Annotated in this window: 95 protein-coding genes and 4 pseudogenes; 50 read left to right on the plus strand and 49 right to left on the minus strand. The window is 67.0% G+C overall.

From position 1 onward, the window contains the following. From ACZ5IK_RS23870 to ACZ5IK_RS23890, 5 genes are all read right to left on the minus strand, one after another. Nucleotides 1-1,230: DUF7779 domain-containing protein (locus ACZ5IK_RS23870; RefSeq protein WP_465489672.1), on the minus strand; the 1,230-nt coding region annotated here is incomplete at its 3' end. A 98-nt stretch (nucleotides 1,231-1,328) separates the two neighbouring features. Further along, complete coding sequence (locus tag ACZ5IK_RS23875; protein WP_465489673.1) at nucleotides 1,329-1,796, minus strand: hypothetical protein; 468 nt, start codon at nucleotides 1,794-1,796, stop codon at nucleotides 1,329-1,331. Between the two features lie 141 nt (nucleotides 1,797-1,937). Next, nucleotides 1,938-2,351, minus strand: a complete 414-nt coding sequence (locus ACZ5IK_RS23880) for a hypothetical protein (protein WP_465489674.1) — start codon at nucleotides 2,349-2,351, stop codon at nucleotides 1,938-1,940. A gap of 95 nt (nucleotides 2,352-2,446) precedes the next feature. After that, nucleotides 2,447-3,433 carry a hypothetical protein gene (locus tag ACZ5IK_RS23885; protein ID WP_465489675.1) on the minus strand — a complete coding sequence of 329 codons (987 nt, stop codon included), beginning with the start codon at nucleotides 3,431-3,433 and terminating at the stop codon, nucleotides 2,447-2,449. 445 nt (nucleotides 3,434-3,878) lie between these two features. Further along, complete coding sequence (locus ACZ5IK_RS23890) at nucleotides 3,879-4,133, minus strand: hypothetical protein (protein ID WP_465489676.1); 255 nt, start codon at nucleotides 4,131-4,133, stop codon at nucleotides 3,879-3,881. A 1-nt stretch (nucleotide 4,134) separates the two neighbouring features. Here ACZ5IK_RS23890 and ACZ5IK_RS23895 point away from each other — a divergent pair, with 1 nt between their 5' ends. Both ACZ5IK_RS23895 and ACZ5IK_RS23900 read left to right on the plus strand, forming a co-directional pair. Then, nucleotides 4,135-6,906: a hypothetical protein gene (locus tag ACZ5IK_RS23895; RefSeq protein WP_465489677.1), complete on the plus strand. Its 2,772-nt coding sequence runs from the start codon at nucleotides 4,135-4,137 to the stop codon at nucleotides 6,904-6,906. A gap of 352 nt (nucleotides 6,907-7,258) precedes the next feature. Beyond that, complete coding sequence (locus tag ACZ5IK_RS23900) at nucleotides 7,259-7,678, plus strand: suppressor of fused domain protein (RefSeq protein ID WP_465489678.1); 420 nt, start codon at nucleotides 7,259-7,261, stop codon at nucleotides 7,676-7,678. Nucleotides 7,679-7,825: 147 nt separating this feature from the next. Here the strand turns inward: ACZ5IK_RS23900 and ACZ5IK_RS23905 are convergent, their stop codons facing one another. Next, a complete protein-coding gene (locus ACZ5IK_RS23905; protein ID WP_465489679.1) occupies nucleotides 7,826-8,041 on the minus strand; it encodes a recombinase in 216 nt (71 codons plus the stop codon). A 228-nt stretch (nucleotides 8,042-8,269) separates the two neighbouring features. On the opposite strand from ACZ5IK_RS23905, the gene ACZ5IK_RS23910 reads away from it, so the two are divergent. After that, on the plus strand, nucleotides 8,270-8,719 hold the full coding sequence (locus ACZ5IK_RS23910; RefSeq protein WP_465489680.1) for a hypothetical protein: 450 nt from the start codon (nucleotides 8,270-8,272) through the stop codon (nucleotides 8,717-8,719). 9 nt (nucleotides 8,720-8,728) lie between these two features. Here ACZ5IK_RS23910 and ACZ5IK_RS23915 read toward each other — a convergent pair whose 3' ends face one another. The 6 genes and pseudogenes from ACZ5IK_RS23915 to ACZ5IK_RS23940 all read right to left on the minus strand — a co-directional run bounded on the left by ACZ5IK_RS23915 (nucleotide 8,729) and on the right by ACZ5IK_RS23940 (nucleotide 14,750). Next, nucleotides 8,729-8,983 (minus strand): hypothetical protein, encoded by a 255-nt coding sequence (locus ACZ5IK_RS23915; protein ID WP_465489681.1) that lies wholly within the window; start codon nucleotides 8,981-8,983, stop codon nucleotides 8,729-8,731. A gap of 604 nt (nucleotides 8,984-9,587) precedes the next feature. Next, a pseudogene (locus ACZ5IK_RS23920) lies at nucleotides 9,588-9,987 on the minus strand (M15 family metallopeptidase); the annotation flags it as partial. Nucleotides 9,988-9,989: 2 nt separating this feature from the next. Further along, nucleotides 9,990-11,024 carry a D-alanine--(R)-lactate ligase gene (gene vanA, locus ACZ5IK_RS23925; protein WP_465489682.1) on the minus strand — a complete coding sequence of 345 codons (1,035 nt, stop codon included), beginning with the start codon at nucleotides 11,022-11,024 and terminating at the stop codon, nucleotides 9,990-9,992. A 1,072-nt stretch (nucleotides 11,025-12,096) separates the two neighbouring features. Beyond that, nucleotides 12,097-12,453 (minus strand): histone-like nucleoid-structuring protein Lsr2, encoded by a 357-nt coding sequence (locus tag ACZ5IK_RS23930; protein WP_465489683.1) that lies wholly within the window; start codon nucleotides 12,451-12,453, stop codon nucleotides 12,097-12,099. A gap of 372 nt (nucleotides 12,454-12,825) precedes the next feature. Next, nucleotides 12,826-14,049 carry a M20 family metallopeptidase gene (locus ACZ5IK_RS23935; RefSeq protein WP_465489684.1) on the minus strand — a complete coding sequence of 408 codons (1,224 nt, stop codon included), beginning with the start codon at nucleotides 14,047-14,049 and terminating at the stop codon, nucleotides 12,826-12,828. A gap of 5 nt (nucleotides 14,050-14,054) precedes the next feature. Continuing rightward, nucleotides 14,055-14,750 carry a hypothetical protein gene (locus ACZ5IK_RS23940; RefSeq protein WP_465489685.1) on the minus strand — a complete coding sequence of 232 codons (696 nt, stop codon included), beginning with the start codon at nucleotides 14,748-14,750 and terminating at the stop codon, nucleotides 14,055-14,057. 1,110 nt (nucleotides 14,751-15,860) lie between these two features. Here ACZ5IK_RS23940 and fxlM point away from each other — a divergent pair. The 6 genes from fxlM (at nucleotide 15,861) to ACZ5IK_RS23970 (ending at nucleotide 23,918) form a co-directional block, all read left to right on the plus strand. Then, entirely contained in the window at nucleotides 15,861-17,138 is a 1,278-nt protein-coding gene (gene fxlM, locus ACZ5IK_RS23945) for a methyltransferase, FxLD system (RefSeq protein WP_465489686.1), read from the plus strand. 12 nt (nucleotides 17,139-17,150) lie between these two features. Beyond that, nucleotides 17,151-17,336, plus strand: coding sequence for an FxLD family lanthipeptide (locus tag ACZ5IK_RS23950; protein ID WP_465489687.1), 186 nt, complete (start codon nucleotides 17,151-17,153; stop codon nucleotides 17,334-17,336). Nucleotides 17,337-17,426: 90 nt separating this feature from the next. Next, complete coding sequence (locus tag ACZ5IK_RS23955; protein ID WP_465489688.1) at nucleotides 17,427-20,567, plus strand: lantibiotic dehydratase; 3,141 nt, start codon at nucleotides 17,427-17,429, stop codon at nucleotides 20,565-20,567. Next, nucleotides 20,564-21,769, plus strand: a complete 1,206-nt coding sequence (locus tag ACZ5IK_RS23960) for a lanthionine synthetase C family protein (protein ID WP_465489689.1) — start codon at nucleotides 20,564-20,566, stop codon at nucleotides 21,767-21,769. Before ACZ5IK_RS23955 ends, ACZ5IK_RS23960 begins: the two co-directional genes overlap by 4 nt. After that, the gene (locus tag ACZ5IK_RS23965) at nucleotides 21,751-22,731 is read left to right on the plus strand and encodes a thiopeptide-type bacteriocin biosynthesis protein (protein ID WP_465489690.1); all 981 of its coding nucleotides are present in this window, start codon (nucleotides 21,751-21,753) and stop codon (nucleotides 22,729-22,731) included. Before ACZ5IK_RS23960 ends, ACZ5IK_RS23965 begins: the two co-directional genes overlap by 19 nt. A gap of 17 nt (nucleotides 22,732-22,748) precedes the next feature. Then, the gene (locus ACZ5IK_RS23970; RefSeq protein ID WP_465489691.1) at nucleotides 22,749-23,918 is read left to right on the plus strand and encodes a hypothetical protein; all 1,170 of its coding nucleotides are present in this window, start codon (nucleotides 22,749-22,751) and stop codon (nucleotides 23,916-23,918) included. Here ACZ5IK_RS23970 and ACZ5IK_RS23975 read toward each other — a convergent pair. Next, entirely contained in the window at nucleotides 23,858-24,379 is a 522-nt protein-coding gene (locus ACZ5IK_RS23975; protein ID WP_465489692.1) for a hypothetical protein, read from the minus strand. The genes ACZ5IK_RS23970 and ACZ5IK_RS23975 overlap by 61 nt on opposite strands. A gap of 104 nt (nucleotides 24,380-24,483) precedes the next feature. Beyond that, on the minus strand, nucleotides 24,484-24,684 hold the full coding sequence (locus tag ACZ5IK_RS23980) for a hypothetical protein (RefSeq protein WP_465489693.1): 201 nt from the start codon (nucleotides 24,682-24,684) through the stop codon (nucleotides 24,484-24,486). Between ACZ5IK_RS23980 and ACZ5IK_RS23985 the strand changes: the two genes are divergently transcribed. From ACZ5IK_RS23985 to ACZ5IK_RS24005, 5 genes are all read left to right on the plus strand, one after another. Next, nucleotides 24,683-24,814 carry a hypothetical protein gene (locus ACZ5IK_RS23985; RefSeq protein WP_465489694.1) on the plus strand — a complete coding sequence of 44 codons (132 nt, stop codon included), beginning with the start codon at nucleotides 24,683-24,685 and terminating at the stop codon, nucleotides 24,812-24,814. The two genes, ACZ5IK_RS23980 and ACZ5IK_RS23985, sit on opposite strands and share 2 nt — an antisense overlap. A 210-nt stretch (nucleotides 24,815-25,024) precedes the next feature. Then, entirely contained in the window at nucleotides 25,025-25,585 is a 561-nt protein-coding gene (locus ACZ5IK_RS23990; protein WP_465489695.1) for an NUDIX hydrolase, read from the plus strand. Between the two features lie 228 nt (nucleotides 25,586-25,813). Next, nucleotides 25,814-26,275 (plus strand): SMI1/KNR4 family protein, encoded by a 462-nt coding sequence (locus ACZ5IK_RS23995; RefSeq protein WP_465489696.1) that lies wholly within the window; start codon nucleotides 25,814-25,816, stop codon nucleotides 26,273-26,275. A 150-nt stretch (nucleotides 26,276-26,425) separates the two neighbouring features. Beyond that, nucleotides 26,426-26,890, plus strand: coding sequence for a hypothetical protein (locus tag ACZ5IK_RS24000; RefSeq protein ID WP_465489697.1), 465 nt, complete (start codon nucleotides 26,426-26,428; stop codon nucleotides 26,888-26,890). 477 nt (nucleotides 26,891-27,367) lie between these two features. Beyond that, nucleotides 27,368-27,655, plus strand: coding sequence for a hypothetical protein (locus ACZ5IK_RS24005; RefSeq protein WP_465489698.1), 288 nt, complete (start codon nucleotides 27,368-27,370; stop codon nucleotides 27,653-27,655). Nucleotides 27,656-27,705: 50 nt separating this feature from the next. Here ACZ5IK_RS24005 and ACZ5IK_RS24010 read toward each other — a convergent pair whose 3' ends face one another. Then, nucleotides 27,706-28,365, minus strand: coding sequence for a hypothetical protein (locus ACZ5IK_RS24010; RefSeq protein WP_465489699.1), 660 nt, complete (start codon nucleotides 28,363-28,365; stop codon nucleotides 27,706-27,708). Nucleotides 28,366-28,391: 26 nt separating this feature from the next. After that, nucleotides 28,392-28,757 (minus strand): hypothetical protein, encoded by a 366-nt coding sequence (locus ACZ5IK_RS24015; RefSeq protein ID WP_465489700.1) that lies wholly within the window; start codon nucleotides 28,755-28,757, stop codon nucleotides 28,392-28,394. A gap of 381 nt (nucleotides 28,758-29,138) precedes the next feature. Between ACZ5IK_RS24015 and ACZ5IK_RS24020 the strand changes: the two genes are divergently transcribed. The 3 genes from ACZ5IK_RS24020 to ACZ5IK_RS24030 all read left to right on the plus strand — a co-directional run bounded on the left by ACZ5IK_RS24020 (nucleotide 29,139) and on the right by ACZ5IK_RS24030 (nucleotide 30,857). Then, nucleotides 29,139-29,558 carry a histone-like nucleoid-structuring protein Lsr2 gene (locus tag ACZ5IK_RS24020; protein ID WP_465489701.1) on the plus strand — a complete coding sequence of 140 codons (420 nt, stop codon included), beginning with the start codon at nucleotides 29,139-29,141 and terminating at the stop codon, nucleotides 29,556-29,558. 304 nt (nucleotides 29,559-29,862) lie between these two features. Continuing rightward, complete coding sequence (locus tag ACZ5IK_RS24025; protein ID WP_465489702.1) at nucleotides 29,863-30,039, plus strand: hypothetical protein; 177 nt, start codon at nucleotides 29,863-29,865, stop codon at nucleotides 30,037-30,039. A gap of 416 nt (nucleotides 30,040-30,455) precedes the next feature. Further along, the gene (locus ACZ5IK_RS24030) at nucleotides 30,456-30,857 is read left to right on the plus strand and encodes a hypothetical protein (RefSeq protein ID WP_465489703.1); all 402 of its coding nucleotides are present in this window, start codon (nucleotides 30,456-30,458) and stop codon (nucleotides 30,855-30,857) included. 21 nt (nucleotides 30,858-30,878) lie between these two features. Here the strand turns inward: ACZ5IK_RS24030 and ACZ5IK_RS24035 are convergent, their stop codons facing one another. The 9 genes and pseudogenes from ACZ5IK_RS24035 to ACZ5IK_RS24075 form a co-directional block, all read right to left on the minus strand. Continuing rightward, nucleotides 30,879-31,208: an STAS domain-containing protein gene (locus tag ACZ5IK_RS24035; RefSeq protein ID WP_465489704.1), complete on the minus strand. Its 330-nt coding sequence runs from the start codon at nucleotides 31,206-31,208 to the stop codon at nucleotides 30,879-30,881. A 214-nt stretch (nucleotides 31,209-31,422) separates the two neighbouring features. Beyond that, entirely contained in the window at nucleotides 31,423-32,157 is a 735-nt protein-coding gene (locus ACZ5IK_RS24040) for an ANTAR domain-containing protein (protein ID WP_465489705.1), read from the minus strand. A gap of 244 nt (nucleotides 32,158-32,401) precedes the next feature. Beyond that, a complete protein-coding gene (locus tag ACZ5IK_RS24045) occupies nucleotides 32,402-33,250 on the minus strand; it encodes an IclR family transcriptional regulator (protein ID WP_465489706.1) in 849 nt (282 codons plus the stop codon). 1,046 nt (nucleotides 33,251-34,296) lie between these two features. Next, entirely contained in the window at nucleotides 34,297-36,192 is a 1,896-nt protein-coding gene (locus ACZ5IK_RS24050; protein WP_465489707.1) for an acyl-CoA dehydrogenase family protein, read from the minus strand. A gap of 38 nt (nucleotides 36,193-36,230) precedes the next feature. Next, on the minus strand, nucleotides 36,231-37,208 hold the full coding sequence (locus ACZ5IK_RS24055) for a beta-ketoacyl-ACP synthase 3 (RefSeq protein ID WP_465489708.1): 978 nt from the start codon (nucleotides 37,206-37,208) through the stop codon (nucleotides 36,231-36,233). Beyond that, nucleotides 37,205-37,459 (minus strand): acyl carrier protein, encoded by a 255-nt coding sequence (locus ACZ5IK_RS24060; RefSeq protein WP_465489709.1) that lies wholly within the window; start codon nucleotides 37,457-37,459, stop codon nucleotides 37,205-37,207. Before ACZ5IK_RS24060 ends, ACZ5IK_RS24055 begins: the two co-directional genes overlap by 4 nt. Further along, nucleotides 37,459-38,460 (minus strand): ACP S-malonyltransferase, encoded by a 1,002-nt coding sequence (locus ACZ5IK_RS24065; RefSeq protein ID WP_465489710.1) that lies wholly within the window; start codon nucleotides 38,458-38,460, stop codon nucleotides 37,459-37,461. Before ACZ5IK_RS24065 ends, ACZ5IK_RS24060 begins: the two co-directional genes overlap by 1 nt. Continuing rightward, nucleotides 38,444-39,490, minus strand: a complete 1,047-nt coding sequence (locus ACZ5IK_RS24070; RefSeq protein ID WP_465489711.1) for a 3-oxoacyl-ACP synthase III family protein — start codon at nucleotides 39,488-39,490, stop codon at nucleotides 38,444-38,446. Before ACZ5IK_RS24070 ends, ACZ5IK_RS24065 begins: the two co-directional genes overlap by 17 nt. A 1,424-nt stretch (nucleotides 39,491-40,914) precedes the next feature. After that, nucleotides 40,915-41,114 (minus strand): annotated as a pseudogene (locus tag ACZ5IK_RS24075) (transposase); the annotation flags it as partial. 166 nt (nucleotides 41,115-41,280) lie between these two features. On the opposite strand from ACZ5IK_RS24075, the gene ACZ5IK_RS24080 reads away from it, so the two are divergent. Beyond that, nucleotides 41,281-42,561: an ISL3 family transposase gene (locus ACZ5IK_RS24080; protein WP_465489712.1), complete on the plus strand. Its 1,281-nt coding sequence runs from the start codon at nucleotides 41,281-41,283 to the stop codon at nucleotides 42,559-42,561. On the opposite strand, the gene ACZ5IK_RS24085 is transcribed toward ACZ5IK_RS24080, so the two are convergent. The 4 genes from ACZ5IK_RS24085 to ACZ5IK_RS24100 all read right to left on the minus strand — a co-directional run bounded on the left by ACZ5IK_RS24085 (nucleotide 42,538) and on the right by ACZ5IK_RS24100 (nucleotide 46,077). Then, complete coding sequence (locus tag ACZ5IK_RS24085; RefSeq protein ID WP_465489713.1) at nucleotides 42,538-42,876, minus strand: transposase; 339 nt, start codon at nucleotides 42,874-42,876, stop codon at nucleotides 42,538-42,540. The two genes, ACZ5IK_RS24080 and ACZ5IK_RS24085, sit on opposite strands and share 24 nt — an antisense overlap. Nucleotides 42,877-42,979: 103 nt before the next feature. After that, on the minus strand, nucleotides 42,980-43,849 hold the full coding sequence (locus tag ACZ5IK_RS24090; RefSeq protein WP_465489714.1) for an SAM-dependent methyltransferase: 870 nt from the start codon (nucleotides 43,847-43,849) through the stop codon (nucleotides 42,980-42,982). A 326-nt stretch (nucleotides 43,850-44,175) separates the two neighbouring features. Continuing rightward, complete coding sequence (locus ACZ5IK_RS24095; RefSeq protein WP_465489715.1) at nucleotides 44,176-45,195, minus strand: polyprenyl synthetase family protein; 1,020 nt, start codon at nucleotides 45,193-45,195, stop codon at nucleotides 44,176-44,178. Between the two features lie 30 nt (nucleotides 45,196-45,225). After that, the gene (locus ACZ5IK_RS24100; RefSeq protein WP_465489716.1) at nucleotides 45,226-46,077 is read right to left on the minus strand and encodes a class I SAM-dependent methyltransferase; all 852 of its coding nucleotides are present in this window, start codon (nucleotides 46,075-46,077) and stop codon (nucleotides 45,226-45,228) included. A 349-nt stretch (nucleotides 46,078-46,426) separates the two neighbouring features. Between ACZ5IK_RS24100 and ACZ5IK_RS24105 the strand changes: the two genes are divergently transcribed. Then, a complete protein-coding gene (locus ACZ5IK_RS24105) occupies nucleotides 46,427-47,404 on the plus strand; it encodes a terpene synthase family protein (protein WP_465489717.1) in 978 nt (325 codons plus the stop codon). Nucleotides 47,405-47,437: 33 nt separating this feature from the next. On the opposite strand, the gene ACZ5IK_RS24110 is transcribed toward ACZ5IK_RS24105, so the two are convergent. Then, the gene (locus ACZ5IK_RS24110; protein ID WP_465489718.1) at nucleotides 47,438-48,511 is read right to left on the minus strand and encodes a polyprenyl synthetase family protein; all 1,074 of its coding nucleotides are present in this window, start codon (nucleotides 48,509-48,511) and stop codon (nucleotides 47,438-47,440) included. Between the two features lie 100 nt (nucleotides 48,512-48,611). Continuing rightward, nucleotides 48,612-49,577, minus strand: a complete 966-nt coding sequence (locus ACZ5IK_RS24115) for a terpene synthase family protein (RefSeq protein ID WP_465489719.1) — start codon at nucleotides 49,575-49,577, stop codon at nucleotides 48,612-48,614. A 687-nt stretch (nucleotides 49,578-50,264) separates the two neighbouring features. Between ACZ5IK_RS24115 and ACZ5IK_RS24120 the strand changes: the two genes are divergently transcribed. Both ACZ5IK_RS24120 and ACZ5IK_RS24125 read left to right on the plus strand, forming a co-directional pair. Beyond that, nucleotides 50,265-51,086 carry an IclR family transcriptional regulator gene (locus tag ACZ5IK_RS24120; protein ID WP_465489720.1) on the plus strand — a complete coding sequence of 274 codons (822 nt, stop codon included), beginning with the start codon at nucleotides 50,265-50,267 and terminating at the stop codon, nucleotides 51,084-51,086. After that, nucleotides 51,083-51,298, plus strand: a complete 216-nt coding sequence (locus tag ACZ5IK_RS24125; protein ID WP_465489721.1) for a hypothetical protein — start codon at nucleotides 51,083-51,085, stop codon at nucleotides 51,296-51,298. Before ACZ5IK_RS24120 ends, ACZ5IK_RS24125 begins: the two co-directional genes overlap by 4 nt. Before the next feature lie 35 nt (nucleotides 51,299-51,333). Here the strand turns inward: ACZ5IK_RS24125 and ACZ5IK_RS24130 are convergent, their stop codons facing one another. The 4 genes from ACZ5IK_RS24130 to ACZ5IK_RS24145 all read right to left on the minus strand — a co-directional run bounded on the left by ACZ5IK_RS24130 (nucleotide 51,334) and on the right by ACZ5IK_RS24145 (nucleotide 57,395). Beyond that, nucleotides 51,334-52,833 carry a leucyl aminopeptidase gene (locus tag ACZ5IK_RS24130; RefSeq protein ID WP_465489722.1) on the minus strand — a complete coding sequence of 500 codons (1,500 nt, stop codon included), beginning with the start codon at nucleotides 52,831-52,833 and terminating at the stop codon, nucleotides 51,334-51,336. 77 nt (nucleotides 52,834-52,910) lie between these two features. Continuing rightward, on the minus strand, nucleotides 52,911-53,606 hold the full coding sequence (locus ACZ5IK_RS24135; RefSeq protein ID WP_465489723.1) for a hypothetical protein: 696 nt from the start codon (nucleotides 53,604-53,606) through the stop codon (nucleotides 52,911-52,913). Nucleotides 53,607-53,640: 34 nt separating this feature from the next. Next, entirely contained in the window at nucleotides 53,641-56,715 is a 3,075-nt protein-coding gene (locus tag ACZ5IK_RS24140) for an amino acid adenylation domain-containing protein (protein WP_465489724.1), read from the minus strand. Beyond that, nucleotides 56,712-57,395 carry a hypothetical protein gene (locus tag ACZ5IK_RS24145; RefSeq protein ID WP_465489725.1) on the minus strand — a complete coding sequence of 228 codons (684 nt, stop codon included), beginning with the start codon at nucleotides 57,393-57,395 and terminating at the stop codon, nucleotides 56,712-56,714. The genes ACZ5IK_RS24140 and ACZ5IK_RS24145 overlap by 4 nt, the downstream gene beginning before the upstream one ends. 241 nt (nucleotides 57,396-57,636) lie before the next feature. On the opposite strand from ACZ5IK_RS24145, the gene ACZ5IK_RS24150 reads away from it, so the two are divergent. From ACZ5IK_RS24150 to ACZ5IK_RS24165, 4 genes and pseudogenes are all read left to right on the plus strand, one after another. After that, complete coding sequence (locus tag ACZ5IK_RS24150) at nucleotides 57,637-59,370, plus strand: amino acid adenylation domain-containing protein (RefSeq protein WP_465489726.1); 1,734 nt, start codon at nucleotides 57,637-57,639, stop codon at nucleotides 59,368-59,370. Next, nucleotides 59,367-62,981: a type I polyketide synthase gene (locus tag ACZ5IK_RS24155; RefSeq protein WP_465489727.1), complete on the plus strand. Its 3,615-nt coding sequence runs from the start codon at nucleotides 59,367-59,369 to the stop codon at nucleotides 62,979-62,981. The genes ACZ5IK_RS24150 and ACZ5IK_RS24155 overlap by 4 nt, the downstream gene beginning before the upstream one ends. A 199-nt stretch (nucleotides 62,982-63,180) precedes the next feature. Further along, nucleotides 63,181-63,354: a hypothetical protein gene (locus ACZ5IK_RS24160; RefSeq protein WP_465489728.1), complete on the plus strand. Its 174-nt coding sequence runs from the start codon at nucleotides 63,181-63,183 to the stop codon at nucleotides 63,352-63,354. Further along, nucleotides 63,336-63,743: pseudogene (locus ACZ5IK_RS24165) on the plus strand (IS256 family transposase); the annotation flags it as partial. The gene ACZ5IK_RS24160 and the pseudogene ACZ5IK_RS24165, both read left to right, overlap by 19 nt. Nucleotides 63,744-63,805: 62 nt before the next feature. Here ACZ5IK_RS24165 and ACZ5IK_RS24170 read toward each other — a convergent pair. Next, nucleotides 63,806-64,609, minus strand: a complete 804-nt coding sequence (locus tag ACZ5IK_RS24170) for a hypothetical protein (protein ID WP_465489729.1) — start codon at nucleotides 64,607-64,609, stop codon at nucleotides 63,806-63,808. Further along, on the minus strand, nucleotides 64,603-65,478 hold the full coding sequence (locus ACZ5IK_RS24175; RefSeq protein WP_465489730.1) for a hypothetical protein: 876 nt from the start codon (nucleotides 65,476-65,478) through the stop codon (nucleotides 64,603-64,605). The genes ACZ5IK_RS24170 and ACZ5IK_RS24175 overlap by 7 nt, the downstream gene beginning before the upstream one ends. A 331-nt stretch (nucleotides 65,479-65,809) precedes the next feature. Here ACZ5IK_RS24175 and ACZ5IK_RS24180 point away from each other — a divergent pair, with 331 nt between their 5' ends. Together ACZ5IK_RS24180 and ACZ5IK_RS24185 are read left to right on the plus strand one after the other, a co-directional pair. Then, nucleotides 65,810-66,421 (plus strand): DUF4254 domain-containing protein, encoded by a 612-nt coding sequence (locus tag ACZ5IK_RS24180; RefSeq protein ID WP_465489731.1) that lies wholly within the window; start codon nucleotides 65,810-65,812, stop codon nucleotides 66,419-66,421. A gap of 321 nt (nucleotides 66,422-66,742) precedes the next feature. Next, nucleotides 66,743-67,057 (plus strand): hypothetical protein, encoded by a 315-nt coding sequence (locus ACZ5IK_RS24185; protein ID WP_465489732.1) that lies wholly within the window; start codon nucleotides 66,743-66,745, stop codon nucleotides 67,055-67,057. A gap of 39 nt (nucleotides 67,058-67,096) precedes the next feature. On the opposite strand, the gene ACZ5IK_RS24190 is transcribed toward ACZ5IK_RS24185, so the two are convergent. The 7 genes from ACZ5IK_RS24190 to ACZ5IK_RS24220 form a co-directional block, all read right to left on the minus strand. Beyond that, nucleotides 67,097-67,723, minus strand: coding sequence for a Scr1 family TA system antitoxin-like transcriptional regulator (locus tag ACZ5IK_RS24190; protein ID WP_465489733.1), 627 nt, complete (start codon nucleotides 67,721-67,723; stop codon nucleotides 67,097-67,099). Between the two features lie 50 nt (nucleotides 67,724-67,773). Next, complete coding sequence (locus ACZ5IK_RS24195; RefSeq protein ID WP_465489734.1) at nucleotides 67,774-68,634, minus strand: DNA glycosylase family protein; 861 nt, start codon at nucleotides 68,632-68,634, stop codon at nucleotides 67,774-67,776. Continuing rightward, the gene (locus tag ACZ5IK_RS24200; RefSeq protein ID WP_465489735.1) at nucleotides 68,631-69,260 is read right to left on the minus strand and encodes a DUF3558 domain-containing protein; all 630 of its coding nucleotides are present in this window, start codon (nucleotides 69,258-69,260) and stop codon (nucleotides 68,631-68,633) included. The genes ACZ5IK_RS24195 and ACZ5IK_RS24200 overlap by 4 nt, the downstream gene beginning before the upstream one ends. After that, nucleotides 69,257-70,171 carry a hypothetical protein gene (locus tag ACZ5IK_RS24205; protein ID WP_465489736.1) on the minus strand — a complete coding sequence of 305 codons (915 nt, stop codon included), beginning with the start codon at nucleotides 70,169-70,171 and terminating at the stop codon, nucleotides 69,257-69,259. Before ACZ5IK_RS24205 ends, ACZ5IK_RS24200 begins: the two co-directional genes overlap by 4 nt. Further along, nucleotides 70,168-70,530, minus strand: coding sequence for a hypothetical protein (locus tag ACZ5IK_RS24210; protein WP_465489737.1), 363 nt, complete (start codon nucleotides 70,528-70,530; stop codon nucleotides 70,168-70,170). Before ACZ5IK_RS24210 ends, ACZ5IK_RS24205 begins: the two co-directional genes overlap by 4 nt. A 100-nt stretch (nucleotides 70,531-70,630) precedes the next feature. Next, nucleotides 70,631-71,626 carry a hypothetical protein gene (locus ACZ5IK_RS24215; protein ID WP_465489738.1) on the minus strand — a complete coding sequence of 332 codons (996 nt, stop codon included), beginning with the start codon at nucleotides 71,624-71,626 and terminating at the stop codon, nucleotides 70,631-70,633. A gap of 351 nt (nucleotides 71,627-71,977) precedes the next feature. After that, entirely contained in the window at nucleotides 71,978-72,988 is a 1,011-nt protein-coding gene (locus tag ACZ5IK_RS24220; protein WP_465489739.1) for a hypothetical protein, read from the minus strand. Between the two features lie 1,177 nt (nucleotides 72,989-74,165). Between ACZ5IK_RS24220 and ACZ5IK_RS24225 the strand changes: the two genes are divergently transcribed. Continuing rightward, nucleotides 74,166-75,551 carry a hypothetical protein gene (locus ACZ5IK_RS24225; RefSeq protein WP_465489740.1) on the plus strand — a complete coding sequence of 462 codons (1,386 nt, stop codon included), beginning with the start codon at nucleotides 74,166-74,168 and terminating at the stop codon, nucleotides 75,549-75,551. Here ACZ5IK_RS24225 and ACZ5IK_RS24230 read toward each other — a convergent pair. Then, nucleotides 75,548-76,213 carry an HAD family hydrolase gene (locus tag ACZ5IK_RS24230; protein WP_465489741.1) on the minus strand — a complete coding sequence of 222 codons (666 nt, stop codon included), beginning with the start codon at nucleotides 76,211-76,213 and terminating at the stop codon, nucleotides 75,548-75,550. The two genes, ACZ5IK_RS24225 and ACZ5IK_RS24230, sit on opposite strands and share 4 nt — an antisense overlap. A 473-nt stretch (nucleotides 76,214-76,686) precedes the next feature. On the opposite strand from ACZ5IK_RS24230, the gene ACZ5IK_RS24235 reads away from it, so the two are divergent. From ACZ5IK_RS24235 to ACZ5IK_RS24295, 13 genes are all read left to right on the plus strand, one after another. After that, nucleotides 76,687-77,526: an SAM-dependent methyltransferase gene (locus ACZ5IK_RS24235; protein WP_465489742.1), complete on the plus strand. Its 840-nt coding sequence runs from the start codon at nucleotides 76,687-76,689 to the stop codon at nucleotides 77,524-77,526. A 59-nt stretch (nucleotides 77,527-77,585) separates the two neighbouring features. Then, nucleotides 77,586-78,224 (plus strand): hypothetical protein, encoded by a 639-nt coding sequence (locus ACZ5IK_RS24240; protein WP_465489743.1) that lies wholly within the window; start codon nucleotides 77,586-77,588, stop codon nucleotides 78,222-78,224. Between the two features lie 93 nt (nucleotides 78,225-78,317). Then, nucleotides 78,318-79,325: an ABC transporter substrate-binding protein gene (locus ACZ5IK_RS24245; protein ID WP_465489744.1), complete on the plus strand. Its 1,008-nt coding sequence runs from the start codon at nucleotides 78,318-78,320 to the stop codon at nucleotides 79,323-79,325. 82 nt (nucleotides 79,326-79,407) lie between these two features. Further along, complete coding sequence (locus tag ACZ5IK_RS24250; protein WP_465489745.1) at nucleotides 79,408-80,340, plus strand: SAM-dependent methyltransferase; 933 nt, start codon at nucleotides 79,408-79,410, stop codon at nucleotides 80,338-80,340. After that, a complete protein-coding gene (locus ACZ5IK_RS24255; protein WP_465489746.1) occupies nucleotides 80,324-81,247 on the plus strand; it encodes an SAM-dependent methyltransferase in 924 nt (307 codons plus the stop codon). Before ACZ5IK_RS24250 ends, ACZ5IK_RS24255 begins: the two co-directional genes overlap by 17 nt. After that, complete coding sequence (locus tag ACZ5IK_RS24260; RefSeq protein ID WP_465489747.1) at nucleotides 81,244-81,633, plus strand: hypothetical protein; 390 nt, start codon at nucleotides 81,244-81,246, stop codon at nucleotides 81,631-81,633. The genes ACZ5IK_RS24255 and ACZ5IK_RS24260 overlap by 4 nt, the downstream gene beginning before the upstream one ends. Before the next feature lie 204 nt (nucleotides 81,634-81,837). Further along, entirely contained in the window at nucleotides 81,838-82,869 is a 1,032-nt protein-coding gene (locus tag ACZ5IK_RS24265) for a S1 family peptidase (RefSeq protein WP_465489748.1), read from the plus strand. A 265-nt stretch (nucleotides 82,870-83,134) separates the two neighbouring features. Further along, nucleotides 83,135-84,109 (plus strand): SAM-dependent methyltransferase, encoded by a 975-nt coding sequence (locus ACZ5IK_RS24270; RefSeq protein ID WP_465489749.1) that lies wholly within the window; start codon nucleotides 83,135-83,137, stop codon nucleotides 84,107-84,109. Nucleotides 84,110-84,152: 43 nt separating this feature from the next. After that, nucleotides 84,153-84,902: a hypothetical protein gene (locus ACZ5IK_RS24275; protein ID WP_465489750.1), complete on the plus strand. Its 750-nt coding sequence runs from the start codon at nucleotides 84,153-84,155 to the stop codon at nucleotides 84,900-84,902. Nucleotides 84,903-85,090: 188 nt separating this feature from the next. After that, a complete protein-coding gene (locus ACZ5IK_RS24280) occupies nucleotides 85,091-86,959 on the plus strand; it encodes a S9 family peptidase (protein ID WP_465489751.1) in 1,869 nt (622 codons plus the stop codon). 223 nt (nucleotides 86,960-87,182) lie between these two features. Beyond that, entirely contained in the window at nucleotides 87,183-87,431 is a 249-nt protein-coding gene (locus tag ACZ5IK_RS24285) for a hypothetical protein (RefSeq protein ID WP_465489752.1), read from the plus strand. 74 nt (nucleotides 87,432-87,505) lie between these two features. After that, nucleotides 87,506-88,381 (plus strand): hypothetical protein, encoded by an 876-nt coding sequence (locus ACZ5IK_RS24290; RefSeq protein WP_465489753.1) that lies wholly within the window; start codon nucleotides 87,506-87,508, stop codon nucleotides 88,379-88,381. A 98-nt stretch (nucleotides 88,382-88,479) separates the two neighbouring features. Then, nucleotides 88,480-89,466 carry a hypothetical protein gene (locus tag ACZ5IK_RS24295; RefSeq protein WP_465489754.1) on the plus strand — a complete coding sequence of 329 codons (987 nt, stop codon included), beginning with the start codon at nucleotides 88,480-88,482 and terminating at the stop codon, nucleotides 89,464-89,466. Nucleotides 89,467-89,717: 251 nt separating this feature from the next. Here ACZ5IK_RS24295 and ACZ5IK_RS24300 read toward each other — a convergent pair whose 3' ends face one another. The 3 genes from ACZ5IK_RS24300 to ACZ5IK_RS24310 all read right to left on the minus strand — a co-directional run bounded on the left by ACZ5IK_RS24300 (nucleotide 89,718) and on the right by ACZ5IK_RS24310 (nucleotide 92,787). Continuing rightward, nucleotides 89,718-90,263 (minus strand): hypothetical protein, encoded by a 546-nt coding sequence (locus ACZ5IK_RS24300; RefSeq protein WP_465489755.1) that lies wholly within the window; start codon nucleotides 90,261-90,263, stop codon nucleotides 89,718-89,720. Nucleotides 90,264-91,736: 1,473 nt separating this feature from the next. After that, a complete protein-coding gene (locus tag ACZ5IK_RS24305) occupies nucleotides 91,737-91,916 on the minus strand; it encodes a hypothetical protein (protein ID WP_465489756.1) in 180 nt (59 codons plus the stop codon). Between the two features lie 316 nt (nucleotides 91,917-92,232). Continuing rightward, nucleotides 92,233-92,787: a hypothetical protein gene (locus ACZ5IK_RS24310; protein WP_465489757.1), complete on the minus strand. Its 555-nt coding sequence runs from the start codon at nucleotides 92,785-92,787 to the stop codon at nucleotides 92,233-92,235. Between the two features lie 1,149 nt (nucleotides 92,788-93,936). Between ACZ5IK_RS24310 and ACZ5IK_RS24315 the strand changes: the two genes are divergently transcribed. The 7 genes from ACZ5IK_RS24315 (at nucleotide 93,937) to ACZ5IK_RS24345 (ending at nucleotide 97,165) form a co-directional block, all read left to right on the plus strand. After that, nucleotides 93,937-94,248, plus strand: coding sequence for a hypothetical protein (locus tag ACZ5IK_RS24315; protein ID WP_465489758.1), 312 nt, complete (start codon nucleotides 93,937-93,939; stop codon nucleotides 94,246-94,248). Between the two features lie 145 nt (nucleotides 94,249-94,393). Continuing rightward, nucleotides 94,394-94,522, plus strand: a complete 129-nt coding sequence (locus ACZ5IK_RS24320) for a hypothetical protein (RefSeq protein WP_465489759.1) — start codon at nucleotides 94,394-94,396, stop codon at nucleotides 94,520-94,522. Nucleotides 94,523-95,059: 537 nt separating this feature from the next. Further along, on the plus strand, nucleotides 95,060-95,230 hold the full coding sequence (locus tag ACZ5IK_RS24325; RefSeq protein WP_465489760.1) for a hypothetical protein: 171 nt from the start codon (nucleotides 95,060-95,062) through the stop codon (nucleotides 95,228-95,230). Beyond that, complete coding sequence (locus ACZ5IK_RS24330) at nucleotides 95,206-95,517, plus strand: phage terminase small subunit P27 family (protein WP_465489761.1); 312 nt, start codon at nucleotides 95,206-95,208, stop codon at nucleotides 95,515-95,517. The genes ACZ5IK_RS24325 and ACZ5IK_RS24330 overlap by 25 nt, the downstream gene beginning before the upstream one ends. 162 nt (nucleotides 95,518-95,679) lie before the next feature. Next, entirely contained in the window at nucleotides 95,680-96,297 is a 618-nt protein-coding gene (locus tag ACZ5IK_RS24335; RefSeq protein WP_465489762.1) for a terminase large subunit domain-containing protein, read from the plus strand. Between the two features lie 158 nt (nucleotides 96,298-96,455). Further along, on the plus strand, nucleotides 96,456-96,917 hold the full coding sequence (locus tag ACZ5IK_RS24340) for a terminase TerL endonuclease subunit (RefSeq protein WP_465489763.1): 462 nt from the start codon (nucleotides 96,456-96,458) through the stop codon (nucleotides 96,915-96,917). Continuing rightward, on the plus strand, nucleotides 96,914-97,165 hold the full coding sequence (locus tag ACZ5IK_RS24345) for a hypothetical protein (protein ID WP_465489764.1): 252 nt from the start codon (nucleotides 96,914-96,916) through the stop codon (nucleotides 97,163-97,165). The genes ACZ5IK_RS24340 and ACZ5IK_RS24345 overlap by 4 nt, the downstream gene beginning before the upstream one ends. Before the next feature lies 1 nt (nucleotide 97,166). On the opposite strand, the gene ACZ5IK_RS24350 is transcribed toward ACZ5IK_RS24345, so the two are convergent. Continuing rightward, entirely contained in the window at nucleotides 97,167-97,784 is a 618-nt protein-coding gene (locus ACZ5IK_RS24350; RefSeq protein WP_465489765.1) for a hypothetical protein, read from the minus strand. A 96-nt stretch (nucleotides 97,785-97,880) separates the two neighbouring features. Here ACZ5IK_RS24350 and ACZ5IK_RS24355 point away from each other — a divergent pair. Further along, a pseudogene (locus ACZ5IK_RS24355) lies at nucleotides 97,881-98,219 on the plus strand (phage portal protein); the annotation flags it as partial. A gap of 71 nt (nucleotides 98,220-98,290) precedes the next feature. Continuing rightward, nucleotides 98,291-99,595 carry a phage portal protein gene (locus ACZ5IK_RS24360; RefSeq protein WP_465489766.1) on the plus strand — a complete coding sequence of 435 codons (1,305 nt, stop codon included), beginning with the start codon at nucleotides 98,291-98,293 and terminating at the stop codon, nucleotides 99,593-99,595. Nucleotides 99,596-99,678 lie beyond the last annotated feature (83 nt).

A 99,678-nucleotide genomic window follows, 5' to 3' on the forward strand; every position in this document is an offset into this window, starting at 1 on the left:
GGTCCAATAAGCGAGGTCCCGCCGCGTGGCCTGGACTCCGGTCTGCTCAAGTGGCACGACCTCCAGGAGCTTGCGAACGTGCGTACGGAGGATGTTCCAGGTGCTGAGGCTTGCGGCGGTCACGGAATCACGCGCGGGGATCGCCGCGACGACGAGCAAATGGGCGGCCTCGGCCCACGCGCCGACCTCGGACAGGGTACGGAGCCGGTCCAGGGTCACGGCTTGCACCAGACGGTGGACCGTGACGCTGTCCGTCCCGGAGCCGGTGATCAGACTGTGGCCGTACAGCGCACCTATGGCGCGGTGCCTGGTCAGCTCATCGGCGAGCAATGGACGCAGCTGTGGTCCGATCGCGGCGGGCAAATCGATCGTCTGCGGAACCCCGGCAAGCAGCAAGGAAAGCGGAATCGCATCGGAAGCATAGAAGGAAAGGAGGTTCAGTAACGCCGCCGCACTCGGCGGGAGCCGTCCGATCGCCAGCTGCCAGGTGGTAGCCACGGTGTGAGGATAATCGGGCGGCCTGGCATCGGCGTTCAGTTCGCGGAACCGCGCCCGGTAGAGCCGACAGTAGCCGGCGAGGTCGATGCCGTTGGCGCGGGTGAACGATCCTGCCTGGCTGAGTGCCAAGGGGAGGCAGCCCAGCTCGGCGGCCAGCCTTTCGGCGCTTTCCCGGTCGGTGTCCAGCGACAGGTGGATAAGCAGGTCGATCGCCCCGGTCGGCATGAGGGCGCCGACCCGCAGAACAGTGTCCTCGGCCGGCCAGTGACCGGACTGGCTAGTTATCAGCACATGGCCGTTACCCGCGCCGGGTATGAGAGATTGCGCGGCAGCGGCATCCGCCACGTTGTCCAGGATGAGCAGCCAGGGGCTCTGCCAGCGGGCCAACAGAATCAAGGCCGCAGACCGGGCGTCACGGATGGAGCCGGCCTCGTCCGGTGGCAGGAGGAACTCCAGCAAACCGCGGAATTCGGCGTCGACGGCAGCGGGATCTTCCGCTCGGATCCACCAAACGACCTGGTAGTCGCCCAGGTGTCGCTGGGCGTAAGCACGGGCCAAGGTTGTCTTGCCGACACCTCCCATGCCGCACAGAATGCGGACCACGGGTGTGCGGCCGGTCGTCAGAGCGGCTCGTAGCCGGGCCAGCTCGTCTTCGCGCCCGACCACGCGAACAAGACCTCCGACCTGAGGACTGACCACTCGGTCGGCCAGCGTGCGGGAAGCCGCGGCCATGAGCGTCTGATTGACGATGACTTGACCGACCCGGCCGAACGCGTTACCGAGCCGGTGGGCCTCTATGAGCGGGTTGGGCGCAGAGACGCCGGACGCGGTCAGCCCTGGCTTCGCGTCGGCTCCAAAGGGTCCGGAGGCTCCGGGACATTGACCCCGACCGAGCCGCCCGTGACACCACCGATCGCGATTCCGCCATCGGTCGCACTTACCCCTCCTGCTACGACGACGGCCTGATCTGCCGCGACCGCCCTGGGACGGCCCTGAATCTCGTTGACGGCAGCCGCGAGCTCGGCGGCGAAGGTCTCGTCGCCTTCGACGGCTTCCTCCAGCGTGAGCTGGACCCTCGTCTTGGTCCTCGCCGTGGCCTCGCCGGTTTCGGTGGTCTCGTTTTCGAGGACGGCCAAGGCGGGGTCGCCGCCCAACTTGCGAGCCACCACGTCGTGCAGCTTGTCGAGGCTTGCATCCAACGTGGCGTCGACCTTTCCCTCGAACCGCTCGCCCACGTGCTTCGCACGACGCACCAGCCAAGCGATCAGGAACCCAACCACGACTTCGACGCCGCTCACGTAGCCTCCCAGCCGGTTCGACGGATCCTCGATGTAGGTCGCTCCGACAGGAAGAATGTTAACGGGAAAGAGGGACGATTTCCGCGTCGCGACGTTAAGCCCCTCGTCGGGGAGCCGGCACCTACTGCTCGGCGTCGGGCGTCAGGAACCGAAGAGGGCGCGGATCCCGCCCAGGGTGGTGAATCTGGCCCAGAGATCATTGTCAGGCGAGTGCAGGATGTGGCCGGTGATCAGCAGTTCGAGGAAGGCTCTGTGCAGTTCTGACTGCTCGTCGCGGCCATTCCCCGTCCGGGCCGTGGTGATGCGGTAACCACCTTCGCAAGGGGTGAAGACGGCGTCGTAGACGCACTGCCCGACTCCGGCGCGATAGATGGACAGCTGGTCGCCTTCGACCAGCGCCACCCATTTGTCGTCCATGTCCTTCTCCTGCAGCCCCAGCTTGATCTGCTCCCATTCCGAGTCGGTCCACAACCGTTGCGGAGCGGGCAGCTCACGGGGGTTGGCGATGGGCAGCAAGGCGTGCTTGAACGAGGCTCGGGTCACGGGGTGGGACATGCTGTGAGGGTACTTCGGGACACCGGTTCGTGGACGATCCCCTGCTCACCCCTCTGAGCGGCCCAGCGCGCTCATGCCGATGAGCGTTCGGGGAATCAGCTGTCCGGAAGATTCCCGTGGTTCGTAGCGATCAACGACTCCATCACTTTGATGGGTAGTGCAGGGTTGGCGGCCGCGTGCCTGGCCAGGTCTGGGTCGTTCACGAGTTCGATCAGGATGTCGGTCGGCAGGTTCGGGTGTTCTGCGGCCCATCGTCGCGCGGTGTCGTCTCCGAGGCACAGCAGCAGGGTCTCGGCGCGGCTGTTCGGGTGTTCGGCCACCGCGCGGTACGCCCGCCGTGCGGTGGCGTGGCACGCCATGTGGTGCAGCAGCTCAGGGTCGCAGTTGGGGTTCGTCGCCAACCTGGGGAACAGGCTCGGTCCGTGCCGTGCGGCGAGTGCCCGTAGCCGGTTCGCGGGCAGGGCGGGGTGCGGGGCGATCCCTTTGACGACATGGATGTTGTCGTCTGCCACGAGAAGTTCGAAGACGTCTGAGGGAAGCGCGGTGCGCTGGGCGACCAGCATCCGTACTCGTGGAGACGGTGACGCTGCGAGAAGACGCAGCTCGTCGTCGGTGGCCGCTGTAACGCGGGGCAACCCGACCGGCCCAATTTTGGTCGACTCGGCCAGGTATGTGAGCACGTCCAGCGGGACCGACGGGTTGTGCGCCGCGCCGCGTCGTACGTCCGCGGATGCGTCGTTCGCCAGCTCGCGCAGGATCGGCTCCGCCACCACGGGATTGGCGGCCAGACCGGCACGGACACCGGGGATGTGATCGGCCGCCAGCCGTTGTTGGGCCTCAAGAGGCAGATCCGGCCGGTCTGCGAGTGTCCATCGAATCGCCATGTTGTCGTGATCCAGCAGGGTGGTCACCTCGTCCAGCGAGGTGGTCGGATCAGCTGCTCGCTCGATGTCCTTGTCGACATGCCAGGTGGTGTCGCACGGTGGTACCGCGGGCCGGGCGGGCAAGCGGGCACGCAGATGATCGGGCAAAGCCGGGTTCGCCGTCAGGCCAAGCACGATGTCTCGGGTTCGTTCGTCCACTCCACACTCTCCGGTCCGGTCGCCGCGGTCGCGGGTCCGCCTGGCGCGGAACAAGGCAGACTACGACCGTTGCAGTGTGGCGCAAGCGGGTTTCCGGACACACGTGGTCCGCACATGCCGAAGTGCGGACGGCGTTCGCGGCACGGCCTGGCACGCAACACTCACACAACCGAACGCCCACGCGCACGACGACGGGCCACCCCGCCGAATTGCGTTGGTGTGCACCCCATGATCGGGAACAATCTCCGGAATGGACTTGCGCGCCCTTCTCGCCCGTATCGATCCGCTGGCCGCACCGGACCGGCGGCGGGCGCTCGCCGACACCGCACGCGCGCTGGCCGGTACCCCGGAGCTCACCGCCCTGCTCGCGGAGCTCGATGCCGTCCCCGGACTCCCACGCACGTGGGCGGTGATGATGGCCGTCGTTGCAGGCGACGACACGCACCTACGCCGTAGCCTCGTCGTGGCCGATGCCCGCGTCGCCGGTCCGGCCATGAACCATTGCGCCCGTCGCGGCCTCCACTTCGACGTCCTCACCGCCGCGCTCCCGGCCGCACCCATCGCCTGGCGGCACACCCTCTACCGCACGCTGCGTGCCACCGGTGCCACCGAGTGGGCCGAAGAGCTGCTGCCCTCGGTGCGCGAACGCTTCGGTGACCACGAGGCCGCCCGCCGTGCTACCGGCATGCGAAGCCGACACGGTGACGGCCCTGCTGCCGGAACTGGATTTCGCCGTGCCCAACCTCACCGCCCTGACCCGCCGGCACTCCGCCGCCGTCCTCGCGCACCTGCGCCGCCGGCTGACCGAAGCCGGCCACGCCGGCCGCAACGCCATCTGGGCGCGCTTCGGACCCGCGCTGAAGCAGCTGGTGCGGCACGACCCCGCCCAGCTCGTCGACCTGCTCGCGCGCTCGGGACCGCTGACCGGGCTCCCGGCCGGCGCGGACAGCTGGCTGGCCACGGCGATCGCCGCCGATCCGGACCGGGTCGTCGCGATCCTCGCCGATCCCACGCGGCACATCCGGTTCCAGCCGGGCCGGAGCGCCGAACGCGCTCTGCGGCGGGCATCGGACGAGTCACTCGCCTTGCTCGCGCGCACCTGCCTCACCGACGTGAGGCGATTGACGGCGTTGCTGCACGGACTCCCACCTGGCCGGCGCGCCACCGTCCTGAGTGGAGCGTTGGGCGAACGGAACCTGCAGCAGGCCGGCTTGCCGATGACGCTGCTCGACGTCCTGCCGTGGCGGTACCGGCACGAGCAGGCCCGTAGGCTGCTCGCCACCCGTCCCGTGGCCGATTACCCCGATCTGCGACGGCAGGTGACCGCCCGGCTGCCGTGGCCGGAAGCGCGCACCCTCCTGCGCGCCGAGACCGCCCGGCCGACCGCCGCGGAGCGAGCCCTCGGCTACCAGCTGCTGATCGGCGCGGCGTCCGCGACCCGGGACCAGGACGTCGTCGTCGGCCTGCTGTCGTCGCTGCCCCGGCTGCCCAGCGAGCAGGACCCGGTCCGCCATGCCGCGCTCGCCGCCATCGCCGCGATTCCGGGCTGGCTGCTGCAGTCGGCCGATCCGGCCATCCTGGTCAAGCTGGCCACCGACGCCGTTCAGTCCAGGGACGCGTCGTGGGGTACCCGTCAAGCGGTCGCCACCACAGCGGTCACCCTCGTCCGCCAGGGCACGCTCACCATGCGACCCGACCTGGTCGAAAGCGGCCTGCGGATACTGGAGCTGTCCGGCGGCCACGCGCACTCCCTCACCCTGCACCGGCTCGACCGGGCCCTACCTCACGGCGCCGAGCTCGCCGTGTGGTCCGCGCTGCGGCCGCGCATCACCGCCGACGCCCGCGCCGGCCGCTACGACCTGGCCCAGTCGCTCGCCGCGGGACTGCACCGGCGGGCGTGGACGATGCCCGACCTGCAGACCATCGTCGGCGAAGCGACCGGCGCGTCGCAGGACACCACGGTCCAGCGGGCCCTCGAGCTGTGGCTAGCCCCGCCCGCGACGCGCGATGAACGCGTCGAGGCGGTACTGCGGCGCGACTCGTCCACGATCACGGTGGCCGCGGTGGCGAACGCGGTCAGCGGGCGCCGGACCGACCTGCTCGACCGCGTGCTGGACCGGCCGCCGCGCGGCCGGTTTGTCACCCGCGGTGTCCGGCTGGTGCCGGTCTTCGGCGGGTCGCTGCGGCACTGGCTGCCGCGCCAGGTCGCTCGCTATGCCGAGTTGCTGGCCGACCTCGCCACCGCGCCCGGCAAGCCGGTCTGGGAGCGGGTCTCCTCCGTGCGGCGCCTGGCCTGTCTGCCCGGCGCCCGCATCGAAGACGTGGAGCCGTTCCTCCAGGACGGCGAAGTCGCTGTGGTCGAGGCCGCCCTGGAGGGCCTGGCCCGGACCGATCGGCCGGGCGAGGCGCTGGGCATCTTGCTCGGTTACGCCGACACCGAGCGCGCCCGGGTCGCGGTGTATGCGGCCGGGCGGGCTGCCAGGACCGTCCCGCCGGCCGAACTGGGTGCCGTGCTCCGGCCGGTGCTGGCCGGCAAGAAGGTGACCTCGCGCAAGGAGGCGGTCCGGCTGCTCGCCGAGCACCGCGTGCCGGGCGCGGCCGTCGACCTGGCCGCGCTGTGGGCGGATCCGGAGCTGCACCGCGACCTCCGTCGCGCCATCGTGTCGGCCGCGCGCCGGCTGCTCGACGACGAACGCGCGTGGCAATGGCTCACCGAAGCGACCACGATGACCGCGGTCGCCACGGCCGCGACCGAAGCTGACCCGCTGACCATCGCCGAGCAGCACCGCGCGCGCTACGGCGCATTGGTGCGAACCGTGGCCGGCAGCGCCGACGCGGACACCGCGCGGATTGGCCTGACTGCCTGGCCCGCGTGGAGCGTCTGGGACCGCGAAGGGCCTGCTGCGGTGGTCACCCTGATCGGCGATTTGACCAGTATCGGGACGTGGCGGTACGCGGTCGACGCGGTGCTCACCGCGTGCGCGATCACCGGTGATCCGGCGCCAGTGCACGACGTGGTCACGACGCTCCTCGAGATGGCTGACGTGGTCGTCGCCGACCGGGACCAGCCAGCGCGGCAACGACTTCGTCTCTTCCTCGCCCGCTTCGCTTCACGGTTGGACGTCAGCGGCGAAGCGATGTGCGCTGCGGCGGAACGGCTGTCCATGACGCTGACAGTCAGCGCTGAGTACCGGACGGACGCGCTACTGCTCGCGGTCAGCGCCCTGCCCCGCCGCGGCGACCTGCTGCCGGCTCTCCGCCGGATCGCCGCGCTCGCCGATCGTCCCGCACAGGCTTGGCAAGTGGCGGAGCGGCTCGCGGCTTGGCTGGCCAGCCACGATCCGGGCCGCCCCGAGCTGTTCGGCGCTGCCCGGGCGCTTACGGCAAACCCGATGGAGGCGTTGCTCGCAGCGAGATCGCGAGCCAGGCCGGCCCGCAAGCGGGATGGTCGCGTCCGTGGCGTGAGCTGGTAACGGCGTTGCGCGACCACGCCGACGCCGACGTCCGCGAACGTGCGTCGCACATCGTCTTTTCTCCTGAGTGATGAGTGAGGCGCGGAAGCAGTGAGCGAAGCGCGAGTCGGCCCTTCCAACCCGCATCCATTGACGTTCCCGCTCGCATCGCAGCGACAGGATGTCGTCTTCCCTGGGATCAGGCGATGAGCTTTCCGCGCGCAGACCCGAAGCGATACGAAGGGCTGCGTTCCCACGTCGAACGCCATCTTGGCCCGGTGACTCACGGGCAGAGCCCGCAGGGGCCAGATGGGCGCAACCGGGTTTCGCCCTCGGCTTTCACGCGCACCCGCGGCAGCGAATGGTCTCCGCGGTGACCACTGGAGTGCGGTTCCAGCAGATCGACGCCTCGTTGCCTCAAGAGTTCGTCGTATCTGCCGTGCCTGAACACGAGGACGAAGCCGGATATCTCGCGCACGTCATCGCCAGCGAAGCGATCGAGCGCCAACGCGGCTACGCCTACGGCGGCGGCTACGTCAACGCCGAACCCCTCATCCCTGGCACCGGCATCGCGTTCCTGCTCGCCGCCCCACACCCGTTCGCCGACAAGGAGTTCGACCTCTACCACGACGATCGAAGCGAGCCTACGCTGCGCTTCGTAACCCTGCTCCCGTGCACCCTCAGCGAGTTCGAGTTTGTGCGCGAACACGATGACGACCCCGCAGCGCTCTACGACGTCTGGGAGTCCCGCGAGACCGACATCCTCGACCTCTACCGGGCATCGGCCGTTTGACACTGGTCAGACCCGCAAGGCGTGCCACTGTTGCGTCAACGCACTCTCATGCCGCGAAGCGGGTGTTCACCGGCATGGTTCGGGCCGGTCGTTTTCTGCTAGATGCCAGCTGGCGCTGGGCAAACGGCCCGGCGGGAACTCGGGTCATCATGGCGCTGCGATGACGGGTATACCGAGCTCGACCGGCGCGATGCGGGCCAGTCGTTTGGTCTCCTGGCGTTTCTGCCGGCGGAAGGTGAGGGTGAGGTCGATGCCTTCAACCTCTCCGAGCCATGCCTCGTGTTCGGCGCGGGCTCGGCGGGCCAGCAGGTCTTCCTCGATTTCGTCGAGGCGGGGCAGCATTTTCGGGTTTATGGCGAGCATCGGGCAACGCAAACACGATTAACCGAAATGATCTTGAAGCGGGTTGGGCACTGCGCGACCAGTGCTGTGACTCATTGTCACCGAGGAAATCTGCACGAGGCATTTCTGCTGGGCGTGTCGTGGCACTGTCACAGTCCAGCAGATCGCGAACCTGCGGGCCGTGTTCGCCCCTCGGACGCAGCGGAAACTCAATGGGCTTCCGGGCCTTGGTCGCGAGAGAATGCGGCCATGAGCAACGAGACCAGGATCGCCGCGGTGGCCGCGCTGATCAGGCTTGCGGGAAGCGTCGACCATCGCGATAGGGCGGACGCGGGGCGCGGCCTGGCCAGCTTCGCCGAGATGCCCGAGGCCAGGGCGCCGCTACTGGGGCTCGTGCTTGATGCCGGTGACACCTTCGTCACGCGTGCGACGGCTGAGGCGTTGCTGCGGCGTCAGGACTCGGCTGGGCTCGCGGTGATCGCTTCCGCGCTCGCCGCCGCTGATCCCAACCACGCCGATTGGATCGACACAGCGGTGCTCGATGTGTTCGGGGTGTTCTCTCGCGACCGGGATACCGCTGTGAGGGAGTGCGAGGCGCTGGCGCGAGACTCTGATGAGCAGACGCACTGCGGCGTCGACCAATTGACAGCCATGCTCGTCGGGATCAACCCGATCCTGCACCCAGTGCAGAACGACTAGCGTTAGGCATCAATCGCTGGACGCGATCGCGCGGTCAGCCCACCCTGCCCGGCGTCGTAGCCGCCGGAGGTACTGGCCGCGGAACCGGCGCTGCGCCGCCTCAACCCGGACGAAGCCGGGGTCCGCGAAGGCTTCGTAGTAGGAGTTCTCGGCGTCGTCCCGACCGCCGTCGGCATCGACGAGGCGCGCGAGGTCCTCCTTCGCCGGCGGCCAGCTCGGAAGCTTGACCACCCACTCGACTTTCGGCGCGTTGGATTCACCCACTCCGCCATTATGACCCCTCAGGACCAGGCCATCTGCACCTCAGCAGAAACGGGCTTGCGTGTGGTCGTGTCAGTCGTCATCGCTCGACCGCCCGGTCGACGCGCGGATATCGGGCATTCCGAGGCCCTCTCACAGATGTCGACCGCGGGACTTTACCGGTCATGAGCCGATCTCACGGAAGAACGCGCCGATCGAGTGAACCGATTGGCGCTCCGGCGCCTGCCTCACACGCTGCCACGCGCGTAGCGCGCCGCCACGACATGCCCACCTGATCGGGTGTCTTCCGGTGCCGATGCGCAACCGGGACCGTCTGAGTCATGGCTTTCGACGACAGTGTGACGAGGTGGTCGAGCTGACTGCGCGGTTTACCGAGCTCGAGCGGGCTGACGGCCGGGAGCAGGCTGTGGTCGACCTGATCAGCTGGCTCTGCCGGCGGGATCGGCGCACGCTCGTCGAACTCGTGGGAGTTGCACTGTCCGCTGTCGATAGAGATCGATTGAAGGAGCTGCTCGTGGATGACCAGGATCTCGCCGTCGAATTCGTCCGAGACCCTCTCAACGAACTGCACACAACGGCACAAGCTGCCATGCCTCGACCACCTGAGCCCGAGGGCAGTCGCCATACGACCAGTCCGGCAGTGAGCGGTGCCAACGCTGTCGACGAGGGCGGATTGATCGTCGCGCTCGGCGGCCCGAACTGAGCGGTCGATGTTCGAGTAGTGCCGTTGCTTCTTGCGACCGTCTTCCGGCTGCTGCGCCCAGCGGACGAAATTGTCCACCGCGCGCTGCGGCCGGTAACCGTCCCAGAGCAGCAGTCCGAAACCGAGCTCGACAGCGTGTTCCTGCGCCTTGTTCAGGGCCGCGCACAGCGCTTTCGTGCCGACAATCCGGTTGGCCGACCACATACCCGTCCACCGGCTTGCTGGTGGACGGCTATGTGGCGTACTGGGCGTCCCGGCGAATTCCCGTGAACAGCTCGTCAACGAAGGTGAAATTCTCGTGCATGGTCACTTGTCGGCCAGCGCCAACGACACCAGCCGATCGATCACCTCGGTCAGCGAGAAGCCAGCGGCCTTCATCATCCGCGGGTAACGGCTGTAGGAGGTCAACCCCGGCAGGGTGTTCACCTCGTTGAGCACTACACTGCCGTCTTCCTTAACGAACAGGTCCACCCGAGCCAGACCGCGGCAGCCCAGCGCGCGGTAAATGGCCTTCGCGGTTTCCTTCACCAGATCGCGCGACTCGTCGGAGATATCGGCGGGGCAAACGAACGAGGAGTTCTCGGAGCCGGTTTCCGGCGAGGCTTCCTGGTGAATCTTGAAGAATCCGTGCGTGAGCACCACCCGGTCCAGCTCGCCGATCAGCAAATCTGAACCATTACCCAGGATGGAGCTACCGACCTCGCTGCCGACCACTGCTTCCTCGATCAGCACCTTCGCGTCGTATTCCCGGGCAGTGGTCAGCGCTGCGGACAGTTCTTCCTTGCTGGACACCTTGCTGACCCCGAAGGCGGAACCGGACCGGGCCGGCTTCACAAAAACGGGGTAGTTGAGCTGGTCGGGGTCGACATCCGCGTCGGAGTCGACGATCCAGAATTTCGGGGTGGCGATTCCGGCGTTGCTGACCACGGTGTAGGTCAGCGATTTGTCCATACACACTGCGGAACTCGGGATATCGCAGCCGACATAGGGGATGCCAGAAAGTTCCAGCAGGCCTTGCATCGCGCCGTCTTCACCGAACTTGCCATGCAGCACGGGCAGCACGACATCCAGGCCGATCGAGTCGTACTTACCCTCGTCCAGCACCAGCAAGCCGCGGGTGCTCCGGTCCGGCGACACCACGACCGGGCGGCAGTCGCCGCTTTCCCAGTCCCCATCCGGGCCGTCGCAGAGCTTCCACGCGCCGTCGCGGGTGATGCCGATCCAGAACGGTTCGTACTTGGCCGTATCGAGGCTCTTGGCCACCTCACGCGCCGACTTGACGGAGACGAGGTGCTCCTCGCCCGAACCGCCGAACAAGATGCCGAGCTTCAACCTAGCCATGATGCCTCCCCTTTTCGAAATTCAGGCAATTAAGGAGCTTGTTTTCCACACTATCCTGCAGCGCGTGATCGGTGGTCAGCTGGGGTGCAGGCGGGCCAGTGCGGTGGTGATCAAGCCTGTTCGGGTTACGGTGACCTCACTGTCGCAAATGGAGTGATCCTGCCGCCGGACCGAGCCGAGAAGGGAGGTCGCCGACCCATCGTGGGGCAGCACGATGGACCCGGACGCCTCTGGTGGTCGCGATCATTGGTCGGCTGACTTATCCCACCGAACCGCTGCGGACAGTGGCGGTACCGTGAGCAGGCCAGTGGCCGAGCCGGTTCGCGCGTCGTCGCGTTGTCGCGTCAGCACCCGGTTCTCCGCTTGTAGCTGCGCGTTTTCCAATCTCAGGACTTGGATGGCTCGCAGCAGGGTGTGCGTGGTGTTCCGCCATTCGTCGCGCTCGTGGCACGCCTCGGTGTGGCGCGATTTCAGGTCGTGCAGTTCAGTGCTGAGCTGATCATTTCGGCCGTGGAGTTCGGTCTCGAGCGGGGTTGTCGGTGTGGCTCGCTGCCGGGCGCCGCAGTGCGGGACATCGTTTCTCCTGGCGGAGGGCGGCCCGGCTCGGAAAGCCGATGTTAGGAAGGTGCTGCGATCCGACTTGGAGGACAACGCACGTGGTGGTGAGCGCCAGGCGGGGCGGGTCGTGAGGACGGGATGTGAACTCGTCCCACTCATCGCCCCTGCCCTCTCCGTGAGGTGGGGCTCGACGCCGTGACCGTGATCGCCGAACCGTGGTTCGCCCCTGCCTGGCCATTCCAGTATCCCGGACAACGGCGCATCAGTCGTGTGGGGTCCCTCCACCGGCGCTCCCCACCCCGCCGGCACGAGGAGGCGAACCCTCGGCGCGGGCGACGACGGACCGGGTTCGGCCGCGAGGATCAGCACCGTCCGATGCGTACCCGTACCGACCGGGTCGCGTGCTCACTCCGGACAACCGGATCTGCCCGAGCCCGGTGCCACGAGTGACCGGCCTTCGACAGGGAACCAGCCTTGTCTTTCCCTGTCGAAGGCCGGTCACGGCACGCCTGGACTACTTCTTCTCGTGATACGCCTCAACGACTTCGGACGGGATCCGTCCACGATCGGACACGGCGAACCCGTTCTTCCGTGCCCAGCCACGGATTGCCTGATTCTGCTCACGATCGGACACTGTCGCAGGCTTAGCTGCCCCCGAAACCGCGGCCGCCGCGGGAGTCGCCCGGCGCTTACGGCCACCGGCCCGCCGGGCGTGCTCGACGTACTGTGCCAGTGCGTCGCGAAGCTCCTCGGCGTTCTCGCCGGAGAGATCAATGTGATACGACACGCCGTCCAGACCGAACTCCACGGTCTCTTCCGCTTCGGTCCCGTCGATGTCATCGACAAGACTCACCAACACCTGCTGTGCCACGCCATGTCCTCCAGAATCGACATATCGAACCGCGAATAGTACGCGGCTGTATTCGAACTTACACAGGACACCCGCGTTCCGCGATAACATCGCCGCCGCTGTCCACAAGGGATATCGTCGGCAGACCGGGACGCCACAAAGCGGCGGAGGGACATAGCCACTGGCAGCGGTCGCACGGGAAACTGACTCCAGACGGGGCCGATCGCGGAATCCCCTGCCGTAAGCAGTTTCGGTTCAATGAGACGCCCCGCTCGCGCGTGGCTCAAGCGTCGCGGATGACAGAATCGGCTGGCGCACCGAAGCTCGGCCGCGGGTCATGTGTGGGGCTGCTTCCGTACCGGTTCGGCATTCTGGCTCGCGTGCACCACGTGTCTACCGCCCGTGTGGCTGGAGGAGCGTGAGCACGGCTCGGTGGTAGACGGCCTGAACCGCGGGGATGGTGTCGAGGCGGGCGCGTTCGTCGGTGGCGTGCAGACCGATGTGGACGACGCCGAAGCCCGCGGTGGCGGGGATGTTCAGCCCGGCGAGGTAGTTGCCGATGTTCGAGGGGCCCGCGATTTTGGGTTCGACTGGGATGTCGATGTCGTGGGCCGCGTCCAGGATCGCCGTCCGCAGGACGGAGGTGTCGGGGAGTGAAAAGGGCGGCCATTGCGTGTCGAGGATGATTTCCGTGGCCGGTGTCTGGGGCCAGCGGTCGTCGATCTGGGTGACCGTCTGCTTGATCAGCGCGGCAGCGGCATCGTCGTCGAAGGCGGGTGTGGTCCGGATGTCCACGTTCACTTGGCAGAGATCCGGGGTCACGGAGAAGCCCTGGCCGCCGTTGATCGCGGTCACGGTCAGTTTGGGAGCGAGCCCGAATCCCGGGCTGACACGGTCGGGCAGGCCGGCGGCGTCGAGCCGGGTGATGAGGTCGGCGGCTTTACCGATGGCGTTGGGTGTGCTGGCCCGCCCACCGGAATGCGAGGACACTCCGCGGACGTCGAGCCGGACACGGTGCACGCCGCGGCCGCCGACGACGAGCTTGTCCATGCCGGGGTAGCCGATCATGACCCCGGCGACGTCGCCGGGTGCGTCGGGTCCCTCGAAGTAGCGTGTGGCGCCGGCGAACCCGCCGGTGTGCTCATCGACGTCGAAAAGCAGCACCAGAGTCCCGGTGAGCTGCTCGATGGTGGCGGTGAGGCGGGCGGCGATGTGGCAGAAGATCGCCGCACCGGATTTGGAGTCGGCTGTGCCTCTCCCCCACATCCAGCCGTCATCGATATGGGCGGAGGTCGGCGGGTGGGTCCAGGCTGACTCGTCGCCGAACGGCGCGGTGTCCAGGCACGTGTCGAGAACCCACCGGGGTCCGGGTTTCGCGCCGTGAACCTCGGCGACCAGACCGACCGGCTCGCCGTGCTCGCCCCGTAGTGTCCCGGCGTCGACACCGTGCTCTCGCAGCCACGTGCCCAGGTGGGTCAAGATCGGCTCGTACGGGTCGATCCCGCCGCGGCTGGGGATGGCGACCAGCTCCCGGGTGAGCTCGATGACTGACAGGAGGTCCTGCTCGGCCGCGGCCAGGATGTCGCCGACATCGGAGTTCGCGGGCATGCCGCTCATCGTGGTCACCTCCTTCCATCAAGCTGGGCTGGAACGTCTTTCTGGTGTTCGAGCCGTGGCATAGGGTGCAGAGTACGCAGGTCGGTGAGCGTCTCGACCTTGCGTGACGCGGCGTAGCATTCGCGGGCGTGATCGACGTAGCGCGAGGCGACGGCGGGCCCGAACTGCATCGCGCTGTCGAACGCCTCAGCGGAGGTGACCGACGGAATCGGGACCACCGCCATGGATTCGGACGCGCAGAAGAACCGTTCCGGCATGCTCGGGTCGTCCTCGATGACGCCGATGTGCAGCGTCTTCAACCCATAGCTGCGGTCCCGCGGATCGCGCACGGACACGAGACGCTGCAGGTGCTCGCTCAGGACCTGATGGCGGGGCGCACCGAACAGCACCCGGTAGTGGACCAGCTCGGGCCGGTCGGCGAGCACCATCTCGATCGCCTCGAGATAAGCGGCGTCCCGCGAGCGCGATCCCAGGACGACCAGGTACTTCTCCGCCCCCTGGACCACGTCGATCATCGCCGCGCTCAGCTCCCGATGATCGACCAGCAAGTGCGGTGACTCCGCCGGGGCCCTCAGGCGCCGGTCCTGATGAGCGAACAACCGCTCCGGCGGCACACCGTAGTAATCGGACAACAACGCCCGATACTTGATGCTGGTGACGACAACGCCGCGTTCCCAGCTGGACAGTTTGCTCGGTGTCACCCCGGAACTGCCGTGTGGTGATCGTGTGTCCAGATCAGCACACACCTGTTCCAGCGTGGCGGGAATCGCCTGCCGCGCGCGGCGCAGCGGGGAGACCTCGCCGGTCTCGCGACGTGGTGCCCGGCGACTCCTAGACAGTGTCCTCACCTCCGCCTCAGCCTGGCTATCAGGTTAGGGCTTCCGCCCGCCTCAGCTGCGCACGGCGCGGTCCACACTGGCAGCGCTCCGGCGAGCGGGTGATTCCGGCTGGCTGACGCCTGATCCCATGCACTCAGTCTTGACGCAGAGTTCCCTGGCCTGACGTGGAGGTTGTCGTCGCGTACGGGGAAGGGAACGGGCAACGAACGGACAATTAGCCGTACGAGACGGCATGGGCTGCAGCGGCACGGCGCGTGATGGTGAGCACACCCACTGAGACACGAGCGTGCGAGGAGGTCGGATGCGAACTGAACTTCGACCCGGCTCACCACCCACCCCGGCCCCGTCGACTGATTCCGTCGACGGCCTGGCGGGCTTCGTAGCCGGATTCGCCATCGTGTCCGGTCGAGGTACCGCCGAAGGGATCAACAACCTCGCCCAGGAATCTGTGCGAGCTCAGCGCACCGACGGCCTGGTCGACATTCCCGGACCCGGATTAGCCGTGTGCCCAGTGCTGGCAACGAATCTCCCATTGCGGGCCGGACCACAGCATTCACTGCGCGCGATCCGCGCAGAGGCCGTCTGACGTCATCGATGAGGAGTAACCGACATGGATGAGGTCTTGTACTCGACTTTGCACGATGCCGTGCTTGGGCGCCTCGACTACCTCGACAAGCTCGCTACTGACGGGGACCTGCAGTCCCGTGCTGCGTTGTCCAGCACTGAGATCACCCGTTTGACCGCGGGCTGGCGAAGCGTGCTGGCCGCACATGAACCCGACGATCACGGCCCGCTGCACGCAGTGTTCGGGATGGATTCGGCCCCGTCGCCATCCCTGCACGGTCTGGACAGCCGCCCACCGGCACTTGATCGCCGCCGGCGGCCCTCCCGCGACCCACGCCAGCGGGCACGCCCCTGCCGCCGCGACGCCTGCAAACTCACACTGTCGTCCTCCTCTGAGAGGGTAGTCACGTGAACACACTCCGACACGACGATGTCAGCGCCGCACAACTCCGCGATACCTTGGTCGACACACTTCTGGCGAAGAAAATGATCACCTCACCGGTGCTGGAGAAGGCCTTTCGCACGGTGCCCCGGCACCTGTTCGTCGCCGAGGGCACACCGCTAGACGTCACGTACAACGTCGACAACTCGGTCGCGATCAAACGCGACGCGGACGGCGTGATCATTTCCTCCACCAGCGCCGCGTTCATCCAGGCCCGGATGATCGAGCAGGCCGGACTCGGATCGGGCATGAGGGTTCTGGAGATCGGGTCCGGCGGGTTCAACGCCGCCTTGCTGGCCGAGATCGTCGGTTCAGACGGCCGGGTGGTGAGCGTGGACATCGACCCGGAAGTGACCGACCGCGCTCGCGACCTGCTGGACCAGACGGGATACGGCGACCGGGTCGACGTGATCTTGGCTGACGCCGAGAACCTGCTGCCGGGGCTGGACGAGCCGGTCGACGCGATCCTGGTGACCGTCGGGGCCTGGGATCTGGCGCCTGCGTGGCTTGCGGCCCTGTCCGAGGGCGGCACGATCGTCGTTCCGTTGCGGATGAACGGGATCACCCGGGTGATCGGCTTCCTCCGTGAGGGTGATCACCTGGTGAGTACCTCGGCCGAGGTGGCCGGGTTCGTCGCGATGCAGGGCGAGGGTGCCTTCGACGAGCGGGTCTTTTTGTTGCCGGACCGCAACGGTCACCACGTCAAGCTGCGTTTCGAGGGCGACGTACCGGCTGGGGTGAACCTGCTGGACGGGGTGCTGGCGACCGAGCGAACCGAGGCCTGGTCCGGCGTCACGATCAAGCATGGCGTGTCCTTCGCCGACCTGCACCTGTGGCTCGCCGCGTTCCTGCCCGGCTTCTGCAAGCTGGCCGTGGACGAGGGCACCGACCTGGCCGCCGAACGCAAAGGCTGGTTCCCCTTCGGTGGGGTGCGTGGTGACTCGTTCGCCTACCTGGCGGTGCGGCCCCTTCCCGGCGGTGACGGGGTCGAGTTCGGCGCGCGTGCCTACGGAGTACATGGCGACGACGCCGCCACCGCGATGGTCGACCAGATCCAGGCCTGGGATCGCGATGCCCGCAACATCAGGCCCACCTTCACCTACTGGCCGGCCGGGTCCGACCGGCCCGAGTTCGGCGAGGGCACCGCGGTGCTGGTCAAAGCGCACGGCGTGGCCACGATCTCCTGGTCACCCGTGGCGTCTGCCGCTGGTGCCCAGGGTGCTCTGGACAACCCCGAGAAGTGAGGAGTGAAGCGAATGTCGGCAGCACTGGCAGGCGAGCACGCCGAGGTTGACGTGGTCGACGATGCGGAGTTCGAACTGGACATGCGGGTGGTGGAGTCCACCACCCGGCTGGTGATCATGACGTGCGACACGAGTGACGGGTGCGGCAACACCTGTGACACCAGCGCGTGCAGTACGGGTTCGAACAACCCGTACTGACCCCCCCGCCGTCGGCGCCCAAGCCTGGACTACGGGCGCCGACGGCCACGCGCTGTGCTGATCGTGACCGGGTGAGGAGAGCCGATCGCTATGACCGTGTCCCCGCGCTATCAGCACACGGGTTTTGTCCTTGCCCGCGTCACCACCGATCCCGGCGATCTCGACCTGCCGACGCGGCTGGATACGGCGGACCCGGCCGCGGTGGAGCACGAGGGCCGTGCGTGGCTGGTGAAGGTGTGGGCGCGCCCGGAGGTGCGGGACGCCGTGGCGCTGGCCAGCCCTGTCCTCGGTGCGCGCCTGGATCAGCTCCTCGACGGCGGAATCGTCTCCTGTACCGAGAAGCAGTTGCGCCGCCTTGTGGTGTCCGTGGCGACCTACCTGCTGCGCTGGCAACGTCGGGCGACGCCGTTCGGCCTGTTCGCCGGGGTCACCGCAGCCGGTGCCGGGCACGCGATAGCCGAGGTGGGTACCCGGCATCAGGCCGTGGCGCGGGCGGACGGCGAATGGCTCACCTCGCTGATCGACCGGCTCGAACGCCACCCCGAGCTGCGCGCCCGCCTGACGGTCGTGGCGGACGACGCGCGGTTCGTGCGCGACGGGCGCGTGATCGTGCACCAGCGCGCGAATGTCGGCTCGTCCACGCCAGGGCCGCTGCGGGAGTCCTCGGTGCGGCTCACCCGGCCGGTGCGGTTCGCCCTGGCCGCGGCCACGACGCCTGTCCGCTTCCACACGCTCGCCGACCAGCTGACCGGCGAGTTCCCCTCCGCGCCTCCTACGAAGATCAGCACGCTGCTGCATGGCATGGTCGACGCCGGTGTGCTGATCACAGGTCTGCGACCGCCGATGACCAGCACCGGTGCCTTGCCCGAACTGATCCGTGCCCTGCGCGCGGCCGGGGCGGGCGTGCTCGACGACGTCGCAGGCCTCCTGCACGAGCTCGACGCGATCAGCGCCGGACTGGCCCGCCACAACAACACCAGAGATCCTGATCAGGCAAGGGAAATCCGGGCCACGGTCGCCGCCCGGATGACGGCGCTGGTACCCGAAGCGGGTCATGCGCTGGCCGCCGACGTGCGCGCCGACGCGAGGATCACCCTCCCCGAGCGGGTATTCGACGAGGCCGCGCGGGCGGCCACCGTGCTGCTGAGGACCACGACGCAGCCGTTCGGGTCCGCGACGTGGCTGGACTATCAAGCCCGGTTCCTTGACCGTTACGGTCCTGGTGCGCTGGTGCCGGTGCGGGACCTGGTCGCCGATTCCGGCCTCGGCTACCCGGCCGGCTACCTGGGTGCGCCCCGAGCCCGGGCGGCGTGGCGGGTGCTGACCGACCGCGACTCCGCACTCCTGGCGCTGATCCAGCAGGCCACCCTGACCGGAGCGCCGGAGATCGACCTGACCGACACCGACATCGAGGCGCTGACCGTCGGGGTGCACACCGACGCCGTCCCGCCCGAGCGGATCGAGCTGGGTGTCGAAGTGCACGCCACGTCGACCGCGGCGATCGACCGCGGCGAGTTCCAGCTCCGTGTCACCGCCGCGCCGCCCGCGCACACCAGCATGGCCGGCCGGTTCGCCTACCTGCTCGAGCCGGCCGACCGCACCCGGCTGGCCGCGACCTACGCCGTGGGCCCAGCGCAGCCTCCGGCGGACCAGACCGCACCAGACACGGTGGCGGTGCAGGTGTCCTTTCCGCCGCGCCGCCCGCACAACGAGAACGTGGTGCGGGTGCCGCCGCTGCTCGGCGACCTCGTATCGCTGTCGGAGCACCCAGATCCGGCGCGCCCGGACCTCACCGTCGTCGGGGTGGACGACCTGGCGGTCACCGCAGACGCCGAGCAGCTGTACCTGGTACAGGTTTCCAGCGGCCGGCGGGTGATCCCTCGGATTCCGCACGCTCTGGACACCGCCGCGCAGAGCCCGCCGCTGGCCCGGTTCCTCGCCGAGGTCGCCGACGCCCGCAGCGCCGTCTTCCGCGGATTCGATCTCGGCGCCGCCCGCGTCCTGCCCTACGTGCCCCGCATCCGCTACCGGCGCACCGTGCTCGCCGCCGCCCGCTGGATCCTTACCAATGCCGACCTCGACGCCTCGGCCGGACCCCACGCCGGACCGGAGGCGTTGCGGGCATGGCGGCAACGATGGCGGGTACCCGCCCGGGTCGTTCTGGTCCACGGGGAGCTGCGCCTGCCCCTGGACCTCGGCCAGGCACTCGACCGCGCCTTGCTGCGCACCCACCTGACGCGAACCGGCCGGGTCGAACTGAACGAGGACGGCCCGCACGACGCCCAGGGCTGGATCGGGCGACCGGCGGAGCTGCTGATTCCGATGACCGCGATCTCCCCGCCCGCACGGCCGCTGCCCGCCACCGCGGCCCCTGGTGCCGACCTCCAGCCCGGTGACTCGACCGTGGTGCACGCGCAACTGGCGGGCAACCCGGCACGGTTCGACGACATCCTCACCGCCCACCTGCCCCGGTTCGTCGCCGAACTCCACGACCCACGTGATCCGGACAGTCTGATCGCGTCGTGGTGGGTGCGGCGGCACCGCGACATGATCCGCCCCGAGACCGATCAGCACCTCGCCGTGTACCTGCGCCTGACCGGGTCGCGGCACTACGGAGCCGTCGCGGCCCGTCTGGCCGCGTTCGCGGCAGACCTTGACTCCCGCGGACTTCCCGACCGGCTCACCTTTGCCCCGGCGCCGCAGCACCCCGCCCGCTACGGCGACGGCCCCGCACTCATAGCGGCCGAGCAGGTGTTCACCACCGACACCGCGGCCGCCATCGCCCAGCTCGCCACAGCGCAGACGTCCGGGATTCCCGCCCAGGCTCTGGCCGCGGTGTCGATGGCGCACCTGGCCGCGTCCTTCGCGCCCGATCCACCGACCGGATACCGAGCACTGCTCGAATGTCTGCCGCAGGAGCACGGACCGTTGGACCGGGAGCTGCGCGACCACGCGCTCGCGGTGGCCGACCCCGGCCGGCAGTACCGCGCGATTCGCGCACAATCCGGCGGTGACACGGTCGCCGCCGCGTGGTGCGCCCGCGACACCGCGCTGCACGGCTATCACGATGTCCTCGCCCGGCAGGGGCGAAAGCCGAGCGTCGTGCTGCGCACGCTGCTGCACGAGCACCACGTCCGCGCCGTCGGCGTCGATCCGGCCTTCGAGAAGGAGACCGGACGCCTCGCCCGCGCGGTAGCTCTGCGCCTCCTCGCGCTGGCCGGTGCCCGGTGACGCCCACCCCGAACCCAGCTGGCGACGAGGTGACGCTGACCCTCGACGAGGTGGCAGGCCAGTCCCTGGCCCGCGGCGCGATCGGGATTGCGCTGCTGCACGTCGAACGCGCCTGGACCGGTACCGGCAGCTGGACCACCGCGCACGACCACATCCGCCGGGTCGCAGCCGGGCCGGTCGACGCCGCCGACCACACCGGCCTGTACTACGGCGCGCCCGCGGTCGCGTTCCTGCTGCACGCCGCCGCAGACCGCCACCCCCGCTACCGCACGGCAAGCCAGGCGATCGACGAGCACGTCCTGCGCCTGACCCGGCGTCGCCTGACCGCCGCCGTCACCCGGATCGACCGCGGTGAACCCGCCACCTTCGCCGAGTACGACCTGTTCTACGGGCTCACCGGCATCGGCGCTCTGCTGCTGCGCCACCACCCCGGCAGCGACGAACTGGCGCAGATCCTGCGGTACCTGGTCACGGTGGTGACCCGGCCGCGCCACGAGGACGGCGTCGAACTACCGGGGTGGTGGGTGGGACACGCCCCGGACGAGATCCTGCCGACCCCCGGCGGGCACGCGAACTTCGGCATGGCCCACGGCGCGGCCGGGGTGCTGTCCTTCCTCGCCCTGGCCACCCGCAGCGGTCGCGTGGTCGACGGCCAGTACGACGCGATCGCCGTGCTCACACAGTGGTTCGACCGGTGGCGACAAGTCGGGCCGGACGGACCGTGGTGGCCGCAGTGGATCACCCGCGCAGAGCTGCGCACGGGCCGACCCGCCCACTCTCACCCCGGCCGCGCCGCGTGGTGCTACGGGGCGGTCGGCATCGCCCGCGCCCAGCAACTGGCCGCCCTCGCCACCGACGATCCACACCGCCAGGAAGCCGCCGAGGACACTCTGGCGGCGAACCTGACCGACACCCAGCTCGACCGGATCACCGAACCGGGACTGTGCCACGGCATCGCCGGGGTCTACCAGACCGCCTACCGCGCCTGCCTCGACGCCCGCGACCCCGCCCTCCCCCACCGTCTCACCGCCGTGGCCGAGCGGCTCGACCAGCACGCACGGTCGCTCGGTCACAGGGACGACGACAGCACGGCCGCGGGCGGGTTCTTGACCGGACGCGCCGGAGTGGACCTCGCACTCGAGACCGCCCGGCGCAGCACGCCACCTCACACCGGATGGGACGCATGCCTGCTGATCACCTGACCACCCCACACGAGACGACCGCGCCCAGCGGCATCACCGCCGCTGTGCTCGCGGTGCTCGCCGGTACCGACCCAGACACCGCGGCGGCTCGCCACGCCCTGGACCCGGTCCACCTCGGCGATGCCGTGCGGACCTACCAGGCCGCCGGGCTCGCAGCGCTGGAACGACAGACCGACGATGACTGGTATCAGGTCCGTGTCCAGTTCACCGACTGGCCGGCCGCGGAGACGGTCGGCGCCACGGCACTCGGACCGGCCCTGGACCAGCTCCACGCTGACAAGGCGTTGGCAGGCTGGTGGTTCCTGCGCAAACACCCCTGCTGGCGACTCCGGCTGCTGCGCGCGGACACACCGGCCGTCGACCGTGTGCTCGACGAGTTGACCAGCGCCGGGGCCATCGTGCGCTGGTGGCCGACGCTGTACGAGCCGGAGACCGCAGCCTTCGGCGGGCAGACCGGGCTGGAGACCGTTCACGACCTGTTCTGTGCCGACAGCGCAGGCGTACTCAACTATCTGCGCCACGACACTCCCGGCCTCGGCCGCCGAGAGCTGTCGATCTTGCTGCTGAGCGGGCTGATGCGCGCCGCCGGTCTCGACGCGTTCGAGCGCGGCGACGTGTTCGACCGGGTCGCCCGGCTGCGCCCCGCCCCCGCCGAAGCCGACACAGCGCGCATCGCGACGCTGACCGACGACATGCGGGCGCTCCTGTCGATTCCCCACCTGGCCGACCGCGCGCTGTTCGCCCCCGGCGGGCTGGCCGCGCACGCCGCGCCGTGGGTCGCCGCCTACAGCACCGCCGGCCGGAAACTCGGTCACGCCGCCGCCGATGGGCACCTCGGCCGGGGCCTGCGGGCGATCCTCACCCACGTGGTGATCTTCCATTGGAACCGGTTCGGTCTTTCGGCCACCAGCCAGGGCATCCTGGCCCGTGCGGCGACCGCGGCCCTGCTGCCCCGGACCTGACCATGAACCCTGCCTCGTTGGCCGCTGTCGTCCGCCGCTTTCCGCTGCTGGGCCGTCCCCGGCCATCGTGCCCTTCACTGCCGGAACGGGTCCAGGAGATCACCGACATCGCCCATGTCGCCCGACATGCCGACGCCGACGGCCTGGCGGACGGCGCGAACGTCCTGAACAAGGCCGCACTGATCGCCAGCGACTGCGGCCTCGCCGACCTCGCCCGTGATCTGTGCTGGACGCACATCGACCTCTACGGAGCCGCGGATCGACCGCTCACCGCCCTGCAAGCCCGCCACATGCTCGAACCCGTCCTCAACCTCGCCCGGCTCCAGCTCCGCGCGAGCGATGGCGACCACGCGCTACGGCTGCTCACGGCGATGTTCCAAGCCGTCACGACCGGCACCGACCTGGTCGTCGACGGGCGCACACTGCCAGTGGCCAACATCGCCGGCACATCCGACGAACTCCACAAGCTGCGCGAATGGGTGTGGCTCCACCTCCTCGGAGACGGCGTTCGCGCCCTGGCACTCGCGCAACGGTGGGACGACGCGGCAGCCCACGCCCACTCTTACCGAGGAATCGGCCGGCACCTCATGGAAGGCCGCCAAGCCACCATCGTGGCCCACTGCATGAACAAGGACCTGACGGCGGCGCGAGCGGCGCTGGCCGACAGCACCCCAGAGCAGCCCTGGGAACTCCAGGTCGCCTCCTGCCTGACGGTGCTGTGCGCCGACCCGGACAGCAGTTCGAGACCAGAGCTTGTCAGCGCGGCGATCACACAGTTCCTCGAGCACCAGCCGATACGCGGCTATGCCTTCTTCCGCGCCCAACTCGGCCTCACTGTGACCACTCTCGCCGGCACCGCGGCCTTCGAACGGGCCCGCCACGTGCTCGTCCGAGTGGCCGACGAGGCAATCGAGTCGGAAGACGGCTACGCCGCCCGGGAAGTTCTGCGATACCGCGACCTACCGGCCCCACTAACCCGTGGGCAGCGCACAGCGCTCACCAACCTGGTGGACGCCTCTGCCCTGGGGGCAAATACAGTTTCCGGCCCGCTCCGGCAGCGCATTCTCAAGGCAACTCAGTCCGCTGCCCAGGCGCTGAGCACCTCACTGCAGGCTCAGCCGGTTCTCTACCCCGCTGCGTCACCGTCAGCCGTTGGTACCGGCGACTGCGCACCGTCGGCGGAGTGATCTTCAAGGCTACGCAGCGTTATGTCATCGCCCTTGATCTCGTTGACCAGGAATAGCTCGCGACCGCCGCAGTCAGCGCAGATCTCTACCGCGGCCAGCGGAGAGAGGTCAATAGGTTGCCCGATCTCGGCCACATCGGTACCGGCGTAGAGCCGGCGGGAACGCAGCGGATAAGTACTGGATCGCTCGAACGGCTCCCAGTCGGGGTGGCTTCCCCGCAGGCGTTGTCCGACCAGCAGGTACGAGTGCTCGTCGAGGTACTCGCAGCGCTGGACCCAGTCCCAATGAACCGCCGCCAGCCAGTTGGCGGCGGTCAACGCCGCCGCGACGAGCGGCTCCAGCTCTTCGACTTCCCGTTCCAGTTGGTGCTCCACGCGCACCCCGTGCGCGTGGGACGTGTCGTTGCGGACATCCTTGATCGCCTGCAGCAAATCGACCAGCCGCACGTTGTCCCTCAGCATTCTCGGTGTCCTCGCCCGCGTGCTCTGACGATCACGGCCAACAGACGTTCCGAACCTCCGGCAGCGAAAGCGAGCCGGTGAGAGGACCGCGGCAGCGGCGGCCTCTAGGTAGTGTCGCGCCGGTAGGAATATTGGATGAGCCCCTGGTGGAAGTCAGCGACCTTGTCGTACAGCGCGCGGGCCGGGGCGTCCTCCAGCGTGTTCCAGTAAAGGCGAGGGAAGCCGTGCACCTCGGCGTCCCTCGCCACCCACTTGAAGGGCGTTATACAGGCCGACACCCACCACCTCGCCCCGATCTGGATCATGCCCGAAGGCACCAGCGACGCCGAGATCACCGCCCGGACACGGGAGCTCGCCGGCGCGGTCGCCGCCCGCCGCTGGAACTTCACCACCCGCCTGCACATCCCCGCCTTCCACGGCGCCCGCGGCCGCTGACGACAGATCACCCACGCGGGCCACGTCTGCGGCGGCCCGCATCAGCGAAGCGTGGCGCCACAGTCCCGCGCGCCAGCGACTTGTACAGTGCGACCTTCCCCTGTGCTCGAGTCGTTGAGAGTGAGGTGCTGGTCGTGCTCGTGGTGACCACGAGAAGCACGCCGATACCACCGCGCGGCGACGCGAACCCCGAACAGCCGAAAGCGTCCCGTGCCGATCACAGACACCGACATCCGCGCCGCCGTCAACGCCTACCTCGACCACCACCCCGACGAGACCACGGCCTTGTCCGAACCACTCGCCCAGCTCGACCACGGCGCCGGATTCACCTCACGTCGCACCTTCCCCATGCACGTCACCGTCGGCGCACTCCTGATCCGCCGCAACACCCACATCCTGCTCATCGACCACCGCGCGTACCGGATCAAGCTCCAGCCCGGCGGTCACCTCGAACCAACCGACGACGACCTCGCCGAAGCGGCACTGCGCGAACTGACCGAAGAAACCGGTGTCGACACCACCAGGATCTCCCTGGCCTCGACGATCCCCGCCTACATCGAGTACGGCGCGGTCCCCGCCAGGCCCGCCAAAAACGAGCCGCCCCACTTCCATCTCGACATCGGATACACCTTCACCACCACAGACGCCGAGATCCGGCAACTACAGGAAACCGAAGTCACCGGCGCGTCCTGGCATACCCTTGCTGACGCCGAACAGCACCTTGGAGCCCGCATCACCCGAGCTATAAATACTCCTTCGCAGATCGGCTGACCCTGGCACGAACTTCCGTCTCGTGCCGTACCTGCTCGTCCGCCCCACGAGGGAAATCGCGGCACATCAGCGAGTGGAGAACCCGCTGCCAGCTCATCGCCCTGGCAGAGAGAGCCATTGGCGCGGTATAAGTGCCGCAAAAGGAACAGGCGCTGGAGGTTCGTTGTGTCGGATGTGGTCGGCCGTTTGCGGGCCTTGCTGGGGGTTCCGGACTTCGCACCATCGCCTGTGCCATGGAGCGACGTCGAAGCCGAGCTCGGGCTGGCACTCCCCCAGGACTACAAGGAGTTCTGCGACTACTACCCGGCCATGGAACTGGACGACTTCCTGTACCTGACCCATCCCACCGCGCGCGATAAAGACGACAACTTTCTCAGCAACGCCATGACCCAAAGTGCCGCTCTCGGCGAACTGGTCGAGGAGGACCCCCATCAGTTCGCCTACGGCTCCTATCCCGCGCTGGGCGGGCTGCTGGCGTGGGGTGTCAACGCCTTCGGGCAGAACATCTACTGGGCCACCGAGGGGAAACCAGACGACTGGAAGGTCGTCACCGGTGACCTGGTCGACTATCACTTCTTGTACGACGGAAACTTCAGCTCGTTCCTTGTCGGCACTCTTGAGGGAACGATCCGCAACCCGATCCTCGGGCACTACAACCAGCGCTTGAAGAAGATCGCCTTCAGACGATGACGTGACCTTGTGACGGTCGGCCGCCTGGTCACGATTGACGGATTCGACCCACTAAAGTCAGTGGAACAGAAGTACTTCCCCGTGGAAACGGGGGTGCGAGAACCCTCGGCGTGAGGGCTCTCATCCACGCGCCCTGCACGGAGGACACTCATGCCCGAACAGCAGCGCCCGGATCTCAGCGTCGACTACTACTACGGCGCCGACTACAGCGCCTGCCTCCTGCTCCGTCACAAGGCTGAACGCCTGCCGCTGACTCCCGCCTACTACGACTGGATCAGCCAAGTCCTCGATGACCAGGACAACACCCCGAACGTCCCGCAGATGTGGGTCGCAACGGGCCAGCACGTCATGGACTCGGGAGCGATCACCGTCGATCACCTCTACGAGTGGGCACACCGCGCCGTCCGCATGCGCACGAAGGCCGTGCTCAACCTCGGCTGCACCCTCGTGCACACCCGCGAAGAAGTAGTTCGCGACCCCGCCACCGTCGAGTACGCCATGGCCACACTGACCCGAGACCTCAACGCCTACATCCAGGACATAGCCAACGCCGACGCCGCCGAAATCGAAGACAGCACCCCCGCTCAAGCCACCACCGCGCCGGACACCCCATGACCTGGCACAACCGCAGGAGTCGCCCTGGGCGTCGCTCAAGGCGGCCAGGCTGGACCAGGGTTGGTGTGACCACGGCGGCCTCGGCTACGACACTCGTGGCGACCACGATGGGACTCACTTAGGTGTGGTGTTCCATCACGTTGGTCACTCGGACTGACAGCGGTGTGATCAGAGAATTGCGACACTGTTCGCTAATTGCTAAGTATATTGCGGAGTTGCATTTTGCTAACGCATTTAACATTGCAAATAGTGGCCCCGTGCTGCTATTCTCAATTCAGTGGCTACCCTTTTGACCAGGTGTTACGTTGTCTGGCGCGGGTCTGTCGACGTCGAGCGAATCGGCTCACTGCACATTCCAGTTACCTCGCGATGGCAAAGGTGGGACCTCCATGACTACGTACAGGGCCGGTATGCCGTCTGACCTGAAACGCAAACTCGAACGCGTCCTTCCGCGGCGCCAAGGGGGCGACGCTCGGCGTGCGCGTGATCCCTCGCGACCGGGCGCAGCGGCAATGCCCGGTCTACGCCGCCTCGCACTACGAAGTGCGGGCGTACTACACGATAACCGATTCCCATGCCCTGGATCTGCTGGAGAAGGCGCTGCGTGAGCTACCGGGGGTGTACCTGACCACGCAACTCGGCCGCAGCAAAGGGAATCGCGATCGCAATGCGGTAGCCAATCCGAAGTGGCCCGCAGCGCTCGGCGAGCGTCGGCGCGGCTTTCACGAACTGCGCCCTCAGGTCCTCGCCCTGATCAGCGACTGACGTACTGGCCCGGCTGGGCGGTGCCGTGACAGGGCACGCGAACGCGCCCCTCATTCCGCGCGGTGTCCGTGCTGGCCGATGGGCGTTCTGGTCGTGGGCATCCAGGGCCACTGGCCTGCGTGTGTCGCGCGGACCGCGACGAGGATCTGGTGGCGGAACTTAGTCGGTATGGTCTTGCCCGCCGCGGCGAAAGCGGCCTTCACGGTGTCGCGGTTGATCGGCTCCGTGACCGTGGACGCGATCTCGGCGAGGCAGGGCAGCAGTTCCAGCCAGTGCGGGAGTTCGCCGTACCGGGCCCACGCCGCCCACGGCAGGCGCTGGCTGTGCGCGTGGTGCCAGCTGTTGACCGCGGCGAAGGCCTCCACCGCCGGGAATCCCGCACCGCGGCCACCGGATCGGTGAGGCGTGGGCGGTGCGGGTGCGGGCAGGTCCGGGAACATCGCGGCCAGGTCCGTGACGAGCATGGCTGTCGTGCTGTGTGACAGGCCACGGGCTTCCGCACGCGCTGAGATCCACTCGAGAGGCACGAATCCGCTGTGCCAGTTCGAGCCGGTGGATTCCAGGACCGCGGTCACGAGGGCCGGCACCTCAGCTGGGAGACCGGTTGTCGCGTCGTGGTGTCCGAGCAGCAGGTCCAGTTCGCCGAGCACGGCGAGCACCCGGCCTCGGATAGCCGCCAGGTGGGCTGGGGAAACGGGCACAGTGGGCATGCGCTGAATTGTCCTGAGGGCCGCTGTCACCCGATCGAGACAGGTTCGGCGAGTTCGCCCGGAACCACCGGACAGGACGGCCTCACGGCCTGGTGCAGTACACAACGGGTCTTTTCTCGATGATGGTGACCGTGGGCATCACTCGGCGCTGAGATGAACCGGGTCGGCACCTGGTCGAGCGTCACTACACAGACCGCCGCCACGAGATCCACCGCGTGCTCGCCGGCGGGAGTCTGACGCCGGGCTGCGCCACCGACACAGGCGCAGGCCTCGTGGTCCAGGGCACGGAGGTTGTCGCGATCAGCCACCGCAAGAACATCGGCGCTTACCGGATCGACCGCCACGAACAACGGCACCGTATCTGAGATCGCGCCGGAAGTGACCAGGCTCAAGCGGCGCTAGCGTTCCCCGACTCTACGACCTCGGACACCGCCATGGGCCTGCGCAGGTGACTGGCAAGGACAGCCAGACCTGAGCGGACAGCTCGGCCTCGCTGAGTAGCCGCTCTCGACGCGGGCGAGCATGTCGCCCATCCTCCACACAGGACGGTAGTCGAGACCGTTCCAGTCTCGCCCGCTCATCCGAGACGGGACGGGACGCGGTGCTCACAACAGTCCGGTTCCCTCACGAGGTCAGCCTTGTTCCGCCGCGCAGGTTCGGATCCCCTTCCGAAGGAGACCACCTTCCCGCCTGCGCAGTTGACGGCAGTTAAGCTCATTGGCACTGCGCCAATCCGAGGTGGCGTGGCATTGATCTAACGGAAGGCACTTTCGATGGCACAACAGGTATCCGTCCAGATCGTCGACGACATCGACGGCGGCGAAGCCACCCAGACAGTGCCCTTCGCACTCGACGGCGTCACCTACGAGATCGACCTCTCCGACGACAACGCCGGCGCCCTGCGCGACGAACTCGTACGCTACATCGACGCCGGCAGGCGAGTCGGCGGCCGCAAGGTGAAGGTCGCAACCGGACAGTCCACTGTGACCGGCGGCATGGCGAAGCCCACCGACCGCGAACGCAACCAGCAGGTCCGCGCCTGGGCCACAGCCAACGGCTACGCCATCGCCGACCGCGGCCGCATCCCCAACGACATCTACGACGCGTTCGACAACGCCGAATCCGCTCCCTCCGAAACGGTCGCCGAAGAGGCTCCCGTCAAGCGCAAGCGCGCACCCCGCAAGAAAGCCTGAACCCCCACATGCCGTCCCTTCCCCGAACCAACAGGGAAGGGACGGCATCGGTGAGACTCACGAGCCATTCGAAACCAGGCTCAGAATTCGTCCATGAGGACCTGCTGATCAACAAAATTCTCCGCTGGCAATTCCTGAACGACTGCGTGAACAGCCTTCACCGAGTGCGGGCCGAGGTACTAGCGAGGAGCGCGCTTCTACCCGACCGCAGACGGTCCCTGGGCTGTTTCGACGGATTGGCGGCTATCCCTCCTCCGCACAGCTCGTCGGACACAGCTCGACGCTGCTGACCCTGACCACCGGCGTGATCATCTGCTACCTCGCGCTCTACGTCGTGAACCTGGCCTGGGCACTGTTCATCCTCGACCCCGCCGTCATGGGCGGCTACCTCCACGCATCGCTCGGCTACGACGACCTGTTCGTGCTGACCTGGCTCGTCGCGTCCGCGGCGACCGTCGGCGCGCCCTCGGCACCGGCCTAAAATCGGACAAAGCGATCCGCGCCGCCGCCTACTCCAAACGCGAGGAAGAGCGCAGCGACCGCCTCGCACACCAACGGACCTAAGCGGCTGCCATGCCACACAGAGTGTTAGACGAAGCGTCCGCTGATGTCGCTGGTCGTGCGCACCTCACTCGCCTGAACGAGTGGTTTCCCACCCAGGTCAACGCGGGTATGTCGGGAGGGATCCCAGGACGGGGTCACAGGGCCGCGGCGAGACCCGCCCCCAGGTCACGCCGCCTGGCCGCTGGTGGCCGGTTCCCCCTCGTTGTATACGCACGAGGGGGAACCGGCCACTTCCACACCCGGCACCCCGGCACCCCGGCACCGAGGTCTTCCCGGCCACTCTTTCGGTGTCCTGAGTGGACAGTGCCGTCCGGCGCGCGGACGCTGGAGTGCGTGGACAAGGCCACCTGGCCCGCGTTCCCGATCCGGCGCGGCATCGACCTCGGCGACGAGGTCCGGCTCAACCCGTCCCCACCTCGCCACGCTGGGACGGTCACCTTCCACACCCACCGGATCTATCAGGCCGGTATCGAGGTCGGCGGTGTCGACTACCAGGTCTGCCACGCCTGCCGGACCGGTCTGATCGGCGAACTCGCACTCGCCGACAAGGCCCGACGGCACAGGATCGGCACCCGGATCCTGGACCGGCTCCGCCGCGACCTGCCCGGCTACCGGTGGGCGATCACCCCGGAGAAGACCACGGCCCGGCCATTCTGGAACAGCGTCCGGGCCGCTCATCCCGGCGACTACCGCCCCGGCGCCCGCCCGCTGGGCTGCACCCACCTGCTCTTCTGACCCTCGGCACCGGTGTGCGGGTCAGCGGGCCGCGTCGCGTGGCTCCGGATCGAGCGGGATCATCGCGTCCAGCCCCAGTGACTGCAGCTTCCGGCGAACCGGGGCCGACGCCAGCACCCGCAACGATCGCTGCTCGGCTGAGCACCGCCGCGTCACGGCCAGGAGCGGGACGACGGCCTCCATCGCCAGGAACGTCACCGCCGACAGGTCCAGCAGAACCGCGCCCGCCGCGTGCAGAGCCGGGCCGAACAGGCCACGCACCACTACGGCGTCGACCAGCTCGCCGACGGCGGACACCACCATGGGCACCGCGGCGACCGGGTCATCCCGAGAATCGGCGACGGTACTCACCTGCACTTCGTCGCGGAATCGCCTGAATTTGTTACCCCTGTCCGCCGCACGCGCCGACGTCGAACCGGCCGAGCCGGTAGCTGCAGGGGCCGGAAGGTCGTTACGGCGGCCGGCGGCTGGCTGTTCAACCACAGGCCCCCGCTTCTCCCTTACCCGGCGAGTGCGGGATCCGACACTCATCCATATGGGTGATGACACTCGTCCATATGGGGTTTCAATCGGTGATGCTGTCCGCGGGTAGCTCGTGATGGTGCTCGACAAGCCAAGCCGCGACCTGGTCCAGTTTCATGTTGGTGGTCTGAGAGGACTCGACGAGCATCCGGAACGCCTCCAACGATCCGAGACCGTGGCGGTTCATGAGAATGCCCTTGGCCATGCCGATGACGTCGCGGCTCTCGATCGCGACGTGCAAGTGCGCTTCGTTCTGGGCGCCGACGAGCGCGATCGCGGCGTGGGAGGCGAACACCCGGCCGTCGCTCTCGGTCTGGCCGCTGAACGCCTCGACGCCCCGGGAGTAGAAGTTCAAGGCGCCGAGCGTGGTGTCGCTGACGAACAGCCGGTACGACAGCATCGACCGGATACCGGTCGCCGCGGCCGCGGGTGTGAACGCCGGCCAGCGGGTCTCGACGGTGAGGTCACCGATACGGAAGACCTCGTGATCGGCGATCGCGTCCAGGCATGGGCCCCCTCGGGGGCCCGCATCACCCGAGCTAAGAACATTCCTTCGCGGGTCGGCTGACTTTGGCACGAACTTCCGTCCTGCGCCGCATCTGCTCGCCCGCCCCACGGTCATCGCTGTCTGCCCAGTACCCCGGAAACCTCGCTTGAGCCAGTTGTGCAGGCAGGATTCGCTGATATTTAGCTCGTGAGCGGTCGCCCGAACGGACTTGTCAGCTCGGACCAGCGCGACCGCCCGAGCCCGGAACTCGGCGGGATAAGCCTTCGGCATGATCGACAGCCTTCCAGACGAAGCACCATCGACTCCACCAACCCGAGTCCGTCATCTGGGGCAATGCCAAGGTGTCCGGACAACCGGGGGAAGCTCAGTTGCACAGCCAGGGAATCCGCACCGGCACACAGGCAGGTAGCCACCCACAGTCGGCAGCACAGCGAAATAGCACAATGCAATTTACAACGATGTTAATCGGGCGCAGAACCCCACCTAACCGCCGATCACTACACTCGCCCCTCGGCTACCAACAACTCTCACCAGCAGCAGGTGCCCGGTTTCCACCCAAAGGTCGCCTGGTAGGCCACGATGACTCGTCGCGCCTCGCTTTCACCCGAAAGGAGTGTCGCCGAAGGGTCAGCTGAGCATGTGTTGCCGCGCGGTAGAGAATGCGGTGCATGACGGGCGCGTCGAATCGGTCGCGATATGCTCCGATACTCAATGCCGCCACGGGTCTTTGATCGGCGTCAAGCACTGGAACAGCCGCGGCCGTGATTCCCAGATTCGAGTCGGCCTTGCTCGTCGCCATCTTCCGCAACCTGATCTGGAAAAGTTCACCCTGAAGCTCCGGCGAAAGGTCGGCAACGTCCGATTCAACGGAGCTGCGACGATCTCCGGTCGAGATTTCAATAGCGAGGTCGCGATGGTAGGCGAGAAGGACTTTGCCCGCAGCACTCGCTTGCAGGAGACTGGACCCGACGATTCGATCGACGACACGACTGTACTCGTCATCAAAGACAGTGTCGACGAATTTCACTGTTGCATTGCCAGGAACCCCTAGGCCAACCAAGCAGTTTGTCTTATAGTGCAATTGGACCATCACCGGCTTAATCGCACTTCGCAGGCCGATGAGGTAGTCCTGATGAGGTTCGATCAACCGCTCCATCCTCGCGCCCAACTGGTAACGATCACCTCGTCGATACACCAGATCATGACTCACCAACTCGGCGAGCAGACGGTGCACAGTACTTTTGGGCAAACAGGTCCTCCGCGCGATCACCGAAAGCGTAACCGGTTCACGCATTTCCTGAATGAATTCGAGAACGACAAAGATTCGGCTGACCATCCGGTCAGATATAGCCTTGTCGCGCACTCTTCCTGCCTTCGAGCAAGACTCATAGGGCATCTGTCGAGACCTCTCTGGCCACAGGGAAAGCACGACACCCAGCACCCTACGCCCAGGGTCCGAGAGCGTCCAAGCCGCGACCACAATTAGATATTCAACAGAAAGCGCATATAGCAATACTATAAGTAGACCAGGTCCGACCTGGCCGTCGTACCTCTACCCGGGCGAACCACCAGGAATCTTCTTGTGACGCGGCGCAATCACAGGTTACAACCGTCGACGTAACGACCTTCGGCGAAGTGGCGGTGACGAGGCGATGCGACGACAGGTTCTCGCAGGACTGCTCAGCGCGACGATCGTCGGAGCCCCCTCACGCGGCAAGTGCGGGCGCCAGCGGCCTCGGCATGTCGCCCCGGATGATGGAGTGGGATTTCCAGGACGGCGCGAAGTAGCGCTGGTGGATCGCAGCGCTCTCCGCGCGCTTGTGGCGCGACGACTGTCCATTCCGAACTTCAAGCTGTCCGTGCCGCGCGGGCGTCCCATGCCGATCGGCATCGGTGCGCTGATACCGCCAACGGCGGTAAAGTCCCGGCCGTTGGCGGGGAGCCAACGCGTGAAAAGATCGCGGTAGCAAGACCCCTGTCACCAGGGCGTCCTCGACACCGCCACCGCATACACCGCCGGACTGCACGTCCACGTCGACGGCGTGCGTGAGCCTCCACATCTCTGGCGGACCCGCCGTGCTGCCTCTCGGCACCCTGCCGACTACCTTGTTCGCCAACGAGCCCGAAGTCCTTGAACACCGCACGGCAGTCTGCGCGGACCTCACGCTGCCGCAATCCGAAATCCGGGTGAAGCTGACAGTACCGGACATGGCCGACACAAGTCGCGTTCTCCGCCTAGTTCGATCAAGCTCGGGCAATCTCACCCCAGGCACTGGTTTCCTTATGCGGCAACCAATACTCGGTCCGTCCGGGTTAGGTGGCAGCGAAATTCGTCTGGAAATAGTTGGCGTTCAGTAAGTTTTGACCCAGCTCGAGGCGATCCGCACCAAACCAGCCGTAGGTGTGCGTCTAAGCGAACGACTCCGCCCACTCGATGACGGACCGGATGTAGTCGTCGCCGCCCAGCAGCGAATACGACACGGGAACGAGGTCGCCGAACGCGTCGAGGAGTTCGTCGGTGCGACCGGCCAATGCGGCGCAGTGCGCGGCGAGCTCCGACTGGATTCTGCGGACCTGGTCGGTGCCGAGCATGTCCTCGCACAGGAACCACGACGCCCGCCGGGACAGCTCGTCGAGTGCGTGGACCGAGCCGAGGTGCCGTGCGGTCGCCGCCTCCGGGGTGTCGGGGAGGGCGTCCAATGCGGCGATCAAGCTTTCCACGGCCAGCCGCTGGCCGTGGGTCTCGCCGAGTAAGCGAAGGTCGGCGGTGTACGGGTTCCACACCTCGAAGTCGTCCAGGCCCTGTGCTTTGGCATCCTCCACTGCGTCGTGGACGCGGTGGGCGAGGGTGTATTCCTGGACGGCGAGCAGGTCGCGAAGCAGCCCCGGGTCGCTCACCGGCCGGGTGTGGGTCTCGGGTACCGAGGGGGCCAGGCGTGAGCCCGCTTCGGTGACCAGGGCACGGGCGGCGTCCAGCAGGATCAACAGGTTGTCGCCGCCGCCGGAGTTGAGCATGTGCCCGAGGCCCTGGTAGTCCAGGAAGCGGCTGGCGGTCAATGAGCCCATCACGCCGCAACGCAAACGGCACTCGGCGGTGATCGCCTCGGTCGCCCAGGCCGCCATGACCTTGGTGACGGCCAAGGTGCGGTTCACGTCGGTCCACGGTGTCCAGGTCATCGTCCCGGACGGCACCGGCGCACCCGGGTCACCGTTGCGCCACGCCAGGACGAGGTCGGCGCGCACCCTGCGGGCGTCGTTGGCCAGGCACGTGATGGCCAGCGCGGACGCCAGGCAGGAGAACAAGGGCCGCTGCTGTGACACGTAGTCGATCAAGGGGCGCGCGGTGCCGACCCGCGCGAGCGCAGTGCGCTGGGTGGCCAGGCGCAGGGCGGTAGCCGCGCTGGTGCGGCTGACGGCGGCGAGCGCTGCGGACATGCCGGTCCACACGTTCTGCACCGCGGTCAGGGATCGGGCGATCCGGCTGTCGCCGCTGTGCGGGTCAATGAACTCGCCGTCGTCGTCGATCACGGCGCCGTCTCTGAGCCAGCAGCCGAAGGACAGCCGCACATGGTCGAAGTCAACCAGGGCGTAGTCGAGCGGCACGACACCGGCGGGCGTAGGCAGTACGCGGACGCCGGGCAGCGGGCCATTTTCGTCCGCAATCGGCACCAGGAATGGGAACGCCCCGCGGTCCCGGCCTTCGACGACTAGCCGGGCGTTGATCACCGCGAGCCTGGGTACCCCGCGCAGCCCGACGTTGCCCATGAACTTGCGGGCGGCCGGAGTCGGGGTGTGCAGGACGAAGCTCCGATCGCCGGGGTCGTAAGTCACCGTGGTGTGGACCTGGAGCTGGCTGCTGCCGTACCCCAGTTCGGTGACCAGCAGGTGGCCGATGGCCTGCGCCGCCATCAGCGTGTCCTTTTCCTCCCGCAGCTGCTGCGGGTCCGGGACCAGGTCCTCCAGGAAAGACAGGCACAGACCGTGGTGGATGACCATGGCGACGGACAGCGACGGGTCGACCACACCGGCGGCAGCCACGACCCCAAACAGGCGGTGCGGGTCGTGGGCAAGGTTGGGCCGTCCCAGGTGGTCCGCGACGTGCCGCATCCGCTGGTAGGTGAGCCGGTAGCCGTCAACCTCGGGGTGCCCCTGACGGGGCGTGAAGATCTCGTGCCGGAACAGGTCGGTGATCTCCCGCCGGGATTCGGCGGACAGGGGGCCGGCCAGCAGTCCGGCGAGGGTAACGGCTGCTTCGACGGCTGTCGTGGGAACACGATCGGTCGAGGTGACGGTGCGATTAGACATGGGTTCCTCTCAGTCGTCCGCTGCGGGCGCGCCTCGGGTCAGGGGAGCGTGACCACTTGGGCCGCGTAGCTTGCCCCGGCGCCGAACCCGATGAGCAGGGCCCGGTCACCGCCTGCAACCTGCTCCTGGTCGAGCAGGGCGTGCATCGCCAGCGGGATCGACGCCGCGCTGGTGTTGCCAGCCCGGACGCCGTCCTTTGCGACGACGACCTCCGGTGGCACGCCGAGTACGTCGGCGAGGATGTCGACGACCCGGGCGTTGGCCTGGTGCGGGATGAACGCCCGCAGGTCCGGCCAGTCGACCCCGGTCGCCTGCAGCGCCCGGCGGGCGGCCGGGGCGACCTCCCGGCGGATCCACCGGGCGAGCCGTTGACCGTCCATCCGCACGTACGGCTGCTCGGCAGTGGGATCGGCGGCGAAGTCGGCCCACGAGGTGGTCATCGACAGCACAGACGCCTGCGCACCGTCGCACCCCCACACCACGGGTCCTACGTCGGCCCCCTCCGACGGGCCCACCACCGCCGCCCCAGCACCGTCTGCGAACAGGAACGCGGTTTTCTTGTCGTGGGAGTCGACCACGTCGGTCATCCGCTCCGCAGCCACCACCAGGACGTGCCGCGCACTGCCGGAGCGAATGAAGTCCCGGGCTGCGGCCAGGGCGTAGCAGAACCCTGCACAGGCGGCGTTCAGGTCGAACGCCCCACCCTTGATGCCGAGCCGATGGGCGATCACGGGCGCGGCGGCCGGCATCTGCCACAGGTAGGTGAACGTCGCCGTGATGACCACGTCGATGTCGTTCGCGGCCAACCGCGCCTTGATCAGCGCATCGGTAGCGGCGGCGGCGGCCATCGTCTCCACTGTCTCGTCGGACGAGGCGAACCGCCTGCTCGCGAACCCGGACCGGGCCTCGATCCACCCCGGTTCGACGCCGATCGCCTCGCCGACTTCGACGTTGCCGACCTCGCGCTTCGGGCGGTACGCGCCGACCCCGAGCAGGCGGGCGCCGCGAGCTGTCATGCCCGCTCCACGGCGTTGACGTGGTCGAGCAGGTCACGAGGACCGGAGAAGCCCTGGAAGTCCTGGTCGGGAATTTCGATTCCGAAGGATTCCCGCAGTCGCTCGAGCAGTTCGACCCGGGCCAGCGAGTCGAAGTCCAGGTCCTCGAAGGACCGCGCCTCCAGGTCCGTAGTCTCCAGGTCGACGGTGCCGCTGCCGTTCATGCACGCCACCATCACGCCGCGAAGTCCGTCCACGGTCAAGGTGCTCATCATCGCGCTCCTTTCAGCTGAGGATTGCAGTTGGGGATTGCCTGTCGAGAAGGCTCGTTGGTCATGTCCAGGAACCAGGTCGGATCACTTCCCAGCGGGGCGACGGCCTGCGCTGCGGGCACCGTGGCGCGGACGGCCCGGGTCAGCGTGTCCCCCGCGCCCAGTTCGACGAACAACCGTTGCGGCGCAGCGAGTTCCCGCACCAACGGAGGCAGGTCCACTGGCTTGGTCACGCAGTCGGCCAGCGCCTGACGCAGGTCGTCGTCGGGTGTGTAGCGCCTGCCGGCGACCGGGGAGTGCACCGGGACCCGCGGAGGTCGCTCGGTCACCGCGCGCAGGCCCTCGAGGAATCGTTCCGCGACCCCGCCGAGCCCGGGGTGGTGTGAGGCGTAGGGAACGGGAAGTCTGACCACCTTCAGTCCCGGCACCGAGGCCAGAGCTGTCACTGATTCGACCGAACCGCTCACCACGGTCTGGTCGGAGGAGTTCACGCACGCCAGCACGAGATCGGGCAGACCGGTCCGGGCCAGCAGTTCGCGGCATTCCTGGTCGCCGACACCGGGCAGCAACGCCATCGCACCCTGCCCGTGCACGGGCTCGAAGGCCGAATTCAGCGCGCACACCGCCCGAGCTCCGTCCGCCACGTCCAACGACCCGGCGCAGACCAGTGCGGCGATCTCCCCGAAGCTCTGGCCCACGATGGCGACAGGCTCCACACCGGAGGCGACCAACGCCTCGGCGGTCACGACCGAGACCACGTACCCCGCGATCTGCGGCACACCAAGTCCCATGTGGACAGTCCGGGCCGGGTCCAGCAGGACGTCACGCAGCGGGGGCGGTTTCCCCTGCCATTTCTCGGCGAGGACCTGCTGCACGACGGCGAGGATGTCGTCCGCCACTGACCGGACGACATCCGACGCCGAGTAGGGCTCGTGCAGGACCCCGCGCGCGTCGGCGCCCTGGCCGGGGACAAGGAAAACCGGTTCACACCTCGAGGGCATCGGCCTTCTCCTCCACGCGGCCCCCGTTCCCCGCCGCGCCGTCCCACGTCAGCACGGTGCTTCCCCACGTCAACCCGGCGCCAAACCCGACCATCAGGATCCGGTCGCCGTGGTGAAGCAGGCCCCGGCGGTGCGCGGAGGCCAGCGCGTAGGGCAGCCCGCCAGCCCCGATGTTGCCGACCTCGTCACCCACCACGACCAGGCGATCCACGTCCAACCCTGCCGCTTCACACGCCCAGCGCGCCAGCAGAGGGTTGGGCTGGTGGGAGATCACCAGGTCCACTTCGTCCCGTGACAGCAACGACCGGTCTAGGGCGTCCGCCGCTCCCTTCGGGAAGATGTCCAGGATGAACTCTCGGACCCGCCCGCCGTCCATGTGGATCAAGTGCCCGCCGCGTGCCACGGTGTCGGTCGAGCTCGGGTCGCGGCTGCCGCCGGCGGGGATGAGCACATCGCCCGCCTGCCTGCCGTCGCTGCCCAGGACGATCGGAGCGAACCCGCACCCCTCCTCGACCTGTCCCAGCACGGCTGCCGCCGCACCGTCCCCGAACAGCGACGCGGTCGCCCGGTCGCGTTCGTTGACGAACCGCGAATAGCACTCCACGCCGACCACGGCGGCGTACCGCTCCCCGGTACCGGCGCGCAGCCAGTCGTGCGCCACCCGTGTCCCGAACAACCATCCGGTGCACGCTGCCGAGACGTCGAACGCCACCGCGTTGTGCGCACCGAGCAGCGCCTGCACCCGGCAGGCCGAGGACGGTCCCAGTTCATCCGGTGTGGACGTCGCCAAAACTAGCAGTCCCAAGGCTTCCGGTGCCAGTCCGGCACCTTCCAGTGCGTTGCGTACTGCCTCAGCAGCCAGGTCTGAACTGGCCTGTTCCGCGTCGGCGACGTGCCGGCACCTGATCCCGGTGCGGTCCGTGATCCACTCCGCGTCCACCCCGGCCTTCGCCGCGACCTGCTCGTTGGTTCGGATCTCGGTGGGCACATACGAGCCGGTGCCCAAGATTCCGATCGGGCCGCTATCCATCGTCACCTCCATGAAGTTCGTGATCGTCACAGTGCACGCGTCATCGAAGGGGCCGACCATCCTGTTGTCGGACAACCTTCATCCAGAGCGGAGTCGATGCGCAACAGCCATCACGAAGCAGTGGATCTTGTTACTTGGACTGTGCCCTAGTCACCTCGGAAGCACATTAAGGCGACGCCGACGTCCAGTGAAACCAACCGTTCCACCGGGCGGAACGTGGCTCGCTCCACCATCGCCCGCCGGGCGCCCCTGCCAGTCCTTTGAGCTGCTGAAACTGGTTCTGAGACCAAGGACGAAGCCGCGCAGAATCCTTGGCGGACTTCACTTACCCGACTACCAGGGTCCACGAACGGCCGATCGGATCACCGAGAGACGGACAAGTATCGGACGGGATGGCCTTTCCTCGTGGCCCATGTTCATCTACTCAGGACTGCGGTCGCCGGTCGTGATCGGTGGCGGTGAATGATGCCGGGGCCGCGCCAACCACAGATTGCTGCGACCAAGAGTCAGCAGTCTCCTGATTTCGTCAGCCTGAAGTATCTTTTGACTCGCGATCTGTTGCCGAGCTTGATGAGAACACATGGGATTCTTGTCGTCTGGCAAGACAATTTCGCGCAGCAGCAACTTCCCAGTCAGTGAGAACCGTCGTGTTCCACTGCACGGAAGATGTGGTCGAACCGGCACCCCCGCTGCAGTACAGTGCCGCTTGAGACCTTCACGAATAGCTATCCACTGCCACTATCAACGATTGCTGATGTCGATCAGTGAGCACCCTGATGACAACCGCCTTGACAAGCGTTAGATCAGCCAGCGCTATTTCACGATCGAGTACCAGGCCAACGTCGTCCGGTTTCCGCCGCCCGGGCGGCGGTCGCCAATTCCTCCAGAACCACTTTGTTGTGCCGCGGCGAAGCCCTTTCCCAATTCAACGTTTTGGGTGCGCGGACAACGGGCGCGCTGAAGGTTCCGCACGTCCTCGGTCGCCGCTCCGTCTCTTCGGTCGGATTGGAGCGCGAGTCGGGCACACCGCCTGGTTGTCCACCGTCAGGCGTTGCCACGGAGCGTCCACCAGCCGCTGTCATGTCTCCTGATCCGGCTGGTACGCGTTCGACGTCACGAGGTACACGGCATCGCTTCCATCTTGCTCCGTTCGAGGAACGGCGAGCGACCTGACCGTCGCGGACGACGGCGGGGCGCTGCGGGTCTGCGGTGTACACGATCACTTTCGGACGCTGGGTTGCACACGCGAGCCTTCCCGACCGTGCAACCCCGCGAACGGGGCGAGCAGTGTTCCACGCCACGGAACGGAAAAGAGAAGTGGTCGCAACCCGCTCTATCCTCGAGCGACGAGGCCACAGTATAGGAATGGGCTCTGCGAGAACCGGCATCGACCGGCGGGTCTCTGTGCGGCTGCTGGGGTGGGCGTAGACCTTATCGGCGATCACTCGTCCGACCCGTACTCGCTGTCCGTCCACGTCGATATCGTGGACGTCGTCGAGCAGGGGCAGCAGTTGCGGGTTGTCGCCGGCCTGCCCTGGGGTGAGGATCATCGCCAGCGGCAGACCGGGGCGTCGACGACCAGGTGGAGTTTGGTCGTCAGTCCGCCTCGGGAGCGTCCGAGGCACTCCCAGTCGACGGCGATGTCCTCAAACCAGTCTGCACAGCCCCCTTTTTTGGGCTCTTTGCACTGATGTGTGGGTGGGTTTGCCCAGGTAACAGAGGGGCACGTCGTTGCTGGGTCTAGGTTTCTGAGCTGTCGAGGAACAGAAACTGGATAGACGGAGAACGACGTGCCCGCTGTCAGGGTATGGGGTCGGCTGCTGGGTGTGAACACGGCGGTCGTGGAGTCGGTCGAGTTCGACGAGGCCGAGCAAGTGCTGGTCGCCGCGGTGCGGGTCCGGCGCCGGGATCGCGACCGGTGCGGGGTGTGCTCGCGGCGTTGTCCTCGTTATGACGCCGGTCGGGGCCGGCGTCGATGGCGTGCGCTGGACCTGGGAACAGTGCGGACGTTCGTCGAAGCTGCCGCGTCCCGGGTGCGGTGCCGTGAGCACGGGGTCGTGGTCAGTGCGGTGCCCTGGGCGCGGCACGGCGCTGGGCATACGCGCGCCTTCGATGACACCGTGGCCTGGCTGGCGACCGCGACGTCGAGGTCCACGGTCCGGCAGCTGATGCGGATCGCCTGGCCGACGGTCGGTTCGATCATCACCCGGGTCCGGGCCGATATCGACGCGAGAGTGGATCGACTGGCCGGGCTGCGCAGGATCGGGATCGATGAGATCAGTTATAAGAACCATCGATATCTCACCGTTGTTGTCGATCACGACACCGGCCGGCTGGTATGGGCGGCGGCGGGTAATGACAAACCGACTTTGGCGGCGTTCTTCGAGTTGCTCGGACCCGGCCGGTGTGCGCGGATCACGCATGTCTCCGCGGACGCGGCCGCCTGGATAGCGCGGACCGTCGAACAGTACTGCCCGGACGCGATCCGCTGCGCCGATCCCTTTCACGTGGTCAAGTGGGCCACCGACGCCCTGGACCAGGTTCGGCGACAGGTATGGAACACCGCGCGCCGTCAGCCCGGTGGCAGCCACAAAGACCGGCGTGGCCGCACCGCATCGGCCGGTCCCGCGCAAGGCATGAAACGCGCGCGATGGGCGTTGTGGAAGAACCCGGAAAACCTCACCGATCATCAGCGTCACAAATTGGCCTGGATCGCCAAGACCTCCCCTCGGCTTTATCGCGCCTACCTACTCAAAGAAGGACTCCGGCACGTCTTCGCCGTCGGCGGCCAGGCCGGCAAAGAGGTTCTGCAACGGTGGCTGGCCTGGGCGGCACGCAGCCGGATACCCGAGTTTGTCAAGCTCGCCCGCACCATCAGAGTCGAGCGCGCAGCAATCCATGCGAGCCTCGATCACGGTCTGTCCAACGCGCTGATCGAATCGACCAACACCAAGATCCGGCTGCTAACCCGCCTGGCCTTCGGATTCAAACACGCAGACGCCCTGATCTCCCTCGCCCTCCTCGCGCTCGGCGGCTACCGCCCCGAACTACCCGACCGGACCCACACATAGATCAACAGAGCCTTTCTTGGCGCCCGCGGCGTGCTGGTGCGCCCGGACACTTGTGTAGTCGACGCTGACCACGAACTCGACGTTGTCCTCGAGTGTTCCAAGTGAGTCGTCTTTGACGATCACGTGTTCCAGGATCCGGTCCCATGTTCCGTCCGCGGTCCATTTGCGCAGCCGCTCGTGCGCGGTCTTCCACGGCCCGTACCGTCCCGGCAGGTCATGCCAGGGCGCACCGGTGCGTTCCTTCCAAAGGATCGCGTCGATCACCTGCCGGTGGCTGCGCCACCGGCCGCCCCGCCTGCTCTGCGCGGGCAGCAACGGGCGCGATCGCAGCCCATGCCTTGTCCGTCAGCTCACCAGGTCCGACCACACCCCACCATCTGCGCACGATCATGAGAAAGATCCGCAGGACACGCCCTAGTCAGGACACGCATCGCCTAGCGCTGATGCGGATGTAATTCACGACGTCGGCGCGGTACCCCGTCAAGTACGCATCCTCGATCCCCGACGCGAGCCCCGACTCCGAACGCAACTCCCAGTAAGGCAGAGCAGCTTTCGTCAGATCGTCAACCTGGTATGGAACGAGGCCGTTGTCGAGCAGCGCACGCACGTATTCGCTCCGGGAGTGGGTCCGGCTGCAGTAATGTTCGTCGATCTTTTCCACTTGGGCTCCGTTACCGGCTACCGCATCGTTGCGACACCAGGTCAGCAGTACATAGCGCCCATAAGGCCTGAGGACTCGCGCGAATTCGCGGAAGGCCACCGAGAGATCCACGTACATGGTTGTCTCGTTGGTGACCACAAAGTCAAAGGTAGCATCCGAGAAGGCTGTTGCGGTCATGTTGCGGTCGTGGAACCGCACCGAATCGGCGCAGCCGAGCCGGGCAGCCTGGGAGCGCGCGAACTCGTTCTGGTACTGGGAGAAGTTGACCCCGTCGACCTCGCAGCCGAACGCTCGGTGCAGCAGCAACGCCGTCCCACCCCGCCCTGATCCGGCATCCAAGATCCTGGACGTCGGTGCGACCGGCGCCAGCGCCTCGACGAGCGCATCGACTTGACGGGTCTCCATCCGGTGCAGTTCCGCGTTGACCGCGGAGTCCCGGCGCGCCCCGGTCAACGCCAGGATCGACCGGTCGAAGTCCCCCACCGCGAAGTGGTGGTGGTAGAAGCCGTCGATATGCCCCAGATCGAGGTTGAGCGCGTCCTCGCGCTTCGTATCGTAGTAGGCAAATGCCGAACGTTCGAAGTCGTTGCGTAGTAGTTGGTTTTTGTCGTCGGCCGGAGCTGCCATTGCGCGTTTCCTCCGAGTTGACTGAGGGTCGTTGCTGTCACCGTGTGCGCTCGTTTCAGACCAGCGGATCGCACTGACGGTCGTTGGCGACGAGCACCGACATGGTCTGCCCGTCTCCAAAGTGGAATACTGGAGCGGACGGCGTTCCGCCACTCGAGTTCACCGCTGTCGGGATGCCTCCGACCATTCGGACGCCTGAGGTGGCTTCCAAAGTTACGACGGCGGCGAGATCTCCGCGGGAATGCTTTCCGCCAGACGAGACATTCCTCGGCTTCACTGATCGTCGTCCCTCCTCGGTGGATCACACCCGGCCTGTCTTAGCGCGCTCACCGGTGACCTCGCGAACCCGAGACGATCCGGCCGAACATCGTGTCCAGCGCGTCGAACGTTGGACCGTCCAGTCCTGCCCGCGCCGCGTGCCTCCGCGCTCGTTCCAAGTGCTCCTGGGATAGTTGCGTCGCCGTGTCATGCCCGCCGAGTGCTTCGACCAGCGCGGCTATCTCGTCGACCCGGGCGGCGCTACTGTCGTCGTCAGCCCACAGCTTGCGCAGTCGGTTGCCGTCAGAACTATTGGCGGACAGCGCCACGAGGACGGGCAGGGTCGACGCCCGGTGGATCAGGTCGCCGCGGAACGGCTTGCCGTTCGCCCCAGGGGTCCCCCAGAGGTTCGCCACGTCGTCGGCCATCTGCCAGGCAATACCCAGGTGCCGCCCCGCGCTGCGGAGTGCGGTTCTCGTGGCTTCCGACGCCTTTGTCCTGATTGCCGCCACTTCCAGCGCGTACTCCACCAACGCGGATGTCTTGTCCGCAGCCACCCGTTCGAAGGCGGCAACGGCGTGCACGGGATCGGGACGAAGGAACAGTTCGGCACCCTGACCCGCGTGCACACGTTCAGTCGCCCGCAAGAACAGGTCCACCACTTCAGGATCTCCCGACGAGGCCCGGAGGGCGGTGACGTACAGCGCGTTGCCCGCCAGCAGGGCCAACTCCATGCCGAAGGCAGACCAGGCGGAAGGCCGACCCCGCCGAGTCTCATCGCGATCGATGATGTCGTCGTGCAAGAGCGTCGAGTTGTGCAGGAGTTCCACTCCCGCCGCGAGATCGACCATCGACTCTGAATCGCCGCCCAGGGCTTCGGTCGTGGTCATCATGAGGGTCGCACGCACGGACTTGCCGGTCCTTGGTTCGACCGGATCACCGTCCTCGGAGGCGAAACCCAGATGGTACAGGCAGATCAGCTTCAACGGAGGCGGTACCCCCACCGCTGCGGAACGGAGAGCTTCCACCACAGCGTTCCCGATCGGGTTGTCCGTCGACCGCGACGGTTCGACGTAGTTTCTGCCCATCCGCACTCCCTCGATGACCGCGCCGACCGGCTACGGTTGGTAGTCCGCCGCGATGATCAAGTAATTGAGGCGATTCTCCCGATGTGCCGAGAGAAACGCCTTCTCGATACCGGTGACCCGCGCCGAGTGCGAACGCAATTCCCAATACGGGACGGCATCCGCGGTGAGGTTCCAGACGGCGGACGGCACCAGGTTGTGCCGGGCCAGCGTGGCGAAGTAGCGCGAACGAGGGTGGATGTGCGTCACGTAGTGGGCGTCGATGGCGTCGATTTCCTCCCGGTATCCACCCACGTCGTTGGCACACCAGGTGACGCACACGTACCGGCCGCCGGGGCGGAGCACCCGGGCGAACTCGGCCAGAGTCTCGTCGAGTTCGACATACTGCGTGGTCTCGTTGGTCACGACGGCGTCGAGGGAATCGTTCGGGAGTCCGGTCTCTGCCATGTTGGCCACGACGAAGCGGACGTCGCGGTCCCAGCCCCTCTTCACCGCGAGGGCGCGTGCGAACTCTACGTGGTGCTCGCAGAAGTTGACACCGAGAACGTCGGCACCGAACCTCTCCGCGATCATGAAACTGGTGCCTCCTCGTCCACACCCGGCGTCGAGCACCTTCGGGCGGTCCGACAAGGGGGCCAGGGCCCGCAGAACGTGCTCGACCTGACCGGATTCCAGCCGGTGCATCTCCGCCAGAATCGCGGCTTCGCGTTGCTCTGGAGGCAGGTCCAGCACCGCAAGGTCGAACTCGCCGATGCCGAAGTGGTGGTGGTAGAGATCGTCCCCTTCCCCGAGCAAGAGGTTGATCGCGTCATCGGTCTTGGCATCCCAGTCTGCCTTCAACCTGCGTTCATAGTCATTGCGGACCACGCTGCCGGGAGCCGTCATACGTCCTCCTGAGTCGTCTTGGCGTGGCGTGCGGTCGGGGGCCGCCCGGCGGTGAACTTCGCCGCCGCGCGCCACCAGGGGTCGTACTACGCAAGATCCCAACGCGCACGAGGTGGCCGGCACGATAGTCGCACCGGCCGACGCGGCTTGTCCTCCGCTGTCCCGCCGGGCGGAACGAACGATCGGGCCCTCTGGAGAAATCCCTGTTCTCCCGCTTGTGCGGCGGTTCCACATCGCGGAACGACACCTCACCCGATCGCGACAACGTCCTTTACGGTAGGACCGACCGAACTCCGCGTCCGTCCTTTTGCGACGTGGCGACTGGCAATCGGAACGCGGAGGTATCCCAGTGGTGAGGAGGTCGTACACACTGGCGGACCTGGAAGGCGCGGCGCCCGCCTTGCCGGACCTCGGGCCCGAACCCTTGCCTGGCAGGTACTATCCCGAGATCAGGAAGGACTTCCATCGCTGGCTGTTCGCCGAGTTTTCCTTCTCTCCGGACGAACAGCGCCGGACGGCGGCGGCAGACTTCCCGTTGCTGGCCTGCCTGTGCCAGCCCGCCGTCACATGGCGCCGCCAGCGGGACGTCACCATGGCGATCGTCGCTTTCGTACTCCGCGACGACCAATTGGACGCCCAGGACTACGCGCACAGCCAGAACACCATCGAAGCAGCACTGGTCGACGCCGAGTCGGGCCACACCACCACCGTCGAACCACGGTGGGGCCGGCTGCACGCCGCGACGTGGCGTGCGCTCTCCGAGTACCTGCCCGACAGCCAGCTGCGGAGGCTCACCCACTCGTACACCGACTACACGCGGGCGTGCCGCGACGTCGCCCGCAGGCTGGCCGAGGATGGCGACTTCCACGACCTCGACGACTACTTCCGGCTGCGCCGGCGTTCCATCGCCCACGGATTCGCGACGATGATGATGGAGATCAGCCGGGGCACGGACCTCGGTGACGTCGTCGGCGTAGCCCAAGTGCAAGAGCTGCTGGACTGCGACGCACGGCGCTACATCATGGTCGAGGGTCTGCAGTCGCTGCGCAAAGAACTCATCAGCGGTGATACGGCGGAAAACCCGGTCGCGTTCCTGTCCAGGTACCGGGGCTGCCCACTGCTCGAAGCGATCGACGTGTCGCACGCCATGCTCCAGGACGCTCGATCGCGGCACCACGAACTCTCGATCCAGCTTCTGGACAGCCCGTTGGGCCGACGCTCCGACGTGCGCCGATTCGTGGCGAGTATGGAAACCTTCTGTACCGGCATCCTCGCCTATGCGCGCAGATCGCCCCGCTACGCACCAGAACAGCGGCTTTCGCGGTGATGTTCGGGCGAATTCACCTACCGGCTCGGGCGCTCAGTGGTCCCGGAACGCGAGATCATGTGCCAATCCCAGCAGGGCATCTCGTGCGGGAGTGCTGATCGGTGCCGAGGACAGCGAGCGGATCGCGTCGTCGTGCCGGTCGGTGATCAGTCGCTCCACGGCCGCGACGGCACCGAGATCCACCAACACGGTACGCAACTCATCGACTCCCTGCGGATCGAGATCCCGCTTTCCGTACAACGACAGCAGATGTTTCCTCCGCACCGTGCCCGCCTTTTCCAAAGCCGCCGCGAACAGCGCGGTGGGCTTACCCTCGTACAGGTCGTCCGTCGACGACTTCCCTGTCGCCCCAGTGTCACCGAAGGTACCGAGCAGGTCATCGCGGAGTTGGAAGGCCACGCCGATCCCCGTGCCGAAAGCCTCGTACGCGGTCCACACCGCGTCACCGGGTCGCGCACCGCTCAATGCGGCACCGATCTGCAGGGACGTGACGAACATGTACCGAGCCGTCTTGTATTCCGCGATGTCGAGAGCCCGACGAGTCTCGTGGCCACGATCCGCCTGGGTTTGCAGCTCGAGCATCTCCCCGTACACCGTCTCGGCCATCCTGCCTTCGTATGTGGCCAGAACGACCTGGAGACGCTCACCGTCGGCACAACCCGCGATGAGTTCGGTCGCCCAGGCGAAGAAGGCATCGCCCAGGCACACGGTCATCGCGTCCCCGAACAAGGTGCTCGACCCGCGCCACCCGGCGCTTTCGTGCATCTCCGAGAACCACCGACGGGCAGTGGGAAGACCGCGGCGCAGCGTCGACCGGTCGATGAAGTCGTCGTGGAGCATCAGAGCCGAGTGGTTCAGCTCCAGCGCGGCGGCCGCGGTGTGCACCCCGCTGATCGGACCGCCGCTCCCCGCTCCGAGCCAGCCCCAATAACAGAGTCGTGAACGCGCACGCCTGCCCTTCGACAGGAACGCGCGCAGCAGATCACCACACGCGGGCAACCCCAGGGAGCTCATCGTGACTGCCTCCCGATCCACGAGAGCATTGAGAACCCGGTCCACCTCCTGCCTCAGGTCCTGGTGCTCGGCGGTACCGGGCTCAGAGGTCATCGTGTCTCCTCGGCTTGCTGCGCTGGCGCCGCTGTCGTCACACCGATCAGCGGGTATCTTCGTGCAGGGGCGATCCGGGCGTCCTCCGTCGACCTTCGGGTTACCGCGGGCCGCTAACGGCGTAGCGTGCGCTGCGCTCGTGCCAGTCCACGTGTCCTCGCACCCAGACCGCGAACGCGTCTGCCCACCTGCGCACATTCCCGCTACCGGGTGCATCCTCGACCTGTTCGGCCAGGTCGTCCCTCAGCAATACGAACAGGTCCACCTGGTTTTCGACACGATCGGCGAGTTCCTTGGCGCAGTCCTGCAGTGAACGGCCGGTATGCCGGTGGAGGAGCGTCACGTAGTTGAACAGGTCGCCCGCGGCGGTCTCCTTCGGCCAGGAGTAGAGGTCGTTGAGCCAGCCGACGATGTGCCCTGCGGTGCGCAGCATCAGCGGAATCTGCGGGTGGTCGGTGATGGCCTCATCGGACAGTGCGATGCGCAAAGCCGGTTCGATCAAGTGCGTCGACAGAATCGCTCCAGCGGAGTCCAGGCGGTGGAACTCGGAATACAACAGAGGGTGCATGACGGCGCAGGCCGCCTGCGCCGCAGCTTGACGGTGGTACGTGCGCAGGAACCGGATCAACAGGCTGTTGCAGCGCCGCCGCCAGGAGGCGTCGGGCAACGCGGCACAGGTCCTCGTCCACAACTGCGCCAACGCCAGGACGGTGGGCGGTTCACTCCCAGTGAGCGACCCGGGTCGGCATACCGAGGACACGGCGAGGTCAACGATCTCCGCCACCCGGGGCGGATCCGGTGTGCGGGCCGCGTTGTCCACCGGGTCGTCCCAGGCGAAGAACCAGGTCTGCCTATCCGTCACCAACCGCACGGCGTCGTCGGCGGCGCAGCTGAAGGCGCAGGCCGCGAGATTGCCCAGCGCGAAGCTGTCGAAGGCGCTGTCGTACTCGCTGTCGGGAAGCATCCCGACCTCGCGGATCCACGTCCGGGCACGCTCGACTGCAATGTCCACCGGGGGTGCGGCATGGGCCGGGAGTGGGACGTGGATCGGATGCAGGCGGCTCAACGGTACCCTCCTTCGTCAGCGCGCGATGTGGGCGGCGACGGCGTCCGCAACCGACGGCATGTCTCCGAACAGTTTCGCCAGACCGTACCGCCGCGGCACGAACCCCGGAGCCGCCCGTTCCGCGACGTAGAACACGATGCCGGGTCTGACATCGGATCAGCGAGGCATGTCCACGATCAAGACGAATGAGTATGACGTCTCGTCGAGGCACCGAACATCGCCGTTGCTTCTGCCACACAGAGACTCGGAAGATGTTTCACAAACTTCCCGCGATTGAAACTTTGTCATGGAACGCGCAATTCGGCCAGTGAACGCACTGCACCCGAGCGGCGCACGACCGTCAACCACTTTGGTGACATTTCCTCGACTATATGCCCACGGAGTAGCTGCTCCGACCTGCCACTCGAGGCCCGATAACACGGCAAGGGGCGAACGGAGTGAATCGGATGCGCATTTGCCGCCATTCATCGGAGCGAGTGTATTATTGGAGACATGCCGCTTGGCACTGTAGCCGCTCGATCTCTGTGCTTCCGGTCCTTCCGACACGTCGGGAAGATGACGCGCAGAGCAGAATTCAATGATCGCGAGTGCGCGAGCCTCGCACACTCCGGATCCGCACGTCGCCACAGGCCGCGGTCCGCTTGGTGTCCGATCCGGGTGGCGAACCTCCATCGAAGGGTGTGCCCGATGAGTAGTGAGTCAGAAGAGTCGAGGTCTGCCCCGGAGGACAATCATCGTCGTGATCGACTCGTGGGGCGCGCGTTCGCCATCCTGCGGGCGATCCAGGAGATCAGAGGTCCTGCCACGTTGACGGCGATCGTACGCAAGACCGGTCTGCCGAAGAGCACGGTTCACCGGTTGCTGGCCGAGTTGCGCCTGCATGACCTGGTCAGTCGGACCGGTGGCGAATACTGGCTGGGCGGGGCGGCACGGCAGTTGGTCGTGGCTCGGGAATTCGGCGACGTCAGGGTGTTGCGCCGCCTCATGAAGCCCCTCTTGATCGCGTTGCACGAGAGGACCCGGTGGCTGGTCGGCCTGGGGGTGCAGGGTGGTCAGATGGTGGAGTTCGTGGACCTGCTCTACGGCCAGGAGTATTACCGGATGGTGGAAGGTGTCGATGAGGAGGCCTACCTGCACACGAGCGCGGGAGGCAGAGCGCTCCTGGCACACGACCCGGACCTGATGACAACGTTCGCCGTGCGCACGGAATGGGATCCCGACACTTCGGACGTGCTTCGGATGCCGCACGGCTTGGCAACGGAGTTGTCGGAGATCAGACGTCGAGGGATATCCGTGCGCACGGATATCCCTCCCTTCGATCTCACCGCGATCGCGGTGCCGGTATTCGGGACCGCTGAACGGCCGGTGGCCACGATCAGCATTGGCGCGTTCGGGAGACAGCGGTTCGACGCCTCTGCGGCAGGTTCGCTACTCCGGCAGACTGGTCTGCAAGCGCGCCACATCTTGCAGGCACAGGCGGCGATCGTGCGGCGTAATGCTCTCAGATGACGCCGTCGTTCGCCTGGCATGTTCACAGTTCGGCCAACTCATTCCTCGACGCGATCGCGTCACACCGCCGGGCCGAAGGGCCACCACGGCACAGTCCGAATCGCGTGGACAAGCTGACGAGGCGCCGGAATGTCGAGCTCGACGCGCGCTGCACCGCGGACATCAGCACGGCCGGAGCCCTCCATCACGTCGGTCAGGACGCCGGCAAGTGAGGCCCCGGTCCTATGAACTCATCGTCATGGTGTCCTCAGCCATGCGCGGCGATGTCTTCGAGTACGGCGGCTATGGTGCGCACAGGTACGCCCGTGCCGCCTTTGGGGGTGTAGCCCCAGGGGTCGTGCCGATTGTAGGCAGGTCCGGCGATGTCAAGGTGAACCCAGTCGACGCCATCGGCGACGAACTCGCTCAGGAAAGCTCCGGCGGCGAGCATGCCTGCCCACCGGTGGTGTCCGGTGATGTTGCTCAGGTCGGCCAATCGCGACCGGAGGCAGGTCCGCAGATCTCCGGGCAAGGGCATGGCCCAGCCGCCTTCGCCGGTACCCCGCGCGAAGGCCGCGGTGCGGTCCCGGAAGTCGTCCGAGCCCATGACACCGGCGGTGTTCCAGCCGAGCGCGATGATCTGTGCCATCGTCAACGTCGAGGCCTCGATGAGATAGTCGGGGCGGTCCTCGCAGGCGCGCACGATGGCGTCGGCCAGGATCAGCCGCCCTTCCGCGTCCGTGTTCCGGACTTCGACCGTTCTTCCACCGTACATTCTCAGCACGTCGCCGGGACGGTAGGCGGTGCCGGAGAGCATGTTCTCGGCCATCGGCACGGTCGCGATCACCTCGACGGGGTAGCTGAGTCTTCCCGCCAGCACCGCGGCGGCCACGACGGCGGCCGCGCCTGACATGTCGGAGGTCATGTCCTCCATGTCAGGCGCGGGCTTGATCGAGATGCCGCCGGTGTCGAAGGTGACGCCCTTCCCCACCAGGGCGACTCTTTTGCTCGCCGCGGCGACCTTGTGCCGGAGCCGGAGCAAGCATGGCTTTCGATCGGATCCGCCACCGACTCCGAGAAGACCGCCAAAGCCGGACTCTTTCAGAGCGTCCTCGCCCAGTACTTCGACTTCGAGGCCTGCGGCTCCGGCCAGTTCGGCGGCGCGTGCGGCGAACGCACCCGGGTACAGATCGTTGGGCGGTGTGTTCACGAAGTCGCGCGCGTCCAGCACAGCCTCCGCGACTGCCGCGGCGGTGTTCATCGCCCTCTCGTGCTCACTCGCGGTTCCCTTGGCTGGCCGGGCCAGGCTGATCCACCCGACCGGAACATCACCAGGCCGGGTCCTGTACCCCTCGAAGACGTAGGAACCGAGAATTGTGCCTTCGGCCGCCGCGCCAAGGTGAATCGCGGACAGCGTCGTCGCGGCGCGTCCCACCCCGGTCAGCGCCCGGGCGGCCACTCCAGATGCCCTGCGCACCTGTTCCTCGGATATCGCGCCATCGGCCGCCGGTGCCCCTAGACCGGCGGCCAGCAGCAACGGCGCGTTCAGCGCGGGCACAGCAGGCAGCTTCACGATTTCGCCCGCTTCGCCGGTGGCGCCGACGATCCGCAGCAAGTCGGGCAGCGCACCGTCCGTCGCGGCCGCGACCGGCTCCGTACCGGGGGCCAGGGACAGGCCTTCCGGCCCGCAGAAGGTTCCGATGACGAGGGCGTCGACGTTCGGAGTGCGAAGACAGCTGTTCGTGAGGGCCAAGGTCGGCGCAGCCACGTAGTGCTCCTTGCGTGCCTAGTGCGGTAGGTGCCCGGCGCGCTGTGCCGGGTCACCGGTGGTGGCCGCCCGCTCGGCTAGCGGCCGGCGGCTTCCCAGAACGAGGTGAGCGGGTGTTCGATGACTCGCGCAGCGCGCGCCTCCCGGAGAAGGTCGACACTTCCTGCCAGAGCTTCCCCTGTCACCAGAAGGGTTCTGTCCAGAAAGGCCGTGGGCCGCTCCTGGTACGCGCTGAAGAACGTCAGCACCTCCGGGGGGAGATCGAGGTGCTTCTCCATCGCCGGGACGAGGACCTTGCACGCGTTGTGCCACTGGAGGATGTCGGCGTAGCAGGCGAGGGTGATGGCGGCCGGATTGCCGTGCGCGCAGATCCAGCTGTAGAACCCGGCGAAGGCGTACGCGGCCGAATCGAGACGATGCCCGGGATATTCCTCGAGTGGGACCTCCGCGGCCTCCGCGGCCGCGCGAACGAGTTTCTGGTCGGTCCGGACCAGGCTCGCGAACTCGAGGAGGAAGTCCATCGTCGTGGTGTCCAGGAAACGGGCGGCCGCGTTCGTGATCGGCCTGACCGCGTTGGCGAGAGTAGTGTCGACCAGTTGGAGGAGTTGCGCGACGTCCTCGGTGGTCAGCGCGGCGTCGCGGGCGCGGACCACGACTGCGCTGCCGATCGCGATCCGCGTGGACATCGATGCCAGTTCTTCGGCGACCCGGGTGATCTCGGTGTCCGTATCCGATGATGTGGTTCCTGTCGATGGTGCGGTTGTCGTAGTCATGACGCCGGATCCTCTCCAGGTGATGGTGTGGCCATCAGGCGTGGTGCTGGCCGGGATGACTGATTTCGAACGTCGGGATGCGGTGTGATGGGCTGCTCACCAGCGTCAGTGCGTCGGACAGCAAGGCAAGGACTCGCTGGGCGTGATCGGGAACCGCGGTGCGGGTTTGCACATTCGCCGAGACCGTCGCCGTGAGCGGGCCGCGCAGCAGGTCGACGTACACGGGGAACAAGGTCTCGTTCGCGAACACCCATTCCGAACGCGGCCGGAGTGGCTCGTAGTCGATCCGGGCGAGCGCTCTCGGGTCGGTGTAGCTAAAGACGCTGTCGAACAACGGTCCAGGACGCCAGGTCAGCAGATCTGCGGTGGGCACCCACCGATGCGGGACTATCTCGCGTTCCCATGCGAATACGGTGCGGATGAGCGAAGCCCAGTCACGATGTGCCGTCAAGTCGACCTCGAACGGGAGGAGGTTGATGAACATCCCGATCGCGAGGTCCGCGTCGGCCGATTCGGGGCGGGTGGTCGCGACCAGACCGGCGATCTGCCGGGTCCGGCCCAGTGCCGCGCCGGTGGCCCAAAGATGGGCAGCGGCGAACACACATTTGGTCGATACCCCCAGTTCGCCGGCCACCTCGGCGACGCGGTCGGTGAGGAGAGGTCCTGACGCCTCGGCCCAGACCTGAGGAGTCGGGTCGGTCGCGCCTGCCGGGAGACGGGCTACGCGATCGCGCCAGAACGCTCGGGTGGCGGGGTCTGCCCGCCGTTGCTCTTCGTACTTCGCGTGACGTGGGGTACGGCCCGTAGAGGCTCCCGGGGGGACGGCTTCGGTCCCTCCCAGCCGTTCTCGGTACAGCGCGATCAGGTCCGCCGCCACGAGGGACAGACTCCAGCCGTCGAGCAGTGCGTGGTGGGCGAGCAGCGCGAGGTGGTAGCTCTGATCGCCGTAGCACCGCAGATGGCATCGCACGAGGGGCACCCGCTCAGAATCGATCTCGGCCGCCCACTCGGCTCTGCACTCGAGGATCGGGATGGCGGGATCTGGGGCCGTGGTGACCGTGAGCGGGATCTCGGCGTCTTGGTGTACCCGCTGAACCGGGTGGTCTTCGGTGGTGAGATCGAAGCCGGAGCGCAGGACTTCGTGACGGTCGGCCAGGGCCTGAAGTGCGTCTCGTAGTGCCTCGAGATCGGCCGGTCCGTCGAGATGAACCGCCACCAGGACCCGGTAGAGTGACTCGCCACCCAGATCACAGTCGTAGAGCACTCCTGTCTGGGTGGCTGACAGCGCAACAGCCTCTGCTCTGGCGCACTCCGGCTGCGTGGTGGGCCTCAGCCGCTCCACACGGGAGGCGATCTCGCTGAGCACGGGGTGGCGGTACACGGCCGCGACCGACGTCGTGTAACCCGCTTGCCGGAGTACGCGGACCAACTGGGTGACATGCATGGAATCGCAGCCCAGCTTGAAGAAGTCGTCCCCTGCGCGAACCTCGTTGACGCCGATCAGGTTCGAGACCGTGCGGCGGACGACGTCGAGGACGGTTCCGGCGGGTGAGAGCGGGACTGTGTCGCTCCGCGGCTCGGGGAGCGCGTTCACGTCCAGTTTGCCCTGCGGTGTCAGTGGCAGGGCGTCCACGGCAACGATGACCGACGGCAGCAGGTGAGCAGGCGCGATCTGCGCCATCGCACGCCGGGTGTCGCCGGTGTCGGTGCCCTGTTTGAGGACGGCGTAGGCGACGAGTTCCAGTTCACCGCCCCCGTCACGGCGGGGCACGACCGCGCATCGGTTGACTCCGGGTGTCTCGGCGAGCAGGGCCTCGACTTCGCCGACCTCGATGCGATACCCGCGGACCTGGACTTGACGGTCCGCCCGGCCCGCGAAGACGAGTTCTCCGGACGAGTCGACGAGGGCGAGGTCACCGGTGCGGTACATGCGCTCCCCCGTGCGACTTTCCGGAACTGTCAGGAAGCGTTCGCGAGTGAGTCCCGGACGCCGTAGGTACCCTGCCGTCACCCCGGCGCCGCTCACATACATCTCTCCGATCGTTCCCGCCGCGGCCGGAGTCAGATCAGGTCTCAGCACCCGGACGCGCATGTCGGCGAGGGGGACACCGATCGGGCTGTCTGTACGCCCGGCGTCGCTCTCGCGGATCTCCCGGGCGGTGACGTGCACGGTCGTCTCAGTGATTCCGTACATGTTGACCAGACGTGGCTTGTCGTCGCCGTACGCGGCGAGCCAGGGCGCGACGGCGGCGGGCGTGAGTTGCTCTCCGCCGAACACGACCATCCTCAGCCGATTGGGCCGGGTTTCCGACGCCACCGCGACCGGCTGAATCCAGCGGAACGCGGTCGGAGTCTGGTTCAGCACGGTGATCCCCTGGTCGAGCACGAGTGCCCAGAGCTCCTCAGGATCCCGTGCCGTCTCGTGCGAGACGACCACGAACCGGCCCCCGTGTGCCAGGGCACCCCACAATTCCCACACCGAGAAGTCGAAGGAGAAGGAGTGCAGGCCGGTCCAGACGTCGTGTGGTCCGTAGCCGAAGAGTCGCCGAGTCGTGGTGAACAGTCGCGGGACACACCGGTGCGGAACGATCACCCCTTTGGGACGGCCGCTGGAACCAGAGGTGTGGATGATGTACATCGGCTTCTCGGGATACGATTCCCACGGCGGATCGTGATCCGGTTCCCCGGCGAGTTCGGCCAGGCCCAGATCCACAAAGGAGGTTCCGCCACAGCTCACTTCGGCGTGGTGTCGGGCGTCCCCGACGACGATGCCCAGGTCGCAATCCTCCATGATCTGGGTCAACCGCGCGCGCGGGTAGCGAGGATCGAGCGGCACATAGGCTCCGCCTGCCTTGAGCACCGCGAGTATCCCCGCGACCATCCCGATTCCGCGCTCCGCCATGATTCCCACGAGCTGTCCTGATTGGACTCCTCGCCGGATCAGGTGATGGGCGAGCCGGTTGGCCCGGTCGTTCAGTTCCCGGTACGAGACCTCGGATTCCGGTACGACAGTGGTGTCGGTGACCGCGACGCGGTCGCCCGCCAGGGCAGCCCACCGCTCGAAACGCTGGTGAATGGGACGAAACCATCGCGTCTCGGACACTGTCATCGCGCACAGGCTTCGAGGAACGCCGCTGTGGTGGTGAAAGAGACATCCATCGCGTGCACCGCGTCCGTGATCGAGTCGCCCTCACTGAACCCGCGTTCCGCCAGCGCAAGGCAGTGGTCCAACGGGGCAGGACGTTCCTCGAATCGGCGGAGGACCTTCATGAACTCGTCCGGTGGGCCGTCCGGCTGCCCGCGAAAAGCGTTCAACAACTCGAAACAGACCCTGTACCACTCGAACAATCCCGCGTACATGGCCATGCCGGCGGCGGCCTTGCACGGGACGGATCCGGCCCAGAGCCAGCACCATCCGTAGTGCAGTGCGGCCGGAGGCGCACACTCAGGCAGAACCGCCGACGGATCGTGTGCTTCGATCGCCTCGGACGCCGCCCGCAACAGTGGCCCGGCATTGAGCTTATAGGTGGCGAAGTCCATGAATGGCCAGGCCTCCGGCGCGGACGGGAACCGGGTCACCCCGGTCCCGTAACCGGCGATCTGACTGGGGATCCCGGCGTCGAGATAACGTACGAACTGGTTCCAGTGTCGTGGGGTCGCCGTCCCGTCGAGAACCAGCTGAACGTACGGATTGTCCGCGCCGTCGACGGACCGGTCATATTTGGCGAGGACATCTGCGGCTAGCGGCGTCGACGAGGGCACTCCATCCGACAACGAGATCGCGGTCACGGCAATTCCTCCTGTTCCCCGGATTCGGGTGGCTTGATCACCACCTCACTTTGACACCGGGTGAACGAGTTGTCGCAGATCCGTCCCACGCGGCGGAACCGGGAGTTGGCTGTGGACCATGAAAGCGCACAAGGTTGGGGAGGTCTTGCCGCCGACGACGCCGAATCGAGCACAGATGTCACTACCAGCCCAGAAACTCCAGACCACCATGCTTTCGGCTGGGCCACAGGTGTGCCGGGCCGTGTCCGAAGTGGCCCGCCGCACGCCGGACAGCATCGCGGTGAGCGGCCGCGGCCACGGCGTGACCTACCGAGAATTGGTGACGTGGGCCGATCATGTCGCGAACACCCTGATCCGAGCCGGAGTCACACCTGGCGCCCTCGTCGCCGTCTACTTCGAAGGCGGCCCGGAATTCGTGGTCGCCGCCCTCGCGGCACTCCGTTCCGGCGCCGGCTACCTCCCCTTGGATCCCGACCACCCGCGGAGCCGGGTGTCGGCCATGCTGGACGATGCCGAACCCGTGGTGCTGTTGACCGACCAGGCGCACGCGGACTCGGTCCGGCGGCCGGGCACTCGGACGATCGTCCTGCCCGCGGGCGAGGCACGGGAAGAACCGGCGGTGACCACGACTGCCGACGACGTCGCCTACGTCGTCTACACCTCCGGCTCCACTGGAACCCCCAAAGGTGTGGTCACCTCTCACCGAGCCCTCGACGAGGTGCTCCGGTGGATGGCCACGGACTTTCCGTTGCAGCCGGATTCGCGGGTCCTGCTCCGGACGACGCCCACGTTCGACGCGTCCATTCTGGAACTGTTCTGGACACTCACCTCGGGCGCCACGATCGTCGTACCCGACCCCGACGCGCTACGCGACCCCGAACAACTCGCGCGGTTGATCACCCGAGACGGTGTCACCGACATGATCTTCGTACCGAGTCTGCTGCCCGGTTTCCTCGCCGAGCCCGCGACCGCCGAGTGCCGCTCGCTCCGGCGGCTCCTCCTGATCGGTGAACCTTTCCCACCTGAACTGTTGCGGCGTACCAACAGCGTGCTTCCCGGCACCGAGGTCGCCAACACCTATGGGCCCGCCGAAGCCGCCGTCATCACGCTCTGGCGCCGATGCACCACTGAGGACACAAGCTCCCTCCGCGTGCCGATCGGTCTCCCCGCGGGCAATACGACCGTCCACGTCGTGGACCCCGCCACGCTGATCGATGTCACGCCGGGCGCTCCCGGCGAGCTGCTTCTCGCGGGCCCGCAACTGGCCACCGGTTATCATCGGCGCCCGGCCCTCACTGCCGAGAAGTTCCTCGACGACGAACGGGGGCGGCTCTATCGGACCGGCGACATCGTCCAGGTACGCGACGACGGGAACTATGAGTTCCTGGGCCGCGAGGACAGGCAAGTGAAAATACGCGGATGCCGGGTCGAGCTCGACGACGTCGAGTCGATAGCCCTGACCGCTCCGTCCATCCAAGCCGCCGTCGCGGACGTGCGCCGCCACTCTCAAGACGACAGCGCGACCCTCGTCATGTGGGTCGTGGCCGACGCCGACATCACAGCCCGCCACGTGCACGACCACATGTCGGGTAGAGCACCTTCCTACATGGTCCCCGAGCGAGTGATCACCCTGGAGGCCCTGCCCTTACTGAGCAACGGGAAGATCGACCGCACCGCCCTGCCCGACCCCTTTTCCGGCTCCGGCAAGAGCGCCGCGACCCGCCGCCCGGATTCGCCGCTGTCGCTGATCTTGAGTCTGTGGACCGAACTCGTGGGAAACTCGCCCCGTACACCCGACGAGGCATTCCTCGACACCGGCGGCAATTCCCTCCTCCTGCTGCGCTTCCGCGCCCGTCTCCGCGGCCACGGCTACCGAGAGGTCCGAGTGGTCGACATTCTCAAATATCCCACTCCTCGCAAACTCGCCACTTTTCTCGAAACACTGTCCGACGATCCCTCCCCGACCGCGCCATGAAGTCCCGTACGGAGCACGACGACGCTCTTTGGGCTCCCGTCGCCATCGTGGGGATGGCCGGCCGGTTTCCCGGCGCCCGCTGCCCGGCCGAGCTGTGGCCGGTCGTGCGCGACGGCCTGGAGACGGTGACCTCGATACCCGAAGAACAGCACGACCAACCTGATGCCGTGGACCTACCCGGCTACGTACCGGCCGCCGGGCTACTCGACGACATCGCCGAGTTCGACGCGGAGTTCTTCGGTCTCACCGCCGGAGAAGCCCGGATGCTGGACCCTCAGCAGCGCATGCTCCTGGAACTCGCGTGGTCCGCGCTGGAGGACGCCGGCTGCGTTCCCGCGAGCTTCCCCGGTCGCATCGGGGTATTCGCCGGAGTCGGTGTCAGCGCCTATGGGCTGCTCGACACCACGCCTTACATGCCCAGCCTGGACCGCCCGGAAGACACCGCCCGCACTCTCGCCTCCGACAAGGACTTCGCGGCGACCCGTATCGCCTATCGGCTGAATCTGCGGGGGCCGGCCATCACCGTGCAAACAGCCTGCTCCACCTCACTCGTCGCCGTGCACCACGCGGCGCGCTCCCTGCAGACCGGTGACAGTGACGCGGCACTGGCCGGAGGGTGCACGATCCGGGTCCCGCAGCGTGTCGGGTACCAGTACCACTCCGGCGGCATTCTCTCACCGGATGGACACTGCCGTCCCTTCTCCGCCGACGCGGCAGGCACCGTACCCGCGAGCGGCGGCGGCCTGATCCTGCTGATGCGCCTGGAAGACGCGCTGGCGGACGGCTATCCCGTGCGGGCGATCATCCGAGGTTCGGCCGTCAACAACGACGGGTCCGACAAGTTGTCCTTCACCGCTCCCTCCTCGTCCGGACAGACCGCGGTCATCGAGGCTGCGCTGCGGAACGCGGGAATCGACTCCTCCACGATCGGCTATCTGGAGGCACACGGCACCGGGACCGAACTGGGCGACGCCCTCGAACTCGAGGCCGCGGACGAAGCTTTCCGCACCACTCCCCCAGGCAGTTGCGCCCTCGGGTCGCTGAAGGCCAACCTCGGGCATCTCGACGTCGGATCAGGTATCGCCGGGCTCATCAAATGCGTGCTGCTGCTGGAGAACCGCATCCTTCCACCGGCTCTGCACGCCCGGCCCGTCAATCCCCAGCTCATGCGTCCTGACAGTCCTTTCCGGCCCCCGGCCGAGGCAGAACACTGGGCTGCGGCGGCGACTCCGCGGCGCGCGGCGGTCAGTTCTTTCGGCATCGGCGGCACCAACGCCCACATGGTGCTGGAACAAGCACCGGCCACGCCGACCCCCTGTCCCGTCGAAGGCCCGCACCTGCTGGCGGTTTCGGCACAGACCGGCGAGGCCCTGGGGAGACAACTCCGCGCGCTCGGCGCCCACGACTCCACCACACCACCGGACCTGCTCTCCAGCACGCTGCTCAACGGCCGGGCGGAATTCCGGCACCGCTTCACCGCCGTCGCCCGCACCCAGGACGACCTGCACCGAGCCTGGGAATCGACGCCGACGACCGCGGCCATCCCCGACACGCCGCCCGAGGTCGCCTTCCTCCTCCCCGGCACGGGCTCGGAACGCGACTGTGCCATCGACGAGGTGTATCGATCGGAGCCGGTCTTCCGAGACGAACTCCACCACTGCCTCGACGCTGTCGAACCAGGCCTGCGTGGCCGCGTCCGTTCCTTCCTGCTTGCCACCGGCGAACACCACGCCCATGCCACCGCGAACGTCGGGGCCGCCGTCGCGATGCCGGCGTTGTTCGCCGTCCAGTACGCCATGGCCCGTCTCCTCGGCTCATGGGGTATCCACCCGACCTGGCTACTGGGACACAGCCTTGGCGAGTGGATCGCCGCGTGCCTCGCCGGGGTGACCGACCGCGCACACGGTATGCGGCTTGCCGCCGCCCGCGGCCGGCTCGCCGCCGCCACACCACCCGGACGCATGCTGTCGGTCTCCATGCCCGCCAGTGAGTTGCGGTCGACGCTCCCCCCGGCCATCGCCATCGCCACCGACATCGACGGCCTGCGCTCGGTCATCTCCGGCTCCATCGCCGAGTTGGACGATTTCTCCTCGATCCTCACGGAACGTGCCATCCCGTACCGGCTGCTCCCTGTCGATCGCGCGATGCACTCGCACCTGCTCGACCCGATCCTCGCCGCCTGGCGGGACGAGGTGGCGGCGACGCCCCTGCAACCTCCGCACGTGCCGTTCCTGTCCAATGTCACCGGCACCTGGATCACCTCCGAGCAGGCGGTCAACCCCGAGTACTGGACCCGCCAGCTACGCGAGACCGTGCTCATCGACGCCAACCTCCACGAGCTCGGCATGTCCGGCGCACAGGCACTCGTCGAGATCGGACCGGGCCACGCCCTGTGCGGCTGGGCGACGCGCCACTATGCCATCTCCCCGCAGACGCTCTGCCTTCCCGCCCTTGGCCGATGTGAACAAACGCGCGGGAGCTACATGACACTGCTGGGCACCGCGGGGAAGCTGTGGACGGCCGGCGTCCCGGTCGATCTCACCGCCTTGTCCCGAGAACCGGGGAATCGTCGTGTGTCCCTGCCCAGCGACCCGTTCACTCGGAAGCGATACTGGCTCACCGAGCCCGACTCCGCGACGCCGGAAGCCGTCGCATCACACGAGCCCACGCGCAAGGCGACCTCGTCCCTCGACCCACTCGGCGAACTGTGGGTGGAAAATCTCGGATCTGCGGCGCAAGACGAACACCAGGACTTCTTCGACCTCGGCGGAGATTCACTGCTGGCGTTGACACTCTCTTCCACCATCCAGCGCGTCCTCGGCATCCCCATGACACCACAGGACATCCTCGCGGCCCCCACGCTCGGCAGCTTGCGGGTCCGGCTGGCCGGCGCCGACATGTCCCCGGCCACGTCCCTGCACCCTCTCGCCGTGTCCGAAACCCCCTCCGCGACGGGCGCACCGCTCTACCTGGTCCACCCGATCGGCGGGGGCACGCTCGTGTATCGCGACCTGGCGGCCCGACTCGAGTCTTACTGCGCCGTCTTCGCGTTCGCCGCGAGAGGCTTCCGGGGAGGACAAGACAAGCCCCGCGACGACCTCATGGAAATGGCACGCGCCTACACCGAGGAACTGCTGCAGCACCTGTCTCAGGAGACCTACTGGCTCGGGGGCTCATCTTTCGGTGGTGTGGTGGCAGCCGAAATGGCCGTCCTCCTCACCGCAGCTGGCAAGCCACCCCAGCTCACCGTGCTGCTCGACTCTCCCTATCCAGAGTCGGCCGATCCCGAGGAAACCAGCCCGAACCACCAGGACCCGATCCGGCGGCGTATGCACCAGGCTCACCTCCAGGCTCTGGTCGAGCACCGGCTCAGCCTCGAACCGCCTCCTCACCCAGTGCTCTACGTACGCGCCGCCGAGGAATCCCCGCGTGAGAGACAACGCTGGCGCGACGCGCTTCCCACGATAACCGCCCACGACAGCCCGGGAGACCACTACTCAATGCTCGAGAAACCGCATGTTCAAAAATTGGCGTTACTGCTGCGAGAGCAACACCGCCTCGGCGCGGCAAGCCCCAAGCAGCCGCTCGCAAGTGACGGAGCCGATTCCTGACGAACTGCGTCACAGGGCAATGGCCGCGCCACCGGCATCGGACGCCCGTACCGGGCTGAGCTACATCGGCATCGGTTCGGTGTCGATGTGACTGGGCTCGGGACACCTCCGAAACAGGTTCCAGCAGAGCCGTCGTGCCGACCGGATCATCTACGCGACTGCGTCTACGCCCAGTTCACCCGACCTACGACGTGTCCCCTTGACCAACGACACGGCCGAAGTCGCCTGGCATATCCAATGGGCGCAGCGCAACCACACCAAGTGGGGCAGGAAAGGATTCGGCCCCGAACTCACCCGCACCACTGACGCCGCGCGGATCACCGCCAACCGAAACGCGACCTGCCCACCGGGCCCGTCGTCGCCGACGAGCTAGCACTGTGCCAGACGCGTCCACTGGACGAGGTCTATCCAATTCTCTACGTCGACGGCATCCGCCTGAGGATCAAGGACAAGGGCGTGGTGACCACCAAGGTCGCCCACCTGGCCGTCGGCGTGGACGTCGAAGGCTGCAAGCACGCTCTCGGCTTGTGGAGCGCCGACAGCGAAGCCGCGAAGTTCTGGGCCAAGGTCATCACCGACCTGCGCAACCGATGCCTGCGGGACATCCTGATCGCCTGCTGCGACGGGCTGACAGGACTGCCTGACGCGATCCGCGGCATCTTTCCCGACACTGAGGTCCAGACGTGCGCGGTCCACCTGATCAGAAACGCGATGCGGTTCATCTCCTACCGTGACCGAAAGAAAGTCGTCGCCGGAATGCGATGGCAACGGCTCGTGGTCACAGTCCTCTGTGGATTCCATTGGCCACTACCGCGTTTCGTCCGTTACGTAAGGCAGGCCGTGAGCAAGGTTTTGTCGTCATGGCGTTTCGCGCGAGTAAGGGTGCGTGCGTCGGGATCGACATCGTGTTCCCAGGTATGGCAGCGGGTCAGGATGCCGCGCAGAGCGGTGTCGGTCATGGTGCTGATGGCGGCCCAGTCGGCGATTCCCAGGTGCTGCATGGGTTTGTAGGCGCCGTCGGTGGCAAGGACCGCCCACGGGGTCTGCTCGATGTGGACGGTGGTGCGGATGGCGTGGTAGGCGGCCGCGGGGTCGGTTTCGGCGATCCAGTACCCGCCGAGTGTGTTTCGGCGTGCGGCTTGCCTGCGTTGGAGTGCGGCCAGCAGGTCGCGGTGGGTGTCGTCGAATCCGGTGCCGGCGGCGAGGCGCTGCCGGTAGTGGCGGTGTTCGGGGAGGTCGAGGTTGGCGAGGCGGGGATCGGTGATCGTCCGGTCTGGTAGGACCAGCAGGTTGTCGCCGAGCATGAGGATGTCGACGTGCTCGTCGCGGCGGCGCAGGATCGTGACCGTGCTGGACGGGGACGCGCCCGCGACCAGTTCCAGCCGGGTGGTGGTGCCGGTGATCGCGTCGGCGAGTACGTCGGCGAGGCCGGCTTCGGGGTCGCGGTCGAGGTGGTCGCGCAGGTGTCGACCGAGGTTGTCGGCGTAGGTGGCGGGGTTGATCGGGACGGGCGCGTGGGCGCTGGCGCCGTCGAGCATGATCACGGCGGTCCGGGTGGTGAAGACCTTGTCGTCACTGGCGTCGCAGGGTGGGAACTGGGCTGCGGCGACGTTGATCGGTGTCACCACACGAAGGGCCCTGCGACCATGCCGGTTCCGGTGACGCGCATCCCCTCGTAAGTGCAGCTGATGATCGCGGAGAACCGGGTCTCGCCGACGTTCTTGAACAGCGCCGCGATGTTGTCGGTGAGGTACTGGGCGGCGCCGAGGGATCCGATGCTGTGGATCCCGGCGATGTGGACGACGACGCGGCCATCGATCACGTGCCGTGCGAGGTAGGCGATGTCACTGTCGCGCGGGTCGGTCTGGTCGGAGGGCGAGCCGTAGCGGGCGCTTCCTTCGGTTGGTTCGATCCACCAGCGTCCTGCGTCCTCGAGCATGGACAGCGCGGGATCGCGGTCGAGCAGGCGCGCAGCGACCGGAGCGGATTTCGGCCCGCACACCAGGATCGTGTCACCGCCGGGCAGTTCGCTGTGGCCGGGCTCGATCGCGATCCGGTCGGCCTCGAGGTCGAGGCCGTCGAGCAGCGTCGACAGCAGGTCGGTGGTGGCGGCGTCCTCGGCGGCGATCATGGGCCGTTCCCGGTCGGCGTTCAGCCGACGGACCGGGTACCCGACCCGGACGGTGTTCGCGCCGAAGAAGATCCGGTGCTTCGCGGGATCGCTGGCCAGCTGCGACACCCGCCCCGGGGTGATGCGGAGTTCCTTGGCGACCGCGTCGTTACCGTGGGCGTTGACGGCTTCGGCCATGCTCCGCCGTCGCAGGCGGGTGGACTTGGTACCCAGCGCCTGGCACACCCCGAAGAGCTCCTGGGCCAGGCGTGTCCTCCACAGCGGATCGTCCAGGCCTTTCGCCGCCGCGATCGCTTCGGCCCCGGCGGCGCCGAAGCGGCCGACGATCTCCGCCACCCGGGCCTCGTAATCGGCGTCTTCGCTCACCCGTGAGAGTTTAGCCCCTCTTGACGGCAGCGCGCGAACACGCCTAGCCTCAGGTTTATACCCCCCTAAAGTCACTGTTGGAGGGACTGAACAGCATGAACTTTATGGGGAGGTAAAGCCTGATAGCCGAGGAGGTGGCAGACGTGGCACCATCGCAGACCCGTGCCACCGGCTCGAACCAGGTGCTCCGCGCCGGACCGACGCGACGTGACACTGGGCCGCATGGGCGCCCCGACGCCCCGGCCAGCACAGGCGGCCGCCTCCGTCGGCGTCTTCCCCGTCCGGCGCGGAGCACCTTCCACCAGGACATCCGCTGAGGAGCTGGTCTCTCATGCCCGACACCGCACCGTCCAGGTCGCCGCAGGTCGCCGTACCCAGCATGCCGGGCACGGTCTCTGCCCGGTGCGTCCCCGGGGTGACGGCTCCAGTCGTCACCGTCCGGCCCCTGCCCACAGGCCGCGTGGTCCTGCTCGCCTTCCAGGTCTTCCGCGACGACCGAGATCCGGTGCTGGCGGCCGCACACGAGCTCGGGGTGCTGCACCTGGCCCACGCCGACGCCGCCCACGTCCTCGACGACCCCGGCGCCGACGATCCAGGCATCGCCACGGCCGCGCGCGCCCAACGCCGCCTGGACCACGCGATCAGGCGGCAGGCCGCCCGGATAGACGACCACGTCACCGCTGCCGTGCCGGTGCACCGCGGAGCCATCCTCCACACCGAAACCCTCGGCACGCTGATCGCCCGGCTGGCCAGGACATGGCAACGCTCGCAGCAGGTGGCCGTCCTGCCGGTGAAGGACGAACGAGTCCACCGCGCGTCCACCGCGCTCGCCGAACTCGTCGACGCCTACGACGACCTGATCCGCGACGTTCACGCCGGGCGCCGTTCCCTTCCCCGTCACCAGATCCCGGATCGGGGCCTGGATCTGGTGACGGGGAAGTGACGGCATGGACGACACCACCGGCGAGCCCTCCCCTTACGCCACACAGCCCGTGTCTTTCGTGTGCGTCGCGCAATCCAGTCCGATCGGCCGTAGCCAGGTTCCGATCGAGCGACTCACCGAGCATCTCCCGGCACCGGGGCAGGCCGAGCACTGCTCGTTCTGCTGGCCGCAGGCCTTCTGGCCATGCGGGCCGTTCGACACCGCTGTCCACGAGCTCTCGAACGCCGGGCTGCGTGCTGCCGACTTCGTCCCAGGCTGGCTGCACCGGCGGATCTGGCCCCCGTCGCCGGCACCTCAGCCCCCTCGTCCCACGGAGACCTCATGAACTACGCACTCGCCCACGTCTTCACCACCGAGGTCGGGACGCGGCTCGATGACTACGACGCCGCCGCCCACCGAGGAGATCCAGCGTCCCTGGCGCAACTGGCATGCGGTGTTCCGCTCCTGACCGCCGCGATCCGCACCATGCTCGACCAGCACCAGATCGACAGCCACGGCGACTGCACGGCCTGCCCGCGGCCGCCGTGGCGTCGCCGGACCCGATGCCGGTTCCCGCGCGACCTCAGCGTTCTCCTCGTCGACCTGGGCACCGTGGACAACTCCGCCGGCAAGCACGCGCTGCGCACGGATCACTGAACCACCTGCGGTGGAACGCCACCGCGCTGGGCGCCTCTGTCAAGAACAGGCAGCGCCCTTCGTGACACCGGTCCGGAATCCGTGCGCATCGGCGATGCGACCACGGCTGTCGTGCTCGTCCAGGCTGTCGCGGCACAACGCGGCGAAGATCCGCAGATAGAGCTCGCAGTGCTCTGGGTCCCGGAAGATCAGAAGCCCGCTGGGCTCTCGCGCCTCGACGAACACCGTGTGCCGTCCCCGGGCGTCGGTGGTGACCGTGAACCGGTCCAGCGGCTCCAGAGTGCAGGGAGCGCTCAGCGGGCGAATCCGGACGCTGACATGCCCCTCGCCGGCGTGATCGCGAAGACGTGTCAGCTGCTCGGCCGCTACCCCGGGATCAAAGCGGCCGGCCTCCAATCTCTTGAGCGACTCCTCGCCTGTCACGACGAGCAGGCGTGCGGGCGATGCGCGCCCCAGAAGTGCCTGGCGACGCGGCAGCAACTCCGCACCGACAGTGGCGATCGCCGGCTGATACCGGGCACGGAACTCCCACATCAACCGGGCGATCGCCGGTGTCATGAGCAGTTCCGGCAGGTTCGGCCCACTGTGGCAACGGATCGTCACCGCCGCTTCCTCCGCCACACAGCGCTCCAGGGCGTCGGCACGGGCAACCTCGACAGTGTCCACAATGGTCACCTCTCCGTCATACTGTCAGCCTTCCGGGTACACCGGTGCTGTCAGGACAGCAGTTCAGCGCAGCGGCGGGCTGCGGTGGCGAGCGACAGCACAGTCCAGTCCCCTCGCCGGATAGCGGTCCATCTCTGCCACCGGAGACCGAACGCCAACGCGTTCTCCGGCCAGGACGTCGGATCCAGTGCACGGACTTGTCGCCGAAGCAGGAAGTCACTGTCCACGATGAACCGGAAGTCGCCGCTGAGGTCAGCGACCGTAGGCCCGGCGATCGGTGAGCTGATCCGCGGAACCGTGGCGAGCGAGGTGTAGAGACCGTCCCACGACAACATCCGCCACCCCGACCGCAGGGCACGAACGGCCGACGCCGCGACGCGCAAGCGATCCCGGATCAGGGCTAGTCCGTACACCTCGAACACGTCATCGGACAGCTCGAGAACCAGCGCGGGCGCCGGAAAGAGCCACTCGCGGCCCACCGGCGTGTCGTAGCCGGCCCCGAGCCCGGCCGCGGCGTCCCGGTACAGCGTGCGGGCGCACTCGAGCGGCGTGCTGCGCCGGAAGATCGCGCCGACCAGCGCCTCCCACGGATCGGCCGTCCGGACCCGCGCCACCGGGCCCGCCGCCAGCAACACGTCCCGCAACTCGGATCCGCCCTCCAGCAGCGCCGGGTCAGCGACGTCGACCACGGGGCTCGCACCGTGGTCACCGTCCACCAGCCGCAGATCGATGTCGTGGCCACCACCAGACAACGGTGTCGCCACGACCAGCCACACCGCATCCGGCATGCGCAGAAGTCGCCGCAGGCGGCCCTGGTCATCGAGCCGCCACCCGGGATGGTCGGCCATCACCGACGGCCGCCGACCCAGCCCGTCACACCACAGGCCCCCTGAGGGCATCGTCGCCGTCACCGGCCCGCTCCCTTCCCCACCGTGGCCACGACCAACTCGGCGATGTGCCCGGTCGCCGCGCACACGTCCCGCAAGTCGCCCACGCGGCCGACCAGCAAGACCCCCACCGCGGCGTCGTCGGCCAGGCCGACCGTGACCGTGCAGTACCACCGCAGATCCAGCGTCGTGGCCACCGCCGGGAACCCGGACACCGTCAGCTCCCGCCACACCCCGCCCTCGCCGGGGATCCGGGACGGATACGCCGCGCTCAGACCCAGCCGAGAGGATGTCGCGTACGCCACCCCGATCGTCCGGGCTGTCACCGGGTTGTCCCACAGGCACACCGGCCCACGCGATTCGCCGTAGTCGGGCCTGCCGATGGCCTCGATCCCCAGGACCTGCTTCACCTGGGCAGAGGTGAGGGCGGTCGTGCACGGATCGCCAGACAGCACCGTGCTTGGCAGCGGGTCACGCACCGCGGGCGCGCCCGCGTACGGCGGCACCAACGTCGTAGCCCCGATCGTCCGGGTCGTGGTCGGCGACGGCAGCGACGGACCTACCGGGCCTGAGCCGCACCCGGCCACGACTGTCGCGATCAGCAGCAGCACGCCCCGCGCCCTCGGCCTCGGCGTCGAGTACGTGCTCATGCCGCCGCCTCGACGATGATGTCGCAGCTGACCATCAGATGGTCGTTCTTCTTCGCGCCCGTGCTGATGAGCGGATGGTCGTGCACTCGGTAGGTGTCGGGGTCGAAGCGGGCCGGGGAGCGCTGCGAGAGCATGATGCGGTCGATCCGCAGCGCGGTCTCAGACTCGGTCGTGGTGACCGTGAAGTCCTTCGCGACCTGGCCCGCGTCCTGCCAGCCGTGGTCGACGAACCGGTCGATCGAGCCGGTGTTCGTGCCCCAGGTGCCGTCCGGGCGGCGGGTGCCTTTCTGGCTGCGCATCCACGGACGGCCCACTTTGTCGCACAGGGCACCCCAGTTCTCATGCACCGTCTCGCCCTCGGCGGAGCTGGTCGCGTTGAAATCACCCGCGTAGATCGCGAACTCCGACGCGAGCTGGCCGTCCTGATCGGCCTGCTCGTTCAGGCCGGTCTCACCGCGCGATCCGTTCCAATGCACGCACTTGAGCCGACACTGATGGCCGTTGATCGTGGCGGTGACCGTGTTCGCCAGCTGGGCCCGGCTCCCGGCGAGCGGATACCAGCGGCGCGGCCGGACGACACGGGGGTCGAGGAACAGTCCCGGCACGTTCACCGACGTCGGCACCTGCGAGATGTAGGCCCGGTACGGGACTTCGCCGAACTTCCGGCCATCGGGGCCCGGGCGCGCCCAGAGCGACCCGAGCAACGCCAGGACCTCTTCCAGCGGATCCGGGTCGTAGTGGGTGCCGGTGTAGTGGGTGCATTCGGACAAGTAAAGGGCGTGCGGCGCCCGCTCGAGCGGGGCGAGCATCGCCGCGAGCTTGTCGTGTTCGTGAACCCGGGTTCTGCGGTTGTACCCCGCGCGTTTCTGGTTCGCTGTCGCGACCCGCAACCGCAGATCCGTGCCCGTCATGAATGTTCTCCCCCGCTCACCGGTCGCCGCCCCGCGACCGTTTCCCGCTCTTTCCTCGCCTCGACCGCGTGTCTGCGCAGCCACGACCACACCCTCGCCTCCGACTCACCCAGCAGAGCCGCGATATCAGCGACCGGGATCCTGTGCGCTCGCCATTCCAGAACGGCCCACAGCCGATCCGGCGACCGCTCGAAGCGCGGTATCCACCGCACGAACACCCCGCTGCCCTCCCCCGGCCCGGCCCAGTCAGGATCCGGCGGACCATCGCCGCACGCCGCGGTGACCTGCTCCCCGATCGTCAGCCACAGCGCGGACCGGGCACTCAGGCTGCTGCGCTGCCACGGCATCCGCGCCGGCATCCCGTCACCCCGCGAGCGCGATCCGCGCACCAGTGGCCCGGTGCAATTCCGCCGACGAACGGGCTCGGGCGGGCTGGCGCGGCGTACGTCCACGGCACCGCTACCCACCGGCTCGCCCACCGGCGTCCGCGACGATCGCCGCCGGGTCGTAGTCCACCACCTCAGGCAGGTGATCGCTCGCGAGTACCGCGCGCTCCCCGCCGGCGATGTCGATCGCACGCAGCGCCGGGACCACCTCCACGGTGCACCGGACGCCGTTGACGCGACGCGGGCCGAAGCCGGTGTCCTCGCTGTGATGCCCCGCGTTGGGCCGCCACCGCACACCGCCCTCGGCCAGGGTGGCGTTGTGCAGCGCGGTGCGGGCGTCGAGCAGGCCGCCGTCGAGCAGTGCCTGACCCGGCGTGCGGTCAGCCCACCACCGGGCGATCCTGCCCCGGTCGTCGTAGTCCCGCCGACATTGATAGACGAACTCCGGACGCCACGCACACTCCGCGTACGGGTCGTGGTCGTAGTAGTTCCCGTCAACGTCGCGGTCAGCGCTGACGGTGTTCCAGCTGCCGCCGACCAGCCCCGGTGGCCTGCTCAGCGGCCGGGTGAACGCGCTGACCACACGAACCGCCTCATCCGCCCGACCACCATGCGGACCGAACGGGGTCAGGTGCGTCGAGCCGTGCTGCACCTCGCACACCGTGCCGTCGCCGCCGAGGACACGGAACGTCGCCTTGATCAGCCCGTGGTGCATGTTCTCGTCGGGGTAACTGCGGAACGTGCCCGGCACACACGACACCGTGGCGGGATTCCACAGCAGACCGAGGTGCAGCTTGTGCGGGCTGATCCCCACCGCGATCTTGTCCACCTCGAGCTCAGGCGAGGAGTCCCAGTCAGGCTCCTCGTGATAGACGGTCATCCCGACCCTGCGGGCCAGCTCATCCAGCCGCTCCGCCGCAATACCCGGCAGCGGCGCCCGCACTCCCTGCACCGCCAGCACATCCACCTTCAAACCACGGATGATCTCGCATACCAACTCGAGCCGCTGACGTTCGACGACAGTGTCCGAACCGAACAACGCCGCCAAGTTGTAGGTACCGAAACGCATCAGTTCTCCCTAAACAATCAGACTTACCGGCATCGCACCCGATACCGGACCGGATGCCCTGCTCTGTCGCGCGTCGCCCACCCGCGACAGAACACGTGCGCAAGCGGGAAACCCCGGTACAGCAGGCTGTTCTGAGCACACGTCAGGTCACGACAGACTCCGGCGAGGAGCAGGACTGCCGGATCCCCGCACAGCGGAGCGTGCGTGTGCCGCGCATCCCAGCTCGCTGAATCCTGGCCGGTGCCGCAGCATCCCCTAGGGGCGTGAGCGCGAAGCGCACACCAGGGCGTAGCACCTCCGCCCGGTAGCGATCGGCGGCGCTGCCCAGTGCGCGGTGTGGGCGCGACACCGCTATCCACGGGCGAGTTCCGCGGACCACGCGGCGATCGCTGACGGGGCGTACCTGACGACGACCGGCAGGTGATCCGACGCCGACACCGCCAGATGGCTGGCTATGACCTCGCACGACACCAGCGCCGGCACCACCTCACCGGTGGTGCGGACGATGTCGAGCCGGCGTGGCCCGCAAGCGTCGTCGCCGGGCCAGTGACCCACCGTCGCCGCCCACGGCACTTCCAGGGCCGCCGCGGCGTCGACCAGGCCACCGTCCCGCAGGATCCGCCCGGCCGACCGGTCCGCCTCCCACCCGCGGGTCCCGTCCGGGTTCGTCCGAGTCCTGCACTGGAAAATGAACTCGGGATGCCAGTCCACCGTCTGGCACGGCCGGTCGAGCCGGTGGTGGTACGGGTCGTGGTCGTACTCGCGCCACGGCCTCGTCGTGTCCGAGCGCGGCGGCCAGCCCGGAAGATCGGCCGACACGCCGTTCCAATCACCACCGATGAGCGTCGGACGCACAAGCGGAGGCCGGAACACCCGCTTCAGCACAGCCTCCGCCTCGTCATCGCGCTGGCGAAGCCCGTTCGGCCGCGCGTGAAACGACGCGTGCCGCACCGGTGCCACCGCACCGACATCGAAATCCAGCTGCAGGTACGCATGCCACAGCGCGCGCCCCGCCACCACGACGAACCCGCCGACCGGCTCGATCTCGTCCGACCACAGCAACCCCTGCTGATACCGCTGACTCCCCACCGCCACAGCCGGTCGGTTCGGCTCGTATTCACATCGCAGACCTGTCGCCTCGGCCAGCTCCTGAAGCCGCCGCCCCGCATCCACGACCTTGGTGCGCGATCCGTGCTCACAGCAACAGACACCGGGGGCAGGATTCTCCGCGATCAGCTCCTGCGCCGCGACCACCAGCGCGTCACCCGCCGCTGACGCCGCCTCGCGCACCTGTCGGATCACCGCGTGAACCTTCTCGGCCAGCACCGGATCATCGCTGTAATTCTTCGCGTTGTAGGTCATGAAACGGACATGACCAGACCTCACAACGGACCCACGCAAATTAGCTCCCCTCTACCATCGCCGACGCCCCGTCATGACACGGCGGACAAAAGCAGCGATGTCTTCTTTCCCGGCTTCGGACTCGAAGAGATTTCCCCTATGCGACAACACATCGCCCTTCGCGCTGATCTCCGACGTGACCGGCGCCCGCGCCATCGAGACCGCCAAGCGCTTGGCTGCAGTGCGTCTGGTACGGCGCAGCTTGTACCCCTCTGGATCCTCCTGGAAATCCAGCAGCGACCGATCTCCTCGTACTGTGGACCACCAAATTCGGGCGCCTGCAGGCCCTTGACCGCCCGAGGTGATGACCGGAAACCAGGTTGTTTCAACTCGCCCGATCTTCTCCATACACATTGGACAGTTGACCGACTGCGACGTAAGCGCGTACTTCGGTGCTGCACGACTTATCATGTAGATGCACTCGGCCCGGACAGCGTCGGTTAGACACAACGGGACCAGTAGATCGCGCTCAAAGCGGACCGCAGAGTCGATAATGTGAACCAGCTCCGCGGTCGTCTTTTGGAACTGCCCGTACTGCCGCTGGGCGCCCAGGAGTTCTGGACCAACTGTCGCGTTGAGACCACAGGCCAACCACTGGCAAGAGGGATCTGCGCTCTCAACTCCCAGCAGGTTCGACGTCACCGGTCAAGAGCGCGTCACGTGGCCTGCCAGCAAGAGCCAGCCGAAGCTCTACGCAGGCGCGCTCCGATACAAGGCGCCTGGGCGAACCCAGGCAGGGTACGACGACAGTAATTCGCGTTGTTCTTTGCAGGCTGCGACACGCACAGTAGTTGACCATCGCCAGGATCGGTTCTATAAGGTGGCACAGGGGGTGCAGAGGGGGTGCACAGGGGGTGTGAGCAGATATTGCGCGTCCACCCACGGCACTCTCACGCACTGCCTTCAGCACCACCGTCTGTAGCGAGCACAGCGGTCGAGAGGAGATCCTCGTATCCCCAAGACTCCTTTTAGGTGTCGTACTCGGCACGCGACGCACCAAGCGCCAGTTCTCCGATACGCTGTGAGCACGATGGCGTGCGCAGCCAGAGTGGTGACACTGACGGCCGGTCACGATCGCCGCACAAGCGACTAGACATTCAACTAAGCGACCTGGTGAGCTTGGATTAGGGGACTCTGCGTGGCTGGTGAAAGAGAAATCAAACAGAACCGTCGTCTGCAGTGGTTTCGAGTGGATCGCGGCTGGAGCCGCAGCGAACTGGCCCGCCAGCTAAATCGCAGCATCGTCACCGAGGAGGATCAACACCTCATCGGATATCGCGAAGTCACCGAACAGATGGTCAAGTCCTGGGAAACCCGTAACGGCACTAGCAAGTTTTTCGCCAAGCACCTCTGCATGGTTCTCAATAGGAGCGCCTCGGAGCTCGGTCTCCTCACCGACGAAGAGCTGGCCCTCCGGCCAGCCGATCCCCAGCCGCTCGACATCGCCCCTGCATCTGGCATGGTGAACGTACGAGGGAGGTTTACGGCAAGGGAGGTCGCACGCGTGCGGGCAGACGGTACCGATGAAACCTGGCGATCAGCTCTTCAAGCAGCAGGTGTGCCACTTGACGTCGATCAGGATGAGGTGCTGTCGGCCTACCATCGTCGACGGGCTACCCGCACAGACCCGAAGGCCGTTGCGGCCTACGCCCAGGTTGTCGCGCATCATCGCACGCTGTACTGGACATCCCAGTCGGCGATGTTACTTCACGCAGCGCAAGCACACATGGCTCTGGGTAGTGTCATGCTGAACGACGCCCAGGGTGACGAGCCTGCTCTAGCGGCCGCAGTGGCTGAGTGCGCGCTGCTCGTCGCACGACTGGCGTTCTTCGACCTCGACGGATTCGACGTGCTGGCTCTGAACGCCTTCAGGACGGCCGAAGCCGGGGTCACCCACGCGAGAGACCACTCGCTGGCGGTGGCTGTGGCCGCTCACCAGGCATTCGTTCCAGGCTTCGATGAAAGGCTGGCCGACGCACGCCCCTTCCTCGTAGCAGCCGAACGTCAGTGGCGTAACTCAGGCCACCACCCCTTGGTTCGCGCATGGTTACACTGCGTCTCCGCAGAGATCTACGCCCGCAATGAGCAGATGACTGAGAGTCGACGCCACCTCAAACACGCTGAGGAGTTCCTGGCTAAGTCTGACGGCGCCGCACCACTATGGATGGACTTCTTCGACAGCTCGCGCTTCGCGGGGTTCGCTGGCAACACTGCGCTTCTGGCCGGCCGGTTCAACGATGCTATTGCCTGGCTGCAGCAGTCGCTGGACGGTCTCGGCGCGGACAGCGGCAAGCAGCGCTCTGTCCTACTGCTCGATCTTGCCGCTGCCCACGCTGCAGAAGCGCCCGAACATGCCGTTGATCTCGCTATCGAGGCTTGTGATCAGTTGGAGCGCGCCCCCTACGGAATGGCTGTGCAGCGTCTCCCCCGTGTACGTGCAGCACTGTCGACTGCGCCAACGGGCAGTAGGTTGGTCGATCGAACACACGAACTCCTACGAGCACAACGCACCATCAAACCCTAACCTTCCTCATCGTTGTAGGTCTGCACGAGTTCGGGGAGGTCAACCAGCGAATCCAGCGCGAAGACACATGCCTTTTCGATCGGCGATTCTGCGTCTCGGAGAACATGGCCCCAGATCCCGCGCCGGATCACGGCTGTCTTCATTCCGACCTTTTGCGCTGGAGCGACGTCATTGTCGAGCCTGTCTCCGACATACAGTATCTGTTCAGCCGGAACCCCTGCTTCGGTGACGACTCGTGCGAAGAAGTCAGTTGACGGCTTCTCCACACCCCAGGTGTCTGAAGTACCCAGGATGTCATGTGGTAAGTCGAGGCCACGCAGAAGACGTTCGGCACGAGCTGTCTGGTTGCCTGAAATTCCGACCGTTAGCCCCAGCTCACGCAACTGGGCGAGGCACGGTCGGACATCTCGATATAGGTCGTCTTCTCCAAACCATTCTGGCTGTCCAGCAGCCGCGCGTTTTTCTCGTTCAACAGCGAGGTCAAAGCCGGGCCTGAAAACCTGGAAAGTCTCCCGATAGTCACGTCCCTGAGCGATGATCGAGCCGAACACGCCGGAGAACGTATGCCGCGGAACACCAAGCCAATCTGCCCAGGTTCCATACTCCCGGGCTTCGTTGATTAGTACTTCACCCACGTCGAAGAACACCGTGTTGATCCGCATTGCTGGTGTTGTTCCCTCCACTTCGTACCCGTAGCCTGGGCACATTGACAGCCTGCCAACTCAGGATACGGTTCGCCTTCACTTGACTTGTCGGCGGTTGCTCTCCCCGCCGGCCCACCGGGGTTTGAACCGCTCACACCCTTTGCGCACCCCCTCCGCACCCCCTGTGCCACCTTATAGAACCGATCCTCGCGATGGTCAACTACTGGCGTGTTACAGCCCGCAGAGAAAGCCCCCGCATATGGGATCCAACTCCCGGTAGCGACGATCCGACTGCATCACATGACGGCGTACCGTGACACCTTTGTCCACCACAGTGCCGTCGGACGGGTACCTCCTGGAACGGAACTGATGGTGGTCCAGTCGTGAACACCAAAGCATTAGTAGCAGCGGACCCCTGTGAAACAGGCTGCACGTCACAGCTCGTGCCGTCGGCCCAGTTGGCGCATGACGACACTTACAGTCGTGTGCGGTTGATCGACGCGCTGGTGGGAGGCAAGGACAATTACGAGAAGGACCGGCAGGTAGCGGCCGCGTTCAGCCATGCTCTGCCCGGTGGGGCCGGAGCAGCGAGGCGCTTGTTCGGCGAGGACCGTCGCTTTCAGGTGCGGGTCTGCGAGATGCTGCTGCGGCGCACGCAAGTAACGAAGTTCGTTGTCTGTGGAGCTGATCAGTGGTCGGTGGACGGAGATACGCTGCACGCCCGTATTCACCGGGTGAACTCCGAGGCTGCGGTGATCTATGTCGAGCGTGAGCCTGTCGTCTATCACCACGCGCTCAGCAATTACGACACAGCAACCAACGCGAGCTCTTCTGTCGTCCGCGCTGTCCATGCCGACATCTACGATCCCGGTTTTCTCCGCGAGCTCTACGAGCTGCCGAACTCTCCTCTTTATGGCGGGGAACCGGTGGCGCTACTGCACTGCGCCACTCTGCCGTTTGTTCCTGCCAGCACGGGCCGGGCCGCTGCGGACATCACCGCGGGGCTGATCGACACGCTCCCGGAGGGTTCGTTCCTCGCGCTCACGCATCTGTGCGCGCCGGAGGAGCCCGACGTCGCCGAGGCCGTGCTGCGGGCAGGCGAAGAACTCGTGGCGAGTGACCTCGGGACGCGTCCTTTCCTTCCGCAGCAGGACATCGTGGCGCTGTTCGGGGATCTCCCGCTGGTTGTTCCCCACGCCTTGACCGATGGCCGGGTTCCGGTGCCGTGCCCGCAGTGGTATCCACCCGGCCCGTTCCGTGAGGTCTTCGCCAGCGATCAGTTGAACCTCGCGGGTGTCGCGCACAAAGGCCAGCCCTGGCCTGTCGTTTAGCCACCTACATCGCGCAGAGGGCTGTCCCGACCGGCTCTGTCGTTTCCAGGGGAGTACACATGCACGACTCATCGCGTTCCTCGGCGGCTCTGCAGTACGAGGGGCCGACGTTTCTGCCGCTGCTGGTGCTTTCAGCTGTGGGTGAGGAACGCCGGGATCATGTGATCTCCCGTCAGTCGCGTCGAGACAGATCCGCGGTCGCGGCCGGCTTGGTCGCTGAACTGGTTCTCGTCGGGGCGGTGAGGGTGCGCGGCGAGCGTGTCGAGGTCGTTGACGGTGCGGCGGTCGTGCGGCTGGCCGCGCCGTGTGGCGTCCCGGTTCGCGCGACCTTGTCCAGGGACCTGCTGATCGACGACATGCTCGCGGAGCTCGTGGGGCCCGCCTACACGGTGGCCTGGACGGCTCTGGAGCGGGCGCGCGGCGCACGCCGGAGTCTGCTCCGCGGCTGGGTCCTGACGGATCCGGAGGCGACGTTCTTGTGGCGACGCATGCTCGCCGCCGCCCATCAGAACCGCGATACCGAGGATGGCCGGGCCGCCGCGCTCTGGACGATCCTCGCCGAGGCCGGGCTGCGGCGCGATCAGCTTCGCTCGCAGGGTCTGCAGCCGCGGTGCGCGTGCCCCGCCGCCCTCTGCGGCCTTCTCTTTCGCCGTGAACCGCACTCCCGCCGCGTTCCGTCACGGCGGCAGCACCGCTGAACCGGCCCGTCTGCACACGTCGCGCGCCCGATCTCCCCGGCCGCGCGTCGGCATCCCGCTCTCCCTGTCCGTGTTCCCGTCTTCGGAGACCCCATGATGAGATCGCCTCAGCCGCACCGTCCGCGCCTCACCCCGATTCTCGGTTCCCTGCTCGGCGCCGCTCTTCTCCTGGCCACCTCCGCGTGTGGTCTGCTCGGCGGGGAGTCCGATCAGCCTTCCGACCCGCGGCCGCAGGTGAAGGCGACCGTGATGACGATCCTGGACTCCGCCCCGCTGCGCTGGGCGGTCGAACAGGGGTACTTCACCGACGCGGGCATCACCGTCACCCCGGTTCCCGCTGAGAGCGGGCAGTTCGGGATCGACAAGCTGGCCTCAGGCGACGCCGATATCGCCTACGCCGGTGACGTCGCGATCATCTCCGCCATCGCCAAGGGCGGCTTGGACTTGCGGGTGATCGCCCAGGCCGCGATGGCAGGCCCGGAGAACATGTGGATCATGGTCCGTGACGACGGCTCTGTCCCGACGGTCGCGGACCTGGCCGGGAAACGGATCGCGCACAACGGCACCAACGGGGTGAGCCACATGCTCACCCGCACCGTCATGGCCACCCACAAGGTCGACGCCTCGACCGTCCGGTGGACGACGGCGAAGTTCCCGGACATGGCAGGCCTGCTGGCCCGCGGTGAGATCGATGCCGCGCTGCTGCCCGAGCCGTATGTCACCCCGGCCACCAAGCTGCATCTGAAGCAGCTCATCGATCCCGTCAAGGGCGGGGGCTTCGAACAGTCGATCCCGACCGGCAGCTACGTCGTCACAGCCGGCTGGGCGCAGCAGCACCCCACGGAGATCGCGGCGTTCCAGAAGGCCTTGAGCCGGGCCGCGAAGGACGTGACCTCGAAACCGGAGATCGTCCAGCAGATCGCAGTGCGCGAGATGAAAGTCGGCGCCGGTGACGCACTGGGCATGAAGATGCCGATCTTCCCGCTCGCGCCGTCAGGCGTGCAGCTGCAGCGCTGGGCGGACCTGATGCACAGCTACGGCGTCATCGACCGGCCGATCCCGATGGCCGACTTGATCATCGCGCCCCCACCGAACCAGTAGCCGCCATCCCCGCTTGCCGACCGGCGGTGCGCCGTCCCCACGTCGACCCGCCCGTATCCCGCGAACACGAGAGTCCACAACGATGTCTGACCAACCCAGCCACCCAGGCGCCACATTGGCGTCCGAACTCGGCGATCCACAGTGGATCATTACGCGCGCCCGGGTCCGGGCCGCGTTCGCCGGCCGCTCCGGCGACCCCGGCGCCGATGCGGCCGCGGAACGGATCCGCGCCTGCATGCCAGCCTTCGGTGCGGCGATCGAGGCCGAATACGACGTCCGGGACCGTGTCCTCGCCCAAGCCCACGAAGCCGGGTTCCGGTACTTCGTCGTCGTCGACCCCGACCTCCCGCCGTGGAAGCCCGCGCACCAGCAGCTCCCGGCCGGTTCCGGCTGCCGGGTGCTGTACCTGCTCGACGACGCCGAGCCCGCCGTCCGGTCCTGGCTCGTCACGACCAACCGGGACGACGCGGACGTCCGCTGGATATCGTCGTATCCCGACCTCGCAACGAGCCTGTGCAACGCCGAGGCGAACGGTGACATCAACCTCCGCGAACCGGTCTGTGTCCTGCTCTCCCCCGCGTTCCAGCACACCAAGGACCCGGAAACTCTCCTCGCCGGGCTCTGGAACGTCCTGCCCGAGGACAGCTGGGTGTCGCTCACCCAGCTATCTCCCGACGAACCAGCCCCGACCACCGGCACCGAGCTTTCCCCCGTGGAAGCCGAGTTCCTGAACAGCGCCCAGTCACCGCTGGTACTGCGCAGCGCCTCCACGCTGCTGCAGCTCTTCACCGATCCCCACGACTGGGACCTCCACCGGTTCAGCGGAGTCGAGATCCGCGTCGAGAACCAGATCGAGAACCCGGACCCAGCGGAAGACGAGCCACCTATGTCCACAGTGGACGTCGTGTCGGAGTTGCTCACGGTGACCGCCCGCCGCCCAGGCAGCTCGGAACCTGTTCCGCCGAAGGCAACCGCGCCGCACACGGGAGGGCCCGGCCATGACGACCGCGCCTGACCCGCGTTTCCTGGCACCACACGGGCCGCTCCCCGGCTTGGACGCCGAGCTCGCCCGCCCGACCGTTACCCGGGTGAACGGCGTCCTCCTCGACACACCACCGAAGATTGTGACCGAGATGGGCATCTTCGCGACCGATCGGCACCTGGCCAAGGAGATAGACGCGGACGTTCCCGGCTACCGACGGGCGCTGCACGCACAGCAACGGTTTCTGGCCAAGGTCATCACGCGCGCGGCCCGGCGGAAGATCACCCAGTTCGTCATCCTGCGCGCGCCGCTACCGATCGGCCCGGACGAGGTCACACCACACACCATCGTGAAAGCCCACGTCGCGTCACCGGCCACCGTCCTGGTGTCCCGTGAGGTGATCCCCGCCGCGCACCTGCGGCTCGCCCTGCAGAAACAACGGGACCTCCACGGAGACACCACCCGGGCTGCGGCGATGGCCGCAGCGGTCCACAACGTGGACGAGCCGCTGCACGCACTGCACGAGCCAGAGGCCTGGTCCCTGGACCTCGGGAAGCCGGTGAGCCTCACCATGATCGGGGACCCGTCGCATTGGCCCGGCGACATGGCCGCCCTGATCCGCGCCTACCACCATGAACTCGCCGTGGGCAGCATGGTGGCGGTCAGCGCCCTCGGCCCCGCACCCGCGGGCACACAGGAAGCCGCCGCGCTTGATCACCTCGCCCGGCACCTGCGAAAGACCACCGAACCGCAGCTCACGCTCCGGGCCCCAGCGGAGATCCAGAGCTGGTTCGACCCCGAACGCTGGCACCTCGAGTCCCCCGGGGTCGCTCCGGTGCCGCAGTGGGCCGAACAGCCACCAGGCACACAGCCACCCGAAGAATTCACAGGAGCGGAGCTGCCGGTGTGGTGTGCGATCGCGACCAAGGCCGCGTCATGACGGCTGCGGCCAGGGCCGTGCCGAACGCCGTCCGCCTCACGCCGGAACGGGACGTCCCGCTCGCGGATCTCGTCGACAAGGCCGCCCTCGCGGTGGCCGCGTGCTGCCTGTCTGAGGTCGACGACGGTGTGATTCTTGATCGGGAGGGCGCGGGATCACGGTTGTCCGATGCCCTCGGCCGTCACATCGTGCACCGCTGCTCGGCCTCGGAGCATTGGTTCGTCGACGTCACGGCAAGCAGGGCGGTCCGGCTGGTGGTCGATCGCTCCAGCCCCGGCAAGCCGGTGATCTACATGGCCCAGTCCCCCAGCCCGGGCGCCGGACCGGACCTCTACCGGGAACTCGTCGACGCCGCCCGATCCGACGCGGCCACCGACCGCGGCTGAGCGTCGCGTCCCGGAGCGGCTGTCCAGCCAGAGAGTCCCCAATGCGACGAACGCAGCCCCTGACCGCCTGCGTCGCCGCACACCGCCACCGGTGTCCCCGGTGGCCCACAGTCGCGCTCGCGCATCCGCGCGAGCGTTGGAAAGTACTAGCACAGAAGGGAAACAGTGACAGAGCTATATTCGAGAACCCGCCGCCGTGGCGGGTTGCGTGCCGCCGTAGCGGTCCTGGTGACGGTGGTCGCCGCTGGGTTCGGTGGCGCGCCGGTCGCTGCCGCAGACGGCGGGTACCACGGTGCGGCCCCGGCCGTAACCGCCAGCACCACCAGCCCGGCCGCCGTTGACAGCGGAGGCGACGATGTGTCGCCGATGATCGTCCGCGGCGAACGGGCACCGCAGGCCTACGCCGGCGCCGGGTCGATCCAGCTGGCCAAGAACGGCGTGAAAGATTGGCACACCTGTAACGGTGCGCTGATCGCCCCGTCGTTCGTGGTCACCGCGGCGCATTGCCTGTCGGTGATGCCTCCCGCGCCGCAGCGCGCGGACCGGGCAGGCGAGCTGGCGTGGCGGGCGTTCCAGCAGGCACCGCCCCCGCAGCGGGCCGGTGTCGGTACGACGGCGGATCCGCAGGATCCGTCGCAGTACACGCTGCGGATCGGGTCCACCAACCGGCACTACGGTGGCGCCGTCCGCGGCGTCAAGACGATCTCGCTCCCGGACTACTGGGAGTGGGGTGTGCCGGACGAGGACGGCTACATCTGGGACCTGGCCTTGATCCAGCTGGATCACCCGGTCCCGGGCTGGCTGGTCAAGCCCGCGAAACTCGCCTACCCCAAGGGGGGCAAGCAGGCCCGGATCATCGGGTGGGGTGTGACCGACCCGGATCCGTCCCACTGGGGTGCCCCGGCACCGACGTGGCTGCGGCAGCTCGACGTCCCGATCTCGGCGAAGGACGACTGCACCAAGGCCGGGATCGGGCGCGGCGAGATCTGTCTGGGCACCGCCCCGAACGGCGGCACCGCGTGCGCCGGAGACAGTGGCGGCGGAGCGTTGCAGCAGCACGGGCGGGAGTGGGTCCTGATCGGACTCGGGTCGCGCTCGCACACGCACGCCTGCGTCGCCTCCACGATCTACACGCAGGTCGCGGAACCGCGCTACCTGCTGTGGATGATCCGGACCGCGCACGAGCGTGACCGGTTCACCCGGATCACGCAGGCGGATCTGACCCTCGCGGGCTAACGGTGGTGCGGATCGGTGGCCGTCCGGAGCGGACGGTCACCGATCCGTCTACTCCGCTCCTTCAGCACAAACCCGCCCACGGCGATGCAGGACACGCAGTCGTTGCTCGCGTTCTCGACACCTCATTCGACATTCGACGTATCAAAGGATCCTTGTTGTACACGCTTGTCCGGAAGGCCGCCGCCGGTAACGTGGGCGCCCGCCTCAACCTGGTACCGATATCGGCTCCCGCACGGGTGATCGCCGTGATGGCGGGCGAGGCCGCGTGACCTTCGAGACCGCTCCGTTCCTCGAGGGCCGCGGACCCTACTGGCCGGACGCCTGCGCCGCCTCCGGCCGGGACTGCCCGCCGCCCTACACCGGTGAGGACCGGATCCGCCTGCAGCGCCGATGGGCCGATACCCCGGTCGTGTGCCGGTGCCATCCGCACCCGGCCCGTGTCGGCGCCGTGCTGCGTTCCCCGGAGACGTCCCTGGCGACCGCGCGCGACCGGCGGCTCGCGGACGAGCTCGCCCGGATCGCTCCCCGCTCCCGCCAGGCCCTGCACGACAGTGACACGTTCACCACCCGCGTCATCCGCCACGCGCTGGCCGATGGCATCACCCAGTTCCTGGACCTGGGATCCGGGCACATCGCCACCAGCGCGGCCCACGTCGCCGTCGTCGAGCATCCCGCGGCGACGATCGTGCACGTCGATCACGATCCGCACGTCGACAGCCACAACCTGTGCGATCTCACCGAAGACCCGGTCCTGATGACCCGGCCGCGGACCCTCGTCCACGCGAACGCGTTCGCCATCGGCCCCATGCTCACGTCCCTGCACCGCAGCGGCACGCTGGACCGATCCCGGCGGGTCTGCGTGCTGCTGGTGGACCTCCTGTACTACCTCGACCCCGCGAACGACCCGCGATCGGTGATCCGCCGCCTGGTCAAGCGTCTCCCGCCCGGCAGCTGGATCGCGGTCAACCACCTCATCAACCGCGCACCGTCCACACTGGACAACCCAGGTGCCCGGGCCACACTCCGCCGCGACACCGACCGCTGGTGCAGGGCCATGACCCGGTGCGTCCCGCCACACCCGCACGCCAGCAGCCGCAACGAATTCGCCCGCCGGATCGCCGACCTGGATCTCCTCCCGCCAGGCATCACCCCCACCGGCCGCTGGCCCGACCCGGACACCATCCGCCTCCCCCAGGCCCCGTACACCCTCGCGGCCGTGGGCCGGGTCCCCGCGGCATGACCACCCTCCAGCACCGAACGCGCCAGAAGCAGAAAGAGACACGATGAACAGACCCCGTCACCCCGCCGCGGCCACGGTGCCGGCGCGGGCGGGACAGACGCGCGAGCCTAGAACGACGCATCTGCGCCCTCCCGGCACGGGGATCGCGCGTCCCCTGCTCCGTCGCGTCCCGTGCCGTCCCGGCCGCGCCCGCCATCCTCGAGACCGGCGTCGCCGGGCTCGCGGGCACGATCACGTCATTCCGGCGCCGTCGCCAGAGAACCGTCCTCCTGCCGGAGCCGGCTACGCGGCAGCATGGTGGGGAATCACGATCGCCGCCGGGGTCCTGCTGGCGACGTGGAGCGGGCGGCTCTACCTGTCCATGCCATGGTGGCCGAGCCTGGCGGTGACAGCGGGCGCGGCCGGGGCGTTCCTGGGGTGGCGGCTGGGACACACCAGACTTCTTCGCAGTCCGTGGGCGCAGGGATGGACCGGCACGATTCCTGTCCTCACCGCGCTCGTCCTGATCGACCTCGGCGTGCCGCCGGACACGGGCTTCGCGCCGGACACCTGGGCGGCGGTGCGGGACTATCGCGGCGGGTGCCTGACCGGAACCGAGTACACCGACACCGACGCCACGCTGAGCCTCACCGCGGACGTCGTGACCCTCACCGGCGCCCAGGGCGGGCAGTTGCGATTCACCAGGACCGGGCAGCGCTGGCCGTCCATGGCCCGTGCGGAAATCTGGAGGCTCGGCGTCGTCCCGCGCGACCGTGCGACGCGTGAAGCCCTGGCAGACCTCGGCTGTGACTAGCCACCACGCCGATGCGGCCGCGACCTTCCATGCCCGGTCCGACCAGGTCACCACACCCGACGCGCTGACCCGGGCGGGCCGGCCAGATCCCCTCGCAGATATGGCCCTGGCGGCCAGCCGCAACCGCGACCTGTTATCGCCCGCCGACACAGACCCAAGTATCCAACCGAAAAAGGAGAACTCGTAGCGTGACCAGTACAGCCCAGCACCCGAAGATGGGTGCAGGAAGCGTCATTCCGCGTGCCGAGCTGTTCGGCAACCCTGAACACACCACGCCGTCGATCTCGCCGGATGGCCGGTGGCTGGCCTGGGTCGCCCCACACAAGGGCGTGCTCAACCTGTGGGTGAGGCCAGTCGACACCGACGATGACGCCCGGCCAGTCACGGCCGACCGCGACCGAGGCATCCGCGAGTACACGTGGGCGCCGGACAGCGACCACCTCCTCTACCTGCGGGATCAGGGCGGCGACGAAAACTCGCATCTCTACGCCGTGTCGGTGGGCAGCGGCGATGTCCGGGACCTGACACCGTTCGATGGTGTCAAAGCGGTAGTGGTTGCCCGGGACCTGCAGATCACCGACCGTGTACTGGTCGGACTCAACAAGACCAATCCCCAGCTGCACGATGTCTACGAACTGCACGTGGCGACCGGCGACTTGGTCAAGGTCCTCGACAACCCGGGGTTTCTCGGATTCGTGGCCGACAGCCAGTTGAACGTGCGGGCCGGCGTCCGGCCGAGCCCGGATGGCGGCCGGGCGATCATGGCGCGCGAGGCCGACGGCGAGTGGCGTCCCGTGCTGACGGTTGACCCGATCGACGCTCTGAGCACCGTGCCGCTCGGGTTCGACGGAGACGGCCGCCGGCTACTCGTGAAGACGTCAGCGGACGCCAACGCCACGCGGTTGATCTGGATCGACGTTGACTCCGGCGAGCACGAGGTCGTCGCCGAAGACCCGACCTACGACGTAGATTCGGTTCTCACCGACGCCTCCACGAAGCTGCCGCTCATGGTGTCATTCCAGCGTGACCGCTTGCACACGCAGGCCCTGACCCGTGAGATCCAGCGCGACCTGGACACGCTGGCCGCTCTCGATGACGGAGACCTTCACGTCGTCTCCGCCGACCGCGCGAACTCCGCCTGGGTCGTGTCCTATGTCCATGCCGACGGACCGACCGCCAGCTACGTGTATGACCGGCGCACCGGCCAGGCACGGTTTCTGTTCCATGACCGCCCCCGTCTCGCCAGCAGGCTGCAGGAGGTCAAACCGTTTCGCTTCACCGCTCGCGATGGGCTGGAGGTCCACGGATACCTGACTTTCCCGGCCGGGAACGCCGAGAAGCCGCTGCCGACTGTGCTCCTGGTGCATGGAGGACCGGGTGCGCGGGACACGTGGCGGCTGAACCCGGAAGTCCAGTGGCTGGCCGATCGTGGCTACCTGTGCGTTCAGGTGAACTTCCGCGGCTCGACCGGCTACGGCAAGGCGTTCACCGCCGCCGGTAACCGCGAATGGGGGGCCAAGATGCACGACGACCTCCTGGACGCCATCACGTTCGCCATGAAGTCCGGGTATGCGGACCCGGACAGGATCGGAATCTACGGTGCCTCCTACGGCGGGTACGCCGCCCTGGCCGCCGCGGCGATCACCCCCGACGTGTTTCGCTGCGCCATCTCCCTGTGCGGGCCGAGCAACCTCGAGACGCTCCTGCGTGCGATACCCCCGTACTGGACCCCGATGATCGCCGAGATGTACCGGGCGGTGGGCAACCCGGACACCGAGCCCGAATTCCTGTGGAAGCGGTCGCCGCTCTCGCGCGTCAACGACATCACGATCCCGTTGTTGATCGTGCAGGGTGCCAACGACCCCCGGGTCCCGCAATCCGAGAGCGATCAGATGGTCGCTGCGCTGCGGGACAAGGGCGTACCTCCCGAGTATCTGCTGTTCGACGACGAAGGCCATGGGTTGGCGAAACCCGAGAACAGGCTGAGGTTCTATGCCAGGGCGGAGCGGTTCCTGGCCGAGCACCTCGACGGCCAGCACGAACCCGAATCCGCTTAGCCTCTGCGGGAACTCGAGCACCGTGTGCGGTCCCTCGGACTGCCCGCGGCACCACGGCAGGCCCGGACCTGCCGTGCTGCCGCGTGGTTGTCGAGAAACAGCCCCCGCCGAGCCCCGGCAGGGGCAGCCGCACCAGCGGACTGAGAACCGCGGCCGACGTCGCGGAGTCCGCGCCGCGCCCGGAAGTTCATGATCACCAGCTGGCCTGGCATCTGGCCGGCGCGTGCCGCTCCACGCACCGGCGGAACGATTCACGCTCCACAGTGGACCCGCACGTGACCTGGTCGCCGATATCGCCTCACGGCACGACTTCCGCCACACAGGCACGGCCTCGGACACACCAGGCAACTACCCGCTCTCTCCGACCGACTCCTCCAGCGCCGCGCTCGCCTTCGGCGCGATCCGCAACGCCACCCTCGACCTGACCACCGGATGTCACCTCCGGCACCACCACACGACACTGCCGCCCTGACGACGTCCACGCGTCCGGCCGCGCCAGGAGAACACCCCATCCCACCCGCATCCCTGACAAGGAAACAGATCCTCGTGCTACGCGACGCGTTCGGACCCGGCCAGCGATGGCCCCAGCAGTTCCGGCAACTCACCATCCTCGCCCCACCCAGCCTCGACCGTCCCGCACCACACCATCGGGGAAACGCCCTGGCCGACCTCATCGACGCGGTCCGCCAGACCGCGCAGCCTTTTCTCCGGACCAGCCTGCCCGTGCCGGACGAGTGGCTACACCAGACGATCCACGCGATCAACCCCCGCAACATCGACGTTCCCGCCCCAGACAAGGCCACCCAGACCGAGCTCATCAGCGCCCTGACGACCGTGCTCGGCCGGTGGACCGCATTTCCCGTCCGCTCCGGCTCCCCGCTCATCGGCGCCGACACGATCCTGCTCGACAACGACTTCGAGGAACCCCTCGGCCACCTCACCGGCGACATCAAACAGGTCATCCGCGACGTCTGCGGACCCGCGTCATTCCGGCACCGGCAGCCGCCGGGCCGCCTGACGTTGTTCCGCGCCTTCGGGAACGAACCCCGTTTCACCCACGCGGAACGCGAAGAGTTCATCACCTCCCTCGGTGCCATCCGCCCCAGCCACGCCACCTGGACGCTCGACACGCTCCTGCTCGCCTGGGTCCGGCACAACGAGGGCACCTACGAGTGGGACATCGTTCACCCTCCACGCACCCGCCAGCCCCGGGCACTCATCCAGCACACCTCACCCGTCCGCGACGGGCGGACCCGGGTGACGAACACCGATGCCCCATCACCGCCGAACATCCCGTTGCGGGCCCTCCACCCGCTGACCTCGCGTGCCAGGGCGCGATCAGCAGGGCCGATCCCCCGCCATGCGCCTGGCCATGTCCCTGGACCGTTACGTCGCAGCGCAGTGCCGACACCCACTACCTGACAGGGAGAACAGCGAACTATGCCGGTGCTGGACTTCACGTATCTCTTCCCGGCCAGGTCAGCGTGTCGAACCTGGCGGCACTCTGAGGAGCCGACACCATGTCCGTGACCAGCGACGACTCCGCAGAACTTGATCTGATGTTCGTAAATTTCGATCTTGGTGGTGCGTCCTCCGATCAGTCCGTTGACTACTGCATGGACGGGTTGATCGAGTTGGTGGGTGCCGACGGCCGATTGCCTGATCTCGGAGTCATCGCGGAGACGAACTACTGGCGGTTCTTCGGCAACAAAGGGCAAGGCGCGGCGGAAGTAGCCTTGAACACCGCCGCCCGGAATCGCAACTACGTTCTCCGGATCGGCTCCCTGCCGGGTGACTGGGGAGAGATCGGTCCGGCACTTCTCTACGACGCCGGCAAGGTCCACGTGCACGAGTGGCACGGCGACCCACGAGATGCTGGTTTCCTCGGTCGCAAGCGCAACCTCGCGATCATCTCACCGCGAGCCCTGCCAGACCAGAAAATGGACCTGTTCGCCACACACGGACACCCGAACGGCGACCTGCGGCTCCAGGACGTCGACCGGTTCAGGCCCTACGGCGTTCGCGATGCCCGCCCCGCCGCAGTGCTCGCCGACTGGTTCGGTCACCCCTCAGGCCCAGCGTTCGAGCCCGATAGCTATGCCGAGCATTTCGACGAGCTGGCCCACTACGCGCCACGCCTCCAGTTCCCCAACGGAATTCCCATGCCCGGCGATCATCCCTTCGACACCAGGGCCCTGGATTTCCTCTGTGGACGGTGGAGTGACGACCGCCGCGTCGGCGGCGTCGGCTTCCAGCACGTCGGCGAACTCGACGGCGTCTACACACCCACGAATTTCCCTGCCCGCAACGGCCGCCCGCAAACTCAAATCGACGGCGCGGTACTCAACCCGCAGGCCGCGGCGATGCTCATGCCAGGCAGCGTCCACGTCCACGAACCCTCCCCGCCCACCTCACTAGAACCTGGTCGTGTGTGGCGGAGAAATGATCACAAACGGTTCTCCTTCACCCTCAGGTTCGCCACTGACGGCACCAGGCAGAACACGTGACGCCGCTCGAGATGATCATCGCGGTCGTGGTGGCTCTCCTGGTCACCTGCGTCGTCGCCGTCCTTGTCCTCGGCGGGGTTCTCGTCTGGTACATCCGCGTCGCCGAGCACCAATCGACGCGCAAGTTCACCCGGATCCACGACCCGGCCCCGGAACGGGAGCGCTCGCCGCTCGACACCGACCCCGACCCCGACAACACCACCACGGTCACGGCTCTAGGGACGCCGCGGCCGGACGAGTCGGACGCATGGTCACAGGACGATGCTGCTGGTGTGGGGTCCGGTGGTGGAGGTGACTCCGGGAGGTGTGAGGCACGCCAGCAGGCTCAGGCTCGGGGCCACGGCGATCTGGACGGAGGTGGCGCCTTGGAACAGGCCGCTGACGATCGTGCCGAACTGTGCCACCACGGTGGTGCCGTTGGGTTTGAGGTTGACGCTGAGTTGGCCGACCTCGGTGCTGGTGTGCCCGGTGTTCCAGTGGAATGTCCGCGTATAGCTGGTGGTCTCGGCGGTCAGGCAGCTCAACGTGCCGGTCAGGACAGCGGAGTAGGTCGCGCTGGTGATCTGCGGGTGCGTCGGCGACAGGCAGAACTGCAGGACCCCCTCGGTGGCGACCGTGGTCTCCTGCGGTGTCAACATCAACCCCGGGGTATAGGTCGACGTGCGGTAGCCCACCGGACAACTCACGTCCACCACCGCGGCCTGCGCACGGGTCGGCATCACCAGTGCCACGAGCAGCGTGCAAACGACGCATACGGCGGACGCGCGCCATTTCAGGCTCATCCGGGACTTGGTCATGACTCCTCCATTTCATCGTGCGCGAAAGCGATGCGTATCGCCTGCGACAAGGATGTTCGGGACTGTATGTTGCGGTGCCCAACACCCATCGCTGGTAGTCGGCTGCGGTTAACCCGGGTCAACGGCTTTCACTCCTCGAGGGCTGGCGCACCGAAACGGTAATGCTGGGATCTGTAGGAACCTGACGCTCGGCCGCGAACGCCAGCAGATCCTCGAAATGTTCACGCGCGACGTTCGCATTCTCCTCAGATGCGGCTTCGGTCGCAGCGGTCAGCGCTCGCGAGGCACCGTCAATCCGGGGCCGGACCATTCCCGCGAAAACGTCCTTAAACCGACTCCACAAGACTCGGACGGACTCACCACTAGCGGGTTGACTTGCGAATAGACGCAACGTACAAGGATCGGGCGGCGACGTTGTGGGCGACAGCCTGGAAGACGCCACAGGGCAGGGCTGAGACGGCGCGGACGTGAAGCACCTCGGCGTCGAAACTCCAGTTGGCCGGATCGGAGTCAGCGGCGACACTCAGCCGACAGCGGGGCATTTCGATACGACCCGGACGTGTCTTGATACTCAGCAGCGCGGCGGTCGCACTTCATATCCTGCCACTGAAAGATCCGTCCCCCACTCCCGCCCCCGTCAGCCGCCACCAACGTCACGACCCACAGCACTCAGACGCCGACTTAACATTTGCCGACAACTAAAAGACATTTGTAGTAGACGGAAATGACTCTCTCGTTGTTCAAGATTACGTCGACGTCGACGTTGTCATATTTGCTGGTGTAACGAACTTCTACAGTGGTGGAGTTCACGTTCACGGCGCCCGTGGCCTCAGTCGACGCAGTGGCAGGAGCCGCCGACAAGCCAACGCAGACCGCGATCCCTGCCGAAACCACTAGTGCGCGACTGAAGTTGCTGAGCAGTTTCATGACTAACCTTTCACAGGATTTAGCTTTAGTAGACAGCACGAATGGCAGCTGTGGCATTCGAGTAGAAATGTGACCGCTTCTAAGCTTCTGTGCCCAACTGGCTACCACTAAGGGTGCAGATCTACCGTTCGAGGCATAATCTCCTCTCCTGATCTTCCGGTTGTGTCTCTACATGCAGGAACCCTCTTTTCTCAAGCGATTCGCATGCCCTACGTTGTGCACTTGATCATCGTTTGAGTGTAAGCGCGGCCTGCGCTGTTTAGCCTAACGGGTTGGTCACGTCCCAACTGTTCGTTCAGTTCTATGTTGTTGTTACTTTCTGACGATGACGCGGCTTGAGGTGTTCGGACAACGGGGGAGGGGGAAGCTCAAGGTGATCCGATTCCGCGGTGAGGTGTAGTTGGCCCGGCTCGTGACGCGGCCGGGTCAGTTGGCGATGCTCGACCCCGCCCTGTGCGACACGTCACCGAAGACCAGGCCGGCGAGGACAGGTTGCGCTTCGTGCTGCTGCGACCGGCCACGGCCGCCGGGATTGGCGCCATTCAGTTACGCCTGGGACGTACCGTCTTCGGTGAGATCCGCTTTTCGTTGTGCGGCATCGATCACTGCGCTGCCGCCGTCTACGTCGAGGTTGAGGAGAAGCACCGCCGCCGCGACGCCGGCCGAGTACTGGTCGCCGCCCGGGCGCCACGCTATGACTGGACGATGCTCCCGATCGGACAGCACCCGATCACAGTCGCCTTCTGGGCACGCGTCGGAGCCACCGGGACATCCGAACCTCACCAACATCTCCGGCCCACGCACGACAGACACCACTCACCTGAGGTAGTCCGTCGCACACCGAGTCGCACGGAGAGGAAGTCCCTCGCTACTCACACGGGGAAACACCGAGCCGCTGATATCGGAGCGTGCCCAGCAAAACGACGAGGGAGACGGATTCAACTCCGTGGCCTGCCGTCGGCCCCGAGCTGCTACGGGGCGAGTCCGCCCCGTAGCAGCTCGGGCGGGATGTGGGCGTTGGACCCGCCATATTCCGGTTCGATCAGATCTTGGTGAACAGCAGATCGCTCGGGCCGGCCGTGGCTTTGACTCCTTGTTCGGTGTAACAGGCAAGGACGTCAGTGGTCGCCAGGACGATCACTTGAAGGAAGGCGTAGTCCTTGAACAATCCACCGGTCACCGTGCCCTGCTGGATGACGACGTTGTTGCCGTTGGGCCGGGCGGTAACGGAGGTGATGTGAATGGTGCTGAACCGGCCGGTGTTCCAGTTGATCTGGAAGGTGCCTGACCCGGCCCCCGGCACCAGGCAGGAGAACAGGCCCCGGCCACTGACTGTGGAGTCGCCGGCAACTGGCAGGCGGGGGTCTGGCAGCACGCCGACACAGCCACCGAAGGTGCCGGTGCCATCGAAGGCCACGTCGCGCAGTTCGACATTGAATCCTGGGTTGAAGCGGGTGGCCTGAGTGCCCACCGGGCACGCGAAGGTCAGCGGTTGCGGGTCGACGGCGGGGAGTGGCGCGGCGCCGGCCGCGGGCGTGATCCCGGTGATCGCGCCGACGGCCATGCAGGCCGCAGCGAGCAATCTGGCAGTCAACATGGGGATGCCATGATCCTTTCGTCATCCGGTCGTCCGTAGAAGTACAGCACGTCGGTATACGGTGCATCGGCGGCTGCCGCTCCGGGTGGCATGGAAACAAAACCGCACCCTCCATACCGGGAGGGCCATACGTCAATTTAATTCGGTTCAGAGTTTCGTCGGCTCAGTGGCGCCACTGATCTCGTAATTATTTATCGCCGGGGCGGATGTTTCAGGTTGAAACGATGCGTTCTGGCGAGCGTGTTCCGCAAGTCGCCGTTGCGGCGACCACACGAACGCCTGCGCCTCGCACCCGATCGGCCCGCACAGTCACTACCGAGCTGAACGTGGGTTCGGCATTCATCACCTGATCGTGCGCAGTAAGGGCTCTGACTCGTACTGGCATGCTGTCCGACCTCTATGAACCACCCCGGGTTCGATGGAGGCTCCTCGTGTGAGTGAGAATGCGGATCATGACCCGGGGCCCAGGCATTCGGCTGAGGTGCGGGAAGGCCGACCCGGAACATCCCCAGGACCTGCGCCCGGATCAAGTCAGTGACGAGCCCACCCTCGGGCGCAGCGAGACCGCCGCCGTCGAGTACTTCCTGTTGCGGGTGCAGGCCAACCACGACCTCGTCCTGACCGCGCCGGCGAACGAGGGCCAGCCGCAACGACAGCAACCACCAGCACTGGGCGCTGGGCCAGGCCACCGTCCCCGGCGGCCTGACCTGCATGTATGTCAACCGGGCCACTGTGAGGGCACCGGCCTGCGCTTCAGCATCGAGTCGGTGGACGGCCAGACACAGTTGTTCTTCCAGCCTCTCCTGCAGAACAACGACCTGACCAACCCCCTGGCCACGACTGGACGCCGGACTGGGCCAACTGGACCCCCACCGAAGGCGGCGGTTACCGGGGCAAGGACCGGGTCTGCCACTTTATGCAACGCAACGCCTTCAACGGCAGCGGCGACCTCAAGGACCGGCTGTCCATTACCCCCGCCCCGAACCCGGCTACCGGAAAGACACTCCGGACCGTAGACAGCGAGACCGCCCGCGGCAATGCCGCCCACCATTGGCAGCAGGTCTTCCTGTAAGGAATTCATCCGCGGTCTGCGAGGCGTTCTCCGACGAGAATATAACTCCGGATCGTGATCGACTGGTCACCGATCGGATGAGTTTGTGGGTCGGCTACGAGCTGAGCTATCGCGGTTTCGACGATGTCGACCACGCCTGGGAAACCGAACCGTCGCTGCTGGTGTTGCGTCGTGTCCTCGAGCGTCGGTTGTTGGCGGCGTTGGACCACGCCACGGCGGCCACGCCCCGAGCTCCGGTCGCTCCCGACGCGGTCCCGGCGGCGCTCACCGCTCTCATCGAGCCCGACGACGGCCCACCGCTGGCGAGCTATCTGCAGCGTGAGGCCATGGCCGAGCAGTTCGGCGAGTTCGTCGCACACCGCTCGATCTACCACCTCAAGGGAGCCTGATCCGCTGGCCGATGTCGAGTACACCGGAGACCTACCGGAGGACTCCCGTAGGGAACTCACAGCCCTATAGCAAGGGTTCCGGGACCGCGCGAAGCGCGAGGCTGAGAGGTTCCGGCTCGCCACGGACTCCGAGTTCTGGATCGCCGTGTGTTTCAAGACCCGAGAGGACAAGGAGAAGTTCCTCCGCAACGCGAAGTTGCTCGCCATCGGCGACAAGTTCATGGACGGTTACGCCGTAGCCCAGGTGCTCGGCGTGCCGATGGAAGACGAGTAGAGGAAGGAGGAGAGCACACATGCGTCGTTCGCTCGTCAGCGTCAGTGGAGCCATGATCCGTGGCGCGGCCCGTCGCCTCGGCATCCGCGCGGCGGGCGCGGCCGGTGGCCGCAGCTCCGCCACCTAAACCATTCAACCCCACGACGAAACCCCGGTCTCCCCCCGCTTCCGGGGTTTCGTCGTGGCACGGGCATCACGGTATGAGGTTCAGGGCCGATCCCGGCGCTGGCGTGCGAACAAGATCCAGTAGTAGCCGCTGACCAAGATCATAACCGCGCCACCACCGACCCTGAGCCAATCCTTCCAGGACATCGGTTCGCTATCGAGTCCGAAATAGAGCAAGGCGCCCCCGATAAGGTCCCACATCACCGCCAAGCTCAGCGCTATCTTCGCGGGCACTCTCGCATTGCCGAAGCCACTTTTCCCCACAGCCATACGTTCACACCTCTCGCCGCCGGACCCATTGCAGCCAACGCTGCTACCTACCCCGACGTGCCTGCGATCAATCAGCGTCGTCACAGCGAGGAGGGAAACCAGATGGGAGCACGCGGAGCGAAGCCGAAGCCGACAGCACTCAAGGTGCTGCACGGCGACCGGCCCGACCGGATCAACCACGCCGAGCCGATGCCGCCCGAGAACGAGGTCACGGCGCCCGAGGAGATGTCCGACGACGCCCGTGCCGCGTGGGACCGGCTCGCGCCCGGCTGATCGCCGTCGGCGTGCTCACCGCGTGGGACGTCGACGCCTTCGTGGTCGTGTGCGAGGCGCTGGCCCGGTACAAGCAGGCCACGAAGCTGGTCAACGGCTCCGCTCTCCTGGTGCAGGGGCCGAACGGCTTCGTGAAGAACCCAGCGCTGATCGTGCAGCGCGAGGCCGAGACGACGTTCGCGCAGTACGGCGCGAGGTTCGGGCTCACCCCGTCCGATCGTTCGCAGCTGAAGGTTGACGCCCCCGGTGCCGCCAAGGGGCCGAGCGCCGAGCGCCTCCTCTCGTAAGCCCCGGCTGCCGGAGTGCGGTTTCACCTTCGACGGGCGGACCTGCCGCAAGCGCGGCGATCACTTCTGTCGACCGCGCGCCGGGCATGCCGTGGCGTTCTGCTCCGAGCTGTGCGTACACACGAAGGAAAAGTGGTCTCGCCGGCCGTTTGAACTCGCGCCGTGGCAACGCAAGACATCATCGAGCCCTTGTTCGGCGAAGTCGTATGGGACCCCGAATGGGACTCTTACGTCCGCCGGTTCCAGATCGGCTGGATCGAGCTGGCGCGCAAGAACGGCAGGAGCGAACTGCTCGCGTTCATCGCGCTGTACCTCCTCGTCGGCGACGGCGTGGAAGGCGCCGAGATCTACGGCTGCGCGATGGACCGGGGCCAGACCGCGAAGGTCTTCGACGTCGCCGCCAGGATGGTCAAGCTCAGCCCGGTGCTCTCGGCCCGCTTGATCGTCAAGGACCACATCAAGCGAATCATCGACGAGCGCACCGGCAGCTACTACGAAGTCGTCGCCGCCGACGCGGCGGGCAACCTCGGCCACAACCCGCACGGCGTCGTCTTCGACGAGGTACTGACCCAGCGCGACGCCCGGCTCTGGGACGCGATACGGACCGGCAGGGGAACCCGCGCGCAGCCGATGATGATCGCCGCGACCACGGCCGGAGACGACCCGGCGTCCTTCGCCCGCTCCGAGCACGACGAGTGCGTGCGCATCCAGGACGATCCGGACCGCGCTCGGCACCACTTCGCCTACGTCCGCAACGTGCCCGAGGACGCCGACCCCTAGGACGAAAAGAACTGGCCGCTGGCCAACCCGGCCTTGGGCGACTTCCTCTCGATCCGGTCGCCGCGTCAGGAAGCCGCTGAGGCGCGGAACGATCCGAGCAAGGAGAACAGCTTCCGGCAGTACCGGCTCAATCAGTGGTGCAGCAGGCTCACCGTTGGATGCCGATGCACCTGTACCGGCAGTGTGCCGGGACCGTCGCCCCGGCCCCGGACTGGTTGCGCGCCGAGCTGGCGGGCCGGCGCGCCTACGGCGGGCTCGACCTCGCTGACAAGCTCGACATGACCGCGTGGTCGCTTCTCGTCCCTGATGGTCTCGACGGCAAGCCCTCGATGATGTGGCGCTTCTGGCTTCCCGAATCCGCGGTGACGTTCCTCGACAGCCGGACCAACGGCCGGGTCTCCCAGTGGGCGGACGGCGGATGGATCACCGTCACTCCCGGCGACGTCATCGACTACGACGTCATCTACGCCGACATCGCGGCCGACTGCGCCACGTTCAAGGTCATGGCGGCCGGGTACGACGAGTGGTCCGGCGACCGGTCCGGCAGGCGATCCAGAAGAAGACCCGCCTCGACCTCGCGCCGATCCCGCAGACCTACCGCGGGCTCACATTCGGCATGACCGAGCTGATGGCGCTCACCAAGTCCCGGAACTGGACGCACCACGGAAACCCGGTCGCCGAGTGGTGTTTCGACGCGGTCGAAGTCCGCCACCCTCCCGGAGATGCGGACCAGCTTCGGCCGGACAAACCTGACCGCCAGGCGATCGGGAAAAGGATCGATGCCGTACCGACCGCCGCGATGGCAATAACCCGCTGGCGTGAGCTGGCCCAGAGGCACGCGCGATCTGGCCGGATGGTGGTGCGGTGAGCTACTCATCAGAAGCGGCATCCGAGGTTGGCTCAATTGGCGGAACTTTCTTGATACTGTCATATAGAAGGTCGCAATGAAGGCGAGCCATGCGAAGCTTTCGTCTAATAAAGAAGCGATCCCTGCGCCTGGTGGACCAGCGGTACAAATGTTGCAGGATGCCAAGTGAAGCGTACAGAACGCGAGCTCTCTCGTCGAGCAATTCCGAAAGCGTCCGGCGCGCAGGCCCGCGCATGCCAGGATGGCGCACGAGTATTTCAATCTGAGGTAGTCCGACGACAAATATCCCCATAAGGGAATCCACGATTCGACACAGGCGCTTCGGCATTACATGACGCGTAATAGTATGGTTTCCGTTTAACTTGGCGAAGTTTTCATCGAGGGTCGACACGTGCTCCTGCACGGAGTCCCAATTGCCAGACTCTTTCGCTGCGACCACTGACACTCGCAAGCGGACGATTGCATCCGCCATCCCTCCGATATGTCCAAGTGCCGCACGCTTTGCGCGGACACCCTCAAGGATTCGATCTTTTCGGGCTTCCAAGCTGGGCTTCGCGAAAAATTCGAGCGCCAGTGTCACGAAGGCCGCCGTCAAGGCACTGATAAGTGCAGTTTGCATAAGAGCTTCTACCACGCGCGTAAGTCGGTCGGGAGGTGGGCCGTGGCAGTCGGTGACGTGCCGTCCCCGATCGACCAGCAGTGGATCACTCGCCTCGTGCGCTGGCACAACAACGAACTGCCGGAGCTGCGGAAGCTACTCGACTACTACGAGGGCGCTCAGAAGCTCTCGTATATGCACCCCGAGCTGGTGGACACGCTCGACGAGCGGGTGCGCCAGGTGGTCATCAACTGGCCGCGTCTGGTTGTCGATGCGCTGGAAGAGCGGATCGACCTCCAGGGCTTCCGGCTCGGTGGGCAACCCGCCAACGACATTGAGTTGGACCACGTCGCCCAGTACAACGACCTGGACGCCGGATATCAGCAGGCGCACGTCACTGCGATGGTGATGAAGCGGGCGTACGCGATCGTCGGCAGCAATCCCCGAGCCACTGACGCGAAATACCCGCTGGTGACAATCGAGTCGCCGCTGGAAGTTCATGTCGAACTCGATCCGGCCACGCGCCGGTGGTCGCCGCGATCAAGCGGTGGCACGACAAGCTGCCCGACGACCAGGTCCGCTACTACCTCACACTCTACCTGCCGGACTACACCGTGGCCTTCGTCGTCTCGCCGGAGCGCGGCGGATACGTCGAGGTCTCCCGTGACGACCACGGCCTCGGCGAGGTCCTGGTGGTGCCGATCGTGAACCGGCCGCAGCTGTGGGCGCCGTTAGGCACGAGCGAGCTGGCTGACGTGATCCACCTGTCGGACGCGGCCTGCAAGGTCGCCACCGACATGATGATCAGCGCGGAATTTCATGCGATGCCGCGACGCTGGGCACTCGGGTTCGACGAGGACGACTTCACCGATAAGGACGGCAAGAAGGTCTCCGTCTGGCAGACCATCGCGGGCAAGATCTGGTCCACCTCGAAGACCAAGAAGGACGACGGGGTGGAGGTCGGCCAGTTCAACGAGGCCGACCTGACGAACTTACACAACACGCTCCGGGCGCTGGCGACCCAGGTGTCCACAGTGTCCGGGATGGCGCTGCACAACCTCGGGTACTCCAGCGACAACCCCGCCTCTGCCGACGGAATCCGTGCGGCCGAGGCCCGGCACGTCAAGAGAGCTGAACGCCGGATCAAGGGCTTCGAGACCGCATGGGAACGAATCATGCGCCTCGTCCTGCTGGTGCGCGACGGCTTCGTGCCGGAGTCCGCGCGGTGGATGGAAACCGTGTGGGCGGACGCCGCCACTCCGACGTTCGCGCAGAAGAGTGACGCCGTCGTGAAGCTGCACTCGGCGGACAAGTTGGTGCCGCGCCGGATGGCTCGTCGAACGCTGAACTTCACTCAGGCCCAGATCCTCGACATGGAACGCGAGTACCGCGAGGACGTCACGCGAGCCATGTACGACCCGGCCAGCGAGTACGGGGTCAAGCCGACGCCCGAGCCCCAGCCAGCAACTTTTGCCCGCGCTCCGGTTCCCGCGGGCGCCACGCTTCGTAATCGGCTGACTTCGTCCTTTTGCTACATCGGCAGTCCAGCCAGCCGTGCAGGCTTCGTAGGTGTGACGACAGGCGTCAGTTGGCGTAGCCGGTTCGTGTTCCGGCAGGCGGCGCGCCGGGCTGTGAACAAGGCGGGCCGGGCACGGTGTGCGGGCTGCGGCAATGTCTTCCCCGCGCGGGCCGTCGAGGTCGACCACATCGAGGCGCTTCGAGACGGGGCAAAGATAGACCCGGCAACATCCAGGTGTTGTGCACTGGATGTTGCCGGGTCAAGTCAGCGGACGAGAACGTCCGCCGGATCTTCAGGCCGCAGGACTAGATGAGTAAGTCCAAGGGGTGGGTGTCTGGAGACGTGAAGCGAGGGTGTCGATGTACGGGTTGTGACGACCGACATTGACACCCTCGC

Source organism: Amycolatopsis sp. NPDC031561, from assembly GCF_055580625.1.

Bases quoted from the DNA above. Each gene is read 5' to 3' on its own strand.
- ACZ5IK_RS23880 (WP_465489674.1), bottom strand. From the start codon at position 2,351: ATGTCCCACCCCGTGACCCGAGCCTCGTTCAAGCACGCCTTGCTGCCC.
- ACZ5IK_RS23905 (WP_465489679.1), bottom strand. From the start codon at position 8,041: ATGCTCGCCATAAACCCGAAAATGCTGCCCCGCCTCGACGAAATCGAG.
- ACZ5IK_RS23910 (WP_465489680.1), top strand. From the start codon at position 8,270: ATGAGCAACGAGACCAGGATCGCCGCGGTGGCCGCGCTGATCAGGCTT.
- vanA (WP_465489682.1), bottom strand. From the start codon at position 11,024: ATGGCTAGGTTGAAGCTCGGCATCTTGTTCGGCGGTTCGGGCGAGGAG.
- ACZ5IK_RS23935 (WP_465489684.1), bottom strand. From the start codon at position 14,049: ATGAGCGGCATGCCCGCGAACTCCGATGTCGGCGACATCCTGGCCGCG.
- ACZ5IK_RS23950 (WP_465489687.1), top strand. From the start codon at position 17,151: ATGTCGGCAGCACTGGCAGGCGAGCACGCCGAGGTTGACGTGGTCGAC.
- ACZ5IK_RS23955 (WP_465489688.1), top strand. From the start codon at position 17,427: ATGACCGTGTCCCCGCGCTATCAGCACACGGGTTTTGTCCTTGCCCGC.
- ACZ5IK_RS23965 (WP_465489690.1), top strand. From the start codon at position 21,751: ATGCCTGCTGATCACCTGACCACCCCACACGAGACGACCGCGCCCAGC.
- ACZ5IK_RS23975 (WP_465489692.1), bottom strand. From the start codon at position 24,379: ATGCTGAGGGACAACGTGCGGCTGGTCGATTTGCTGCAGGCGATCAAG.
- ACZ5IK_RS23985 (WP_465489694.1), top strand. From the start codon at position 24,683: ATGCCCGAAGGCACCAGCGACGCCGAGATCACCGCCCGGACACGGGAG.
- ACZ5IK_RS23980 (WP_465489693.1), bottom strand. From the start codon at position 24,684: ATGATCCAGATCGGGGCGAGGTGGTGGGTGTCGGCCTGTATAACGCCC.
- ACZ5IK_RS24000 (WP_465489697.1), top strand. From the start codon at position 26,426: ATGCCCGAACAGCAGCGCCCGGATCTCAGCGTCGACTACTACTACGGC.
- ACZ5IK_RS24010 (WP_465489699.1), bottom strand. From the start codon at position 28,365: ATGCCCACTGTGCCCGTTTCCCCAGCCCACCTGGCGGCTATCCGAGGC.
- ACZ5IK_RS24020 (WP_465489701.1), top strand. From the start codon at position 29,139: ATGGCACAACAGGTATCCGTCCAGATCGTCGACGACATCGACGGCGGC.
- ACZ5IK_RS24040 (WP_465489705.1), bottom strand. From the start codon at position 32,157: ATGCCGAAGGCTTATCCCGCCGAGTTCCGGGCTCGGGCGGTCGCGCTG.
- ACZ5IK_RS24050 (WP_465489707.1), bottom strand. From the start codon at position 36,192: ATGTCTAATCGCACCGTCACCTCGACCGATCGTGTTCCCACGACAGCC.
- ACZ5IK_RS24055 (WP_465489708.1), bottom strand. From the start codon at position 37,208: ATGACAGCTCGCGGCGCCCGCCTGCTCGGGGTCGGCGCGTACCGCCCG.
- ACZ5IK_RS24060 (WP_465489709.1), bottom strand. From the start codon at position 37,459: ATGAGCACCTTGACCGTGGACGGACTTCGCGGCGTGATGGTGGCGTGC.
- ACZ5IK_RS24065 (WP_465489710.1), bottom strand. From the start codon at position 38,460: ATGCCCTCGAGGTGTGAACCGGTTTTCCTTGTCCCCGGCCAGGGCGCC.
- ACZ5IK_RS24070 (WP_465489711.1), bottom strand. From the start codon at position 39,490: ATGGATAGCGGCCCGATCGGAATCTTGGGCACCGGCTCGTATGTGCCC.
- ACZ5IK_RS24090 (WP_465489714.1), bottom strand. From the start codon at position 43,849: ATGGCAGCTCCGGCCGACGACAAAAACCAACTACTACGCAACGACTTC.
- ACZ5IK_RS24095 (WP_465489715.1), bottom strand. From the start codon at position 45,195: ATGGGCAGAAACTACGTCGAACCGTCGCGGTCGACGGACAACCCGATC.
- ACZ5IK_RS24100 (WP_465489716.1), bottom strand. From the start codon at position 46,077: ATGACGGCTCCCGGCAGCGTGGTCCGCAATGACTATGAACGCAGGTTG.
- ACZ5IK_RS24110 (WP_465489718.1), bottom strand. From the start codon at position 48,511: ATGACCTCTGAGCCCGGTACCGCCGAGCACCAGGACCTGAGGCAGGAG.
- ACZ5IK_RS24120 (WP_465489720.1), top strand. From the start codon at position 50,265: ATGAGTAGTGAGTCAGAAGAGTCGAGGTCTGCCCCGGAGGACAATCAT.
- ACZ5IK_RS24125 (WP_465489721.1), top strand. From the start codon at position 51,083: ATGACGCCGTCGTTCGCCTGGCATGTTCACAGTTCGGCCAACTCATTC.
- ACZ5IK_RS24135 (WP_465489723.1), bottom strand. From the start codon at position 53,606: ATGACTACGACAACCGCACCATCGACAGGAACCACATCATCGGATACG.
- ACZ5IK_RS24140 (WP_465489724.1), bottom strand. From the start codon at position 56,715: ATGACAGTGTCCGAGACGCGATGGTTTCGTCCCATTCACCAGCGTTTC.
- ACZ5IK_RS24155 (WP_465489727.1), top strand. From the start codon at position 59,367: ATGAAGTCCCGTACGGAGCACGACGACGCTCTTTGGGCTCCCGTCGCC.
- ACZ5IK_RS24180 (WP_465489731.1), top strand. From the start codon at position 65,810: ATGCCCGACACCGCACCGTCCAGGTCGCCGCAGGTCGCCGTACCCAGC.
- ACZ5IK_RS24185 (WP_465489732.1), top strand. From the start codon at position 66,743: ATGAACTACGCACTCGCCCACGTCTTCACCACCGAGGTCGGGACGCGG.
- ACZ5IK_RS24200 (WP_465489735.1), bottom strand. From the start codon at position 69,260: ATGAGCACGTACTCGACGCCGAGGCCGAGGGCGCGGGGCGTGCTGCTG.
- ACZ5IK_RS24205 (WP_465489736.1), bottom strand. From the start codon at position 70,171: ATGACGGGCACGGATCTGCGGTTGCGGGTCGCGACAGCGAACCAGAAA.
- ACZ5IK_RS24210 (WP_465489737.1), bottom strand. From the start codon at position 70,530: ATGCCGGCGCGGATGCCGTGGCAGCGCAGCAGCCTGAGTGCCCGGTCC.
- ACZ5IK_RS24215 (WP_465489738.1), bottom strand. From the start codon at position 71,626: ATGCGTTTCGGTACCTACAACTTGGCGGCGTTGTTCGGTTCGGACACT.
- ACZ5IK_RS24220 (WP_465489739.1), bottom strand. From the start codon at position 72,988: ATGACCTACAACGCGAAGAATTACAGCGATGATCCGGTGCTGGCCGAG.
- ACZ5IK_RS24230 (WP_465489741.1), bottom strand. From the start codon at position 76,213: ATGCGGATCAACACGGTGTTCTTCGACGTGGGTGAAGTACTAATCAAC.
- ACZ5IK_RS24240 (WP_465489743.1), top strand. From the start codon at position 77,586: ATGCACGACTCATCGCGTTCCTCGGCGGCTCTGCAGTACGAGGGGCCG.
- ACZ5IK_RS24245 (WP_465489744.1), top strand. From the start codon at position 78,318: ATGATGAGATCGCCTCAGCCGCACCGTCCGCGCCTCACCCCGATTCTC.
- ACZ5IK_RS24250 (WP_465489745.1), top strand. From the start codon at position 79,408: ATGTCTGACCAACCCAGCCACCCAGGCGCCACATTGGCGTCCGAACTC.
- ACZ5IK_RS24255 (WP_465489746.1), top strand. From the start codon at position 80,324: ATGACGACCGCGCCTGACCCGCGTTTCCTGGCACCACACGGGCCGCTC.
- ACZ5IK_RS24260 (WP_465489747.1), top strand. From the start codon at position 81,244: ATGACGGCTGCGGCCAGGGCCGTGCCGAACGCCGTCCGCCTCACGCCG.
- ACZ5IK_RS24275 (WP_465489750.1), top strand. From the start codon at position 84,153: ATGAACAGACCCCGTCACCCCGCCGCGGCCACGGTGCCGGCGCGGGCG.
- ACZ5IK_RS24295 (WP_465489754.1), top strand. From the start codon at position 88,480: ATGTCCGTGACCAGCGACGACTCCGCAGAACTTGATCTGATGTTCGTA.
- ACZ5IK_RS24300 (WP_465489755.1), bottom strand. From the start codon at position 90,263: ATGACCAAGTCCCGGATGAGCCTGAAATGGCGCGCGTCCGCCGTATGC.
- ACZ5IK_RS24310 (WP_465489757.1), bottom strand. From the start codon at position 92,787: ATGTTGACTGCCAGATTGCTCGCTGCGGCCTGCATGGCCGTCGGCGCG.
- ACZ5IK_RS24315 (WP_465489758.1), top strand. From the start codon at position 93,937: ATGAGTTTGTGGGTCGGCTACGAGCTGAGCTATCGCGGTTTCGACGAT.
- ACZ5IK_RS24325 (WP_465489760.1), top strand. From the start codon at position 95,060: ATGGGAGCACGCGGAGCGAAGCCGAAGCCGACAGCACTCAAGGTGCTG.
- ACZ5IK_RS24340 (WP_465489763.1), top strand. From the start codon at position 96,456: ATGCCGATGCACCTGTACCGGCAGTGTGCCGGGACCGTCGCCCCGGCC.
- ACZ5IK_RS24345 (WP_465489764.1), top strand. From the start codon at position 96,914: ATGACCGAGCTGATGGCGCTCACCAAGTCCCGGAACTGGACGCACCAC.
- ACZ5IK_RS24350 (WP_465489765.1), bottom strand. From the start codon at position 97,784: ATGCAAACTGCACTTATCAGTGCCTTGACGGCGGCCTTCGTGACACTG.